The 114250-nt window shown below is 70.2% G+C and carries 102 protein-coding genes and 4 pseudogenes (2 of these 106 running past the window's edge); 68 read left to right on the forward strand and 38 right to left on the reverse strand.

The window, feature by feature from the left end:
* A protein-coding gene (locus tag ACIBW9_RS06180; protein ID WP_398951661.1) for an MFS transporter crosses the window boundary here: on the reverse strand, positions 1-856 show its 5' portion. The gene continues 416 nt to the left of window position 1, outside the view; 856 of the gene's 1272 nt are visible here — the first part of the coding sequence; the start codon lies at positions 854-856; the stop codon falls past the left edge of the window.
* A 227-nt stretch (positions 857-1083) separates the two neighbouring features.
* Between ACIBW9_RS06180 and aroQ the strand changes: the two genes are divergently transcribed.
* A complete protein-coding gene (gene aroQ / locus ACIBW9_RS06185) occupies positions 1084-1557 on the forward strand; it encodes a type II 3-dehydroquinate dehydratase (protein ID WP_115908816.1) in 474 nt (157 codons plus the stop codon).
* Positions 1558-1582: 25 nt separating this feature from the next.
* Here aroQ and ACIBW9_RS06190 read toward each other — a convergent pair whose 3' ends face one another.
* From ACIBW9_RS06190 to ACIBW9_RS06210, 5 genes are all read right to left on the reverse strand, one after another.
* Positions 1583-2335, reverse strand: a complete 753-nt coding sequence (locus ACIBW9_RS06190) for an amino acid ABC transporter ATP-binding protein (protein WP_344403903.1) — start codon at positions 2333-2335, stop codon at positions 1583-1585.
* A complete protein-coding gene (locus tag ACIBW9_RS06195; RefSeq protein WP_398951663.1) occupies positions 2332-3234 on the reverse strand; it encodes an amino acid ABC transporter permease in 903 nt (300 codons plus the stop codon). Before ACIBW9_RS06195 ends, ACIBW9_RS06190 begins: the two co-directional genes overlap by 4 nt.
* Positions 3231-4115: an ABC transporter substrate-binding protein gene (locus ACIBW9_RS06200; protein WP_398952129.1), complete on the reverse strand. Its 885-nt coding sequence runs from the start codon at positions 4113-4115 to the stop codon at positions 3231-3233. Before ACIBW9_RS06200 ends, ACIBW9_RS06195 begins: the two co-directional genes overlap by 4 nt.
* A gap of 501 nt (positions 4116-4616) precedes the next feature.
* Positions 4617-5273 (reverse strand): MBL fold metallo-hydrolase, encoded by a 657-nt coding sequence (locus ACIBW9_RS06205; protein WP_099928016.1) that lies wholly within the window; start codon positions 5271-5273, stop codon positions 4617-4619.
* 55 nt (positions 5274-5328) lie between these two features.
* Entirely contained in the window at positions 5329-6015 is a 687-nt protein-coding gene (locus ACIBW9_RS06210; protein WP_398951666.1) for a maleylpyruvate isomerase family mycothiol-dependent enzyme, read from the reverse strand.
* Between the two features lie 229 nt (positions 6016-6244).
* On the opposite strand from ACIBW9_RS06210, the gene uvrA reads away from it, so the two are divergent.
* Positions 6245-9274, forward strand: coding sequence for an excinuclease ABC subunit UvrA (uvrA, locus tag ACIBW9_RS06215; protein ID WP_398951668.1), 3030 nt, complete (start codon positions 6245-6247; stop codon positions 9272-9274).
* A gap of 91 nt (positions 9275-9365) precedes the next feature.
* On the opposite strand, the gene ACIBW9_RS06220 is transcribed toward uvrA, so the two are convergent.
* From ACIBW9_RS06220 to ACIBW9_RS06230, 3 genes are all read right to left on the reverse strand, one after another.
* Positions 9366-10286 (reverse strand): carbohydrate kinase, encoded by a 921-nt coding sequence (locus ACIBW9_RS06220; RefSeq protein ID WP_398951670.1) that lies wholly within the window; start codon positions 10284-10286, stop codon positions 9366-9368.
* Positions 10283-11377: a LacI family DNA-binding transcriptional regulator gene (locus ACIBW9_RS06225; protein ID WP_398951672.1), complete on the reverse strand. Its 1095-nt coding sequence runs from the start codon at positions 11375-11377 to the stop codon at positions 10283-10285. Before ACIBW9_RS06225 ends, ACIBW9_RS06220 begins: the two co-directional genes overlap by 4 nt.
* Before the next feature lie 158 nt (positions 11378-11535).
* Positions 11536-12492: a hypothetical protein gene (locus ACIBW9_RS06230; RefSeq protein WP_398951674.1), complete on the reverse strand. Its 957-nt coding sequence runs from the start codon at positions 12490-12492 to the stop codon at positions 11536-11538.
* Between the two features lie 328 nt (positions 12493-12820).
* Here ACIBW9_RS06230 and uvrC point away from each other — a divergent pair, with 328 nt between their 5' ends.
* The 12 genes and pseudogenes from uvrC to pgi all read left to right on the forward strand — a co-directional run bounded on the left by uvrC (position 12821) and on the right by pgi (position 27306).
* Entirely contained in the window at positions 12821-14851 is a 2031-nt protein-coding gene (gene uvrC / locus ACIBW9_RS06235) for an excinuclease ABC subunit UvrC (protein ID WP_398951676.1), read from the forward strand.
* The gene (rapZ, locus tag ACIBW9_RS06240; RefSeq protein ID WP_398951678.1) at positions 14848-15804 is read left to right on the forward strand and encodes an RNase adapter RapZ; all 957 of its coding nucleotides are present in this window, start codon (positions 14848-14850) and stop codon (positions 15802-15804) included. The genes uvrC and rapZ overlap by 4 nt, the downstream gene beginning before the upstream one ends.
* Positions 15801-16868 carry a uridine diphosphate-N-acetylglucosamine-binding protein YvcK gene (gene yvcK / locus ACIBW9_RS06245; protein ID WP_115908826.1) on the forward strand — a complete coding sequence of 356 codons (1068 nt, stop codon included), beginning with the start codon at positions 15801-15803 and terminating at the stop codon, positions 16866-16868. The genes rapZ and yvcK overlap by 4 nt, the downstream gene beginning before the upstream one ends.
* The gene (gene whiA, locus ACIBW9_RS06250) at positions 16859-17848 is read left to right on the forward strand and encodes a DNA-binding protein WhiA (RefSeq protein WP_030933313.1); all 990 of its coding nucleotides are present in this window, start codon (positions 16859-16861) and stop codon (positions 17846-17848) included. Before yvcK ends, whiA begins: the two co-directional genes overlap by 10 nt.
* A gap of 150 nt (positions 17849-17998) precedes the next feature.
* Positions 17999-20953, forward strand: coding sequence for a M14 family zinc carboxypeptidase (locus ACIBW9_RS06255; RefSeq protein ID WP_398951682.1), 2955 nt, complete (start codon positions 17999-18001; stop codon positions 20951-20953).
* 228 nt (positions 20954-21181) lie between these two features.
* Positions 21182-22192, forward strand: a complete 1011-nt coding sequence (gap, locus tag ACIBW9_RS06260) for a type I glyceraldehyde-3-phosphate dehydrogenase (RefSeq protein ID WP_057618359.1) — start codon at positions 21182-21184, stop codon at positions 22190-22192.
* 132 nt (positions 22193-22324) lie between these two features.
* Positions 22325-23536, forward strand: a complete 1212-nt coding sequence (locus ACIBW9_RS06265; protein WP_398951685.1) for a phosphoglycerate kinase — start codon at positions 22325-22327, stop codon at positions 23534-23536.
* A 41-nt stretch (positions 23537-23577) separates the two neighbouring features.
* Positions 23578-24333, forward strand: a complete 756-nt coding sequence (tpiA, locus tag ACIBW9_RS06270; RefSeq protein WP_398952131.1) for a triose-phosphate isomerase — start codon at positions 23578-23580, stop codon at positions 24331-24333.
* 108 nt (positions 24334-24441) lie between these two features.
* Positions 24442-24678, forward strand: coding sequence for a preprotein translocase subunit SecG (gene secG / locus ACIBW9_RS06275; protein ID WP_110627372.1), 237 nt, complete (start codon positions 24442-24444; stop codon positions 24676-24678).
* 211 nt (positions 24679-24889) lie between these two features.
* Positions 24890-25225 carry an RNA polymerase-binding protein RbpA gene (locus tag ACIBW9_RS06280; protein WP_003976875.1) on the forward strand — a complete coding sequence of 112 codons (336 nt, stop codon included), beginning with the start codon at positions 24890-24892 and terminating at the stop codon, positions 25223-25225.
* A gap of 132 nt (positions 25226-25357) precedes the next feature.
* Positions 25358-25486: pseudogene (locus ACIBW9_RS06285) on the forward strand (MFS transporter); the annotation flags it as partial.
* Positions 25487-25650: 164 nt separating this feature from the next.
* Entirely contained in the window at positions 25651-27306 is a 1656-nt protein-coding gene (gene pgi, locus ACIBW9_RS06290; RefSeq protein ID WP_398951688.1) for a glucose-6-phosphate isomerase, read from the forward strand.
* 105 nt (positions 27307-27411) lie between these two features.
* Here pgi and ACIBW9_RS06295 read toward each other — a convergent pair whose 3' ends face one another.
* The 3 genes from ACIBW9_RS06295 to ACIBW9_RS06305 are packed head-to-tail and all read right to left on the reverse strand — an operon-like array spanning position 27412 to position 31397.
* Complete coding sequence (locus ACIBW9_RS06295; protein WP_398951690.1) at positions 27412-30093, reverse strand: FtsX-like permease family protein; 2682 nt, start codon at positions 30091-30093, stop codon at positions 27412-27414.
* 39 nt (positions 30094-30132) lie between these two features.
* Positions 30133-30885 (reverse strand): ABC transporter ATP-binding protein, encoded by a 753-nt coding sequence (locus tag ACIBW9_RS06300; protein ID WP_398951692.1) that lies wholly within the window; start codon positions 30883-30885, stop codon positions 30133-30135.
* Positions 30882-31397 (reverse strand): PadR family transcriptional regulator, encoded by a 516-nt coding sequence (locus ACIBW9_RS06305; RefSeq protein WP_030933343.1) that lies wholly within the window; start codon positions 31395-31397, stop codon positions 30882-30884. Before ACIBW9_RS06305 ends, ACIBW9_RS06300 begins: the two co-directional genes overlap by 4 nt.
* Positions 31398-31518: 121 nt before the next feature.
* On the opposite strand from ACIBW9_RS06305, the gene ACIBW9_RS06310 reads away from it, so the two are divergent.
* From ACIBW9_RS06310 to ACIBW9_RS06330, 5 genes are all read left to right on the forward strand, one after another.
* Complete coding sequence (locus ACIBW9_RS06310) at positions 31519-32790, forward strand: ABC transporter substrate-binding protein (protein WP_398951695.1); 1272 nt, start codon at positions 31519-31521, stop codon at positions 32788-32790.
* Between the two features lie 135 nt (positions 32791-32925).
* Complete coding sequence (locus tag ACIBW9_RS06315; RefSeq protein WP_398951697.1) at positions 32926-34551, forward strand: glycoside hydrolase family 13 protein; 1626 nt, start codon at positions 32926-32928, stop codon at positions 34549-34551.
* Between the two features lie 66 nt (positions 34552-34617).
* A complete protein-coding gene (locus ACIBW9_RS06320) occupies positions 34618-35946 on the forward strand; it encodes an ABC transporter substrate-binding protein (protein ID WP_398951699.1) in 1329 nt (442 codons plus the stop codon).
* A 6-nt stretch (positions 35947-35952) separates the two neighbouring features.
* Complete coding sequence (locus ACIBW9_RS06325; RefSeq protein ID WP_398951701.1) at positions 35953-37314, forward strand: carbohydrate ABC transporter permease; 1362 nt, start codon at positions 35953-35955, stop codon at positions 37312-37314.
* Positions 37311-38150 (forward strand): carbohydrate ABC transporter permease, encoded by an 840-nt coding sequence (locus ACIBW9_RS06330; protein ID WP_344403882.1) that lies wholly within the window; start codon positions 37311-37313, stop codon positions 38148-38150. Before ACIBW9_RS06325 ends, ACIBW9_RS06330 begins: the two co-directional genes overlap by 4 nt.
* A gap of 211 nt (positions 38151-38361) precedes the next feature.
* On the opposite strand, the gene pgl is transcribed toward ACIBW9_RS06330, so the two are convergent.
* From pgl to tkt, 5 genes are read right to left on the reverse strand one after another with little or no spacing between them, the layout of a single operon-like run.
* On the reverse strand, positions 38362-39144 hold the full coding sequence (gene pgl / locus ACIBW9_RS06335; protein WP_344403881.1) for a 6-phosphogluconolactonase: 783 nt from the start codon (positions 39142-39144) through the stop codon (positions 38362-38364).
* Complete coding sequence (opcA, locus tag ACIBW9_RS06340; protein WP_398951704.1) at positions 39141-40214, reverse strand: glucose-6-phosphate dehydrogenase assembly protein OpcA; 1074 nt, start codon at positions 40212-40214, stop codon at positions 39141-39143. The genes pgl and opcA overlap by 4 nt, the downstream gene beginning before the upstream one ends.
* Entirely contained in the window at positions 40211-41749 is a 1539-nt protein-coding gene (gene zwf / locus ACIBW9_RS06345) for a glucose-6-phosphate dehydrogenase (RefSeq protein ID WP_398951706.1), read from the reverse strand. Before zwf ends, opcA begins: the two co-directional genes overlap by 4 nt.
* 4 nt (positions 41750-41753) lie before the next feature.
* Positions 41754-42872, reverse strand: coding sequence for a transaldolase (gene tal, locus ACIBW9_RS06350; protein ID WP_398951708.1), 1119 nt, complete (start codon positions 42870-42872; stop codon positions 41754-41756).
* 33 nt (positions 42873-42905) lie between these two features.
* The gene (gene tkt / locus ACIBW9_RS06355) at positions 42906-45008 is read right to left on the reverse strand and encodes a transketolase (RefSeq protein ID WP_398951710.1); all 2103 of its coding nucleotides are present in this window, start codon (positions 45006-45008) and stop codon (positions 42906-42908) included.
* 356 nt (positions 45009-45364) lie between these two features.
* Here tkt and ACIBW9_RS06360 point away from each other — a divergent pair, with 356 nt between their 5' ends.
* The 3 genes from ACIBW9_RS06360 (at position 45365) to ACIBW9_RS06370 (ending at position 47909) form a co-directional block, all read left to right on the forward strand.
* Positions 45365-46318: a heme o synthase gene (locus ACIBW9_RS06360; protein WP_398951712.1), complete on the forward strand. Its 954-nt coding sequence runs from the start codon at positions 45365-45367 to the stop codon at positions 46316-46318.
* Between the two features lie 94 nt (positions 46319-46412).
* Positions 46413-46745, forward strand: coding sequence for a hypothetical protein (locus tag ACIBW9_RS06365; protein WP_398951714.1), 333 nt, complete (start codon positions 46413-46415; stop codon positions 46743-46745).
* 57 nt (positions 46746-46802) lie between these two features.
* The gene (locus ACIBW9_RS06370) at positions 46803-47909 is read left to right on the forward strand and encodes an amidohydrolase family protein (RefSeq protein WP_398951716.1); all 1107 of its coding nucleotides are present in this window, start codon (positions 46803-46805) and stop codon (positions 47907-47909) included.
* Positions 47910-48023: 114 nt separating this feature from the next.
* Here ACIBW9_RS06370 and ACIBW9_RS06375 read toward each other — a convergent pair whose 3' ends face one another.
* From ACIBW9_RS06375 to ACIBW9_RS06390, 4 genes are all read right to left on the reverse strand, one after another.
* The gene (locus tag ACIBW9_RS06375; RefSeq protein WP_398951718.1) at positions 48024-49034 is read right to left on the reverse strand and encodes a heme A synthase; all 1011 of its coding nucleotides are present in this window, start codon (positions 49032-49034) and stop codon (positions 48024-48026) included.
* Between the two features lie 69 nt (positions 49035-49103).
* Positions 49104-49877, reverse strand: coding sequence for an ABC transporter permease (locus ACIBW9_RS06380; RefSeq protein WP_398951720.1), 774 nt, complete (start codon positions 49875-49877; stop codon positions 49104-49106).
* Positions 49874-50797 (reverse strand): ABC transporter ATP-binding protein, encoded by a 924-nt coding sequence (locus tag ACIBW9_RS06385; protein ID WP_351469263.1) that lies wholly within the window; start codon positions 50795-50797, stop codon positions 49874-49876. The genes ACIBW9_RS06380 and ACIBW9_RS06385 overlap by 4 nt, the downstream gene beginning before the upstream one ends.
* A gap of 10 nt (positions 50798-50807) precedes the next feature.
* Positions 50808-51668, reverse strand: coding sequence for an aminoglycoside N(3)-acetyltransferase (locus ACIBW9_RS06390; RefSeq protein WP_398951723.1), 861 nt, complete (start codon positions 51666-51668; stop codon positions 50808-50810).
* A 172-nt stretch (positions 51669-51840) separates the two neighbouring features.
* Between ACIBW9_RS06390 and ACIBW9_RS06395 the strand changes: the two genes are divergently transcribed.
* From ACIBW9_RS06395 to ACIBW9_RS06430, 8 genes are read left to right on the forward strand one after another with little or no spacing between them, the layout of a single operon-like run.
* The gene (locus tag ACIBW9_RS06395) at positions 51841-52593 is read left to right on the forward strand and encodes a helix-turn-helix transcriptional regulator (RefSeq protein ID WP_398951726.1); all 753 of its coding nucleotides are present in this window, start codon (positions 51841-51843) and stop codon (positions 52591-52593) included.
* Positions 52590-54011, forward strand: a complete 1422-nt coding sequence (gene sufB / locus ACIBW9_RS06400) for a Fe-S cluster assembly protein SufB (RefSeq protein WP_344403868.1) — start codon at positions 52590-52592, stop codon at positions 54009-54011. The genes ACIBW9_RS06395 and sufB overlap by 4 nt, the downstream gene beginning before the upstream one ends.
* Positions 54012-54070: 59 nt before the next feature.
* The gene (gene sufD, locus ACIBW9_RS06405; protein ID WP_398951729.1) at positions 54071-55252 is read left to right on the forward strand and encodes a Fe-S cluster assembly protein SufD; all 1182 of its coding nucleotides are present in this window, start codon (positions 54071-54073) and stop codon (positions 55250-55252) included.
* Positions 55252-55572 (forward strand): non-heme iron oxygenase ferredoxin subunit, encoded by a 321-nt coding sequence (locus ACIBW9_RS06410; RefSeq protein WP_058926031.1) that lies wholly within the window; start codon positions 55252-55254, stop codon positions 55570-55572. The genes sufD and ACIBW9_RS06410 overlap by 1 nt, the downstream gene beginning before the upstream one ends.
* Before the next feature lie 8 nt (positions 55573-55580).
* Complete coding sequence (gene sufC / locus ACIBW9_RS06415; protein WP_115908853.1) at positions 55581-56345, forward strand: Fe-S cluster assembly ATPase SufC; 765 nt, start codon at positions 55581-55583, stop codon at positions 56343-56345.
* The gene (locus ACIBW9_RS06420) at positions 56342-57598 is read left to right on the forward strand and encodes a cysteine desulfurase (RefSeq protein WP_398951731.1); all 1257 of its coding nucleotides are present in this window, start codon (positions 56342-56344) and stop codon (positions 57596-57598) included. The genes sufC and ACIBW9_RS06420 overlap by 4 nt, the downstream gene beginning before the upstream one ends.
* 19 nt (positions 57599-57617) lie before the next feature.
* Positions 57618-58085, forward strand: coding sequence for a Fe-S cluster assembly sulfur transfer protein SufU (sufU, locus tag ACIBW9_RS06425; protein WP_398951733.1), 468 nt, complete (start codon positions 57618-57620; stop codon positions 58083-58085).
* Positions 58082-58414, forward strand: a complete 333-nt coding sequence (locus ACIBW9_RS06430) for a metal-sulfur cluster assembly factor (protein ID WP_132854537.1) — start codon at positions 58082-58084, stop codon at positions 58412-58414. The genes sufU and ACIBW9_RS06430 overlap by 4 nt, the downstream gene beginning before the upstream one ends.
* 61 nt (positions 58415-58475) lie before the next feature.
* On the opposite strand, the gene ACIBW9_RS06435 is transcribed toward ACIBW9_RS06430, so the two are convergent.
* Positions 58476-59306, reverse strand: coding sequence for an AbfB domain-containing protein (locus ACIBW9_RS06435; protein WP_398951735.1), 831 nt, complete (start codon positions 59304-59306; stop codon positions 58476-58478).
* 224 nt (positions 59307-59530) lie between these two features.
* Here ACIBW9_RS06435 and ACIBW9_RS06440 point away from each other — a divergent pair, with 224 nt between their 5' ends.
* Together ACIBW9_RS06440 and ACIBW9_RS06445 are read left to right on the forward strand one after the other, a co-directional pair.
* Positions 59531-59851, forward strand: a complete 321-nt coding sequence (locus tag ACIBW9_RS06440; RefSeq protein WP_398951738.1) for a DMT family transporter — start codon at positions 59531-59533, stop codon at positions 59849-59851.
* Positions 59851-60396 carry a TetR/AcrR family transcriptional regulator gene (locus tag ACIBW9_RS06445; RefSeq protein ID WP_398951740.1) on the forward strand — a complete coding sequence of 182 codons (546 nt, stop codon included), beginning with the start codon at positions 59851-59853 and terminating at the stop codon, positions 60394-60396. Before ACIBW9_RS06440 ends, ACIBW9_RS06445 begins: the two co-directional genes overlap by 1 nt.
* Positions 60397-60659: 263 nt before the next feature.
* Here ACIBW9_RS06445 and ACIBW9_RS06450 read toward each other — a convergent pair whose 3' ends face one another.
* The gene (locus tag ACIBW9_RS06450; RefSeq protein ID WP_398951743.1) at positions 60660-61547 is read right to left on the reverse strand and encodes a winged helix-turn-helix transcriptional regulator; all 888 of its coding nucleotides are present in this window, start codon (positions 61545-61547) and stop codon (positions 60660-60662) included.
* Between the two features lie 153 nt (positions 61548-61700).
* Here ACIBW9_RS06450 and ACIBW9_RS06455 point away from each other — a divergent pair, with 153 nt between their 5' ends.
* Complete coding sequence (locus ACIBW9_RS06455) at positions 61701-62921, forward strand: MFS transporter (protein WP_398952133.1); 1221 nt, start codon at positions 61701-61703, stop codon at positions 62919-62921.
* Positions 62922-63012: 91 nt separating this feature from the next.
* Here the strand turns inward: ACIBW9_RS06455 and ACIBW9_RS06460 are convergent, their stop codons facing one another.
* Positions 63013-63372: a hypothetical protein gene (locus ACIBW9_RS06460; RefSeq protein WP_398951745.1), complete on the reverse strand. Its 360-nt coding sequence runs from the start codon at positions 63370-63372 to the stop codon at positions 63013-63015.
* Between the two features lie 90 nt (positions 63373-63462).
* On the opposite strand from ACIBW9_RS06460, the gene dapD reads away from it, so the two are divergent.
* Positions 63463-64452, forward strand: coding sequence for a 2,3,4,5-tetrahydropyridine-2,6-dicarboxylate N-succinyltransferase (gene dapD / locus ACIBW9_RS06465; RefSeq protein WP_398951748.1), 990 nt, complete (start codon positions 63463-63465; stop codon positions 64450-64452).
* A gap of 51 nt (positions 64453-64503) precedes the next feature.
* On the opposite strand, the gene ACIBW9_RS06470 is transcribed toward dapD, so the two are convergent.
* Positions 64504-65007 (reverse strand): hypothetical protein, encoded by a 504-nt coding sequence (locus ACIBW9_RS06470; protein WP_398951750.1) that lies wholly within the window; start codon positions 65005-65007, stop codon positions 64504-64506.
* Between the two features lie 102 nt (positions 65008-65109).
* Positions 65110-66000 carry a 4-hydroxy-tetrahydrodipicolinate synthase gene (gene dapA / locus ACIBW9_RS06475; protein ID WP_398951752.1) on the reverse strand — a complete coding sequence of 297 codons (891 nt, stop codon included), beginning with the start codon at positions 65998-66000 and terminating at the stop codon, positions 65110-65112.
* A gap of 160 nt (positions 66001-66160) precedes the next feature.
* Between dapA and ACIBW9_RS06480 the strand changes: the two genes are divergently transcribed.
* From ACIBW9_RS06480 to ACIBW9_RS06505, 6 genes are all read left to right on the forward strand, one after another.
* Positions 66161-66295, forward strand: coding sequence for a hypothetical protein (locus tag ACIBW9_RS06480; RefSeq protein ID WP_398951754.1), 135 nt, complete (start codon positions 66161-66163; stop codon positions 66293-66295).
* Positions 66292-66984 carry a hypothetical protein gene (locus tag ACIBW9_RS06485; RefSeq protein ID WP_398951757.1) on the forward strand — a complete coding sequence of 231 codons (693 nt, stop codon included), beginning with the start codon at positions 66292-66294 and terminating at the stop codon, positions 66982-66984. The genes ACIBW9_RS06480 and ACIBW9_RS06485 overlap by 4 nt, the downstream gene beginning before the upstream one ends.
* Positions 66985-67056: 72 nt before the next feature.
* Positions 67057-67476, forward strand: coding sequence for a phage holin family protein (locus tag ACIBW9_RS06490; protein ID WP_351469205.1), 420 nt, complete (start codon positions 67057-67059; stop codon positions 67474-67476).
* Positions 67473-67997: a DUF3618 domain-containing protein gene (locus tag ACIBW9_RS06495; protein WP_398951759.1), complete on the forward strand. Its 525-nt coding sequence runs from the start codon at positions 67473-67475 to the stop codon at positions 67995-67997. Before ACIBW9_RS06490 ends, ACIBW9_RS06495 begins: the two co-directional genes overlap by 4 nt.
* An 89-nt stretch (positions 67998-68086) precedes the next feature.
* Positions 68087-68683 carry an ArsR/SmtB family transcription factor gene (locus ACIBW9_RS06500; RefSeq protein WP_389083105.1) on the forward strand — a complete coding sequence of 199 codons (597 nt, stop codon included), beginning with the start codon at positions 68087-68089 and terminating at the stop codon, positions 68681-68683.
* 14 nt (positions 68684-68697) lie between these two features.
* The gene (locus tag ACIBW9_RS06505) at positions 68698-69432 is read left to right on the forward strand and encodes an SRPBCC domain-containing protein (protein WP_398951761.1); all 735 of its coding nucleotides are present in this window, start codon (positions 68698-68700) and stop codon (positions 69430-69432) included.
* 15 nt (positions 69433-69447) lie between these two features.
* Here ACIBW9_RS06505 and ACIBW9_RS06510 read toward each other — a convergent pair whose 3' ends face one another.
* Positions 69448-71274 (reverse strand): endonuclease/exonuclease/phosphatase family protein, encoded by a 1827-nt coding sequence (locus ACIBW9_RS06510; RefSeq protein WP_398951763.1) that lies wholly within the window; start codon positions 71272-71274, stop codon positions 69448-69450.
* A 278-nt stretch (positions 71275-71552) separates the two neighbouring features.
* On the opposite strand from ACIBW9_RS06510, the gene ACIBW9_RS06515 reads away from it, so the two are divergent.
* The 5 genes from ACIBW9_RS06515 (at position 71553) to ACIBW9_RS06535 (ending at position 78533) form a co-directional block, all read left to right on the forward strand.
* Entirely contained in the window at positions 71553-72998 is a 1446-nt protein-coding gene (locus tag ACIBW9_RS06515) for a hypothetical protein (RefSeq protein ID WP_398951765.1), read from the forward strand.
* A gap of 294 nt (positions 72999-73292) precedes the next feature.
* Positions 73293-74738 carry an alkaline phosphatase PhoX gene (locus ACIBW9_RS06520; protein WP_398951767.1) on the forward strand — a complete coding sequence of 482 codons (1446 nt, stop codon included), beginning with the start codon at positions 73293-73295 and terminating at the stop codon, positions 74736-74738.
* 448 nt (positions 74739-75186) lie between these two features.
* A complete protein-coding gene (locus ACIBW9_RS06525; protein WP_398951769.1) occupies positions 75187-76767 on the forward strand; it encodes a TROVE domain-containing protein in 1581 nt (526 codons plus the stop codon).
* Positions 76768-76849: 82 nt separating this feature from the next.
* A complete protein-coding gene (locus ACIBW9_RS06530; protein WP_398951771.1) occupies positions 76850-77497 on the forward strand; it encodes a GntR family transcriptional regulator in 648 nt (215 codons plus the stop codon).
* A gap of 19 nt (positions 77498-77516) precedes the next feature.
* Positions 77517-78533, forward strand: coding sequence for a 1-aminocyclopropane-1-carboxylate deaminase (locus ACIBW9_RS06535; protein ID WP_398951774.1), 1017 nt, complete (start codon positions 77517-77519; stop codon positions 78531-78533).
* On the opposite strand, the gene ACIBW9_RS06540 is transcribed toward ACIBW9_RS06535, so the two are convergent.
* The gene (locus ACIBW9_RS06540) at positions 78530-79978 is read right to left on the reverse strand and encodes an MFS transporter (protein WP_398951776.1); all 1449 of its coding nucleotides are present in this window, start codon (positions 79976-79978) and stop codon (positions 78530-78532) included. The two genes, ACIBW9_RS06535 and ACIBW9_RS06540, sit on opposite strands and share 4 nt — an antisense overlap.
* A gap of 162 nt (positions 79979-80140) precedes the next feature.
* On the opposite strand from ACIBW9_RS06540, the gene ACIBW9_RS06545 reads away from it, so the two are divergent.
* Entirely contained in the window at positions 80141-80719 is a 579-nt protein-coding gene (locus ACIBW9_RS06545) for a TetR/AcrR family transcriptional regulator (protein ID WP_398951778.1), read from the forward strand.
* Positions 80720-80769: 50 nt separating this feature from the next.
* On the opposite strand, the gene ACIBW9_RS06550 is transcribed toward ACIBW9_RS06545, so the two are convergent.
* The 7 genes from ACIBW9_RS06550 to ACIBW9_RS06580 all read right to left on the reverse strand — a co-directional run bounded on the left by ACIBW9_RS06550 (position 80770) and on the right by ACIBW9_RS06580 (position 88397).
* The gene (locus ACIBW9_RS06550; protein WP_398952135.1) at positions 80770-81969 is read right to left on the reverse strand and encodes a TerD family protein; all 1200 of its coding nucleotides are present in this window, start codon (positions 81967-81969) and stop codon (positions 80770-80772) included.
* Positions 81970-82271: 302 nt separating this feature from the next.
* Complete coding sequence (locus tag ACIBW9_RS06555) at positions 82272-83261, reverse strand: zinc-dependent alcohol dehydrogenase family protein (protein ID WP_398951780.1); 990 nt, start codon at positions 83259-83261, stop codon at positions 82272-82274.
* Complete coding sequence (locus tag ACIBW9_RS06560) at positions 83258-84106, reverse strand: carbohydrate ABC transporter permease (protein WP_398951782.1); 849 nt, start codon at positions 84104-84106, stop codon at positions 83258-83260. The genes ACIBW9_RS06555 and ACIBW9_RS06560 overlap by 4 nt, the downstream gene beginning before the upstream one ends.
* A complete protein-coding gene (locus tag ACIBW9_RS06565; RefSeq protein WP_398951784.1) occupies positions 84103-85041 on the reverse strand; it encodes a carbohydrate ABC transporter permease in 939 nt (312 codons plus the stop codon). The genes ACIBW9_RS06560 and ACIBW9_RS06565 overlap by 4 nt, the downstream gene beginning before the upstream one ends.
* Positions 85038-86411 (reverse strand): ABC transporter substrate-binding protein, encoded by a 1374-nt coding sequence (locus ACIBW9_RS06570; protein WP_398951786.1) that lies wholly within the window; start codon positions 86409-86411, stop codon positions 85038-85040. The genes ACIBW9_RS06565 and ACIBW9_RS06570 overlap by 4 nt, the downstream gene beginning before the upstream one ends.
* 112 nt (positions 86412-86523) lie before the next feature.
* Positions 86524-87303: a DeoR/GlpR family DNA-binding transcription regulator gene (locus ACIBW9_RS06575; RefSeq protein ID WP_398951789.1), complete on the reverse strand. Its 780-nt coding sequence runs from the start codon at positions 87301-87303 to the stop codon at positions 86524-86526.
* A gap of 284 nt (positions 87304-87587) precedes the next feature.
* On the reverse strand, positions 87588-88397 hold the full coding sequence (locus tag ACIBW9_RS06580) for an NAD-dependent epimerase/dehydratase family protein (protein ID WP_398951791.1): 810 nt from the start codon (positions 88395-88397) through the stop codon (positions 87588-87590).
* A gap of 244 nt (positions 88398-88641) precedes the next feature.
* Here ACIBW9_RS06580 and ACIBW9_RS06585 point away from each other — a divergent pair, with 244 nt between their 5' ends.
* The 21 genes and pseudogenes from ACIBW9_RS06585 to ACIBW9_RS06685 all read left to right on the forward strand — a co-directional run bounded on the left by ACIBW9_RS06585 (position 88642) and on the right by ACIBW9_RS06685 (position 111791).
* Positions 88642-89583 (forward strand): 5-dehydro-4-deoxyglucarate dehydratase, encoded by a 942-nt coding sequence (locus ACIBW9_RS06585; RefSeq protein WP_398951793.1) that lies wholly within the window; start codon positions 88642-88644, stop codon positions 89581-89583.
* Positions 89584-89632: 49 nt separating this feature from the next.
* A complete protein-coding gene (locus ACIBW9_RS06590) occupies positions 89633-90796 on the forward strand; it encodes a hypothetical protein (protein ID WP_398951795.1) in 1164 nt (387 codons plus the stop codon).
* Between the two features lie 346 nt (positions 90797-91142).
* The gene (locus ACIBW9_RS06595; protein WP_398951797.1) at positions 91143-91736 is read left to right on the forward strand and encodes a TIGR03086 family metal-binding protein; all 594 of its coding nucleotides are present in this window, start codon (positions 91143-91145) and stop codon (positions 91734-91736) included.
* Positions 91737-91819: 83 nt separating this feature from the next.
* Positions 91820-92490, forward strand: a pseudogene (locus ACIBW9_RS06600) (MBL fold metallo-hydrolase); the annotation flags it as partial.
* A 186-nt stretch (positions 92491-92676) separates the two neighbouring features.
* Positions 92677-93357, forward strand: a complete 681-nt coding sequence (locus tag ACIBW9_RS06605; protein ID WP_398951799.1) for a GntR family transcriptional regulator — start codon at positions 92677-92679, stop codon at positions 93355-93357.
* The gene (locus ACIBW9_RS06610) at positions 93354-94265 is read left to right on the forward strand and encodes a dihydrodipicolinate synthase family protein (protein ID WP_398951801.1); all 912 of its coding nucleotides are present in this window, start codon (positions 93354-93356) and stop codon (positions 94263-94265) included. Before ACIBW9_RS06605 ends, ACIBW9_RS06610 begins: the two co-directional genes overlap by 4 nt.
* Positions 94262-95992 (forward strand): L-arabinonate dehydratase, encoded by a 1731-nt coding sequence (gene araD, locus ACIBW9_RS06615; protein ID WP_398951804.1) that lies wholly within the window; start codon positions 94262-94264, stop codon positions 95990-95992. The genes ACIBW9_RS06610 and araD overlap by 4 nt, the downstream gene beginning before the upstream one ends.
* 169 nt (positions 95993-96161) lie before the next feature.
* Positions 96162-97097 (forward strand): carbohydrate ABC transporter permease, encoded by a 936-nt coding sequence (locus ACIBW9_RS06620; protein ID WP_398951806.1) that lies wholly within the window; start codon positions 96162-96164, stop codon positions 97095-97097.
* Positions 97094-97978: a carbohydrate ABC transporter permease gene (locus tag ACIBW9_RS06625; RefSeq protein WP_398951808.1), complete on the forward strand. Its 885-nt coding sequence runs from the start codon at positions 97094-97096 to the stop codon at positions 97976-97978. Before ACIBW9_RS06620 ends, ACIBW9_RS06625 begins: the two co-directional genes overlap by 4 nt.
* A gap of 197 nt (positions 97979-98175) precedes the next feature.
* A pseudogene (locus ACIBW9_RS06630) lies at positions 98176-98544 on the forward strand (pectate lyase); the annotation flags it as partial.
* On the forward strand, positions 98541-99686 hold the full coding sequence (locus ACIBW9_RS06635) for a Gfo/Idh/MocA family protein (protein WP_398951810.1): 1146 nt from the start codon (positions 98541-98543) through the stop codon (positions 99684-99686). The pseudogene ACIBW9_RS06630 and the gene ACIBW9_RS06635, both read left to right, overlap by 4 nt.
* Entirely contained in the window at positions 99686-100531 is an 846-nt protein-coding gene (locus tag ACIBW9_RS06640) for a PmoA family protein (RefSeq protein WP_398951813.1), read from the forward strand. The genes ACIBW9_RS06635 and ACIBW9_RS06640 overlap by 1 nt, the downstream gene beginning before the upstream one ends.
* Before the next feature lie 638 nt (positions 100532-101169).
* Positions 101170-102702, forward strand: a complete 1533-nt coding sequence (locus tag ACIBW9_RS06645; RefSeq protein WP_398952137.1) for a family 43 glycosylhydrolase — start codon at positions 101170-101172, stop codon at positions 102700-102702.
* Positions 102703-103050: 348 nt separating this feature from the next.
* The gene (locus tag ACIBW9_RS06650; RefSeq protein WP_398951815.1) at positions 103051-103659 is read left to right on the forward strand and encodes a zinc ribbon domain-containing protein; all 609 of its coding nucleotides are present in this window, start codon (positions 103051-103053) and stop codon (positions 103657-103659) included.
* A gap of 155 nt (positions 103660-103814) precedes the next feature.
* A complete protein-coding gene (locus ACIBW9_RS06655; RefSeq protein WP_398951817.1) occupies positions 103815-105152 on the forward strand; it encodes an ABC transporter substrate-binding protein in 1338 nt (445 codons plus the stop codon).
* A 91-nt stretch (positions 105153-105243) separates the two neighbouring features.
* Entirely contained in the window at positions 105244-106050 is an 807-nt protein-coding gene (locus tag ACIBW9_RS06660; RefSeq protein WP_398951819.1) for a rhamnogalacturonan acetylesterase, read from the forward strand.
* Between the two features lie 17 nt (positions 106051-106067).
* On the forward strand, positions 106068-107381 hold the full coding sequence (locus tag ACIBW9_RS06665) for a polysaccharide lyase family 1 protein (RefSeq protein WP_398951821.1): 1314 nt from the start codon (positions 106068-106070) through the stop codon (positions 107379-107381).
* Between the two features lie 71 nt (positions 107382-107452).
* Positions 107453-108589: a pectinesterase family protein gene (locus ACIBW9_RS06670; RefSeq protein ID WP_398951823.1), complete on the forward strand. Its 1137-nt coding sequence runs from the start codon at positions 107453-107455 to the stop codon at positions 108587-108589.
* A gap of 1 nt (position 108590) precedes the next feature.
* A complete protein-coding gene (locus ACIBW9_RS06675) occupies positions 108591-109616 on the forward strand; it encodes a pectinesterase family protein (RefSeq protein ID WP_398951825.1) in 1026 nt (341 codons plus the stop codon).
* Positions 109617-109761: 145 nt separating this feature from the next.
* Positions 109762-110874, forward strand: a complete 1113-nt coding sequence (locus ACIBW9_RS06680; protein WP_398951827.1) for a chondroitinase-B domain-containing protein — start codon at positions 109762-109764, stop codon at positions 110872-110874.
* A 119-nt stretch (positions 110875-110993) separates the two neighbouring features.
* Positions 110994-111791, forward strand: a complete 798-nt coding sequence (locus tag ACIBW9_RS06685; protein ID WP_398951830.1) for an HAD family acid phosphatase — start codon at positions 110994-110996, stop codon at positions 111789-111791.
* 151 nt (positions 111792-111942) lie between these two features.
* Here ACIBW9_RS06685 and ACIBW9_RS06690 read toward each other — a convergent pair.
* The 3 genes and pseudogenes from ACIBW9_RS06690 to ACIBW9_RS06700 form a co-directional block, all read right to left on the reverse strand.
* Positions 111943-112092: pseudogene (locus ACIBW9_RS06690) on the reverse strand (polysaccharide lyase family protein); the annotation flags it as partial.
* Complete coding sequence (locus ACIBW9_RS06695) at positions 112077-112919, reverse strand: hypothetical protein (RefSeq protein WP_398951832.1); 843 nt, start codon at positions 112917-112919, stop codon at positions 112077-112079. The pseudogene ACIBW9_RS06690 and the gene ACIBW9_RS06695, both read right to left, overlap by 16 nt.
* Complete coding sequence (locus ACIBW9_RS06700; RefSeq protein ID WP_398951834.1) at positions 112916-113482, reverse strand: SigE family RNA polymerase sigma factor; 567 nt, start codon at positions 113480-113482, stop codon at positions 112916-112918. Before ACIBW9_RS06700 ends, ACIBW9_RS06695 begins: the two co-directional genes overlap by 4 nt.
* 231 nt (positions 113483-113713) lie before the next feature.
* Between ACIBW9_RS06700 and ACIBW9_RS06705 the strand changes: the two genes are divergently transcribed.
* Positions 113714-114250, forward strand: the 5' portion of a protein-coding gene (locus ACIBW9_RS06705) for an NCS2 family permease (protein WP_398951837.1). The gene runs 915 nt beyond the window's last position; only the first 537 of its 1452 coding nucleotides appear in the window; the start codon lies at positions 113714-113716; the stop codon falls past the right edge of the window.

Below are 114250 nucleotides of genomic sequence, written 5' to 3' on the forward strand. Positions count from 1 at the left end.
CGAGCAGCGCGGCCAGTGGGGTGAGCGCGCCCTGCACCACCACCGCGGCCATGATGCAGGTCAGCATGACGACACGGCTGACTCCGAGCCGCTCCGTGGCGTACGCGAGAGACCACGTGGTCACGGCGTAGAAGATCGCGTATCCGGCCGAGAGGGCCCCGGCGGTCAGCAGGACGAGCCGCCAGTGGTCGCGTACGACTTCCGCGAGCGGCACGCGCGCGTGGTCGTCGATCTCGAGGAAGCTGGGGCTCTCGGCCAGCGACGACCGCAGCCACAGACCCACCGCGGCCAGCACACCCGCCGCCCAGAACGGCACCCGCCACCCCCACTGGGCGAACTGCGCGTCGGACAGCGTTGCCGACAGCGCCAGCACCACGCCATTGGCGAGCAGGAAGCCCAGGGCGGGCCCGACCTGCGGGAAGCTCGACCACAGGGCACGCCGCTCGACGGGCGCGTGCTCGGCGGTGAGCAGCACGGCCCCGCCCCACTCCCCGCCGAGCCCCAGCCCCTGCAGAAAACGCAGCAGCAGGAGCAGCGCGGGGGCGGCCGCACCGATCGACTCGTACGTCGGCACGCAACCGACCGCCACCGTGGCGGCGCCGGTCAGCAGCAGCGAGCCGACCAGGACCGGCCGGCGTCCGCGCCGGTCCCCGAGGTGCCCGAACAGCACCGAGCCCAGCGGCCGCGCCACGAAGCCCACGCCGAAGGTGACGAAGGCGGCGAGCGTCCCCGCCACCGGTGAGAACGCCGGGAAGAACAGCGGCCCCAGGACCAGTGCCGCGGCGGTCCCGTAGACGAAGAAGTCGTAGAACTCGATGGCCGTCCCGGCGAGCGAGGCCGCCGCTAGCCGCAGCATGGAGGGTCTCATTACGGTGCGTACGTCGTGCATGCCGCGTCAACTACCCACCGTGACAGCGGGTTACGGGGGCGCACAGGCGTGATCGGGCCTCGCCGGAGCGTGGCGGTGATGCGCCGGGCGGACCGTCGGGAGTGCGGGCCGTCGAGCCGCGAAGGCACCGTGATAAACCGGGTGCGAACAGCGGTCCTCGAAGGATCGCCGCACACCACCGGACCGGAGGAACCGTGCCCCGCACCCTGGCCAACGCCCCGATCATGATCCTCAACGGGCCCAACCTGAATCTGCTCGGCCAGCGCCAGCCGGAGATCTACGGCAAGGACACCCTCGCCGACGTCGAGGCCCTGTGCGCCAAGGCCGCCGCCGCGCACGGTGGCACGGTGGACTTCCGGCAGTCCAACCACGAGGGCGAGCTGGTCGACTGGATCCACGAGGCCCGGCTGAACCACTGCGGGATCGTCATCAACCCCGGGGCCTACTCCCACACGTCGGTCGCGATTCTGGACGCACTCAACACCTGCGACGGACTGCCCGTGCTGGAGGTGCACATCTCCAACATCCACCGGCGCGAGTCGTTTAGGCACCACTCGTACGTCTCCCTGCGCGCCGACGGCGTCATCGCCGGGTGCGGAGTGCAGGGGTACGTGTTCGGAGTGGAGCGCGTCGCGGCGCTGGTGGGGGCCGCCCAGGCCGACGCGTAAGCCCCGATCACCAGGCGCGCGGCTCTTACAGCCGGCCCGCCTCCACGATCCGCCGCAGGAACCGCTGCGTGCGTTCCTGCTGCGGGTCGCCGAAGACCTGCTCAGCGGTTCCGCGCTCCAGGACCACTCCAGAGTCCAGAAAACACACCTGGTCGGCGACGTCCCGGGCGAAGCCCATCTCGTGCGTGGCCAGCACCATGGTCATGCCGTCGTCCTTCAGGTCCCGCACGACGGTGAGGACCTCACCGACGAGCTCGGGGTCGAGGGCGGCGGTGATCTCGTCGAGCAGCAGCAGCCGCGGCCGTACGGCGAGAGCGCGCACGATGGCCACACGCTGCTGCTGACCGCCGCTCAGCCGGTCCGGGTACTCACCCGCCTTGCCGCCGAGGCCGAGCCGCTCCAGCAGCTCCCGGGCGCGCTCCTCGGCCTCCGCACGGGAGGCGCCGTGCACCCGCCGCGGGGCGAGGGTGATGTTGTCCAGGACCGTCATGTGCGGGAACAGGTTGTAGGCCTGGAAGACCACGCCGATACGGCGGCGTACCGCGTCCTGGTCGGCGCGCGGATCGGTGATCTCCTCGCCGTCCAGCCAGATCGCCCCGTCGTCGATCTCCTCCAGGAGGTTCGCACACCGCAGCAGCGTCGACTTGCCCGAGCCGGAGGCGCCGATCAGCGCGGTCACCGTGTGCGGCGCGACCTCCAGGTCGACATCCCGCAGGACGACCGAGTCGCCGAAGGTCTTGCGCACGGACTCCATGCGCAGCACGGGCGCGTCGCTCATATCGATCCTCCCTGGGCCCGCCGGCGGTCCATCCGTGCCGTCACCCAGTCCGTGAAGCGGGTCATCGGGATGGTCAGCGCCACGAAGACCAGGCCCGCGACGATGTACGGCGTGTAGTTCAGGCTCCGCTGGGCGATGATGTCGGACGCCCGGACGGCGTCGATCGCCCCGCCGATCGACACCAGCCCGGTGTCCTTCTGGAGCGACACCAGGTCGTTCAGCAGAGGCGGCACCTGACGGCGTACCGCCTGGGGCAGCACCACGTGCCGCAGCGCCTGCCGGTTGGTCAGGCCCAGCGAGCGGGCCGCGGCGCGCTGCGACGGATGCACCGACTCGATGCCGGCGCGGAACACCTCGGCGACGTACGCCGAGTACGTCAGGGTCAGCGCCGTACCGCCCAGCCACACGGGATCGACGGTCACGCCCTGGAGGCGCAGTGCGGGCACACCGAAGACGACGATCATCAGGTTGATGATCAGCGGCAGACCGCGGAAGAAGTCCGTGTACGCGGCCGCGAGCGCCCGCAGGGGGAAGAACACCGGCCCCGGCAGAGTCCGTGCGACGGCGATCAGCATGCCCAGGACGAGCACCAGCACACCGCAGATCAGCAGCAGCCGGATGTTGAGCCAGAGCCCCTCGAGGACCTTGGGGAACGCCTCGCGCGCGTAGCCCTCGTCGAAGAAGGTCTCCTTGGTGCGCTCCCAGCCGGGAGCGCTGACCACGACCAGGTAGAGGACGACGGCGGTGACGAGGGTCGAGACGGCGGCGATGGCCGTCGCGCGACGGGCACGCGCGCGCTGGTAGCGCTCGCGGGCCAGCCGCCGCTCGGACGGGGTGTACCCGTCGGGCATGTCACCCTTGCCCGCGTCCTTGCCGGACTCCTCCTTCGTGACCGTCACTTGAGCACCGGAGCGTCGACGGCGTCGGACAGCCACTGCTTCTCCAGCTTCGCCAGCGTGCCGTCCTTGCGGAGGGCGTCCACGGCCGACGACACGCACGAGGTGAGGGCACTGCCCTTGTCGAGGACCAGCCCGAACTGCTCGGGCGTACCGCCCTGGTTCTCGAACTGCCCGACGATCTTGGCGTCGGTCACCTGGGCGGCGGTGACGTAGAAGGCGGTGGGCAGGTCGGTGACGATCGCGTCCACCTGGCCGTTCTTGAGCGCGGAGATGGCCTGGTCGTTCTTGGAGTACGCGGCCGCCTCCTGCGAGGGCTTCACCACGTCGCTGATGTAGTTCAGGCTGGTCGTGCCGACCTGGGCGCCCAGCTTGAGGCCCTTGAGATCCGCGATGCTGGTCGCCTTCGCGGCCTTGGAGCCCTTCAGCGCGATGACGGCCTGGCGCACGTCGTAGTAGCCGGAGGAGAAGTCCACGGCCTTCTTGCGCTCGGTGCTGATGGACACCTGGTTGATGTCGAAGTCGAAGGTCTTCTCGCCGGGCGCGAAGGCCTTGTTGAAGGGCACCTGCTGCCATACGACGGCGCTCTTGCCGTAGCCGAGCTGCTGCGCCACCGCGTAGGCGACGGCCGATTCGAAGCCCTTGCCGTTGGCGGGCTTGTCGTCCTTGAACCACGGCTCGTAGGCGGGCTCGTCCGTGGCGATGGTCAGCTTGCCGGACGTCTTGGTGGCCAGCTTGCCCTTGGCGCAGGTCTTCGAGGCCGAACCGGAGGGTGTGGCCGCCGCCTTGTCCTCCGGCTGCGGAGCGCAGCCGACAGCGGTGGCGAGCAGACCTATGGTTGCCGCGGCGACGGCGCGGCGCAGTGCGCGAGGGGCGATGTGCATGGCGGGAGATTGGCAGTCCAGCATCCCGTTTGTCGAGGTCACGACGGGAATTGTCCGCATAGTGGGAACGCGTGTTGCGGCCCTGTGAACTCTTCCGAGAGAACGCCGGGGCCGCCGGTCGAGGGCGGGGATCGAAAGACCGGCGGCCCATACCGCTCAGGAGCCGTCATCCTGTGCGGGGCTGCTTCCAGTTGACTGCGCAACAAGGTGCCCGGGGAGCGCGCGCAGCACTTCGGCTCGTGTGAATGCTTCACACGGGGCGCGTGCGTCAAGTCGGCGCGGGCGTACGGGGAGTTCATGCCGGAGCGAGGGGCGAGGACGCGGGGCGCGCGTTGCGTCTCCCGAGTGTGCGCCACCGGATGTGACGCATCTGCCGCCCCGCACGCTGTAGGGCATGACTCCCATGGGTCAGGCCCGTCCTCTCGAGGCGGCAAGCGGGCCGAGGCGTACAGGGGCGTCAGGCCGTAGCACCTGACCGCCCCTGTGTGCCGTTCGGCGTTCTCACCACCCGCGCGCGTGCCACTCCGGCAGCTGCGGCCGCTCCGCGCCCAGGGTCGTGTCGTTGCCGTGTCCGGGGTAGACCCAGGTCTCGTCCGGAAGCACGTCGAAGATCTTCGTCTCGACGTCGTGAATCAGACTGGCGAACGCCTTGGGATCCTTACGGGTGTTGCCGACGCCGCCGGGGAAGAGGCAGTCCCCGGTGAAGACGTGGGGATGCCCGTGCGGGTCGTCGTAGACGAGGGCGATCGAGCCCGGCGTGTGCCCGACCAGATGGCGGGCGGTGAGCTCCACGTGCCCCACCCGGATGGTGTCGCCGTCGTCGACGAGGACGTCGGTCGGCACCGGGATGCCGACGGCGTCCTCCCGGCCCGCGTACGTGCGGGCGCCCGTGGCCGTGACGACCTGGGCGAGCGCCTGCCAGTGGTCGCCGTGCTGATGGGTGGTGACGACGGAGGCGATGCCGTCGTCACCGATCATGCCGAGCAGTGTGTCCGCGTCGTTGGCCGCGTCGATCAGCAACTGCTCATCGGTGGCCCGGCAGCGCAGCAGATAGGCGTTGTTGTCCATCGGGCCGACCGCGATCTTGGTGATCATGAGGTCCTTCAGCTCGTGCACATCCGCCGGGCCGCCGACCGTCACCTGTCCGCTGTACGTCATGGCGGCAGCCTATAGCGGGGGAGTGCGGCAGGAGCCCCCGCTCTAGGCTGCACGGTCACAACGGGGGGAGCGTCGGCAGCGGGCCGCCGTGCACGGTGAGTCCGGCGCCGTCGCGGCGCCCGGCCAGCCAGCCGAGCAGCTCCGGAGCCGGGCCCGAGACGGTGACCTCCGGCTCGGCCGCCTCCCGACCGGTCCGCCACGCGCGCGTGCCGTCCGCCAGCCGGGTGGGGGGCACATCGGGGTGCCCGGAGAAGCGTGCGGCCAGGAAATCGATCTCCCGCTGTGAGAACTCGGCCGGCAGATCCTCCAGCTCGTACCCGATGCCCAGGTCCACGTGGTGCAGCTCCACCTCGGCCCACCGGCGGAACGGCACCCTGGACGCCGTGTCGGTGACCCCGTTGCGCAGCTCCACCGTGCGCGACCAGTCCGCCGGCACCGCCCCGGTCTCCTGGAAGCGGGCCGCGCTGTCGCGCAGGTCGGTGAGCTGGACGTCGAGGGGGCGCGGGGCGTCCCGCTCGATGTCGGCGTCGCGGGCCTCCGCGGACGGATACATGGGACGGCCCTCCAGGACGTTCACGAGCGCGTCCGCGTTGCGGGCGAGGTGGGCGAGGACGTGGCCCCGGGTCCAGCCGGGGAGCCGTGACGGCCCGGCCACCGTTGCGTTGTCCAGTTTGGCGGCTGCGGTGAGCAGCCGGTCCGTCGCGTCGCGTACAGACGCCAGGTCATGACCGTGATCAATCATGCTGCTGACCCTAGCCCCGTCACACCTTTGGGTGAAGGTGGTGAAGCCGTGCCGTAAATCGAATGCGCGTGCTATATGGTCGGGCGTGGCGTCGGGCATGCTGGAGAGCCGGGGATTGTTATGCAACCCGGGAATCCGACCGGCGTTGTCAGTGGCTCCCCCTAGTCTGAGAAAGCACGGGGGCCTCGCCCCTGTCACTCCTCTCAAGCCAAGAAAGGTGCGGACCGGCGTGGCCGACCGTCTCATCGTCCGTGGCGCGCGCGAGCACAACCTCAAGAATGTCTCGCTCGACCTGCCGCGCGACTCGCTCATCGTCTTCACGGGCCTGTCGGGGTCGGGCAAGTCCTCGCTGGCCTTCGACACCATCTTCGCCGAGGGGCAGCGGCGCTACGTGGAGTCGCTCTCCTCGTACGCCCGCCAGTTCCTGGGGCAGATGGACAAGCCGGACGTCGACTTCATCGAGGGGCTGTCCCCGGCCGTCTCCATCGACCAGAAGTCGACCTCGCGCAACCCGCGCTCGACGGTCGGCACCATCACCGAGGTTTACGACTACCTGCGTCTGCTCTTCGCGCGCATCGGCAAGCCGCACTGTCCCGAGTGCGGTCGCCCGATCTCGCGCCAGTCGCCGCAGGCCATCGTCGACAAGGTCCTGGAGCTGCCGGAGGGGAGCCGCTTCCAGGTGCTGTCGCCGCTGGTGCGCGAGCGCAAGGGAGAGTTCGTCGACCTCTTCGCCGATCTCCAGACCAAGGGCTATTCACGCGCGCGCGTGGACGGCGAGACCATCCAGCTCTCCAGCCCGCCCACGCTGAAGAAGCAGGAGAAGCACACCATCGAGGTGGTCGTCGACCGCCTCACGGTCAAGGACTCCGCCAAGCGCCGCCTCACCGACTCCGTCGAGACCGCCCTCGGACTGTCCGGCGGCATGGTCGTGCTCGACTTCGTCGACCTCCCCGAGGACGACCCCGAGCGTGAGCGCATGTACTCGGAGCACCTGTACTGCGCGTACGACGACCTGTCCTTCGAGGAGCTGGAGCCGCGCTCCTTCTCCTTCAACTCGCCCTTCGGTGCCTGCCCCGACTGCACCGGCATCGGTACGCGCATGGAGGTCGACCCCGAGCTGATCGTCCCGGACGAGGACAAGTCCCTCGACGAGGGCGCCATCCACCCCTGGTCGCACGGCCACACCAAGGACTACTTCGGCCGCCTGATCGGCGCCCTGGCGGACGCTCTGGGTTTCCGCACCGACATCCCCTTCGCGGGCCTGCCGCAGCGCGCCAAGAAGGCTCTGCTCCACGGCCACAAGACGCAGATCGAGGTCCGCTACCGCAACCGGTACGGACGCGAGCGCGTCTACACCACGCCCTTCGAAGGTGCCGTCCCCTTCGTCAAGCGCCGGCACAGCGAGGCCGAGAGCGATGCCAGCCGCGAGCGCTTCGAGGGCTATATGCGCGAGGTGCCCTGCCCCACCTGTGAGGGCACCCGCCTGAAGCCGATCGTCCTCGCGGTCACCATCATGGGGAAGTCGATCGCCGAGGTCTCCGGCATGTCCATCAGCGACTGCGCCGACTTCCTGGGCGAGCTGAAGCTCAACGCCCGCGACAAGAAGATCGCCGAGCGGGTGCTGAAGGAGGTCAACGAGCGGCTGCGGTTCCTGGTCGACGTCGGCCTGGACTACCTCTCGCTGAACCGCGCGGCCGGCACCCTCTCCGGCGGCGAGGCCCAGCGCATCCGCCTGGCCACCCAGATCGGCTCCGGACTCGTCGGCGTCCTGTACGTCCTGGACGAGCCGTCCATCGGCCTGCACCAGCGCGACAACCACCGGCTGATCGAGACCCTGGTCAGACTGCGCGACATGGGCAACACGCTCATCGTCGTCGAGCACGACGAGGACACCATCAAGGTCGCCGACTGGGTCGTCGACATCGGCCCCGGCGCGGGCGAGCACGGCGGCAAGGTCGTGCACAGCGGCTCCCTGAAGGAGCTGCTCACCAACGCCGAGTCCATGACGGGCCAGTACCTGGCCGGCAAGAAGTCGATCCCGCTGCCGGACATCCGCCGCCCGCAGGACCCCTCTCGCAGGCTCACGGTGCACGGCGCCCGCGAGAACAACCTCCAGGACATCGACGTCTCCTTCCCGCTGGGCGTGTTCACGGCCGTCACGGGCGTGTCCGGCTCCGGCAAGTCGACGCTGGTCAACGACATCCTGTACACGCACCTGGCCCGCGAGCTGAACGGGGCGCGGAGCGTTCCCGGGCGGCACACGCGCGTGGACGGCGACGACCTCGTCGACAAGGTCGTGCACGTCGACCAGTCGCCCATCGGCCGCACCCCGCGCTCCAACCCGGCGACGTACACGGGCGTCTTCGACCACATCCGCAAGCTGTTCGCCGAGACCACCGAGGCGAAGGTCCGCGGCTATCTGCCCGGCCGCTTCTCCTTCAACGTCAAGGGCGGCCGCTGCGAGAACTGCGCGGGCGACGGCACCATCAAGATCGAGATGAACTTCCTCCCGGACGTGTACGTCCCCTGCGAGGTCTGCCACGGCGCCCGCTACAACCGGGAGACCCTGGAGGTCCACTACAAGGGCAAGTCCATCGCCGAGGTCCTGAACATGCCCATCGAGGAAGCCATGAACTTCTTCGAGGCGGTCCCGGCGATCAACCGCCACCTCAAGACGCTGAACGACGTCGGTCTCGGCTACGTCCGGCTCGGCCAGTCCGCCACCACCCTGTCCGGCGGTGAGGCGCAGCGTGTGAAGCTCGCCAGCGAGCTGCAGAAGCGCTCCACCGGGCGCACGGTCTACGTCCTGGACGAGCCGACCACCGGTCTGCACTTCGAGGACATCAGCAAGCTGCTGACGGTACTCGCCGGCCTCGTCGACAAGGGCAACACGGTCATCGTCATCGAGCACAACCTCGACGTGATCAAGACCGCCGACTGGATCGTCGACATGGGCCCCGAGGGCGGCGCCGGCGGCGGACTCGTCGTCGCCGAGGGCACGCCCGAGGAGGTCGCCGGGATCCCGGCCAGCCACACCGGAAAGTTCCTGCGGGAGATCCTCGGCGCCGACCGCATCAGCGACGCCAGCTCGGTACCGGCCCCGCGCAAGACCGCGGCCAGGAAGACGGTCGCGGCCGGGACGACGGCGAAGAAGACGGCGACGGCCAGGACCGCCAACAACACCGCCACGAAGAAGGCGGCCGGCGCCACCACGAAGGCCGCGCCCGCGAAGAAGACGACACGGGCGCGCAAGGCCTGAACAGATCCGGAACAGTGCGGCGCCCCGCGGGAGAACCTCCCGCGGGGCGCCGCCCGTCGCCGGCCGGGCCGTCGTGACCCGCGCAGGAGAGTTACGAAGCCTCCGCCTCGTCCAGTTCGAACGCGTACGGCGGCTCGGCGCCCGCCCGGGAGCAGGTGATCGCGGCGGCCCGAGCCGCGAAGCGCAGCAGCCTGGTCCAGCCGTCGGCGCCGAGGCTCAGGAGCGCCTCGGCGGACAGGGCGTCCTGGGCGGCCAGACCGTGCAGGAGCGCCGCGTTCACCGTGTCGCCGGCGCCGATGGTGTCGACGACGTCGACCTTCTCGCCCGGGACGGGGTGCACGGCCCCGTCGCGAGTGAAGGCGCTGAGTCCGTCGCCGCCATGGGTGATCACGACGGCCGCGGGTCCGGCGGCCAGCCACTCCCGCGGGGAGCCGCCCAGCCACAGGGCGTCCTCCTCGGAGAGCTTGAGCAGTGACACCGAGGGCAGCCAGCTCCGAAAACGCGCCCGGTAGGCGTCCGCGTCGGGAATCAGGCCCGCCCGGATGTTGGGGTCGAGCGCGGTGAACACGCCCTGCGCGGCCGCGGTCCGCAGCAGGGTCTCGTAGGCCGTCGCCCCGGGCTCAAGGACGAGTGAGCAGGTGCCGAAGGACACGGCCCGCGTCTCGGCGGGAAGCGCCGCAGGCGCCTCGAACAGCCGGTCGGCGGTGCCCTCGACGTAGAAGGAGTAGGCGGCGGATCCGTCCGCGTCGATCGTGGCGAGCGCGAGGGTGGTCGGCTCCGCACCGCGCTGCACGGCCGAGACGTCCACGCCCGCTGCCCGGAGCCCGTCGAGCAGCGCCTCGCCGAAGGCGTCGCGTGAGGTGCGGGAGCAGAACGCCGTGGGGGAGCCGAGACGGCCGAGGGCCACGGCCGTGTTGTACGGGCCGCCGCCGAGTACCGGCTTCAGGCCCGCGAGAGCCCCTGTGCCCTGCGGTACCAGGTCGATCAGAGCCTCACCGGCGACGACGATCACGAGGCGGTTCCTCTCTCGCGCTTACCGAGCTTCTCGGGCTTCTCGGGCTGTTCGGGTGGTGCGGACCGCGCCGCCCCTTCCGGGCAGCCGCACGAGGTCCGGTGGACGAAGGTGCAGGGAAGCCGCAGGGTGCGGGCGGGGCGGTCCGGGGAGGCGAGGCGTTCCAGCAGTACCTGGACCGCCCGGGCGCCGATCTCCCGGCTGGGCTGGGCGACGGCGGTCAGCCGCGGCGAGAACAGGTCCGCCCAGGCGAAGTCGTCGAAGCAGCACAGGGCCATGTCCTCGGGTACGGACAGACCGCGCTCGCGCAGGGCGCGCAGCGCACCGATGGTCATCGCGTTGTTGGCGGTGACCAGTGCGGTCGGCGGGGCGGCAAGGGAGAGAAGGGCCGTGGTGGCGCGCTCGGCGTCGGCGGACTCGGAGTTGCCGTGCACCAGGAGGCGTTCGTCGTGCGGGAGTCCCGAGGCGGCCAGGCCGTGGCGGTATCCGGCGACGCGTTCGCGGGTGGTGCTGAGCCCGGGCCGGCCTGCGACCAGGGCGATCCGGCGGTGGCCGAGCTCGGCGAGGTGGGTGACCAGCCGGGCGGTCGGTTCGACGCTCTCGGCGCAGACCTGGTCGTAGGCGGGTGTGCCGTCGGCCGGGGTGGTGACGAGCCGGTCGAGGAAGACGGCCGGGACGCCGTGGCGGCCGAGGTAGGCGAGGAGGTCGCCCGGGTTCGCCGAAGGGGCGACGATCATGCCGTCGACCCGGCGCTCGTGCAGCAGCTGGACGACCTTGCGCTCGTGCTCCGGGTCGTCGTGCGGATCGGCGATGAGCAGGCCGTAGCCGTGTTCCAGGGCGCCGGCCTCCACGCCCTGGAGGATCTCCGTGAAGTACGGGTTGCTGATCGCCGACACCGCCAGTCCGATGGAGCGGGTGCGGGCGGTCACCAGGGAGCGGGCGAGGGTGTTCGGGGTGTAGCCGAGCCGGTCGACGGCGTCCAGGACGGCCTGGCGGGTGTGGGGGAGGACGGGCCGGGTGCCGTTCAGGACGTGCGAGACGGTCGCCACGGAGACCCCGGCGCTGCGAGCGACATCGGCCATGGTCGCCATCGCGTCCCCCTTCCTGGAGCCCATCGGCTTTCGAGGCACGGCGTGCCTTTCGGCCGGGACGGTATCCCATCCGCGGCCTCGCGTAAACGCTTGCGCAAACGTTTACGTCCCGTGACGGCGGAGAAGTACGCCGATCTGGCCGGCCCGTCCGGCAGGGCTCACTCCCAGTCCCACCCGATGCCCACGACCCCCGTCCGCACCCGGGGCTCGACGAGGTGGACCGAGTGGTGGCGGCCGCTGAGGGGCAGTTCCTGGCGGCCGCTGCGCGGGGCGGCGGGCGAGTGCTGGGCGAAGCGGTGGCAGCGGGAGGGCAGGGCCCGCTCGTCGAAGTGCACCTGGAGCGCGTACTGCCCACCGGCCGGCCCGAAGCCGCGGATGTACTCGCGGGACACGCCGGCGGTGCCGTCCTCGATGCCGTAGCGGAAGAGGAAGGTGTCCCCGGCCCGCAGGCGGGTGTCGAAGAGGAACTCCGCCACGAGTACGCCGGTGTCGTGGTGCACGCGCACGCGTCCCGTGCGGCAGTTCTCCAGTGCGTGCACCCGCATGCGTTCCGGCGCGCAGCCAGGGTCGCCGTGGTGGACGGCCACGAAGCGGTCGACGCCGTCCTTGTGGGCGCGCACTATGTGGTGGGACTCGCGCCCCGCCAGTTCGCGGTGGGCACCGATGCGCACCCGCTCGTGGTGCCCCAGGGTGTGCAGACCGCCGTCCAGCGGCGAGCCCAGCTCGGCCAGCAGCCGCTCCAGCACGCCCGACGCCTCCACCAGGGAGCGGTAGGAGCGGCCCGCGGGCCGTCCCGCGCACGAGGGTTCGTCGGTCTCCGCCAGCAGCCGGATCAGGGACTCCTCCGGCAGCTGGAGGATCTCCTCCAGCGCCCGTACGGCCCGCAGCGACTCGGGGCGCTGCGGGCGTCGGGCACCCTGCTGCCAGTAACTCAGGCTCGTCACACCGACCTTGACCCCGTAGCGCGACAGATGGTGCTGCACGCGCTGCAGCGGCAGTCCGCGGGCGGCGATCGCGGCACGCAGCGCGACGTGGAAGGGGCCGCCCCGCAGGGCCGAGTCCAGTTCCGCGGTCTCTACGGCGGCGACGTCCGCGTGCTGTGTGGCGTGCGGCATGCAGGGGCCTTTCTGTGAATGCTCGCTACGGCTGGTCGGGCCGGGTCTGTGCGTGGTCCGGGGCCACCCCGTCGGCGCCGGGGAGTCTTCACATCCGTACGCCGTCGTTCCCGGTCCCGAGTTCCCCCGCATTGAAGCGTGTTGACCTAGTCCCGACAACACCTGAGACCCAACAGCGGTGCACTCCTGGCCGAGACGCGGTCGGTGGCTCGAGCCGGTGTGCCGGCCTGGGTCACCGTGGGTGACGTTCCCGAGTCCGGGTGGCCCGCGCGGCGGCGTCGTCCACAGGCCCGCCGCACTGTCAGCCCCCGCCAGTAGGGTGTGAGACATGGCCGATCCCTCCAGCTACCGCCCCAAGCCGGGACAGATCCCGGACTCGCCAGGGGTGTACAGGTTCCGTGACGAGCACCGCCGGGTGATCTACGTCGGAAAGGCGAAGAGCCTGCGCCAACGCCTGGCGAACTACTTCCAGGACCTGGCCGGACTCCACCCCCGCACCCGCAGCATGGTCACCACGGCCGCCTCCGTGGAGTGGACCGTGGTGTCCACGGAGGTCGAGGCCCTGCAGCTGGAGTACTCCTGGATCAAGGAGTTCGACCCCCGGTTCAACGTCAAGTACCGCGACGACAAGAGCTACCCGTACCTCGCGGTGACGATGAACGAGGAGTTCCCGCGCGTCCAGGTGATGCGCGGCCACAAGCGCAAGGGCGTGCGCTACTTCGGGCCGTACGGGCACGCCTGGGCGATCCGCGACACCGTGGATCTCCTGCTGCGCGTCTTCCCGGTGCGCACCTGCTCGGCGGGTGTCTTCAAGAACGCCGCCCGCACCGGCCGCCCCTGTCTGCTCGGCTACATCGGCAAGTGCTCCGCCCCCTGCGTCGAGCGCGTCTCCGCCGAGGAACACCGCGAACTGGCCGAGGAGTTCTGCGACTTCATGGCCGGCCGCACGGGGACGTACCTGCGCCGCCTCGAGAGGCAGATGACCCAGGCGGCCGAGGAGATGGAGTACGAGCGGGCGGCCCGCCTGCGCGACGACATCGAGGCCCTGAAGAAGGCCATGGAGAAGAACGCGGTCGTGCTCGCCGACGCGACCGACGCCGACCTGATCGCGGTCGCCGAGGACGAGCTGGAGGCGGCCGTCCAGATCTTCCACGTCCGTGGCGGACGGGTGCGCGGCCAGCGCGGCTGGGTCACCGACAAGGTCGAGGAGATCACCACCGGTGCTCTCGTCGAACACGCCCTGCAGCAGCTGTACGGCGAGGAGAAGGGCGACTCCGTCCCCAAGGAGGTGCTCGTCCCGGCCCTGCCCGACCCGGTCGAGCCCGTCCAGGAGTGGCTCACCGAGCGCCGCGGCTCCGCGGTCTCGCTGCGCATCCCGCAGCGAGGCGACAAGAAGGCCCTGATGGAGACGGTGGAGCGCAACGCCCAGCAGGCGCTCGTGCTGCACAAGACCAAGCGCGCTTCCGACCTGACCACGCGCTCGCGTGCCCTGGAGGAGATCGCCGAGGCCCTCGACCTGGACAGCGCCCCTCTCCGCATCGAGTGCTACGACATCTCGCACCTCCAGGGCGACGACGTGGTGGCCTCCATGGTCGTCTTCGAGGACGGGCTGCAGCGCAAGAGCGAGTACCGCCGCTTTCAGATCAAGGGCTTCGAAGGCCAGGACGACGTCCGCTCCATGCACGAGGTGATCAACCGCCGCTTCCGGCGCTACCTCGCGGAGAAGGAGAAGACGGGGGAGTGGGCCGACGGCGAGAACACGCTCACCGAGGAGGACGGCCGCCCCAGGAAGTTCGCCTACCCGCCCCAGCTCGTCGTCGTCGACGGCGGACAGCCCCAGGTCGCGGCGGCCAAGAAGGCCCTCGACGAGCTCGGCATCGACGACGTCGCCGTGTGCGGCCTCGCCAAGCGCCTGGAGGAGGTGTGGCTGCCCGACGAGGACGACCCGGTCGTCCTGCCCCGCACCAGCGAGGGCCTGTATCTGCTGCAGCGCGTCCGCGACGAGGCCCACCGCTTCGCGATCACCTACCAGCGCACCAAGCGGGCCAAGCGCTTCAGGTCAAGCCCCCTGGACGACGTACCGGGACTCGGGGACACACGCAAGCAGGCACTGCTGAAACACTTCGGTTCGTTGAAGAAACTAAGATCCGCCACCATCGACCAGATCTGCGAGGTCCCCGGCATAGGCCGCAAGACGGCCGAGACGATCGCCGTCGCCCTCGCCCAGGCGGCCCCGGCCGCGCCCGCCGTGAACACGGCGACTGGAGAGATCATGGAGGAGGAACCCGGAACCATGGGTTCCAGCGGGCAGCCCGTAGCCATGGGCGCCCCGGACGAACGACGGGGGCAGGAGACATGAATGTGAACGAGCACGACGGGCAAGAAAGCCAGGCCGGAGACGGAGCACAGGTGAGTACGGGCAGCGACACGCCCGGGGCGGTCCCCGAGGCGGCCATCCCGGAGCTGGTGATCATCTCGGGCATGTCGGGAGCGGGCAGGTCGACCGCCGCGAAGTGTCTGGAGGACCTCGGCTGGTTCGTCGTCGACAACCTGCCGCCCGCGCTGATCCCCACCATGGTGGAGCTCGGCGCCCGCTCGCAGGGCAACGTCGCCAGGATCGCGGTCGTCGTCGACGTCCGCGGCCGCCGCTTCTTCGACAACCTCCGCGAGTCCCTCGCCGACCTGGAGGCCAAGCACGTCACTCGGCGGATCGTGTTCCTCGAGTCCTCCGACGACGCCCTGGTGCGCCGCTTCGAGTCGGTGCGCCGCCCGCACCCCCTGCAGGGCGACGGCCGCATCGTCGACGGCATCGCCGCCGAGCGCGAGCTGCTGCGCGAGCTGCGCGGCGACGCCGACCTGGTGATCGACACCTCCAGCCTGAACGTGCACGAGCTGCGCGCCAAGATGGACGCCCAGTTCGCCGGCGAGGAGGAGCCCGAGCTGCGGGCCACCGTCATGTCCTTCGGCTTCAAGTACGGTCTCCCGGTCGACGCCGACCTGGTCGCGGACATGCGCTTCCTGCCCAACCCGCACTGGGTCCCGGAGCTGCGCCCCTTCACCGGCCTGAACGACGAGGTCGCCGCGTACGTCTTCAACCAGCCCGGCGCCAAGGAGTTCCTCGACCGCTACGCCGAGCTGCTCCGTCTCATCGCGGCCGGCTACCGCCGCGAGGGCAAGCGGTACGTGACCATCGCCATCGGTTGCACGGGCGGCAAGCACCGCTCGGTGGCCATGTCGGAGAAGCTCGCCGCACGACTTGCGGCCGAGGGCGTGGAGACGGTGGTCGTGCACCGGGACATGGGACGCGAATGACGGAGCGTTCTTTGCGGCTGAGCAGGCTGCGCCGGGTCGTGCCCGAGTCCCGCGCGGGCCGGCCCGTCGAAGCCCGCGGCGCCCGGCCGCGCCGCCGCGGCGCCCAGCCCAAGGTGGTCGCCCTCGGCGGCGGCATGGGCCTGTCCGCCTCGCTCGCCGCGCTGCGCCGGATCACCGGCGACCTCACCGCCGTCGTCACGGTGGCCGACGACGGCGGCTCCAGCGGGCGCCTGCGCGACGAACTGGGCGTGCTGCCGCCCGGCGACCTGCGCAAGGCGCTGGCCGCGCTGTGCGGCGACGACGACTGGGGACAGACCTGGGCCCGCGTCATCCAGCACCGCTTCCAGTCCAAGGGCGACCTGCACGAACACGCGGTCGGCAACCTCCTGATCGTCGCCCTGTGGGAACAGCTGGGCGACCATGTCCAGGCCCTCGACCTGGTCGGCAAGCTGCTCGGCGCGCACGGGCGCGTGCTGCCCATGTCCGCCGTACCCCTGGAGCTGCAGGCCCTGGTCAAGGGGCACGACCCGGAGCGGCCCGAGGACGTCGACACCGTGCGGGGACAGGCGACCGTGGCGCTCACGCCGGGCGAGGTGCAGTCCGTGCACCTGGTGCCGCACGACCCGCCCGCCGTCCCCGAAGCCGTCGAGGCGGTCCTGGACGCCGACTGGGTCGTCCTCGGCCCCGGCTCCTGGTTCTCCTCGGTCATCCCGCACCTGCTCGTTCCCGAACTCCTGGACGCCCTCACCGAGACGAAGGCACGCCGGGTACTCTCGCTGAACCTCGCCCCGCAGCCCGGAGAAACCGAAGGCTTCTCCCCGCAGCGTCATTTGGAGGTTTTGGGACGACACGCCCCTAAACTCGCCCTGGACGTGGTGCTGGCCGACGAGGCCGCCGTGCCCGACCGCGACGTGCTCACCGAAGCCGCCAAGCGGTTCGGTGCCGCGGTCGAGCTGGCGCCGGTGGCCCGGAGGGACGGAACTCCGCGGCACGACCCGGAGCTGCTGGCCGCCGCGTACGACCGTATTTTTCGGATGCATGGAAGGATCGGCCCATGGCGATGACGGCAGCGGTGAAGGACGAGATCTCCCGGCTCCCCGTCACCCGGACCTGCTGCAGGAAGGCGGAGGTCTCCGCCATTCTGCGGTTCGCCGGCGGCCTCCACCTGGTCAGCGGGCGCATCGTGATCGAAGCGGAGCTGGACACCGCGATGGCGGCGCGGCGCCTGAAGCGGGACATCCTGGAGATCTTCGGTCACAGCTCCGAACTGATCGTGATGGCGCCGGGCGGACTGCGCCGCGGTTCGCGCTATGTCGTACGGGTCGTCGCCGGCGGTGACCAGCTGGCCCGGCAGACCGGCCTGGTCGACGGCCGGGGCCGCCCGATCCGCGGTCTGCCCCCGCAGGTGGTCTCGGGGGCCACCTGCGATGCGGAGGCCGCCTGGCGTGGCGCCTTCCTGGCGCACGGCTCGCTGACCGAGCCCGGCCGCTCCTCCTCCCTGGAGGTGACCTGCCCCGGCCCGGAGGCCGCGCTCGCCCTGGTCGGCGCCGCCCGTCGGCTGTCGATCGCCGCGAAGGCGCGCGAGGTGCGCGGGGTGGACCGCGTGGTCGTCCGTGACGGCGACGCGATCGGCGCCCTGCTCACCCGCCTCGGCGCGCACGAGTCGGTGCTGGCCTGGGAGGAGCGCCGGATGCGCCGCGAGGTGCGGGCCACGGCGAACCGTCTCGCCAACTTCGACGACGCCAACCTGCGCCGCTCCGCCCGCGCGGCCGTCGCCGCCGGCGCCCGCGTGCAGCGCGCCCTGGAGATCCTCGGCGACGAGGTGCCCGAGCACCTCGCGGCCGCCGGTCGGCTGCGCATGGAGCACAAGCAGGCCTCGCTGGAGGAGCTGGGCGCGCTCGCCGACCCGCCGCTGACCAAGGACGCCGTCGCCGGCCGTATCCGCCGACTCCTTGCGATGGCCGACAAGCGCGCCTCCGACCTCGGCATTCCGGGCACGGAGTCCAGCATCACCGAGGAGATGGCCGACAACCTGGTCGGCTGAGTCCCGCAGTCCAACACACCGGTGCCGACGCCCACTTGGGCCGTCGGCACCGGTTCTCTCTGTCTTTGAGGCGCCCTTGACTCGGCTGTGAAGTGGCATGAGCCTGGCAAGCACTTTCGTCACCGTGACGGAGGACTGCTAGGGGGGTTCATGAGACACAGAGCGAGATCGATCCTCGCTGTCGGCGCGCTCCTGCTCGGCGGAGCGAGCCTCGCACCCATCGCCCAGGCGCAGAACGGAAGTTCGCAGGGATCCGACCCCACCGAGGTCAAGGTCTACCGCGCCGACGTCACCGCCAAGCAGGTACCCCTGCTGCTGGCAGCCGGACAGGACGGCCAGGAACTCGGCGAGCAGGTCCCGGAGAAGGGCACCGCCTCGGTCGAGCTGTACCTCACCGGCCAACAGGCCCACAAGCTCGAGAAGCAGGGCGTCGCCCTGACCGAGCACACGCTTTCGGCCAGAGCCGAGAAGCGCGTGGAGGCCGCCGGCCAAGGCGTGTTCCGCCCGTACAGCGGAAGCGGCGGCCTCAAGGAGGAGATCGTCCGGACCGGGCAGGAGAACCCCGGCCTCACCAAGGTCGTCTCCATCGGCAAGACCGTCAACGGCCAGGACATCCTCGCCCTCAAACTGACCAAGGGCGCGAAGAAGTCCAAGGACGGCTCGAAGCCCTCCGTCCTCTACCTGTCCAACCAGCACGCGCGCGAGTGGATCACGCCGGAGATGACCCGCCGGCTGATGCACTATTACCTGGACCACTACAAGACGGACCCGCGCATCAAGAAGATCGTGGACTCCACCGAGCTGTGGTTCGTGATCTCTGCCAACCCCGACGGCTACGACTACACGTTCAAGGACTCCGAGACCCGCCTGTGGCGCAAGAACCTGCGGGACGTCAACGGCGACGGCGTCATATCCACCGGTGACGGCGTCGACCTCAACCGCAACTTCGCCTACAAGTGGGGCTACGACGACGAGGGTTCGTCCCCCAACCCCACCAGCGAGACCTATCGCGGCGCGAGCCCCGCCTCAGAGCCCGAGACCAGGGCGCTGGACGCCTTCGAGAAGCGCATCGGCTTCTCCTACGGCATCAACTACCACTCCGCCGCCGAACTCCTGCTCTACGGCGTCGGCTGGCAGGTGGCCACCCCCACCCCCGACGACGTGGTCTACAGAGCCCTCGCCGGCTCGCCGGACCACTCCGCGATACCCGGCTACCGCCCGCAGGTCTCCTCCGAGCTGTACACCACCAACGGCGAGGCGGACGGACACGCGGCGAACGTCAACGGCATGTCGATGTTCACCCCGGAGATGTCGACGTGCCAGACCGCGTCGAACATCGACCCCAACGACCAGTGGAAGGCGGCCGACTGCCAGTCCGTCTTCAACTTCCCGGACGACGAGAAGCTGATCCAGCAGGAGTTCGAGAAGAACATCCCGTTCGCGCTGTCGGTCGCCGAGACCGCCCCGCACCCCGACACACCGTCCTCCTCGCTCGGCCTGACCGCGGCCGACTTCACCCCGGCCACGTTCACCACCTCGTACTCGCGCGGCGCCGATCAGGAGGTCTCCGTCGTCGTACGCAAGGCCGTGCGCGACAAGGAGCTCAACTACCGCGTCAACGGCGGCCGTACGCAGGACGAGGGGCTCAAGGCCTGGAAGGGCGGCGAGACCTACGGCGGGGACGACAACCTGCACTTCGACGAGTACCGGGCCAAGGTCAGGGACGGCGCCCCGGGCGACAAGGTCGAGGTGTGGTTCACCGGAAAGTCCAGGAGCGGCAAGAAGGTCTCCAGCGAGCACTTCACCTACACCGTCGCCCAGCGGCCCAAGGCCGACACCCTCGTCGTCGCCGAGGAGGGCGCGGCCGCCACGCAGGCGCAGACGTACGTGGACGCGCTGAAGGCGAACGGCCGCAAGGCGATCGTCTGGGACGTGGCCACCCAGGGCGCACCCGACGCGCTCGGTGTGCTGAAGCACTTCAGGACCGTCGTCCACTACACCGGTGCGAGCGTCCCCGGCAACGCCACCCAGCTCCAGCTGCGCGCCTACCTCAACGAGGGCGGCAAGCTGATCGAGGCGGGCGAGCAGGCCGGCGGCAGCGTCGACCTCGGCGGGGGCACCCTGTCGAACGACTTCAGCCAGTACTACCTGGGTGCCTACTCCCGTACGTCGACCCCCGGCGCCACCGGCTTCACCGGCTCCGGCGAGCTCGACGGCTTCAGCGGGGCGCTCGGTGCCGCCGCCGGCAACCCGCTCGACAAGGCGGGCACCTACGGCGTCACCTCCGACTCGCTGCCCGCCGACAAGTACCCGCAGTTCGCCAGCGCGGGCGCGGGCCAGTTCGCCGGGACCGTCAACCCGTACGGTCCGTACGCCGGGTCCTTCATGGCGGCCGCCGTGCACACCGACGACGCATACAAGCGCCTCACCCGCACCATCGACCTCACCGGTGTCACCGCGGCCCAGCAGCCCACCCTGCGCAGCCAGTTGCTCTGGGACACCGAGCCCGGCTACGACCACGTCATCGTCGAGGCCCACACCACCGGCGCCGACGACTGGACCACCCTCCCGGAGAAGGGCGGCGCGACCCGCCAGACCGTGCCGAGCGAGTGCGGGGCGGGCTTCCTGGTGAACGAGCACCCGTGGCTCAAGCACTACCTGACCGTCGCCGACAACGACTGCACCGCGACCGGCACGAGCGGTTCCTGGAACAGCCTCACCGGTGCCTCCAACGGCTGGCAGCAGGTCAACTTCGACCTGAGCGCGTACGCCGGCGAGTCCGTCGAGGTCTCCATCAGCTACGTCACCGACCCGGGCACCGGCGGCCACGGCGTCCTCGCCGACGACGCCTCGCTCGTCATCGCCGGCACGCCGACCCAGACCGAGGGCTTCGAGACGTCGCTCGGCGCCTGGAGCGTGTCCGGACCGCCCGCGGGCAGTCCGGCCGTCCTCAAGGACTGGACGCGCACCGGAGCCCTGTTCAGGACGTACGGAGCGATCACCACCGACCGGACCGTGCTGCTGGGCTTCGGCCTGGAGCACGTCAGCGCGACCGCCGACCGCAACAGCCTCGTCAAGAAGGCGCTCGCGGCCCTGGAAGGGTGAACAGCCCGGTCAACGATGACTAGCTCTCCGTAGTCAAAAGGAGTGATCAGATCTTTCGTCCCGGGCGGTCCGTACCCCTACTGGCGGGTACGGACCGCCTGCCCATGTATGGGGCGTCTCGATGTCACTCCGGGGCCCTCAGGGAGGTAGGGTCGGGGGTGGTCGGGGACATCCCAAACAGAGCTCGCCGGCACCGCATGGCCGGCGTACCAACGAGGAGATCGGTTCGTGACGATCCGCGTAGGCATCAACGGCTTCGGTCGTATCGGTCGCAACTACTTCCGCGCACTGCTGGAGCAGGGTGCAGACATCGAGATCGTGGCTGTCAACGACCTGGGTGACACCGCGACCACCGCCCACCTGCTCAAGTACGACACCATCCTGGGCCGCCTCAAGGCCGAGGTGTCGCACACCGCCGACACGATCACCGTCGACGGGCACACCATCAAGGTCCTTTCCGAGCGCAACCCCGCCGACATCCCGTGGGGTGAGCTCGGCGTCGACATCGTGGTCGAGTCGACGGGCATCTTCACGAAGAAGGCCGACGCCGAGAAGCACATCGCCGGCGGCGCCAAGAAGGTCCTCATCTCGGCTCCGGCCAAGGACGAGGACATCACCATCGTGATGGGTGTCAACCAGGACAAGTACGACGCGGCCAACCATCACGTCATCTCCAACGCCTCCTGCACCACCAACTGTGTGGCGCCGATGGCGAAGGTCCTCGACGAGAACTTCGGCATCGTCAAGGGCCTGATGACGACGGTCCACGCGTACACCAACGACCAGCGCATCCTGGACTTCCCGCACTCGGACCTGCGCCGCGCCCGCGCCGCCGCCGAGAACATCATCCCGACCACCACCGGTGCCGCCAAGGCCACCGCCCTGGTCCTGCCGCAGCTCAAGGGCAAGCTGGACGGCATCGCCATGCGCGTCCCGGTCCCCACCGGCTCGGCCACCGACCTGGTCGTGACGCTGCAGCGCGAGGTCACCAAGGACGAGGTCAACGCCGCGTTCAAGAAGGCCTCCGAGGACGGCGACCTCAAGGGCTACCTGTCGTACACCGAGGACCCGATTGTCTCCTCGGACATCGTCAGCGACCCGGCCTCCTGCACCTTCGACTCCTCCCTGACCATGGTCCAGGAGGGCAACTCGGTGAAGATCCTCGGCTGGTACGACAACGAGTGGGGCTACTCCAACCGCCTCGTCGACCTCACGGTCTTCGTCGGCAACCAGCTCTGATCTGATCCACAGAGCAGGCACCTCGATGTGAACGCAGGGCTCGGGCAGCGCAGGGACGCGCCGCCCGGGCCCTGACTCACGTACGGATCAGCTCTCGTACGATCAGAGCAGCCCTCACCAGGAGTCCTCAACATGAAGACGATCGACGAACTTCTCGCCGACGGCGTGGACGGCAAGCGGGTCTTCGTCCGCGCCGACCTCAACGTGCCGCTCGCCGACGGCCTCATCACCGACGACGGCCGCATCCGCGCCGTCCTGCCCACCGTCAAGGCCCTCGCGGACGCGGGCGCCAAGGTGGTCGTGGCCTCACACCTCGGCCGCCCCAAGGGCGCGCCGGACCCGGCCTTCTCCCTGCTTCCGGCCGCCGAGCGGCTCGGCGAACTGCTGGGCGCCCCCGTGGCCTTCGCCCAGGACACCGTCGGCCCCGCCGCGCACGCGGCCGTCGACGGCCTCGAGCCGGGCCAGGTCGCGGTCATCGAGAACCTGCGCTTCAACGCGGGCGAGACCTCCAAGGACGACGCCGAGCGCGGCGAGTTCGCGGATCAGCTGGCCGCCCTCGCGGACGTGTACGTCGGCGACGGCTTCGGCGCGGTGCACCGCAAGCACGCCTCGGTCTTCGACCTCCCGGCGCGTCTGCCGCACGCCGCCGGCTACCTCATCGCGAACGAGGTCGCCGTACTGAAGAAGCTCACCGAAGACGTGCAGCGGCCGTACGTCGTCGCCCTCGGCGGCGCCAAGGTCTCCGACAAGCTCGCCGTCATCGACCAGCTGCTCGGCAAGGCCGACCGTCTGCTCATCGGCGGCGGCATGGCGTACACCTTCCTCAAGGCCAAGGGCTACGAGATCGGCAAGTCGCTGCTGCAGGAGGACCAGATCCCGGCGGTCCTCGAGTACATCGAGCGCGCCGAGAAGACCGGCGTCGAGCTGGTGCTGCCCGTCGACACCCTGGTCTCCACGGACTTCCCGGACCTGAAGACCAAGGCGCCGGCCAACCCCACCACCGTCGCCGCGGACGCCATCCCGGCCGACCAGGAGGGCCTGGACATCGGTCCTCAGACCCGCAAGCTGTACGCCTCGAAGATCGCCGACGCCGCCACCGTCTTCTGGAACGGCCCGATGGGCGTCTTCGAGCACCCCGATTTCGCCGAGGGCACCAAGGCGGTCGCCCAGGCCCTCCTCGACTCCCCGGCCTTCACGGTCGTCGGCGGCGGTGACTCCGCCGCGGCCGTGCGCCTCCTGGGCTTCGACGAGAACGCATTCGGCCACATCTCGACCGGCGGCGGCGCCTCCCTCGAATACCTCGAGGGCAAGACGCTCCCCGGCCTCGCCGCACTGGAGGACTGACCTCAATGGCTCCATCTATTTCTTCTGGGCGCACGCCGCTGATGGCGGGCAACTGGAAGATGAACCTCAACCACCTCGAGGCCATCGCCCACGTCCAGAAGCTCGCCTTCGCCCTCGCGGACAAGGACTACGAGGCCGTGGAGGTCGCCGTCCTGCCGCCCTTCACCGACCTGCGCTCCGTGCAGACCCTGGTCGACGGCGACAAGCTCAAGATCAAGTACGGTGCCCAGGACCTGTCGGCCCACGACTCCGGCGCCTACACCGGCGAGATCTCCGGCTCGATGCTGGCCAAGCTGAAGTGCACGTACGTGGCGATCGGCCACTCCGAGCGCCGCCAGTACCACAACGAGACCGACGAGCTGGTCAACGCCAAGGTCAAGGCCGCCTACAAGCACGGCCTGACCCCGATCCTGTGCGTCGGCGAGGAGCTGGAGGTCCGCGAGGCGGGCAACCACGTCTCCCACACGCTCACCCAGGTCGAGGGCGGTCTGAAGGACATCGTGGCCGAGCAGGCCGAGTCCCTCGTGATCGCCTACGAGCCCGTCTGGGCCATCGGCACCGGCAAGGTCTGCGGCGCCGAGGACGCCCAGGAGGTCTGCGCCGCCATCCGCGCCAAGATCGCCGAGCTGTACACGCACGACGTCGCCGGCATGATCCGCATCCAGTACGGTGGCTCGGTCAAGTCCGGCAACGTCGCCGAGATCATGGCCCAGCCCGACATCGACGGCGCCCTGGTCGGCGGCGCCTCGCTGGACGCGGACGAGTTCGTCAAGATCGTGCGCTTCCGCGACCAGTGACACGAGCTGGGAGTATGCGCTAGCGGCGATACGTCGTACCCTTGCGGGGGCACAGCCTGGCTGCTGTGCCCCCGTCGTCCATCCGAATCCGAGGAAGTTGGTCCAGCCGTGGTTTTGGGGTTCTCGATCGCCCTGATCGTCTTCAGCCTGCTGCTGATGCTGCTGGTGCTGATGCACAAGGGGAAGGGCGGCGGCCTCTCCGACATGTTCGGTGGCGGCATGCAGTCGTCCGTCGGCGGCTCCTCGGTCGCCGAGCGCAACCTCGACCGGATCACCGTGGTGATCGGTCTGCTCTGGTTCGCGTGCATTGTCGTACTCGGCATCCTCATGAAGTCGAACAGCTGAGCAGCGACGCACACAGCACGTACATTCCGCACGTAAGGCCCCATGTTCGGTACGCGCAGCTGAGCGCGGCCTATCATGGGGCTTGCGTCTAGGTGTGGGGGGTGTAACTCCAATCACTGGACGCGCGTTGGGCCTTACGTAGACTGAGGCGCTCGCAACGAAGCGAAACGCCGACTCGCTTCGCGGCACCATCACGCAGGGAGTTACGACCGTGGCAAGTGGCAACGCGATCCGAGGAAGCCGGGTCGGGGCGGGGCCGATGGGCGAGGCCGAGCGCGGCGAGTCCGCGCCGCGTCTGCGCATCTCCTTCTGGTGCTCGAACGGGCACGAGACGCAGCCCAGTTTCGCCAGCGACGCGCAGGTTCCCGAGACCTGGGACTGCCCGCGCTGCGGCTTCCCCGCCGGACAGGACCGGGACAACCCGCCGGACCCGCCGCGCACCGAGCCCTACAAGACGCACCTCGCGTACGTCAGGGAGCGGCGCAGTGACGCGGACGGCGAGGCGATCCTCGCCGAGGCGCTCGCCAAACTGCGGGGCGAGATCTAGGAGTTGAGAGCCGGCCGGGCACCGAGGGGTGCCTGGCCGGAGCTTTTTCGTACCCGGCCCCCGGCCGCCTGAGGGCCGATTGTCAGTGGCGCCCTCTACGGTTTGTGCATCGACAGACCGTGAGGGGGAGTTGTGGCGACGGTCGAGGAGGCGGGCAGTCCTGCGCCCGCGTGGCGTGGGGGGTTCGGGTGGCTGTGGACGGCCGCGGTGGTGTCCCGGTTCGGAGACGCGCTGCGGGGTGCGGCGCTGCCCCTGCTCGCCGCCGCCTTCTTCGTCCTTTCGGTCCTCGCCCTGATACCTGCCCGCGAGCCGGACGTACCTGTGGTTGCGCCGCACGGCGACGCCACGACGGCTCATGCCACGCGCTGATCAACTAGGTTGGGACCGGCAGCGGGGCAAGGCAGGAAAGAAGGCTGAAGTCCGAAATGAACGCAGACGTCCGTAACAGGCTCAACCAGACGCCCGAGTGGACCGCGCTGGCCAAGCACCATGAGGAGCTCGGCGAAGTGCGGCTGCGGGACCTGTTCGCCGCCGATCCGGGACGCGGCGCCGGGTACACGCTCCAGGTCGGCGACCTGTACATCGACTACTCCAAGCACCTCGTCACCGACGAGACCCTGCGGCTGCTGCGGGAGCTGGCCGCCGCCACCGACGTCTTCGGCCTGCGGGACGCCATGTTCCGCGGCGAGAAGATCAACACGACCGAGAACCGCGCCGTGCTGCACACCGCGCTGCGCGCCCCGCGTGACGCGGTGATCGAGGTCGACGGGGAGAACGTCGTCCCGGGTGTGCACGCGGTGCTCGACAAGATGGCCGACTTCGCCGAGCGGGTCCGCTCCGGCGCCTGGACGGGCCACACCGGCAAGCGCATCAAGAACGTCGTCAACATCGGTATCGGCGGCTCCGACCTGGGCCCGGCGATGGCGTACGAGGTGCTGCGCAGCTTCACCGACCGCGACCTCACGGTCCGCTTCGTGTCGAACGTCGACGGCGCCGACCTGCACGAGGCCACCCGTGACCTGGACGCGGCGGAGACGCTGTTCGTCATCGCCTCCAAGACCTTCACCACCATCGAGACGATCACGAACGCGACCTCGGCGCGGGAGTGGCTGCTCGGCGAGCTGAAGGCGGGCCAGGAGGCCGTCGCCCGGCACTTCGTGGCGCTGTCGACGAACGCCCAGAAGGTGTCGGAGTTCGGCATCGACACGGCGAACATGTTCGAGTTCTGGGACTGGGTCGGCGGCCGGTACTCGTACGACTCGGCGATCGGGCTGGCGCTGATGATCGCCATCGGGCCGGATCGTTTCCGGGAGATGCTCGACGGGTTCCGGCTGGTGGACGACCACTTCAGGTCGGCGCCTGCGGAGTCCAACGTGCCGTTGCTGCTGGGTCTGTTGGGTATCTGGTACGGCAACTTCCATGACGCCCAGTCGCATGCGGTGCTGCCGTACAGCCACTACCTCTCCAAGTTCACCGCCTATCTGCAGCAGCTGGACATGGAGTCCAACGGCAAGTACGTGGGCCGGGACGGGCGGGAGGTGGACTGGCAGACGGGGCCGGTGGTGTGGGGCACGCCGGGCACCAACGGGCAGCATGCGTACTACCAGCTCATCCATCAGGGCACGAAGCTGATCCCGGCGGACTTCATCGGGTTCGCCGAGCCGGTGGCCGAGCTGAGCGAGGGGCTCAAGGCGCAGCACGACCTGCTGATGGCGAACTTCTTCGCGCAGACGCAGGCCCTCGCCTTCGGCAAGACACCGGACGAGGTGCGGGCCGAGGGGGTGCCGGAGGAGCTGGTGGCGCACAAGACGTTCAAGGGCAATCACCCGACGACGACGATCCTCGCGCGCGAGCTGACGCCGTCCGTGCTGGGCCAGTTGGTCGCGCTGTACGAGCACAAGGTGTTCGTGCAGGGTGCGCTGTGGAACATCGACTCCTTCGACCAGTGGGGCGTCGAGCTCGGCAAGGTGCTGGCCAAGCGGGTCGAGCCCGCACTCACCGAGGGGGCCGAGGTGGCGGGCCTGGACGAGTCCAGCAAGGCGCTGGTCGCCAAGTACCGGGAGCTGCGGGGCCGGGCGTAACACCGCCGCGATGGCCGGGGGAAGCGAGCGGTGCGTGACCGTCCGCTTCCCCTCGCCGCACAACTGGCAGGATTTCTACGGCAGTTGACGCGCTCGGCCTGCCCGTCAGGCCACCGCGCTGAGGGTGTCCGCGAGCCGTCGTCTTGCCGCGCGGGCCGCCGGGAGGGCGGCGAGCGCGGCCGCGCCGAGCACCGCGGCGGCGCCGAGGAGCAGGAGCAGGACCGGCGACGGGCTCTGGGCGATCCCGGCGCCGATGCCGCTGGAGCTGCCCTGGGAGTTGATCAGCCAGTGCGCGAGCGGGGTGCCCAGGGCCGTACCGGCGAGGACGGCGGCCAGGGCGGTGCAGCCGGTGGCCGTGACGGTGATCGCGGTGATCTGGCGCGGGGACAGACCGATGGCCTTGAGGGCGAGCAGATCGCGTTCGCCCTCGCGGACGGTGCCGCCGATCGCGGTGAGCAGTTCGACGAGACCGATGAGGGCCAGGACGGCGATCAGGCCGACGACGACCGAGCGCAGGGGCGAGAGGCCGTCGGCCGGGTTGGTCACGGTGTGCACGTCGAGCCGGCCGTGCCCGGCGGCGGCGAGCCGGCCGGCGACCGTGTGCGGGTCGGCTCCGGGGCGCAGGCGGAGCTGGTAGAGGGTGGGGGTGAGGCGTGGGTCGTTCTCGTGGAGGGTGTCGAGGGAGGTGGAGATGACCCGGCCGGCGTTCTCCGGTTCGATGCTGCGGCCCACGATGTGCAGGATCTGCGGCTGGTCGCCGACCGTCATCCGCACCCAGTCACCGACGCGGACGTCCAGCAGGTCGAGGAGACCCTGCCCGGCCACCGCCTCGTCGCTGCCGCGTGCGGGGCGGCCCTCGGCCAGGGTGTACGGGTAGGGGTTCTGGCCGGTGCCGAGGCCGCGCAGGGCGATCGTGGCCGTCTGACCCGGCACCAGGGCGGCGACCTCGACCCCCGGGTAGACGTCGGCGACCTGCGGGTCGCGCTGCAGCAGGGCGCGGGCGTCCCGGTCGCCCAGACCCGCGTCGGCGTGGACGGTGAGTGCGGCCGGCAGCCCGATCTGCTCGGGCCTGCTGTGGAAACGGTCGATGGTCGTCCAGGCACTCATCGCCACGACGATCAGCAGCAGGGGCAGGGCCAGCCTGGCCACGGTGGCCAGCGACCGCAGGCGACGAACCGAGGCAGTGTGCCAGCCCAGCACCAACGCGGGCGGCACACCGACGCCCAGCGCCCACCGGGCCACACCGGAGAGGTGCCCGCCGGAGGGGGCGGCGGGGGCCAGACCCGTGCTGTAGTGGGCGGAGTCGCGGGGGTGCCCGGCCGCCGGAACCGCGGGCCGAGTGCTGGACGTCTCCTTCGCCCGGCCCGGTGGTGGGTGTTCTGCCGGCGCGCTGGGCCGTGCCGTCAGCCACTCCAGCAGCTCCTTGGCTGCCGCAGCCAGAGGCCGGGGGGTGGGCGTCCCTCGGGCCGGCTCCGGCAGCCCGCTGCCTCTCGCAGCCGCAGCCCGGGGGGTGGAGGGCCGTGGGGCCGGGGGTTGGGGTGCCGGGGCTGTGGAGCGTCCGTCGGGCGAGGGCCCGGGCGTCCGAGGAGCTCGGTCCGGCAGCTGGGGGGCGGTTTCCAGGCCGAGTGCTCGGCGAGCCAGACCCAGCCCTCCACCCCCCGCGCCCGCGGGACGGGCCACCGGGACCGGTGGTACGCGGCCCGCTCGCCAGGCTGCGAGGGCTGTTGTGGCTCCGATGAAGAGGACGGCGCCCGCCGGGATGGCGACGAGGATCGGGGTGTGGTCGGGCAGGCCCTGCCAGACGCCGAGGGCGTCTCCGAGGCGGCCGGGGAAGTGGCTGCCCAGGGCCTCGGTGAGCGTTGCCGCGGCTGCGGCGCCGAGGACGGCGTAGGCGATGTGCTGGAAGAGGAAGACGCGGACGACCTGGGCCGGGGTGAAGCCGATCGCTTTCAGGACCGAGATGTCGCGCAGGTGGCCGCGGATGCGGGTGGCGATCGCGCCGTGGACGGCGAGGCCCGCGGCGACCAGTGCGCCGAGGCCGAACAGGCCCAGGACCTGCCCGAGGAGCCGGTTGTCGCCCTGTGCCTCGGCGCGGGCCTGCTGCCAGGTGGAGACCTCGCCGATGGCGCCCGCGCCGAGGACGGTGACGGCGCGCTGGACGGCGTAGTCCGTGTCCTCGGGGTCGGTCAGGCGCAGTCCGATGACCTGGCCGGTGGGGTGGGTCACGGCGGAGGGGAGGGCCCAGACCAGGCCCGGCTGTTCGTTGGCGCGGTAGCGGGGCTCCGCGCTGTCGGCCACGCCCACGACGGTCACCGTCCGCCCCGTCCCCGGCAGGGTCAGTGTGTCGCCCGGTTCGGCGAGCAGGGCGCGGGCGAGGCGGCTCTCCAGGACCACGCCGTCGGGGGCGTCGGCCTTCAGCCAGTGGCCGGCGGTCAGCAGCGGGCGGCCGACACCGGGGCGCTCGGGCGGCGTCGCGCGCAGTTCGACCGAGGCGCGCGTGCCGCGTGAGGCGAGGGTGGCGACGGCGGTGGGGTAGGGGCCGGCGACGGACTCCACGCCGTCGAGTGCGGCCAGCTTCCCCACCTGGGCGGACCTGTCCGTGTGGATCCAGACGTGCGCGCCGCGCTCCTGGGTGAAGATCCGCTGCCAGGGGTTGGTGGCGTACCCGAACAGGGCCGTGGCCAGCAGCAGCGACACCACGATCCCGGCCGTGGCGAGCACCAGGAACAGTGCCTCGCCGCGGTGCGTGCGCAGATCGGAGTGCGCCCAGCGCAGTGTTGCTCGCATACGGCTCAGGCCTTCCGGGGATCGTCGTACACCCGCATGTCAGTCCCTGAGCTCCAGCACTCCGGATATACCGCCCCGGCGGGACGCCCCGGTGCCGTCCAGCTCCGCGTCGTCGGCGATCCGGCCGTCGAAGAAGCTGATCACACGGTCCGCGGCGCTCGCCAGCCGGGCGTCATGGGTGACCAGCACGATCGTCTGGCCGCGTTGGTGGAAGCGGGACAGCAACCGCATCACCTCACGGGTGCCCTTGCTGTCCAGGCTGCCCGCGGGTTCGTCGGCCAGCAGGAGCGGCGGGTGGTTGACCAGGGCGCGGGCCAGTGCGACCCGCTGCTGTTCGCCGCCGGACAGCTCGCCCGGCATGCTCCGCTCCTTGCCGCCCAGCCCCAGTTCGCCCAGCAGCTGCTCCCGCTCGGCCCGCGCCTGCTTCGGCGTGCGACCCGCGAGCAGTGCGGGCAGCTCCACGTTGTCGGCGACCGACAGATTGGAGACGAGGTTGAAGAACTGGAAGACGATGCCGATCCGCTTTCTGCGCTCCACCGCCCAGCGCGCCTCGCTCCAGGCGTCCGTGCGCTCACCGTCCAGCCGGATGCTGCCGCCGTCCGGGCGCTGCAGCCCGCCCAGCAGATGCAGCAGTGTCGACTTGCCGGCGCCGGACGGACCGGTGACGGCCACGAACTCGCCCTGCCGGACGCACAGGTCGACCCCGCGCACGGCATGCGCCGGTGCGCCCTCGCCGTAGTGCGTCTTGACCAGGCCTTCTGCGTGCAGCACAGGAGCGGGACTGTCGCTCACTCCAGCTCCTCCAGCTCTTCCTGGCACCGTTCCAGCCAGTCGAGGTCGGCCTGCAGGTGCAGCATCGCGCCCTCGATCAGCAGATGGGCGATGCGGTTGTCGCGGTCTTCGGCGGCGGCCAGTTTCGACAGGTCGCGCATGGTGTTGAGGTACTGGCGCCGCTGCTTGTTGATCAGGGCGATCTGCTCGGCGAGACCCGTCTGCGGGGCGAGCGCCAGCTTCATGAAGAACTCGTCCCGCACCCGCGGCTCGTCCTCGGGCTCCTCGAACCAGGCGCGCAGCGCCTCCCGCCCGGTGTCCGTGAGGTGGTAGACCTTTTTGTTGGGCCGGCTCGACTGCTCGACGTCCTCGCCCTCGATCAGACCTTGCTTCTCGAGGCGGCCGAGGGTTACGTAGATCTGGCCGACGTTCGGCTGAGGGTACGCGGAGCCCAGCAGTTGCTCAAGGTCCTGCTTGAGCTCGTAGCCGTGGGCCGGACCGCGTGCCAGGAGTGCCAGGAGGGGCAGGCGCACTCGTGCTGTCCTCCTGTCCTCGGAATGTGCTCCAGGCCCTAGTATCGCGCATACCTAACAGGTATACATGGCCTCTGACTCCGGGCGAAGACGCCCGGCGCCGGTGTACAGGGAGGAACCTATGCGGTGGATCCATGCCGCGGGTAGGGGCCTCCTTGTTCTGGTCGTGGTCATGACCGGATACGCGGCCTCGGGTGCGCACGCCGAGGACGGCGCGGCGGACGGCCGCGGGCCGTTGACGCTCGCCACCGCCGGAGATCTCACCAACTACCTCGACCCCCTCCTCCAGGGCTGGAACCGCACCCACCCCGGCGAGAAGGTCACCCTCGTCGAGCTTCCGGACTCCGCCGACGAGACCCATGCGCAGATGGTCACCGACCTGCGCGGCGGGGACCGCAGCCGGTTCGACGTCCTCAACATCGATGTCAGCTGGACCTCGGAGTTCGCGGCGGCAGGCTGGATACGGCCGTTGCCCCCCGACCGCTTCCCGATGAAGGGCTTCCTGAAGCCGGTCGTCGACACGGCGACCTACGACAACCATCTGTACGCCGTCCCGTACGTCACCAACGCCGGACTGCTCCTCTACCGCAAGGACATCCTCGCCAAGGAGGGCGTCCCACCGCCGCGCACCTGGGCCGAGCTGGAGTACGACGCGAAGACCATCGCGCCGAAGTACGGACTCGACGGATACGCGGGGCAGTTCCTGCCCTACGAGGGGCTCACCGTCAACGCCGCCGAGGCCGTCTACTCCGCGGGCGGCAGCATCCTCGGCGACGAGGGCGCACGCGTCACCGTCGACTCGGCCGCCGCCCGCGAGGGCATCGGCTTCCTCGCCCGGGGCGTGCGCGAGGGCTGGATCCCGAAGAAGGCGCTCACCTACAAGGAAGAAGAGTCCAAACAGGCCTTCCAGGACGGCCGTCTGCTCTTCCTGCGCAACTGGCCCTACGCCTACGTCGGCGCCGCGGCCAAGGGCTCCCCGGTCGCCGGCAAGATCGGAGCGGTACCACTGCCCGGCCCTGACGGGCCCGGCAGGAGCGTCCTCGGCGGCTCCAATCTGGCCGTCAACACGCACACGCAGCACCCCGACTCCGCCGCGCGCCTGCTCGCGTATCTCACCAGCGAGCCCGTCCAGCGCCAGGTCCTCACCCGCGGCGCGCTGCCGCCCGTACGGGCCGCGCTGTACGAGGACCCCGAGCTGATACGGCGGTTCCCGTATCTGCCGACCCTGCGCACGAGCGTCCTGCACGCCGCGCCGCGCCCCAAGAGCCCGCGCTACGACCAGGTCAGCCTGGTGGTGCAGGCGGTCGTGCACGACGCGATGACCGGGCACGAGACACCCGCGGCGGCGGTGCAGAGGCTGGCGCGGGAGCTGGCGGCCGTCTCCAGCCGCTAGTTACTTGTTAGGTAACGCGGAAGTCTCATCTGGGCTCAGGATGCCCCCTTAGGTCCGCTTTTGGCACACCAACTCACCAGTAGCTTCTGTTTCTTTCATTGACACCCGCACGACACGCCTACCTAACATGCATGCATGTTGAGTAAGTACCGCTGGTGGCGTGACGCGGTGATCTACCAGGTGTATGTCCGCAGCTTCCTGGACAGCACCGGAGACGGCATCGGCGATCTGGCCGGGGTCCGCGCCGGACTGCCGTACCTGAAGAAGCTGGGCGTCGACGGAATCTGGCTGAGCCCCTTCTACCCGTCCCCGCAGCACGACCACGGCTACGACGTGGCCGACTACTGCGACGTCGACCCGCTCTTCGGCGACCTCGCCGAGTTCGACCTGCTGATGGCGGCCGCCCGGAAGCTCGGCGTCAAGGTGCTGCTGGACGTCGTGCCCAACCACTGCTCCAGCGAGCACCCGTGGTTCCAGGAGGCCCTCACCTCGGAGCCCGGCAGTGCGGCCCGCGCCCGCTTCCACTTCGCCGACGGCCGCGGTGCCGACGGCTCGCAGCCGCCCAACAACTGGCACTCCATGTTCGGCGGCCCCGCCTGGACCCGGGTGACCGAGCCCGACGGCCGCCCCGGCCAGTGGTACCTGCACATGTTCGCGCCCGAGCAGCCCGACTGGAACTGGCGCAACCCCGAGACCGGCGCCGAGTTCGACCGGATCCTGCGGTTCTGGCTCGACCGGGGCATCGACGGCTTCCGCATCGACGTCGCCGCCGGCCTCTACAAGCACCCCGAACTGCCCGACTCCGACGACCCCGAGGCCGACGCCCGCACCCGCGACTCCGTCAACCCGCTCGCCTGGAACCAGCCCGAGGTGCACGACGTGTGGCGGCACTGGCGGGCGGTGTGCGAGGAGTACACGGCGCGCGACGGCCGCGAGCGGCTGCTGGTCGGCGAGGTGTCGGTGCCGAGCGCACGCGAACACGCGCAGTACGTCCGCTCCGACGAGCTCCACCAGGCCTTCTTCTTCGACCTGCTCAGCGCCCCCTGGAACGCCGACGCCTTCCGCAAGGTCATCAGCGAGGCCATGCAGGACATCGCCGGCACGGGCTCCACGGTCACCTGGGTGCTCAACAACCACGACCAGGTCCGCACCGTGACCCGCTACGGCGAACCCGCCCCGGAGGGCAGCGGCCTGGGCACCGCCCGCGCCCGGGCCGCCGCCCTGCTGATGCTGGCGCTGCCCGGAGCCGCGTACATCTACCAGGGCGAGGAGCTGGGCCTGCCCGAGGTCGTCGACCTGCCCGACGACGTGCTCACCGACCCGATCTTCCGCCGTACCGGAAGCCGCGCCCGCATCCGCGACGGCTGCCGGGTCCCGCTGCCGTGGTCCGGACAGGCCTCACCCTTCGGCTTCACCTCCGGCGCCGAAAGCGCGCGGCCGTGGCTGCCGCAGCCCTCCTACTTCGCCGAGTACGCCACCGACCGCGCCCTCGCCGACACCCGCTCCTTCTGGCACCTGTACCGCGACGGCCTCCAACTGCGCGCCGCCCTGCCCCAACTGGGCGAGGGGACGCTCGACTGGCTGGAGACCCCGCCGGGCGTCCTCGCCTTCACCCGCGGCGACGGCCTCGTCTGCGCCGTCAACTTCGGTACGGCGCCCCTGCCCGCGCCGGTCTCCGGCACCCCGCTGCTCTCCAGCGGCCCCTGCACGGCCGGGGTGCTGCCCGGTTCCACGGCGGCCTGGTGGATCAACGACCTCTGACCACCGCCGACCGCCCCTCTCCCCTGATTGTTCGTCAGTTTCCCACCCCTTGAAGGGACATCAACGATGATGCGACGACGCACGACCCTGCTCGCGAGCTGCACCGCCCTCGCCCTCTCCCTCGGCGCTACCGCCTGCGGAGGCGGCGGACCGGTCTCCGCGGGCGGCGGCGACAAGGCGCTCAGCGGGCAGACGGTCACCGTGGCCGGCGTCTGGACCGGCAGCGAGCAGAAGAACTTCCAGAAGGTGCTCGACGCCTTCAGCGCGAAGACCGGCGCCAAGACCCAGTTCATCTCCACCGGTGACAACGTCTCCACCGTCGTCGGCAGCAAGATCGAAGGCGGCAACGCGCCCGACGTGGTGATGGTCCCGCAGGTCGGCGTATTGCAGCAGTTCGCCAAGAAGGGCTGGCTCAAGCCGCTGTCCGCCACCACCGAGAAGGCCGTGGACACGGGCTACGCCCCCGTCTGGAAGAAGTACGGCAGCGTCGACGGCCGCCTCTACGGCCTCTACTTCAAGGCCGCCCACAAGTCGACGGTCTGGTACAGCCCCGAGGCCCTCACCCAGGCGGGCGTCAAGCCGCCGAAGACGTACGACGAGATGCTGAAGGCCGGACACACCGTCTCCGACTCGGGCCTCGCCGCCTTCTCGGTCGCCGGGCAGGACGGCTGGACCCTCACCGACTGGTTCGAGAACATCTACCTGTCTCAGGCGGGCCCCGAGAAGTACGACGCCCTGGCCGCCCACAAGCTGAAGTGGACCGACGCCTCGGTGGTCAAGGCGCTCGGCACCCTCGGCAAGCTGTTCAAGGACAAGCAGCTGATAGCGGGCGGCCAGAAGGAGGCCCTCAACACCGACTTCCCGGGCTCGGTGGAGAAGGTGTTCGGGCCCAAGCCCGAGGCCGGCATGGTCTACGAGGGCGACTTCGTCGCCGGGGTCGCCCACGACCAGTTCGGCAAGACCATCGGCACGGACGCGAACTTCTTCCCCTTCCCCGCGGTCGACGGCGGCAAGGCCCCGGTGGTCAGCGGCGGCGACGCGGCCGTCGTCCTCAAGGACGGCAAGAACGCCACGGCCGGCATGAAGCTCCTGGAGTACCTGGCCACCCCGGAGGCCGCCGCCGTATGGGCGAAGGCCGGCGGCTTCCTGTCCCCGAACAAGAAGCTGTCCCTCGACTCCTACGGCGACGACGTCACCCGCGCCACCGCCAAGTCCCTCGTGTCGGCCGGGGATTCGGTCCGCTTCGACATGTCCGACCAGGCTCCGGCGGCGTTCGGCGGCACCAAGGGCGCGGGCGAGTGGAAGCTGCTCCAGGACTTCCTGAGCGACCCGTCGAACCCGAAGGGCACCGCGGCACAGCTGGAGGCCGCGGCGGCCAAGGCCTACAAGGGCTGACGCGCCATGACCGCGACTCTGGTGAAAGAGACAAGTCCGCCCCCGGTCGCGGGCGTCGAGCGGGCCCGGCGCTCCCGCCGCCGGGCCCGGCTCATCGCCCTGCTCTTCGTCTTCCCGGCGCTGGCCCTGCTCGGTGCGCTCGTCGTGTACCCCGTGCTGTTCTCGATCGGCCGCAGCTTCTTCGACGCGTCGGGGACGCGCTTCGTGGGCGACGAGAACTACACCGAGATGTTCCGCGACCCGGCGACCCTCAAAGCCGTACGGAACACGGCCATCTGGGTCGTGGTGGCGCCCGCGCTGCTGACCGGGCTCGGCCTGATCCTCGCCGTACTGGTGGAGAAGGTCCGCTGGGCGACGGCCTTCAAGCTCCTGCTGTTCATGCCGATGGCGGTGTCCTTCCTCGCGGCGGGCATCATCTTCCGGCTCGCCTACGACGAGGACCCGAACAAGGGCGTGCTGAACGCCGCCGTGGTCTCGGTGCACGACGCCTTCAAGGGCACGTCGGAGTATCCGACCGCACGGGCCCGCGTGGGCCAGGGGCTGAAGGCGGGACCGGACGGCTCGTACCGGACGAGCGGGAGCGTGTCGCCGGGGCAGTCGGTGGCGCTCGGGCTCGTCGGCGTCGCCCCGAAGGACCTGCCGGGCGGTGCCGAGCCCGCGTACGGCGCCGCGCACCGCAAGGCCGCGTCCGGCGAGCTGCGCGGGGTCGTCTACCTGGACTTCACCCCCGGCGGGGGCGGGAAGCAGGGCCGGGTCGACCCGCGGGAGAGCGGGCTGCCGGAGATGAAGGTCGAGGCGGTGGCCGACGACGGGACGACGGCCGGGAGTACGACGACGGCCGCTGACGGCTCCTTCCACTTCTCGGGGCTGAAGTCCGGCTCGTACGCAGTGAAGTTGCCCGCGTCGAACTTCGCGCAGCCGTACCAGGGCGTCTCCTGGCTCGGGCCGATGCTCGTCACACCGGCGATCATCGGGGCGTATCTGTGGATCTGGACCGGGTTCGCGATGGTCCTGATCGGCGCCGGGCTTGCGACGCTGCCGCGCGATGCGCTGGAGGCGGCCCGGATGGACGGCGCCAACGAGTGGCAGATCTTCCGGCGGATCACGGTGCCGCTGCTGGCGCCGGTGCTCACGGTCGTCTTCGTGACCCTCGTGATCAATGTGATGAAGGTCTTCGACCTCGTCTACATCATCGCGCCCGGGCCGGTGCAGGAGGACGCGACCGTGCTCGCCACCCAGATGTGGCTGGTGTCCTTCGGCGGCGGCAACAACCAGGGGCTCGGCAGTGCGCTGGGCGTGCTGCTCCTGCTTCTCGTGGTCCCCGCCATGGTCTTCAACGTCCGTCGTTTCCGGAGGAGTCAGCGATGAACGCGGTCAGGCGTGGCCTGGGCAATGGGCTTGTGCAGGCTTTCCTGGTGGTGATCGGCCTGGTGTGGCTGACGCCGCTCGCGGGGTTGTTCCTGTCGTCGCTGCGGTCCTCGCAGGACTCGGCGAGCAGCGGCTGGTGGACGGTGTTCAGCAGCCCGGGGCAGCTGTCCTTCGACAACTACTCGGCGCTGCTGAAGAACTCCGGGATGACGCAGGCCTTCTGGAACACGGTGCTGATCTCCGTGCCGGCGACCGTGCTGGTCGTGGTGCTGGCGGCGCTCGCCGGATACGCCTTCGCCTGGCTGGACTTCCCCGGCCGGGAGGCCGTCTTCCTGGTCGTGGTGGCCCTGTTGGTGGTGCCGGTGCAGATCGGCTTGCTGCCGGTGGCCAAACTCTTCGGTCAGCTGGGGCTGTTCGGGACGATCCCGGGGGTCGTGCTGTTCCACGTGGCGTACGGGCTGCCGTTCGCGGTGTTCCTGCTGCGGAACTACTTCGCCGAGATGCCGAAGGAGATGCTGGAGGCTGCTCGTATGGACGGTGGGAGCGAGTGGCGGATCTTCACGCGGCTGGTGCTGCCGGTGGGGCGGCCGGCGATCGCCTCGCTGGCGATCTTCCAGTTTCTGTGGGTGTGGAACGACATGCTGGTGGCGCTGTTGTTCGCGGACAGTTCCTCGCAGCCCTTGACTGTGCAGCTTCAGTCGCAGATACGGCAGTTCGGGAGCAACATCGATGTGCTGGCGCCGGGGGCGTTTGTGTCGCTGGTGGTGCCGGTGGTGGTGTTCTTCGCGTTCCAGAAGCACTTTGTGCAGGGGGTTATGGCGGGTTCGGTGAAGTGAGCTTCCTTCGCCCCCGCCGCCCCTTCCCGTCCCGTACCGGGGGGCGGCCCCCGGACCCCCGCTCCTCAAACGCCGGAGGGGCTGGATTCGGCCCAGCCACCTCAGCCCGTCCGGCGTTTGAGGACGAGGCCGTTCAGGCCGAAAGCGGGGGTCTGGGGGCGGCAGCCCCCAGGGGGCGGGCATGGGTAGGGGCGGTGGGGGCGGAAATCCCTCAGGGCGAAGCCGGGGGATACAGCGAGCGGGGCAGCTGGGAGGCCGCCGCCGCGTCCAGGAGCCACAGGGTGCGGGATCGGCCGCGGGCGCCCGCGGCCGGGGCCTGCACCTCGCCCGCCCCCGACAGAGCGATCGCCGCCGCCTGCGCCTTGTCCTCTCCGGCCGCCAGCAACCAGACCTCCCGCGCCGCGCGGATGGCGGGGAGAGTCAGCGTCACCCGGGTGGGCGGCGGCTTGGGCGCGCCGTGCACGCCCACCACCGTCCGCTCCGTCTCCCGCACCGCGGGCAACTCCGGGAACAGCGAGGCCACATGCGTGTCCGGACCCACGCCCAGCATCAGGACGTCGAACGTCGGCACGGCACCGTGGTTCTCGGGCCCGGCAGCCCGGGCCAGCTCCTGCGCATAGCCCTCCGCCGCCGCCTCGACGTCGGCCCCGTACGGCCCGTCCGACGCCGGCATGGCATGCACCCGCTTCGGATCCAGCGGGACGGAGTCCAGCAGAGCCTCACGGGCCTGCGTGACATTCCGGTCCGGGTCGCCCTCCGGCAGGAAGCGCTCGTCCCCCCACCACAGGTCGAGCCGGCCCCAGTCGATCGCGTCCCGGGCCGGAGCGGCAGCCAGGGCGGCCAGCAGGCCGTTGCCGTTGCGGCCGCCCGTGAGGACCACGGACGCGTAGCCCCGGGAGGCCTGCGCGTCCACGATCTTCGTGATGAGGCGGGCCGCGGCCGCCTGCGCCATCAGTTCCTTGTCGTGGTGCACGACCAGCTGCGGAGTGCTCACTTCGCCGCCGCCTTCTTCGGCTCGTCCTTCACCGGCGCCTGTGCCGCCGCGTCCTTCGCGGGAGCTTTCGCAGCCTCTTCGACAGGGGTTGCGACGGGGGCTTCGGCCGCGATCGCTTCTCCTTTGGCCGGCGGTTCCGGTACGGAAGGGTTCAGCCGGTCCACCCCGAACCGCAGTGCCGAGGCATACGTGTCGTCGGGATCGAGCCGCCGCAGCTCCTCCGCGATCAGCTCGGCCGTCTCACGCCGCTTCAGCGCGACCGCACGGTCCGGCTGGCCCTCGATGGACAGGGTTGCCAGGGAGCCGTCCGCACGGTCCAGGACTATCTGGCCGGTGTCGGTCGCCATGCGGACCGCCGTCAGGCCCGGCCCGTTCGACAGGGACCGCTTCACCGGCACGTCCAGCCGGTCCGCCAGCCACATCGCCAGCAGCTCGCAGCTCGGGTTGAACTCCTCGCCCTCCACCTCGACGGCCTCCACCTCGCAGGTGACCTGGTCGAGCGCGGCGGCCAGCATCGAACGCCAGGGCGTGATGCGGGTCCAGGACAGGTCGGTGTCGCCGGGGGTGTACGTGTCGGCGCGCGCCGTCAGCTCCCGTACCGGCTGCTCCGCGGCGTACGTGTCCGTCACCCGGCGCTGGGCCAGCGCGCCCAGCGGGTCGTTCGCCGGGTCGAGGGGCGCGTTCACCGGCCACCAGACCACCACCGGGGCGTCCGGCAGCAGCAGGGGCAGGACGACGGACTGGGCGTGGTCCGCGACCTCGCCGTAGAGGCGCAGCACGACCGTCTCACCCGTCCCCGCGTCCGCGCCCACCCGAACCTCGGCGTCCAGCCGGGACTGCGTACGGTCGCGGGGCGAGCGCGAGACGCGCTTGATGACCACGAGGGTGCGCGAGGGGTGCTCGTGCGAGGCGTCGTTCGCGGCCTTCAGGGCGTCGTACGCGTTCTCCTCGTCCGTCACGATGACCAGCGTGAGCACCATGCCGACGGCCGGTGTGCCGATGGCACGGCGGCCCTGCACCAGCGCCTTGTTGATCTTGCTGGCCGTGGTGTCCGTGAGGTCTATCTTCATGGCCGGCGCCAGCTCCGTCCGTCTCGCTCGAGCATTTCGTCCGCCTCGACGGGCCCCCAGGTGCCGGACGGATACTGGGCGGGCCTGCCGTTCTTGTCCCAGTACTCCTCGATCGGGTCGAGGATCTTCCAGGACAGCTCGACCTCCTCGGTGCGCGGGAAGAGGTTCGAGTCGCCGAGCAGGACGTCCAGGATCAGACGCTCGTACGCCTCCGGGGAGGACTCGGTGAAGGACTCGCCGTAGGCGAAGTCCATCGACACGTCCCGGATCTCCATCGAGGTGCCCGGCACCTTGGAGCCGAAGCGGACCGTCACGCCCTCGTCCGGCTGGACGCGGATGACGATCGCGTTCTTGCCGAGCTCCTCCGTCGCCGTGTGGTCGAAGGGGGAGTGCGGGGCCCGCTGGAAGACCACCGCGATCTCGGTGACGCGGCGGCCCAGGCGCTTGCCGGTGCGCAGGTAGAACGGCACGCCCGCCCAACGGCGGTTGTCCACCTCGAGCTTGATGGCGGCGTACGTGTCCGTCTTCGACTTGGCGTCGATGCCCTCCTCCTGGAGGTACCCGACCGCCTTCTCGCCGCCCTGCCAGCCCGCCGCGTACTGACCGCGCACGGTGTCCCGGCCCAGGTCCTTCGGCAGCCGTACGGCCCCGAGCACCTTGGTCTTCTCGGCGGCCAGCGCGTCCGCGTCGAATGAGGCGGGCTCTTCCATGGCCGTCAGAGCCATCAGCTGCAGGAGGTGGTTCTGGATGACGTCACGGGCGGCGCCGATGCCGTCGTAGTAGCCGGCCCGGCCGCCGATGCCGATGTCCTCGGCCATGGTGATCTGCACATGGTCCACGAAGGACCGGTTCCAGATCGGCTCGAACATCGTGTTGGCGAAACGCAGCGCCAGGATGTTCTGGACGGTCTCCTTGCCCAGGTAGTGGTCGATGCGGAAGACCTGGTCCGGGGCGAAGACCTCGTGGACGACCTTGTTGAGCTCCTCGGCCGACTTCAGGTCATGACCGAAGGGCTTCTCGATGACCGCGCGGCGCCAGGAGCCGCCGGTCTGGTCGGCCAGACCGTGCTTCTTCAGCTGCTGGATGACCACGGGGAAGGAGCGCGGCGGCACCGACAGGTAGAAGGCGAAGTTGCCGCCCGTGCCCTGTGCCTTGTCGAGCTCCTCGATGGTGCCGCGCAGCCGCTCGAACGCGTCGTCGTCGTCGAAGGTGCCCTGGACGAAGCGCATCCCCTGGATGAGCTGCTGCCAGACCTCCTCGCGGAACGGCGTACGGGCGTGCTCCTTGACGGCGTCGTGCACCTCGGCCGCGAAGTCCTCGTGCTGCCACTCGCGGCGCGCGAAGCCGACGAGGGAGAAGCCCGGCGGCAGCAGACCCCTGTTGGCGAGGTCGTACACGGCGGGCATGAGCTTCTTCCGTGACAGATCGCCCGTGACGCCGAAGATGACCAGGCCCGACGGCCCCGCGATACGCGGGAGCCGTCGGTCGGCGGGGTCACGAAGCGGGTTCGCTCCGGAACCGGAAAGAGGAGCCAAGGGTTCAGCCCTCCGAGGGGGCGAGGCGCTCCAGCTCCGCCTCGGTCGACTTGAGCAGGTCGTTCCAGGACGCCTCGAACTTCTCGACGCCCTCGTCCTCGAGGAGCTGCACCACGTCGTCGTACGAGATCCCGAGCTTCTCGACGGCGTCGATGTCGGCGCGGGCCTGCTCGTACGTACCGGCGACGGTGTTGCCGGTGATCGAGCCGCTCTCCTCGGTGGCGTGCAGGGTGGCCTCCGGCATGGTGTTCACCGTGTTCGGCGCCACCAGGTCGTCGACGTACAGGGTCGGCTTGTACGCCGGGTCCTTCACACCGGTGGAGGCCCACAGCGGACGCTGCTTGCGGGCGCCCGCGCTCTCCAGCTTGCTCCAGCGGTCGGAGGAGAAGACCTCCTCGTACGCCTGGTAGGCGAGCCGCGCGTTGGCGACGGCGGCCTTGCCGCGCAGCGCCTTGGCCTCCTCGGTGCCCAGCCCGTCGAGCCGCTTGTCGATCTCGGTGTCCACACGGGACACGAAGAAGGACGCCACGGAACGGATCAGCGAGAGGTCCAGGCCGCGCTCCTTGGCCTTCTCCAGGCCGGAGAGGTAGGCGTCCATGACCTCGCGGTAGCGCTCGAGGGAGAAGATCAGCGTCACGTTGACGCTGATGCCGAGGCCGATGACCTCGGTGATCGCCGGCAGACCCGCCTTGGTGGCCGGGATCTTGATGAGCGTGTTGGGGCGGTCGACCAGCCAGGCCAGCTGCTTGGCCTCGGCGACCGTCGCCTTGGTGTTGTGCGCCAGACGCGGGTCGACCTCGATCGACACGCGGCCGTCCTGGCCGTCGGTGGCGTCGAAGACCGGGCGCAGGATGTCGGCGGCGTCCCGGACGTCCGCCGTGGTGATCATGCGGACGGCCTCTTCGACGGTGACCTTGCGGGCGGCGAGGTCGGTGAGCTGCTGCTCGTAACCCTCGCCCGAGGAGATCGCCTTCTGGAAGATGGTCGGGTTGGTGGTGACGCCCACGACGTGCTGCTGGTCGATCAGCTCGGCGAGGTTGCCGGACGTGATCCGCTTGCGCGACAGGTCGTCCAGCCAGATCGCGACGCCTTCTTCGGAGAGGCGCTTGAGTGCGTCTGTCATGGAATTACATCTCCTACGTGTCGTATATGAGCGTCAGCGCTGGGCGGCGGCGAGGGATTCCCGGGCCTTGTCGGCCACGTTCTCCGCAGTGAACCCGAACTCGCGGAAGAGGACCTTGCCGTCGGCGGACGCACCGAAGTGCTCCAGGGAAACGATGCGGCCCGCGTCCCCGACGTACTTGTGCCAGGTGAGACCGATGCCCGCCTCGACCGCGACCCGCGCCTTCACCTGCGGCGGCAGGACGCTGTCCCGGTACCCCTGGTCCTGCTCCTCGAACCACTCCAAGGAGGGCATGGACACGACCCGTGTCGGCACCCCGTCCGCCTGCAGCTGCTCGCGTGCCTCGACGGCGACATGCACCTCGGAACCGGTGGCGATGAGGATGACCTGCGCCGCGGCGCTCTGCCCTCCGGGCCCTTCGGCCTCGAACAGGACGTAACCGCCCTTCGCCGCGTCCTCGTTGGGCTCGTACGTCGGCACACCCTGACGGGTCAGTGCCAGGCCGTGCGGGGCGCCCTTGCCGAACTCCTTGGTGTACCGCTTGAGGATCTCGCGCCAGGCGATCGCGGTCTCGTTGGCGTCGGCCGGGCGGACCACGTTCAGGCCCGGGATGGCACGCAGGGACGCGAGGTGCTCGATGGGCTGGTGCGTCGGGCCGTCCTCACCGAGACCGATGGAGTCGTGCGTCCACACGTACGTCACCGGAAGGTGCATCAGCGCCGACAGCCGCACGGCGTTGCGCATGTAGTCGGAGAAGACCAGGAACGTACCGCCGTAGATACGGGTGTGGCCGTGCAGCGCGATGCCGTTCATCTCCGCGGCCATGGAGTGCTCGCGGATGCCGTAGTGGATCGTGCGGCCGTAGGGGTCCGCCTCCGGCAGCGGGTTGTCCGCCGGCAGGAACGAACTGTTCTTGTCGATGGTCGTGTTGTTCGACCCGGCGAGGTCGGCGGAGCCGCCCCACAGTTCGGGGATGACCGCACCCAGCGCCTGCAGCACCTTGCCGGAGGCGGCACGGGTGGCGACACCCTTGCCCGGCTCGAAGACGGGGAGCTTGTCCTCCCAGCCGGCCGGCAGCTCACCGGCGTTGATGCGGTCGAACTCGGCGGCGCGCTCGGGGTTGTTCTGCCGCCACAGCTGGAAGGACTTCTCCCACTCGGCCTTCGCCTCGCGGCCCCGCTCCAGCGCCTGGCGGGTGTGCTTGATGACGTCGTCGGAGACCTCGAAGGACTGCTCCGGGTCGAAGCCGAGGACACGCTTGGTGGCGGCCACCTCGTCGTCGCCGAGCGCCGAGCCGTGCGCGGCCTCGGTGTTCTGCGCGTTCGGGGCGGGCCAGGCGATGATCGAGCGCATCGCGATGAAGGACGGCTTGTCCGTCACCTGCTTCGCGGCCTCGATCGCGTTGTAGACGGCGTGCGGGTCGAGGTCGCCGTCGGGCTTCGGGGCGATGCGCTGGACGTGCCAGCCGTAGGCCTCGTAGCGCTTGACGGTGTCCTCGGAGACGGCCGTCTCGGTGTCGCCCTCGATCGAGATGTGGTTGTCGTCCCACAGCAGGATCAGATTGCCGAGCTTCTGGTGCCCGGCCAGCGAGGACGCCTCGGCGGAGATGCCCTCCTGGAGGCAGCCGTCACCGGCGATCGCGAAGATGTAGTGGTCGAAGGGGGACTCGCCCTGCGGGGCGTCCGGGTCGAACAGGCCGCGCTCGTAGCGGGCGGCCATCGCCATGCCCACGGCGTTGGCGACACCCTGGCCGAGCGGGCCGGTCGTCGTCTCGACGCCCTTGGTGTGGCCGTACTCCGGGTGGCCGGGGGTCTTCGAGCCCCAGGTGCGGAAGGCCTTGAGGTCGTCCAGCTCCAGGCCGAAGCCGGCCAGGTAGAGCTGCGTGTAGAGGGTCAGGGACGAGTGACCGGCGGACAGCACGAAGCGGTCGCGGGCAACCCAGTCCGGGTCGGCCGGGTCGTGCCGCATCACCTTCTGGAAGAGGGTGTAGGCGGCGGGCGCCAGGCTCATCGCCGTACCCGGATGGCCGTTGCCGACCTTCTGTACGGCGTCGGCGGCCAGGACGCGGGCGGTGTCCACGGCCCGCTGGTCCAACTCGGTCCACTCGAGGTCTGTGGTGGTCGGCTTGGTGCTCACCCTGAGTCAGGGCTCCTCTCCACATGTCACGCATGTCGAATGCCGGCGCACTGGACGCCCACCGGCCGCTGTCGAGCCTACCCCTGTAAGTACGTGCAATTTTTCGAGTCATTCCAGACTGCCGGGACTACAGGGGATCCGCCTCCCGACTGGGCAGATCGCATTCGGCAACTGAATACGGAGCGGCTCATCCGAGTGCTCAATCGAGCTCTCGATCGAGCTTGTGTACGGCCCCTCCCAACACGACCCCACCCCCGCGAAGGTCGGGGTATGGGCAACGTCTACAGTGGCGTGGTACGCGCGAGCCTTTACCGGGACTTCACACGGGTGAGGCTTGCTGGGATGTCTCTGTAGGGGTGTGCGTGACGGCCGTCGAATCCCGTCCAGCCGGGGTGCTGGGGGAGAGCAGGAGCTCGAGTCACCGGCCGTTCGGGGCCCGTGTCAAGGCGTTCGTGGCGCTCACCAAGCCGCGGATCATCGAGCTGCTGCTCATCACCACCGTTCCGGTGATGTTCCTCGCCCAGCAGGGCGTGCCGGACCTGACGCTGGTGCTGCTCACCTGCGTCGGCGGCTACCTCTCCGCGGGCGGCGCCAACGCGCTGAACATGTACATCGACCGCGACATCGACGCCCTCATGGACCGCACCTCGCAGCGCCCGCTGGTCACCGGCATGGTCAGCCCGCGCGAGTGCCTCGCCTTCGGCATCACCCTCGCGGTCGTGTCGACGCTGCTGTTCGGCTTCACCGTCAACTGGCTGAGCGCCTGGCTCTCCCTCGGCGCGCTCCTCTTCTACGTCGTCGTCTACACGATGATCCTCAAGCGCCGTACCTCGCAGAACATCGTGTGGGGCGGCATCGCCGGCTGCCTCCCGGTGCTCATCGGCTGGTCGTCCGTCACCGACTCCATGTCGTGGGCGCCGATCATCCTCTTCCTCGTCATGTTCTTCTGGACGCCGCCGCACTACTGGCCGCTGTCCATGAAGGTCAAAGAGGACTACGCGCGGGTGGGCGTGCCGATGCTGCCGGTCGTCGCCTCCAACAAGGTGGTCGCCAAGCAGATCGTCATCTACAGCTGGGTGATGGTCGCCGTCTCGCTCCTCCTCACCCCCCTCGGCTACACGGGCTGGTTCTACACGCTCGTGGCGCTGCTGGCCGGCGGCTTCTGGCTGTGGGAGGCGCACGGCCTGCAGAACCGGGCCAAGGCCGAGGTGACGGGCGCGAAGCTGAAGGAGATGCGCCTGTTCCACTGGTCCATCACCTACGTGTCGATCCTCTTCGTCGCCGTCGCGGTGGACCCCTTCCTGCGTTAGTCCTTCTTCATACGTCGCTTCGGGCGGGGTGCGTGGTCAAGGCCACGCACCCCGCCCGTCGCCGTTTGATCTACCCGTCGGTAGCATCCTGGCCATGGCAGAGACTCAGCAGGTTGACGCGAAGGCCGAGCGCAAGGTGGCGCGGCTCGCCAAGCAGATCAGCGCCTTCTCCAAGGCGCACGGCGGGGCCGAGGGCCAGGTGGCCTACATCGGCGAGCGCGGCGCGCGCATCGTCCTCGTCGGCGAGGACGGCGGCTGGGGCGACCTGGTGGCGCCCTCGTACGAGCTGGCCGAGAAGGCGGTGGAGAAGGCCGGCATCACCGTCCACGAGGACTTCGACGGCGAGTTCGCGGCCAAGGTGAAGACGGGCCGTTACGAGTGGACCCGCATGGCGGGGATCCAGGTGGGCGGTCCCAGCAACACCTAGTGCCGGGTTCACCCGTTAGGCCCTGCGACAGCAGGTGCCATCACACGGGGAGTCCGGATGATCGAAACGCCGTCCCTCGTGGACCAGTACTGCCACGGCGTACTGAGGACGGAGCTGGGCCTCGGCACCTTCGAGGCCCAGCTGTCCCGCACCGAGGGCCCGCCCGCGCCCGGCACCACCCTCTTCGACACACAGACGGGCTTCGCCGTACGACGCTGGTGCCCTCCGCTGCTCGGCCTGGAACCGCACTGTCCGCCCGCCCGCTATCTCGCCCGCCGTCGTGAACTGGGCGTACTGGAAACGGGTCGCAGGCTGCTGCGCGGCAGCGGCATCACGACGTATCTGGTCGACACCGGCCTGCCCGGCGATCTGACCGGGCCCTCCGAGCTGGCGTCCGCCGGGGCCGCCGAGGCCCGCGAGATCGTCCGCCTGGAGTTACTGGCCGAACAGGTCGCCGACACCTCCGGCACCGTGGAGTCCTTCCTCGCCAACCTCGCCGAGTCGGTGCACGCCGCGGCCGCGAACGCCGTGGCCTTCACATCGGTCGCGGGCCTACGGCACGGTCTGGCACTCGCGCCCGAGCCGCCGGGGCCGGGTGAGGTGCGGGGCGCCGCCGGCCGGTGGCTGGCCGGACGCAGGGTCGGCGGCGAGCTGACCGACGCCGTACTCCTTCGCCATCTGCTGTGGATCGCGGTCGCCTCGGGCCTTCCGCTCCAGCTCCACGCGGGCCTCGGCGAGCCGGGCCAGCGCATCGACCGCACCGATCCGGTGCTGCTCACGGACTTCGTCCGCGCGACGGCAGGCCTGGGCACCGACCTGGTCCTGCTGCACGGCTACCCCTACCATCGCCACGCCGCCCACCTGGCGGGCGTCTTCCCGCACGTCTACGCCGACTCGGGCGCCGCCCTGGCCCGCACCGGGGCGCGCGCCGCGACCGTCCTCGCCGAGATCCTGGAACTGGCCCCCTTCGGCAAGATCCTCTTCTCCAGCGGCGCCCATGGCCTGCCCGAACTGCACGTCGTGGGAGCACGACTGTTCCGGGAGGCCCTGGGGCGGGTCCTGGGCGGCTGGGTCACCGAGGGGGCGTGGTCGCTTGCGGACGCGCAGCGGGTGGCGGGGATGGTGGCGGCGGGGAATGCGCGCAGGGTGTACGGCCTGGGGTAGCGCCCCGAAGGGGCGCGTGCCCGTGACATCTGCGGCTCCGCCGCGGGGCGCGACAAGCCACGACGGTGCCGCAGACGATCGACGGCAGGTCCCCGTACTTCTCCGGCGGAGCACCTATGCGCGCGTGCCCACCGTCACCTCGGCCGAGAGGCCGGGCAGGTCGGCAACCGCCTCCGCCCGCTCGCGCAGCGCCAGCAGCACCCGCAGCGCCCAGATCCAGATCAGGCAGGAGCCGAACATATGCAGCCCGACGAGCACCTCGGGCAGGTGCGTGAAGTACTGGACGTAGCCGATGACGCCCTGTGCGAGCAGCACCAGGAACAGCTCGCGGGTACGGGCCAGGGGGTCCTTGGGGGCGTCGACCGCCTTCAGGACGAACCACAGGGCGAAGGTCAGCGTCACCACGATCCATGCGAGCACCGCGTGCAGCTTGGCGACCGTCTCCCAGTCGATCGGGATCCGCTCGACCTCCTTGGAGTCACCCGCGTGCGGGCCCGCGCCGGTGACCACCGTGCCCACCGCGATCAGCAGCACGGTGGCGAGGACCAGGAACCACACCATCTGCTGCACCGGCTTGCCGACCAGCGGGCGCGGTGCCCCGTCGCCCTCGCGGGTGCGCTGCCACATGACCACGGCGACCGCGATCAGCGCGGAGGCGAGCAGGAAGTGAGCCGCGACCGTGTACGGGTTGAGGCCGACCAGGACCACGATGCCGCCGAGCACCGCATTGCTCATGACCAGCCAGAACTGTGCCCAGCCGAGTCGGGTCAGGCTGCGCCGGTACGGCTTCTCGGAGCGCGCGGCGACGATCGCCCAGCCGATGGCGGCGCACAGCACATACGTCAGCATGCGGTTGCCGAACTCGATGGCGCTGTGGAAGTTCATCTCGCCCGTCGGCGCGAGCGAGTTCGCGGTGCACTTGGGCCAGGTCGGGCAGCCGAGCCCGGAGCCGGTCAGCCGCACCGCACCGCCGGTGACCACGATCACCACCGACATGACAAGCGCGGAAAGAGCCGACCGCTGGACCGTCCGGGGCTCGGGGGTCCAGCGTCCGGCGATGAAGGAGAGCGGATTGCGCAGGGCCGCCAGGGCGTCGGCGCGGGTCACGTTTGGCACGCGTTCCATCGTAGGGGGCTGCTTGTGCACGCTTTCACGAGGGTCGGTCAGGCACCCGTCACCCGGAACGGCTTCCGGCTATTCCCAGCGGAAGAACTTCCCGGCCACCGCCAGCCCGACGACCGCCCACACGCCCAGAATCCCCAGGTCACCCCAGGGCGTTCCGGCTCCGTGCTGCAGCACGTCCCGCAACCCGTCCGACAGCGCCGAGATGGGCAGCAGCCCCAGCACGTCCTGCGCCCCCTGCGGGAACTTGTCCATCGGCACGATCACGCCGCCGCCCACGAGCAGCAGCAGGAAGACCAGGTTGGCGGCGGCCAGGGTCGCCTCCGCCTTCAGCGTGCCCGCCATGAGGAGCCCGAGGCCGGAGAAGGCTGCCGTGCCGAGGATGAGCAGGAGCAGGACGGCCGCCGGGTTTCCGTGGGGGGACCAGCCCAGCGCGAACGCGATCACCGCCAGGAGGATCACCTGAAGGATCTCGGTGACCAGCACCGACGCCGTCTTCGCGGTCATCAGCCCCCAGCGGGGGAGCGGCGAGGAGGCCAGGCGCTTCAGGACGCCGTAGCGGCGCTCGAAGCCCGTGGCGATCGCCTGGCCGGTGAACGCCGTCGACATCACGGCGAGCGCCAGGATGCCGGGCGCGAGGAAGTCGACGGACTTGCCCTTGCCCGTGTCCACGATGTCCACCGAGCTGAACAGGACCAGCAGGAGGGTCGGGATCACGACCGTCAGCAGGAGCTGCTCGCCGTTGCGCAGCAGCATCTTCGTCTCGAGGGCGGCCTGCGCCGCGATCATGCGGGGGAGGGGGGCCGCGCCGGGCTTCGGCGCGTACGTACCGGTGGCCGTGGTCATGAGCGCAGCTCCTTGCCGGTGAGCTCCAGAAAGACGTCCTCGAGGGTGTGTCGTTCGACCGAGATCTTGTCCGGCATGACCCCGTGCTGCGCGCACCAGGACGCCACCGTCGCCAGCAGCTGCGGGTCGACCTTGCCGACGACCCGGTAGGAGCCCGGGGTCAGCTCGGCCGCCGAGCAGTCGGCCGGGAGGGCCTTGAGCAGGGAGCCCACGTCCAGGCCCGGGCGGCCGGTGAAGCGGAGGGTGTTCTCGGCGCCGCCGCGGCACAGCTCCTCCGGAGAGCCCTGGGCGATGACCCGGCCGGCGTCGATGATCGCGACGTCGTCGGCGAGCTGTTCGGCCTCGTCCATGTAGTGCGTGGTGAGGATCACCGAGACGCCGTCGGCGCGCAGGTCGCGGACCAGGTCCCAGGTGGCGTGGCGGGCCTGCGGGTCGAGGCCGGCGGTCGGCTCGTCCAGGAACACCAGTTCCGGGCGGCCGACGACGGCCATCGCGAGCGCGAGGCGCTGCTGCTGGCCGCCGGAGAGGCGGCGATATGTCGTACGGCCGCAGGATTCGAGGCCGAGCCGTTCTATCAGGGCGTCCACGTCCAGCGGGTCGGCGTGCAGTTTCGCCACGTGCCGCAGCATCTCGTCCGCCCGCGCGCCCGAGTAGACGCCGCCGGACTGCAGCATCACGCCGATGCGCGGATGCAGCTCACGCGCCTGCCGTACCGGGTCGAGCCCCAGGACGCGCACGGTGCCCGAGTCCGGTCTGCGGTATCCCTCGCAGGTCTCGACGGTCGTGGTCTTGCCCGCGCCGTTCGGGCCGAGTACGGCGGTCACGCCCGCCTGGGCCACCAGGTCGAGGCCGTCCACAGCGGTTTTGGTGCCGTACCGCTTCACCAGGGCCTGAACCTGGACCACGGGCTCACTTCGCATGGGCCAGAGTCTAGGTACGGGTTCCACGGCCCGGACGGGCGGGTGCAGGATCTCCACTCCCAGGGGGCGCGGGGATCTCGTCCTCACGGGACCGGTGCAAGGCCAGCCACCGCTCCGCATACGCCACCGCGTCCGCCACGGGGAACAGCCTCACCTCGGCGGCGCCCGCCTTCCCGCGTACGACGGCACGGTCCCGCTCGAAGTCGTACCCCAGCTCGTCGAACCGCTCGGAGGTGATCGACACCTCCGTCACCGTCTCCCAGCCGCCCCCGGGCGCGGGGCGGCCCACGGCGACGAGCGGCGACGGTATCCGGTATTCGGCGAGGTGGAAGCTGGTGCAGGAGCCGTACCCGGCGCCGAGCAGCAGCACCCGGGCGCCCAGACGCTCCAGCCGCGCCAGCGGGCTGCGCTCGCCGAGCCGGCAGTCGGTCGCGTGGTCGTCGAGGATCTCCGCCGCGCGCGGGCCGAGTGCCGCGAAGGACGTCTGCGGGTGCGCGCTGCGCAGGGCGCCCGGCCAGGTGCGCACGGTCTCCGGGATCACCCCGACCCCGCGCGAGGGCGTGACCAGCGGGTCGTAGGCGGGCATGGTGGCCCGGATCCGCTCCCACCACTCCTCGGGCACCGGCGGGTTCGCCCACAGCGCCGGGTCCGAGAGGTCGCCGGTCTGGGTCGGGACGACGATCGTGCCCTCACGGCCGACAGCATCGAGAAGACCTTGCACGACCGCGACGGGGCCTCCACACACCCAGCCGAGGCTGCTGAGAGAGGAGTGCACCAGGAGGATCTCGCCGGTCTCGACGCCCAGCAGGCGCAGCTGTGTGGCGATGGTGTCGCGGGTGACAAGAGGGCCGGTCGGAGGGGGTGTCGGCATGGTTGGGGAGTGTTCCCGAAGGGGCTGCACGGCGCCACCGAATTGCCCCTGGGCTGATCGATCAAAGATCGTTTCCGCAGGTCAGGTTAGGTGTGCCTAAGTGACGCAGGGCACCGTCCAGCAGCCGGGACGTGGCTTGCCTGGTCCTGAGGAATTACGCAACAATGGCGTTGTGAAAAACGTCGGCGAGGCTCTGGAGACCCCCACGGGGTCGCACCAGGAAGAGCACGCGACCGGTGAGCGCTCCACGCGCAACCGCGTCGCGCGGTCGATCCTGGACCACGGGCCGTCGACCGTCACCGAGCTGGCCGGGCGCCTCGGGCTCACCCCCGCGGCCGTACGACGGCATCTGGACGCGCTGGTCGCGGACGACGTCGTGGAGCCGAGGGAGCAGCGGGTGTACGGCGCGCGTACGCGTGGCCGTCCCGCCAAGGTGTTCGCGCTGACCGACTGCGGCCGTGACGCCTTCGACCAGTCCTACGACAAGCTCGCCGCGGACGCCCTGCGCTGGATCCAGGAGCGCTTCGGCGGGGACGAGGCGGTCGTGGCCTTCGCACGCGCGAGGATCGCGGAGCAGGCCGCCGCCTACCGTGCGGCGATCGAGGCCGCCGCCCCCGAGCAGCGCACCGAAGCCCTGGCCAAGGCCCTGAGCGCGGACGGGTACGCTGCTACGGCGCGCAGCGCCCCCCTCCCGCAAAAAGGTGAGCAGCTCTGCCAGCACCACTGCCCGGTGGCCCATGTCGCGGAGAAGTTTCCGCAGCTGTGCGAGGCGGAGACCGAGATCTTCTCCCAGCTGCTCGGCACGCACGTCCAGCGGCTGGCGACCATCGCGCACGGCGACGGCGTCTGCACGACGTTCATCCCCAAGATTTCCAAGACCACTGACAACGCAACTGCAAGCACGGCCGGGAGGAACCCCGCATGACTCTCCCCACGGAGACTGCCCACCCTGAGCTCGAGGGCCTGGGCAAGTACGAATACGGCTGGGCCGACTCCGACGAGGCCGGTGCCTCTGCCAAGCGCGGTCTCAGCGAGGACGTCGTCCGGGACATCTCCGCCAAGAAGAACGAGCCGGAGTGGATGACCAAGCTCCGTCTCAAGGGCCTGCGCCTGTTCGAGAAGAAGCCCATGCCGAACTGGGGCTCCGACCTCTCCGGCATCGACTTCGACAACATCAAGTACTTCGTGCGCTCCACGGAGAAGCAGGCGGAGTCCTGGGAGGACCTGCCCGAGGACATCAAGAACACGTACGACAAGCTCGGCATCCCCGAGGCGGAGAAGCAGCGCCTCGTCGCCGGTGTCGCGGCCCAGTACGAGTCCGAGGTCGTCTACCACCAGATCCGTGAGGACCTGGAGGAGCAGGGCGTCATCTTCCTGGACACCGACACCGCCCTGAAGGAGCACCCCGAGCTCTTCAAGGAGTACTTCGGCACGGTCATCCCGGTCGGCGACAACAAGTTCGCGTCGCTGAACACCGCGGTGTGGTCCGGCGGCTCCTTCATCTACGTGCCGAAGGGCGTGCACGTGGAGATCCCGCTCCAGGCCTACTTCCGCATCAACACGGAGAACATGGGCCAGTTCGAGCGGACGCTGATCATCGTCGACGAGGACGCCTACGTCCACTACGTCGAGGGCTGTACGGCCCCGATCTACAAGTCGGACTCCCTGCACTCCGCGGTCGTCGAGATCATCGTGAAGAAGGGCGCCCGCTGCCGCTACACGACCATCCAGAACTGGTCGAACAACGTCTACAACCTGGTCACCAAGCGCGCTGTGGCGTACGAGGGCGCGACCATGGAGTGGATCGACGGCAACATCGGCTCCAAGGTGACGATGAAGTACCCGGCCGTCTACCTGATGGGCGAGCACGCCAAGGGCGAGACCCTGTCCATCGCCTTCGCGGGCGAGGGGCAGCACCAGGACGCCGGCTCCAAGATGGTCCACATGGCGCCGAACACCTCCTCCAACATCGTCTCGAAGTCCGTGGCGCGCGGTGGTGGCCGTACCTCCTACCGCGGTCTGGTCGAGATCGGTGAGGGCGCCGCAGGATCCAAGTCGAACGTGCTGTGCGACGCGCTGCTCGTCGACACCATCTCCCGCTCCGACACGTACCCCTACGTGGACGTCCGCGAGGACGACGTGTCCATGGGCCACGAGGCCACCGTCTCCAAGGTCTCCGAGGACCAGCTCTTCTACCTGATGAGCCGCGGTCTCTCCGAGTTCGAGGCGATGGCGATGATCGTGCGCGGCTTCGTCGAGCCCATCGCGAAGGAGCTGCCCATGGAGTACGCCCTCGAGCTCAACCGGCTGATCGAGCTGCAGATGGAAGGCGCGGTCGGCTGACGACCGCCCTGGACAGCAGCCAGCAATTTCTGACGTAGGAAGAGAGCAGACCGACAGCCATGGCTGAGGCTCAGAACATCCCGGTGGGGTCCACCACCGCCGGCCAGATCGCGGTGGCCGCCGAGTCGACCGTCGCCACGCGCATGAGCGCGCCCCCCTCCTTCGACGTGGCGGACTTCCCCGTCCCGCACGGCCGCGAGGAGGAGTGGCGGTTCACCCCGCTGGAGCGCCTGCGCGGGCTGCACGACGGCACCGCCGTCGCGACCGGCGAGGGCGTGAAGGTCGCCGTCGAGGCCCCCGAGGGCGTCACCGTCGAGCTCGTGGACCGTGACGACCCGCGCCTCGGCAAGGCCGGCACCCCGGTGGACCGCATCGCCGCCCAGGCGTACTCGGCGTTCGAGAAGGCCGGCGTGGTCACCGTCCCCAAGGAGACGGTGCTCACCGAGCCGATCCGCATCGCCGTGCACGGCGAGGGCGGGGTCGCCTACGGCCACCAGGTCGTCGAGCTGAAGGCCTTCGCCGAGGCCGTCGTCGTCATCGACCACACCGGTGACGCGGTGCTCGCCGCCAACGTCGACTACATCCTGGGCGACGGCGCCAAGCTGACCGTCGTCTCCGTCCAGGACTGGGACGACAAGGCCGTGCACGTGGCCCAGCACAACGCGCTCATCGGCCGGGACGCCTCCTTCAAGTCGGTCGTGGTCACCTTCGGCGGCGACGTCGTACGACTGCACCCGCGCGTCTCCTACGCCGGCACCGGCGGCGAGGCCGAGCTGTTCGGGCTGTACTTCACGGACGCCGGCCAGCACCAGGAGCACCGCCTGCTGGTCGACCACAACGTCCCGCACTGCAAGTCCAACGTCGTCTACAAGGGCGCGCTGCAGGGCGAGGGTGCCCACGCGGTGTGGATCGGCGACGTGCTCATCGAGGCCAAGGCCGAGGGCACGGACACGTACGAGATGAACCGGAACCTCGTCCTCACGGACGGCGCCCGGGTCGACTCCGTGCCGAACCTCGAGATCGAGACCGGCGAGATCGTCGGCGCCGGCCACGCCTCCGCCACCGGCCGCTTCGACGACGAGCAGCTCTTCTACCTGATGGCCCGCGGCATCCCGGCCGACGAGGCCCGTCGCCTGGTGGTCCGCGGCTTCTTCGCCGAGCTCGTCCAGCAGATCGGCGTCGACGACATCGAGGCGCGACTGCTGGAGAAGATCGACGAGGAGCTGGAGGCGTCGGTCTGATGTCAGCGTTCGTACGCGCCTGCGGGCTGAGCGAGCTGGAGGAGGACACCCCGAAGCGGGTGGAACTCGACGGCACGCCGGTCTCGGTCGTCAAGACCGAGGGCGAGGTGTTCGCGATCCACGACATCTGCTCGCACGCGAACGTCTCGCTCTCCGAGGGCGAGGTGGAGGACTGCCAGATCGAGTGCTGGCTGCACGGCTCCAGCTTCGACCTCCGTACCGGCAAGCCGTCCGGCCTGCCCGCGACGCGCCCCGTCCCCGTATACCCCGTAAAGATCGAAGGGGACGACGTGCTCGTCTCCCTCAACCAGGAGTCCTGAGGCAATCCATGGCAACGCTTGAAATCCGAGACCTGCGCGTCACCGTCGAGGCCGACAACGCCACGAAGGAGATCCTCAAGGGCGTCGACCTGACCGTGAAGCAGGGCGAGACGCACGCCATCATGGGCCCCAACGGCTCCGGCAAGTCGACCCTCGCCTACTCCCTCGCGGGCCACCCCAAGTACACGATCACCGGCGGCACCGTCACCCTCGACGGCGAGGACGTCCTGGAGATGTCCGTCGACGAGCGCGCGCGTGCGGGCCTGTTCCTGGCGATGCAGTACCCGGTCGAGGTCCCGGGTGTCTCCGTCTCGAACTTCCTGCGCACCTCCGCCACCGCGATCCGCGGCGAGGCCCCCAAGCTGCGCACCTGGGTGAAGGAGGTCAAGGAGGCCATGGAACGCCTCAACATGGACCCCTCCTTCGCCGAGCGCAACGTCAACGAGGGCTTCTCCGGCGGTGAGAAGAAGCGCCACGAGATCCTCCAGCTCGAACTGCTCAAGCCGAAGATCGCGATCCTCGACGAGACCGACTCCGGCCTCGACGTCGACGCCCTCCGGGTCGTCTCCGAGGGCGTCAACCGCGTCCGTGAGACCGGCGAGGTCGGCACCCTGCTGATCACGCACTACACGCGCATCCTGCGCTACATCAAGCCCGACCACGTCCATGTGTTCGCCGGCGGCAAGATCGTCGAGTCCGGCGGTGCCGAGCTCGCCGACAAGCTGGAGAACGAGGGCTACGAGGCATACACGAAGGGTGGCGCATCCGAGTGACCCAGCTGCCGGGCCTCCTCGACACTGAGGCGATCCGCAAGGACTTCCCCATCCTGGACCGCCAGGTCCACGACGGGCAGAAGCTCGTGTACCTGGACAACGCGGCGACCTCGCAGAAGCCGCGCCAGGTGCTGGACGCCCTGAACGAGTACTACGAGCGCTACAACGCCAACGTCCACCGCGGTGTGCATGTGCTCGCCGAGGAGGCCACGGCGCTGTACGAGGGCGCGCGGGACAAGGTCGCTTCGTTCATCAACGCGCCCAGCCGCGACGAGGTGATCTTCACCAAGAACGCCTCCGAGTCGCTCAACCTCGTGGCGAACATGCTGGGCTGGGCCGACGAGCCCTACCGCGTGGACCACGAGACCGAGATCGTCATCACGGAGATGGAGCACCACTCCAACATCGTGCCGTGGCAGCTGCTCTCGCAGCGCACGGGCGCGAAGCTGAAGTGGTTCGGCCTGACCGACGACGGCCGCCTCGACCTCTCCAACATCGACGAGATCATCACCGAGAAGACGAAAATCGTCTCCTTTGTGCTGGTGTCGAACATCCTCGGCACGGTCAACCCGGTCGAGGCGATAGTCCGCCGCGCCCAGGAGGTCGGGGCGCTGGTCTGCATCGACGCCTCGCAGGCCGCCCCGCACATGCCGCTGGACGTGCAGTCGCTGCAGGCCGACTTCGTGGCCTTCACGGGCCACAAGATGTGCGGCCCGACCGGTATCGGTGTGCTCTGGGGCCGGCAGGAGCTCCTGGAGGACCTGCCGCCGTTCCTCGGCGGCGGCGAGATGATCGAGACCGTGTCGATGCACTCGTCGACGTACGCTCCCGCCCCGCACAAGTTCGAGGCGGGCACCCCGCCGATCGCGCAGGCGGTGGGTCTCGGAGCGGCGATCGACTATCTGCAGTCGATCGGCATGGACAAGATCCTGGCCCATGAGCACGCGCTCACCGAGTACGCGGTGAAGAAGCTGGGCGAGGTCCCGGACCTGCGGATCATCGGCCCCACCACGGCCGAGGACCGCGGCGCGGCGATCTCCTTCACGCTCGGTGACATCCACCCGCACGACGTGGGCCAGGTCCTCGACGAGCAGGGCATCGCGGTCCGTGTCGGCCACCACTGCGCACGGCCCGTGTGCCTCCGCTACGGAATTCCTGCGACCACGCGAGCGTCGTTCTATCTGTACTCCACGCCGGCCGAGATCGACGCACTGGTCGAGGGGCTGGAGCACGTACGGAACTTCTTCGGCTGAGGGGTTGGCGAGCGATCGCATGAAGCTGGACTCGATGTACCAGGAAGTCATCCTGGACCACTACAAGAACCCGCACGGGCGTGGTCTTCGGGATGGCGACGCCGAGGTGCACCACGTGAACCCGACGTGCGGCGACGAGATCACCCTGCGCGTGAAGTACGACGGCACGAAGATCGAGGACGTCTCCTACGAGGGCCAGGGCTGCTCGATCAGCCAGGCCTCGGCCTCCGTCCTGAACGATCTGCTGGTCGGCAAGGACCTGACGGACGCCCAGAAGATCCAGGAGACCTTCCTGGAGCTGATGCAGTCCAAGGGCCGGATCACACCGGACGACGCGATGGAGGAGGTCCTGGAGGACGCGGTCGCGTTCGCCGGTGTCTCCAAGTACCCGGCCCGGGTCAAGTGCGCCCTCCTCAGCTGGATGGCGTGGAAGGACGCGACGGCCCAGGCCCTGGGCGGAGCCGACGCCGAAAGGAAGACGGCATGAGTGACACCGTGGAGATCAAGCCCGCCTCGGAGGAGGAGCTCCGCGAGGCCCTGATGGACGTCGTCGACCCCGAGCTGGGCATCGACGTCGTCAACCTCGGCCTGATCTACGGCATCCACGTCGACGACGCGAACATCGCGACCGTCGACATGACCCTGACCTCGGCGGCCTGCCCGCTGACGGACGTCATCGAGGACCAGGCCAAGTCCGCCACGGACGGCCTCGTCAGCGAACTGCGCATCAACTGGGTGTGGATGCCGCCGTGGGGCCCCGACAAGATCACGGACGACGGACGCGAGCAGCTGCGGGCGCTCGGGTTCAACGTCTGAGCTCCACCCGCTGCTTGACGGACAACGGCGACGCCCTGAGGGCGTCGCCGTTGTCGTGTCCTCAGGCCAGCCCGGCCACGAACCGGAACGCCGAATCCGCCCGGTAGAGGTCGCCGTACTGGTAGGAATCCAGCTTCAGCTGGAAGTTCTGGTGCCGCAGGAACCGGCCCGGATAGTTCAACGACTCCAGCATCACCGCTCCCGAGTACGCCGACGCCCGCGCGCAGAAGGTGGCGTCCTGCTTGAAGAGGGAGGAGCCGTCGCTCGGTTCGTCGCGGAGCAGGAAGCTGCGGTGGCGCAGGTACTTGCCGTCGTGCGTGACGAAGGAGTAACAGGAGCTCTCCGCCAGGCCCTTGACCACCTTGAAGGTGGAGTCCTGGCGGGACTCCGAGCCGGCCGGCGGGTCGAGCTTCACGTAGTCGCCGCTCACATGCCAGTAGCGGTCGGGGTAGTTCACCGACTGCACGGACCGGTAGGTGGCCGACGGATGCGAGTGGCTCGGCGAACTCGCATGGGACGTGGGCGATGTGGACGGCTTGCTGCCGCCGGCCGCCGAGTCGTGCGGACCCGGCGAGGGGGACGTGCTGGTCTGCGCGGACGAATGGCCGCTCTTTCCGGCGGGCGTCGTGACCCCGTTCGTGGACGGGGAGGCGAAGGAGATCAGGCCTGGGGGCGTCTCGGCGACGGCCGAGGACGGGATTCCGGACGCCCGTGACGGGCGTCCGGAATCCCTGTCCATCACGGCTATCGCCGTGGCGCACGCGACGATCGTCGACAGGGCCAGCGCGCCGGCCAGCCAGAGTCTTCGGGTTCCCGGGGCTCGGGAGGTGTCGGGGACCCAGCCGTTCTCCCAGGGCTGGTTCCGGGGTGGCTCGGGGGTGGTTTCAGGCATGCGCTGTTCCTCCAGCGGCGCCCGAGGCGGCGGCCGGGGATGAGATGAGGATGAGGTGAGTGAGCGGTGAAACCTTAGTGGAGTGAAGAGATTGCGGGGAGTCGTTTAAGCGAGCGATTTCCATGAAGGTTGAACCTCCTCATACGGAATGCGCTGCTACGCATGTGTCGGCGTCGGCCTGCCGTTGTGTACGGACGTACGCATCATTGTGTACGCTCGTACATATGGCACTCCTGATGCTCCTCGCGGCCATCGCCGCCGAGGTGGGCGGTACCACCGCCATGAAGTTCAGCCACGGCTTCAGCCGGCTGTGGCCCTCCGTGCTGACGCTCGCCGGATACGGCCTCTCCTTCTGGCTGCTCGCCCAGACGCTGAAGAGCATGTCGGTCGGCACGGCCTACGCGATCTGGGCCGGCCTCGGCACCGCGGCCATCGTGGCCATCGGCATCCTCTTCCTCGGCGAGGGGATGACCGTCCCGAAGGCCGTGGGGATCGGACTGATCATCGTGGGGGTCGTGGTGCTCAACCTGGGAGGCGCGCACTGATGGCCCGCCGCTACGACCCCGACCGGCGGCAGCGGATCGTCGACGCGGCGATCCGGGTGGTGGGCGAGAAAGGCCTGAGCGGGCTGAGCCACCGCTCGGTCGCCGCCGAGGCCGACGTGCCGCTCGGCTCGACGACGTACCACTTCAAGACCCTCGACGAGCTGATGGTCGCCGCCCTGCGGCAGGCGAGCGAGGGCTTCGCCAAGGTGGTCGCCTCGCGCGGCGGCCTGGCGGATCCGCGGCCCGACCTGGCCGCCGAACTCGCGGGCTGTCTGGGCGAGTGGCTCGCGGGCGACCGTACCGGGGTCGAGCTGGAGTACGAGCTCTATCTAGCCGCCCTGCGCCGTCCCGCCCTGCGCCCGGTGGCCGCCGAATGGGCCGAGGACGTCGCCCGGCAGATCGCCCGGCACACCGACCCGGTGACGGCCCGGGCGCTGGTCGCGCTGATGGACGGCATCTGTCTGCAGGTGCTGCTCACGGGGGTGCCCTACGACGAGGAGTACGCGCGCGAGGTGCTGGCGCGGATGATCCCCCGGCCCCGCTGACAAGCGGGCGCCGCTGGTGCTCGTCTGCCGGCGCTTGCCTTCCTGGGGACCGTGAACCCTCCGGCGCCCCAGGAGCCGGCCTCGCTCCACCGTGCCTCGCGCTCCTGCCGGGCGGGGAACTCGCCGGCCATCCGGTCGAGACCACCGCCGGGCGCCCGGGCGGGTCGTTGTTCCAGGCGATCACTCAGGCGTCTGGTCGAGGGCGACAAGGTCCTGGGCGGCGATCCGTTCCGCCTCACGAGGGGGGGCGTGGGCCGCCCGCCTCATCCCTCCGAGGCGAGACGCCCGACCGTGGCCAGTGCGGCCGCCACGCTCCCCGCGATGTCCGTCACCGGATACTGCACCTCCCGTACGACCCGCTCCCGGTCCACGACCAGCGTGAGCCGCTTCAGCCGGCTGGCCCCCGCCGCGCGGAACGTCGGCAGCCGCAGCGCGGCGATGAGGGACAGGCCGGCGTCCGACAGCAGCGGGAAGCGCAGCTCCTCCTTCTCCGCGAACGCCCGCTGCTCGTCCGGGCGTTGGGTGGAGACGCCGTGCACGGCGGCGCCCGCGGCGGTGAACTCGGCCAGCCGGTCGCGGTAGGTGCAGGACTCCAGGGTGCAGCCCGGCGTGCCGGGGATGTCCGTCCAGCCCGGAGGGTACGAGTCGGCGCGGGCGTAGGCGCCGGGGAAGCAGTACAGGACGGTGTACGGGCTGTCGGCGGCGACCGGGTCCAGCAGCCCGCCCGTGTGGCCCGGGAGCCGGAGTTCGGGGATCCGCTCGCCGACCAGTTCGTGCACCCGCTGGGCCTCGGCGGACGCCTCCGCCGTGGTGGCCGTCGTGCTCCCGTCGCCCAGGACCCAGGTGTCGCCCCAGTCCTGGAGGGCGATCAGTACGGGGAGCAGGGCGCGGCCGCGCGGGGTGAGGCGGTACTCGTGGCGGACGGGGCGCTCCTGGTACGGCACCCGGGACAGCACGTCCGCCTCGACGAGAAGGCGCAACCGCTCTGTCAACACCTTTCTGGACACGCCGAGTTCGGCCTGCAGCGCGTCGAAGCGGTGCACCCCGCGTGCCGCGTCCCGGACGATCAGCAGCGTCCACCAGTCGCCGACCACGTCCAGGGCCTGGGCGATGGCGCAGGTGGCGTCCTCCAGGCTCGTCCTGCGGGCCATGGCTCCCGTCCCTTCGTGCACAGGTCGTGGTTGACCTGAGGTTGCCATGCCTCCATAGTAAGTTCCTAAAAGGAACTCACTGGGGGACGAGTGCGAGGTCTGCGAGAAGTGCCGCGGACGGTCTGGCTGCTGGCCTGCGGGACGTTCGTGAACATGGTCGTGAGCGTGAGCTTCGCCTATACGTTCCTGTATCTGACCGGGCCGCGGGGGCTCGGCACGGGCCAGGCGGGCCTGCTCAGCGGCGTCGCGGGGGTCGGGCTGGTCGCGGGGAATTTCACCGGTGGCTGGTACGGAGACCGTTTCGGTCACCGGCGGGTGCTGCTCGCCGGCGCCGCGGTGTCCGGGCTGGTCCTGGCCGCCGTGCCGCTGCTGCCGACCTCGCTGCTGTTCGCCGCGCTGCCGCTGTCGCAGTACGCGTCCGGGGTGCAGCGCGCCGCCAACTCCGCGCTGGTCGCGGTCATCGTGCCCGAGGGGGCACGGCGGCAGGCGTTCGCCGTGGTGCGGGCCGCGGCCAACGGGGGGTTCACCTTGGGCCCGGTTCTCGGGGCGCTGGTCGCCACGCGCTTCTCGTACGACTGGCTGTACGTCGCCGAGGGGCTCGGGAGCCTGGGGCTGGCGTGCTGGACGGCGCGGGTGGTGCCGGCGCGGGGGGCTGCCGGGCGGGGGCGGGCGGGGCGCGTCGAGCGGGGTGGGGTGTGGGCGGCGCTTCGGGCGCGGCCCGCGGTGCTGGTGCTGTTGCCGGCGATTTTGGTGATCGACGTCGTCTATCGGCAGCAGTACTCCACGTTTCCTGTCTTTCTCGCCGACCACGGGATGGACGCGCGGGTGTACGGGGTGCTGCTCGCGATCAACGGGGGTGTGCTGCTGTGTCTGGAGCTGCCGGTGGCGGTGGTGCTGCGGCGGCGGTCGCCGTTGCGGATCGTGGGGTGCGGGCTGTTGTTGGTCGGTGGGGGGTACGGGGTGCTGTTGGTGGGGGCCGGGGTGGGGGCGGCGGTGGTGATGATGGGGCTGTTGACGGCGGGGGAGGTGTTGTACAAGACGACCGCTACGGCTTATGTCGCTGATCAGGCTCCGGGGCATGTGCTCGGGCGGTTTCAGTCGTTGTATGCCGGGGTGTCGATCAGTGGGGTGGTGTTGGCTGCGCCGTTGGGCGGGGCGCTGTACGCGGCTGCGCCGGGGGTGTTGTGGCCGGTGTGTGCGGGGTTGGGGGTGCTGGCCGGGGGTGTGGTGCTGTTGGCCGGGGGCCGAGCTGGCGCCCCTGTGTCCGGCGCCGCACAGGTTCCTCGCCCCCGCCGCCCCTACCCGTCCCGTCCCAGGGGCGCCGCCCCTTCGGCCCCGCTGGGGGCTGCGCCCCCAGACCCCCCTTCGGCCTGAACGGCCTCGTCCTCAAACTCCCCCACTCTCGGCTTCGCTCGAGCGGGGGGACCCCCACGACGGGCTGAATGGGGCGCGCCCCGACAGCTCGTCAGACGAGGGTGTCTGAGGGCGCCGGTTCGGTGGCGTTCTCCCGGTGCCGGGCCCGCTGGGTGATCAGGCCGGCGACCACGGCGACGGCGGTGACCAGGAGGGTCAGCAGGAGCGAGCGCCGGCTCCCGGAGTCGGCTGCCATGCCGGCGATGATGGCCAGGAGTGCCGCCAGGACGAGCAGGCTCAGCCAGGGGTAGGCCCACATCCGGACGGTGAGGGCTTCGGGCCGTTCCCGCATCAGCCGGGCCCGCCCGCGCAGGTGGGTGACCGTGATGCAGAGGTAGACCACGACGGCGGCTTCGCCTGCACGCTCGGCGACCGGGCCGAGGGCAGTCCGGGTTCGCGAAGATCCGACCATGGCGCTGGTGCTGGGAGGGGGCCGCCCGTTACCTGAGACGGGGGCCCCATCGGTTGGCCTGCGCAGGCCCCGGCCGGTTAGGTTGCCCTCATGACCGACACGACTGCTCCTCGTACCACCGGCGCCGTGGGCGCCGGGCTCGCCACGATCGCCGCTGACGGCACTGTTCTCGACACCTGGTTCCCCGCGCCCGCGCTGAGCGAGGAGGCCGGTCCGGCCGGAACCGAGCGGCTGTCCGCCGAGAAGGCCCTGGAGCTGCTCGGGGACGGTGCGGCGAAGGCGATCGGGACCGACGCCCGGCGTGGTGTCGAGGTCGTCGCGGTGCGCACGGTCATCTCCTCGCTCGACGAGAAGCCGATCGACACGCACGACGCCTACCTGCGGCTGCACCTGCTCTCGCACCGCCTGGTCCAGCCGCACGGCCAGAGCCTCGACGGCATCTTCGGCCTGCTGCCCAACGTGGCCTGGACCTCGCTCGGCCCGGTCGCCGTCGACGAGATCGAGAAGGTGCGGCTCAACGCCCGCGCCGAGGGCCTGCACCTCCAGGTGACCTCCGTCGACAAGTTCCCGCGGATGACGGACTACGTCGCCCCCAAGGGCGTCCGTATCGCCGACGCCGACCGGGTGCGGCTCGGTGCGCACCTCGCGGCCGGCACCACCGTCATGCACGAGGGCTTCGTCAACTTCAACGCCGGCACGCTCGGCACGTCGATGGTCGAGGGCCGTATCTCCGCGGGTGTCGTGATCGGCGACGGCTCCGACATCGGCGGCGGCGCCTCCACCATGGGCACGCTCTCCGGTGGCGGCAACGTCCGCATCACCATCGGCGAGCGCTGCCTGATCGGCGCCGAGGCGGGCGTCGGCATCGCGCTCGGCGACGAGTGCGTCGTCGAGGCCGGGCTGTACGTCACCGCGGGCACCCGCGTCACCATGCCCGACGGGCAGATCGTCAAGGCCCGTGAACTCTCCGGTGCCTCCAACATCCTCTTCCGCCGCAACTCGGTCACCGGCACGGTCGAGGCCCGCCCGAACAACGCGGTCTGGGGCGGTCTGAACGAGATCCTGCACAGCCACAACTGAGCGGTACGACAGCCCGGGCGCCCTTCCGCCGGCGGGCGGGAGGGCGCTTCGTCATGCCCGCGGCGCCGCCGCGAACTCCGCGAGCGCCGCGAAGTCGTCCTCCCGCAGACCGAGCCGCGGGTTGACGTGGTGCAGGAGCGCGCGGCCCGGATGGTGGGCGCGCACGTACTCCTCGTCCGCCTGGCTCTGCTCGTCGTCCACCCATGCGAACGGGCGGCCCCCGGCATACGCCACGATCGCCTCCGTCTTCCAGTGCACCCCGTCGGCCCGGAGCGCGAACAGGCCCGCACCGAAGTCGACGTACGGCAGCTCGGGCAGACCGATGACCGGGGCGATCCAGCGGTTGGCGGCGTCCATCCAGGTCGTGGCCCAGCAGAGGTCGTAGTCGAGGGAGAGCAGTGCCGGGCCGTGGGACGGGTTCAGCCAGACCCGCAGGGCCCGGCCGGGATGCAGGGCCACCCGGATCGTCGTATAGCCCTCCGGGCGGCGTTCGGGCGGTGCGGCCCACGGGTTGAGCGGGCCGTCGACGTCGAGGAACAGCAGGGGGCGGCTCACAGCGACAACGTACGGCACGAGGGCTGTGCTGCTGCCGGCAAGGCATCGGCGGCAGCCCGACCTGCACCACCGGCTGCACGATCACAACCTGGCCCGGATCGGTCACCCGGCCGTGAGCTCCTCGTAGGCCGCCAGCAGCCCGTCGACCGTCTCGCGGCCGGCGGGCCGCAGCGGGGCGCGGACGGTGCCCGCCGGCAGGCCGAGCTCGTTGAGGAGCGCCTTCGCGGTGACGGTGCCGGGCAGACCGGCCGACATCATCAACTCGATGAGCGGCATGGCGCGTTGCTGGAGGCGGGCGGACACGGGGGTGTCGCCCGCCTCGAACGCGTCGAGCACGGCGCGGAGTTCGGACGGTACGACGTTCGCGACGGTGCTGATGTACCCGGCGCCGCCCACCGCGTACAGGGCGAGGTTGTGCTCGTCGCAACCCGCGTAGTACGCCAACTCCGTGCGGGAGAGCACCTTCTGGGCGGCGAGGAAGTCGTAGGAGCAGTCCTTGACCGCCACGATCCGGGGGTGCTCGGCGAGCCGGAGCATGGTGTCCGACTCGATACGGGTGCCGGTGCGGCCCGGGATGTCGTACAGCACGACCGGCAGCCCGCAGGCGTCCGCGACCGTCCGGAAGTGCTCCTCCAGCGCGTCCTGCGGGGGCCTGCTGTAGTACGGACTGACCACCAGCACGCCGTCCGCGCCCGCCTTTTCGGCCTCCCGGGCGAGTTCCACGGTGTGCAGGGTGTCGAAGGTGCCGACGCCCGCCACGACCGAGGCCCGGCCGCCCACCGCCTCCCGCACCGCCTCGACCAGTGCCGCCTTCTCGGCGTCCGTGGTGGTCGGTGACTCGCCCGTCGTGCCGGAGAGCACCAGACCGTCGCACCCCCGCGAGACCAGGTGGTCGGCGAGCCGCTGCGCCCCGTCGAGATCGAGGGCGCCCCCCTCGGTGAAGGGGGTGATCATCGCGCAGAGTGCCCGGCCGAAGGGGGCGGTAGTCGTCATGCCCTCAGTCTCGGCAGAGGGACGGTGAAGCTCCACTTAATTCTTCTACGAGATATTGATAAGCGTTGCTGTGGTGCGGCCGGCCAGGCCCTATGTCCATTTCGCCCGCCATGGGTCAGCATGGTCGTGACGGTCATCGGCATCGGCCCATGGAGGCGTCATGAAGCTCGGCAAGGCACTGGCCACCGGAGTCGCGGAGGAACAGCCGCAGACCCATGAGCAAGAGCTCGAACTGCCCGAGGAGACCCAGGACGTCAAGGCGTCCGCGCGCGAAGAGGTCCCGGCGGCCCGATGAGACTGCGGCTTCCGGAGGAACGCCCGACGGAGCCGCCGACCGGATACAAGATCGCCCACCCGGTGCTGTCCCAGGACGGCACCCGGGCCGGGTTCACCGGTGTGTCGCTGGGCGGCGCGCTGCCGTACGGAGTCCTGGCCGACGCGTCCTGTGTCTACGGACTGCGCCATCGGGCACCGCACCGCCGCTGCGACTGCGGCTTTCACTGCGTGCACGACCGCACGGCGGCCGAGGCGCTGCTGTGCACGGCCGAGCACCGGGCGGCCGTCCTGCTGGAGGTCCTGGTCCTCGGCCGCTACCTCCGCTTCGAGCGCGGCTTCCGCTACGCCCGCCAGCGGGTGCGGACCGCCACGGTCGGCCCCTGCGCGTGCGGCACGGTCGCCACCGCCCTGGCCGACGCGGGCTGGGGCCGGCCCGGCTGGCGCGCGCTGGCCCCCTCCTGCGCGGGCTGCGTCCGCGGCCGTACGTCCGTCTCGCTCGCCTCCTTCGCACGGCTGGCGGGGGAGGGGCTGCGGGTGGTGGCGGGCAGCGGCGCCGCGCTGCCGGCGGCGGACCTCGCGGTGCCCGAGGGGCTCGGGGTGCCCGAACTCGTCGCCGAAGCAGCCCTGTTGCAGGCCCGCCTCGACTGGTTCCAGACCCAGCTGGGCCGGCTCGGCGAGCGCGGGCCGGGCGGTGACCGGCAGGGATAGCGGAGGTCGGCAGGGGTACCCGGAGTGTTCCGAACGGAGGAAGCCGAGAGGCACGCGAGAGGAGGCGACCCCGTGACCGGGACCATGCACCCCCAGCCGGTGCGCGACGGGCACCGCTCGGTGGGCGAGCTCGTCGGACAGGCCACCGAACAGCTATCCCGGCTCGTACGACAGGAAGTGGCCCTCGCCAAGGAGGAATTGTCCGCCAAGGGCCGGCGTGCCGGGCGCGGCGGCGGGCTGCTCGGCGCCGCGGGCGCGTTCGCCTACGCCGGCCTGCTCGCCCTGGCCGGCACGGGCGTCGCCGCCCTCTCGCTGGTGCTGTCGGTCTGGGCTGCGGCGCTCATCGTGACCGCCGTGCTCTTCGTGATCGCGGCCGTGCTGGCCGTGACCGGCCGCGCCCAGCTGCGCCGCGCCGCACCGCCGACGCCCGAGGAGACCCTCGTCAGCGTCCGGGCCGATGTCGAAGAGATCAGGGAAAGGGCGCACCGATGACGGACAGGACAGGGCCTTCCGGCGCCAAGGGACCCGATGAGCTGAGGCGGCAGATCGAGCAGACGCGCAGCCAACTCGGCGAAACAGTGGAGGAGCTGGCGGAGAAGATGGATGTGAAGGGACGCGCGCGGGCCCGGGCGGCCGACCTGAAGGACAAGGCGAGCGCCATGACCGTGCAACTGCGCAGCACGGCCGCGCAGGCCGGCCATGCGGTCCAGGACCGGGCCGCGCAGACCGGCCACAAGGTGCACGACACTGCGACGAAGACCGGCCACCTGGTGCAGGACAGGGCGACGAAGGCCGGGCACCAGGTGCACGACCGAGCCCTGACGGCGGGCCACGCCGCCCAGGACAGGGCCAGCCGGACGGGACACACCCTGCAGCACAGGGCGGAACACGACGCTCCCTGGCCCGCCCGCCCCGTCGTCAGGGCGGCGGTACGGCACCCTCGGCCCGCGCTGGTCATCACAGCGGCTCTGGCCCTTGTCGTGGTGGTGGGCTGGAGGTACCCCAAGCGGTAGCAGAACGCTCCTGCCTCTGACCCTGACACCGTCTCACCGAAAACCTCAGTCTTCTAGACAAAAAAAGTTTTCGGTGGGACGGTGGACGCATGCTGGACGTCACCGTCATCGAGGACCCCGAGGCCGCCGCCGTCTCCCTGGACCCCGTCAGGGCCAGGCTGCTCGCCGAGCTCGCGGCCGGACCCGCGTCGGCGGCGATGCTGGCCGGCCGGGTCGGCCTGCCGCGGCAGAAGGTGAACTACCACCTCAAGGCGCTGGAGCGGCACGGCCTGGTCGAGCTGGCCGGGGAGCGCCGCAAGGGCAATGTCACCGAGCGGCTGATGCAGGCCACCGCGGCCTCGTACGTCATCTCGCCGCTCGCGCTCGCCGCCGTGCAGCCGGACCCGGACCGTTTCCGGGACCAGCTGTCCGCGCGGTGGCTGCTGGCGCTCGGCGCCCGGCTCGTCAGGGACGTCGGCTCGCTCATCACCGGTGCCGCGAAGGCCCGCAAACGGCTGGCCACGTATGCCCTCGACGGCGAGGTGCGCTTCGCCTCGGCCGCCGAACGGGCTGCGTTCGTCCAGGAGTTGACGGCCGGCGTCACCGCGCTGATCCGCAAGTACGACGCCCCCGACGCCGAGGGCGGGCGCGACCACCGGATCGTCGTGGCCGTCCATCCCACCCTCAAGGCAACCGAGCAGGACTAGGCAGGAGCCCCACCATGTCCAAGGAATTCGAGATCGCCCGCGAGTTCGAGGTCGACGCCACTCCCGAGGAGGTGTGGGAGGCGATCACCACCGGGACCGGCGGGTACCTGTGGCCGATGGAGCCGCCCGAGCCCCGGGTCGGCGGCAAGGGACCCTTCGGGTCCGAGGTCACCGCCTGGGACCCGCCGCACCGCTACACCAACCGCGTCGCGGACGTCGAGGGCATCTCCGAGCAGACCCTCAACCAGCTCGACTACACGATCGAGCCCCGCGACGAGGGGCGCCGGGCCTGGGTGCGGTACGTGCACAGCGGGATCTTCGTCGACGACTGGGACAACCAGTACGACGGCGCCGCGAAGCACACCGACTTCTATCTGCACACCCTGCGCGAGTACCTGGTCCACTTCGCGCCCCGGCCTGCCGCCTTCGCCACCTTCGACGGGCCCGAGGCATCCAAGGCCGCCGACGCCCTCGCCGTCGTCGGGGGGGCGCTCGGTGTGGGCGAGGACGTGGCTGCCGGCACCCGGCTGACGGTCCGCGGGCCCGACGAGTTCGACGCCGTGGTCGACTTCCGCAACCCGTACTTCATCGGGCTGCGCACCGACCGGGGCCTCACCCGCTTCTTCGGGCGCAACCACTGGGGACACCCGGTCGGCATCTCCCTGCACGACTTCACGCCGGACGCCGACATCAAGGAGTGCGAGGCCGCCTGGCAGGACTGGCTGAACGGTGTGTTCAGCCAGTCCTGAGCAGGGCCCGCCCCGTCACGGGCGGAAGCGCAGCACCTGCGGGTCGTGGTCGCTGATCTGGTCGTTGAACTCCGAGTTGACGTGCACGCTGTCGTACTCGAAGTCGCAGGACTTACGGATCGACGGGCTGATCAGGATCTGGTCGAGTACCTGCTGGTTGCCCTGGTAGTCGTAGGTGTAACGCTCCCTCTTCGGCAGCGACTTGATCGCCGACCAGAGCTCGCCGTCACCCTCCAGGATCTTGGCGGTGTCGGAGAACTCGAAGTCGTTCATGTCGCCGAGCGCGATCACGTCCGCGTTCTTCTGGACGTCCAGGATGCTCTTGACGAACGCGTTGACCAGCGTCGCCTGCGCGTGCCGCTGGGTCTCCGAACTGCGCGTCGGGGGCTGGTACTGCGAGGTCAGCCCCTGGTCGCCGCCCTTGGAGTTCAGGTGGTTGGCGATCACGAAGACCGTGCGGCCATGGAAGACGAACTCACCGGCCAGTGGCTTGCGGCTGGACTTCCAGGCGTCGTTCGCCGGGTCGACACGGCCGGGGGAGACCGTCAGCTGCGCCTTGCCGTGCACCTTGGTGACGCCCACCGCGGTGGTGGAGTCGCCGCCCGCACGGTCCACGAAGGACACCCGTTCCGGGTTGAACAGGAACACCTGGCGGATGTTGCCGCCGGGCTCGCCGCCGTCCTGGTCGTTGACCGGGTTGATCGAGCGCCAGTCGTACTTCGGGCCGCCGGCCGCGACGATCGCGTCGATCAGCTTGTTCACCGTCACGTCGGCGGCGACCGTGCCGTCGTCCGTCGCACCGTTGTTGTCCTGGATCTCCTCCAGGGACACGATGTCGGGGGACTGCAGGTTGTTCACGATCGCGGCGGCGTGCGCGTCGAAGGTCTTGTCGGACGGGTCGAGGTTCTCGACGTTGTACGTCGCGACCGCCAGCTCGCCGCGCGACTGCTTCTGCGTCGTCTCCCGCTGCAGACCGCCGCTCTTCAGCGTGCCCAGCTGACCTGCGACCAGGGTGTAGCCGCCGAACTGGTTGAAGTCCAGCGGACCTGCCGTGGCGCCGGTCAGCGTGTCGCCGACGTTCGCCTTCGGGAAGTCGGCCGTCGCGCCCAGCGACTGGATCTGCAGCCGACCGGTGTTCTGCGACTCGTAGGAGCCGTAGAGCGTGCCGCCGCTCGGGGTCCGGTGCTCGTGCGGCTTCACCGTGACCCACAGCTCGGAGTACGGGTCGGTGGCCGTGACCACGCGGACGTCGGCGACCTGGACGTTCATGCCCTCCAGGGACTCGTAGTAGTCCAGGGCGTACGTCGACGGCTGCAGCGTCAGACCGTTGATCGAGCCGTTCGCGGCGGTGTCGCCCGCCGGGGTGTAGAGCGCGGGCACCGACTTCGCGTCGATCACCGTCGGGGCCGGCACGGCGTTGCCCGTGGAGACGGTGGTGATCGTCGGCTTGGTGATCTCGGTGACCGACTGGTTGCCGGACGAGGCGCCGCCGGGGACGTACTCGGAGACCGTGCCGGTGACCGTGACGGAGTCACCGACGGCGGCCTTCGGGGTGGAGCTGGTGAAGACGAATATGCCCTCACTGGTGGCCGGGTTGTCGTCCGGGTTCGGATCCTGGATCCAGAAGCCTCTGGAGGAGCCGTAGGTGCGCACGCCGGTGACAATTCCGGCCACGTCGGTGACCTTCTGGCCGGCGTACGGAGAAATGCGCGTAGTGCCCTGGATGTCATGGATGCGCACGGAGTCGGCGTGCGCCGGAGAGGTCAGGGCTACGGCGGACGCCGCGGAACAGACGGCGGCGACGGTGAGCGCGGCGAGACGCGCGGAAGACTTGCTCGGCAACGGGATCCCTCCGGGGACGTGCGTGGGCGCCGGGACGAGGGTGGTGCTCGGGACGGTCCTAGGCCGCGACCGGTGGGGCGGTGGCGACGCGCGTAGAAAATACAGTGAACATGTGTCCGCTTCGTTTCTACGCGCGTCAATCTCCTGCGTGCGCACGCCAGTTGTCAAGGTTTCGGCCATGTACGGACGGGGTCCGGGAGATGAACCGGGCGGCATGGGTGGAAATCCGTCTAGGCTGAGCGGTTGAGTGGTACGACACGCCCGAGGAGAACCAGCCGATGTCAGACAGCTCCCCCCTGCCGCCGGTGCGGCTGCACCCCGAAGCGGAGCTGGCGCGGGACGCGTTGGCCACACCCCTGCTCTCCCGGGCCGCCCGGCTCGCCCGCTGGGCCGGGCCGGACACCCGGATCGACGCCGGGGGCGGGCTCGTCGAGGAACAGCTGCCGGCCGCCGCCGAGCTGCTCGGGCTGAGCGGGGACGACGCCGCGGCCCTGGCGAGCGAGGCCTGGCGGGTCGCCGTGGACACCGGGCTCGTCGAGATCGCGGACTCCGAGGAGGAGGCCGAGGGCACCGTCGCCGCCGGGCAGGACCTGGCACTGCTCACCCAGGGCTCGCCGCACGAGGTGCTGGGCGTCTGGCAGGAGGCCCTGGAGACGGTGCTCGCCGACGCCAGCGTCCCCGACCTGGACGACCTGGAAGGCGCCCTCGACGAGAGCGGCGAGATCGACTTCTCCCGACTGGAGTGGGACCCGGAGGCGGAGGCCGAGTTCCTCGACGGCGTCCTCGGCAACCTTTACCTGCTCACCGTCAGCGAGGACGGCCCCGGCGACGGACCCGTCCCGCTGCCGGCCCTCGCCGCCTCGATGATCGTGCCCAGCGACATGGGGGAGCCCACCAACGACGTCCTGGAGCAGGTCTCCGACGCGATGATGCGGCTCGACGACCAGTTCCGGCTGCTGGAGCCGGTGGGACTCGTCGAGTACCAGCCGGTCGACGAGGCGCTGATGGCGGAGCCCGACGACGCTGCCGCGGAACCCGCCGCCCGGGCCGACGACACCGACGTCTCGCGCTACGGCATGGTGCGGCTGACCCCGCTCGGCCTGTACGGGCTGCGGGCGCGACTGCTGGAGGCCGGGCTCACCGCGCCCGCGGTCGGCGACCTCGTGGACAAGGGCGCCGACGCGCTGCTGGACGGAACGGCCACCTTCCCCCAGGCCGCCGCACAGGCCGAGACCGAACAGTGGCTGGCCCGCCGCGAACCCCTCGCCGCCGCACGGGAGTTGCTGGCCGCGGCCCGCGGCGCGGACGCGGGCGCGCCCCTGCGCCGGCTGCGCTGCCAGCAGGCGCTGTCCCTGGTCGGCGCCGAGACCGAACCCGCACTGCGCGAGGTCCTCGACGACCCGGAGCTGGGCGGCCTCGCCCGGGTCTGGCTGACCGAGCACGGCGCCTCGGACGTGCCGGCCCCCTCCGAGACGATGATCTTCTGGCTCACCATCGACACCATCGCCGCCCAACTGGCCGCCGAGGGCAACTCCAAGGAACTACGGGCGCTGGTATCGGGCCTGGCCGCCCAGCACGGCGGCTTCTTCGCCGCGGCCTGGCGGGTCGACCACCCCGCCACGGCGGACGTGCTGGAGGCCATGGGGCGGCTGCACCCGGACAAGCGGATCGCCAAGGAAGCACGGAAGGCGGCGTTCAAGGCGCGGTCGCAGCACGGGGGTTGAGCCAGCCCCTCCACGGACCGTGTCGCTGGGCGGCTCCGCCGCGGGACGCGATCGGCCGGTGACCGGTCCGAGGAGAGGAAAAAGGGTCGTTCTGCCGTCCCTGTGGGTATTCATCCGACCCATTACCCGGGCACAAGGTCTTTTTGAGTTCCGTGGTCCGCACTGGACGGATTCATGGAAGAGGGCCCGTAGGTGTCGTCCCGCGTTCAACTCCCGTTCAGGCACGGGCGAAACGGTGGCGCCGACCCGAGGTCCGCCACCCTCCACGGCACGCCCACCGTCACAGGAGACACCATGTCGCTCACCCGCAGGGACTTCGCCAGAAAATCCGCGATCACCGGTGCCGGTGTCGCGCTGGCGGGCAGCGTCGGCGCCCTGGCCACCGCCCCGAACGCCCTGGCGTCCTCGGACACCGAGGAAGCGGGCGAGGAGTCGGCCGGCACACACAGGGGTGTCGGCTACGGACCGCTGATCCCCGACCCGGACGGCATCCTCGCCCTCCCCGCCGGCTTCAAGTACCGGATCATCACCTACAGCGGCAGGACCAAGCTGGAGTCCGGTGAGTTCACCCCCTCCAACCACGACGGCACCTCCACCTTCGCCGGCCCCCGCGGCGCCACCCTCCTCGTCAACAACCACGAGCTGAAGGGCCCGCGCGCCAACTGGCCGCACCCCGTCCCGCTCACCGAGGGCCTCGTCTACGACCCCGCCGCATCCGGCGGCTGCACGGTCGTCGAGGTGCGCCGCGACCATGTCGCCGAGTGGGTCGGCATCGCCGGCACCTCCACCAACTGCGCGGGCGGCAACACCCCTTGGGGCACCTGGCTCACCTGCGAGGAGACCGAGGACAAGGCCGGCCAGAACGGCATGACCAAGGACCACGGCTACGTCTTCGAGGTCGACCCCTCCGACCGCCGCGCGGGCCGCGACCCCAAGCCCATCAAGGCGCTGGGCCGCTACGCCCACGAAGCGGTCGTCGTCGACCCGAAGCGCGGCCACCTCTACCTCACCGAGGACGCGGCGACCCCCAACGGCCTCCTCTACCGCTGGACCCCGCCCAAGGGCTTCTGCCACGGCCGCGGCAAGCTCCGCACCCTCGCCGACGACGCCGGTGTCCTCCAGGCCTTCAAGTGCTTCGACTCCGGCGGCAAGTTCGTCGACGACCTCTCCCGCGCCACGAAGATCGGCACGGTGTACGGCGTCGACTGGGTGGACGTCCCCGACCGCGACGCCCGGACGACCTCCGTCCGCAAGCAGTTCACCGCCGGCCAGGTCACCCGCGCCCGCAAGCTGGAGGGCATGTGGTGGGGCGACGGCGGCGTCTACGTCGTCTCCTCCTACGCCCGTGACGAGAGCCCCGTGCAGCACGACGGCGCCGTCTGGTTCTACGACCCCAAGCGCCGCACCCTCACCCTGAAGGTCCTGCTCGGCGTCAACCCCGACCCGTCCGCCGAGGGCAACTTCGACGGCCCCGACAACATCACCGTCTCCCCGTACGGCGGCCTCGTCATCGCCGAGGACGGCGAGGGTCTGCAGCACCTGTTCGGCGCGACCGACAGCGGCCGCACGTATCCGATCGCCCGCAACGAACTCAACATCGGCACCGAAGACAAGCCCGAATACAGCGAGTTCACGGGTGTCACCTTCTCGCCCGACGGCAGCACGCTGTTCGCCAACATCCAGGAGCCCGGGATCATGCTGGCGATCACCGGGCCCTGGAAGCGCCAGAAGCGCGGCTGATTAATTCGCTCGCTCCTCCCGCGGCACGCCTCTTACAGTGATGAACGTCCAGGTGCGAAGGCAGGACCTACTTCCACTGATAATGGGGCGGCCGCGGGTTCGAGTCCCGCCACCGGTACAACGCGCCGGTGTAGCTCAGGGGTTAGAGCACCTACGTCGGTTCCGCCGACCTTGAACTCTGGACACCACAACTTCATTGCACCTCCCGGTGCGAACCATTTGATCTCGGGGAGGCGCAGCTCAAGGTGGGTGCCCGGTGCGCAGGCAGCGGATACTTCAGGGAACTGGTGGGGGAAAACCCTCGTGCGGGTTCGAATCCCGTCATCGACTCAGGTCGGTGTGGCGGAACGGAAGACGCGCCAGTTGATAAGCACCGCAGTCGACTTCGACCTCGGACACCTTCCTTTTGCTGCGCCTCCCTCCGAAAACGAATTCGGGGGAATTCACCATGGCACGATTCAACACCAAGGCGGCGCGGGCGCAGCCCACTTCGCGCGTCACCTCGACGGGCCGCGTGCTCCGTTCGTACGAGGGCGGCCGCGGCCGTGAGCGGGATGCGCGCTCCGAGCTTTTTCTGCTCGCGATCGCCAACTTCGTGTCGCAGCAGACCTTCTACGAGTCCGGCGCCGACCGTGACGACCGCTTCGCGCGCCTCGTCCGGCGCCTCGCCGTGGAGGACCCGACCTGGACCGCCGGTCTGCTCGGCTGGCTGCGAGGCGAGGGCAACATCCGTACGGCCGCGCTCGTCGGCGCCGCCGAGTACGTGAAGGCGCGCCTCGACGCGGGCGCCACCGACGGCCCCTCGAACCGCCAGGTCATCGCCTCCGTGCTGCAGCGCCCCGACGAGCCCGGCGAACTGCTCGCGTACTGGACCGCGACGTACGGCCGCAGCGTCCCCAAGCCCGTCAAGCGCGGAATCGCCGACGCCGTGCGCCGCCTCTACAGCGGCAAGTCGCTGCTCAAGTACGACACCGCCTCCAAGGGCTACCGCTTCGGCGACATCCTCAACCTGGTGCACGCCGCACCCGACCCGGACAAGCCGTGGCAGGGCGACCTGTTCCAGTACGCCCTCGACCGCCGGCACAACCCGGACACCGCGGTGCCGCCCGCCTCGAACCGTGTGCTGACCGCGCATCGCGAGCTGATGGCGCTGCCGCTGGCCAAGCGGCGCGCGGTGGTGACCTCGCGCGGCGGGGCTGAGCGTCTGGCGGAGGCCGGGATGACCTGGGAGGCGCTGGCCGGATGGCTGCAGGGCCCGATGGACAAGGCGGCCTGGGAGGCCGTGATCCCGTCCATGGGGGTCATGGCGCTCGTGAGGAACCTGCGGAACTTCGACCAGGCCGGCGTCTCCGACAAGGTCGCGGCCCAGGTGGCCGCGCGCATCAGCGACCCGGCGGAGGTCGCGCGCTCGCGGCAGTTCCCCTTCCGGTACCTCGCCGCGTACCAGCACGCGCCCTCGCTGCGCTGGTCGTACCCGCTGGAGCAGGCGCTCGGCCACTCGCTGGTCAATGTGCCCGCGCTGCCGGGCCGGACGCTGGTGCTCGTCGACCGTTCCGGCTCGATGTGGGCGCCGCTGTCGGACCGCTCGGAGCTCAACCGGGCCGACGCGGCGGCGATCTTCGGCACGGCGCTCGCGCTGCGGGCGCAGGACGCCGACCTCGTCGAGTTCGGCACCACCAGCCGGCGGCTGTCGTTCGACGAGGGCGAGTCGGTGCTGAAGATCCTCGGCCGCTTCGGCGACCTGGGCGGCACCGACACCACCTCGGCCATCCGCGCGCACTACCGCGGGCAGGACCGGGTGCTGATCGTCACCGACGAGCAGTACACCTACAGCCGCCACGGCGACCCGACCGAGCAGGTCCCGGCGCATGTGCCGGTGTACACCTGGAACCTCGCCGGCTACCGGGCGGGCCACGGCCCGTCGGGGAAGGGCAACAGGCACACCTTCGGGGGCCTGTCGGACGCGGCTTTCCGGATGGTGCCTCTGCTCGAGTCCGCTCGGGACGCCGACTGGCCCTGGGCGGCCTGAGCCGCAGGTCGTGGCCCGCACTCCTACGGGGTGCGGGCCACAGCCTTGTCCGCGCCAGGACTGACATCTAACATTTCAGTTCGTGGAGGCCATACGACCCGTCGAGCGCACCCTCCTCAGGGACCGCGCCTACGCATCCATCCGCGACGCCATCGTGGCCGGGGAGCTCGAACCCGGTGCCGTGGTGCGGGACGCCGAGCTCGCCGAGCGGCTCGGGCTGTCCCGGGCGCCGGTACGGCAGGCCTTCTCCCGGCTGGTGGACGAAGGGCTGCTGGAGAGCAAGCCGCAGAGCTACACGCGGGTCACCCCGGTCGTCACGGCCGAGGTGCGGGACGCCGCCGCCGTGGTCGGCGCCATGCACGAGCTGGCCACGCGGGTCGCCGTGCCCCGGCTGTTCGCCGCGGACGTCCAGGCGATGCGCGCGGTCAACGAGCGGTTCGCCGCGGCCGTCGGCTCGGGGGACGTCGACGGTGCCCTGCGCGCCGACGACGAACTTCACGACGTGCTGGTCCGCGTCGCCGGCAACCAGGCGGCCGCCGCCACCATCGCCCGCTACACCCCCCTCATCCGCCGACTGGAGCGCCGTCGCTTCGGCGAGAGCACCTGCCGTTCGGCCGGCCTGCACGAGCAGCTGATCGACGCCTGCGCGGAGGGCAGTGTGGACGAGGCGGCCCGCGTCACCGCGGAGATCTGGCGCACCCTCGCCGACGACCTCGCCGACGGCGACTGATCCCGACCCGGGAGGACCCATGTCCCTTTCCTCGTACGAGCGTTACCCGCTCCTCTTCGGCCCTTCGCCGGTGCACCCCCTGGAGCGCCTGACCGCCCACCTCGGCGGCGCCTCCCTGTGGGCCAAGCGCGAGGACTGCAACTCCGGTGTCGCCTACGGCGGCAACAAGACCCGCAAGCTGGAGTACCTGGTCGCCGACGCGCTCGCCAAGGGCTGCGACACGCTCGTGTCCATCGGTGGCGTCCAGTCCAACCACACCCGCCAGGTCGCCGCCTGCGCCGCCCGCGCCGGGCTCAAGTGCGTGCTGATCCAGGAGAGCTGGGTGGAATGGCCGGACTCCGTGTACGACAAGGTCGGCAACATCCTGATCAGCCGGCTCGCGGGGGCGGACGTACGGCTGGTGCGGGCCGGGTTCGGTATCGGGTTCAAGGAGAGCTGGGAGCAGGCACTCAGGGAGGTAGAGGAGTCGGGCGGCAAGCCGTACGCCATTCCGGCCGGGGCCTCCGACCACCCGCTCGGCGGCCTCGGCTTCGCCGGTTGGGCGTACGAAGTCGCCGAGCAGGAACGGGAGTTGGGGGTCTTCTTCGACACGGTGGTGGTGTGTTCCGTCACCGGGTCGACCCAGGCCGGCATGGTCGCCGGCTTCGCCGCGCTGGAGGAGGGGGGTGGACGGCCCCGACGCGTGCTCGGCATCGACGCCTCGGCCAAGCCCGCCGCCACCCGGGAGCAGATCGCCCGTATCGCCCGGAACACCGGACAACTCATCGGCGTCAAACGGGAGTTGACCGTGACGGACGTCGAGCTGGACGAGCGCTACCACGCGGGGATCTACGGCATCCCCGACGAGACCACCCTGGCCGCGATGCGCCTCGCGGCCCGCACCGAGGGGATGGTCACCGACCCCGTGTACGAGGGGAAGTCGATGGCCGGGATGGTGGACCTGGTCGAGCGCGGGGAGATCGGCCGGGAGTCGACGGTGCTGTATGCCCATCTGGGCGGGCAGCCTGCTCTCAATGCGTACAGCGCGCTGTTCTAGGCAGCTTCAGGCCGGGTGGCTCCCCGCTTCTGTCCGCTGATCACGAACGCAGACACCAGCAGGGCGGCGAGCGCGATCAGCGCGCCGACGCCGAACGCGCGCGCCGACCCCTCGGTGAGGATCTCGGCCGGGGTGCCCGAGGCATGCCGGGTCGCCGTGCCGAACACTGTCACCAGGACGGACAGTCCGAGGGTGCCGCCCAGCCACTGCAGGGTCTGCAGGAGCCCGGAGGCGGCGCCCGCCTCGCGAGGTTCGATACGGGCGAGGATCGTCGCGTTGAGCGGCATGAAGCTCAGGCCGACACCGACGCCCATCAGCAGCAGCGGGCCGAGCAGACCGGACGGGTAGCCTTCGCCGGGTTCGAGCCGCCACAGCCAGGCGGCCGCGGCCACGAGCAGGCCCATGCCGGTGAGCAGGACCGGCTTGACGCCGAACCGGGCCAGCAGCCGCGGCACGAAGCGGACGGTGGTGAACATCGCCAGGGTCATCGGCAGGAAGGCGAATCCTGCGCGCAACGGGCTGTATTCCAGGACCTGTTGACTGATCAGGGTGAGGAAGTAGAACGCGCCGAACATGCCGGCCGGCAGCAACAGCACGCCTGCGTAGCCGCCCGCACGGTTGCGGTCCGAGAAGAGCCGCAGCGGCATGATCGGCTGGACGGCGCGGGACTCGACGATCGTGAAGGCGGCGAGCAGGGCGGCGGCCGTACTGAAGCCGAGCAGCGCCTGGGTGTCGCTCCAGCCCGCCTCGGAGACCCGGATGAAGGCGTACACGAGTGAGGTCATGCCCGCGGTGCCGGTCAGTGCGCCGGCCGCGTCGAACCGGCCTTCGTGGCGCGGGGTTTCGCTGACGAAGCGGGGCAGGGCGAGGGCCACTCCGAGCCCTGTCGGGACGTTGATCAGCAGAGCCCACCGCCAGGACGCCCAGGAGGTGAGCATGCCGCCCAGGACCAGGCCGATGGAGGCGCCGATGCCCGCCATGGAGGAGTAGATGCCGAGGGCGTGGTGCCGGCGCGGGCCCTCCGGGAAGTTGGTGGTGATCAGGGCGAGGGTGCTGGGGGCGGTGAGCGCGGCGCCCGCGCCCTGCAGCGCGCGGGCCGCGAGCAGCCAGGCGCTGTCAGTGGCGAGCCCGCCGAGCAGGGAGGAGCCGGCGAAGAGCAGGACGCCGGTGGCGAGCGTGCGGCGGCGGCCTACGATGTCCCCGACGCGGCCGCCGAGCAGCAGCAGGCCGCCGAAGGCGAGCGTGTAGGCATTGAGGACCCAGGACAGGCCGGTGCGGCTGTAGTCGAGGTCCTGCTGGATGTCGGGCAGGGCGACGTTGACGACGGTGGAGTCGACGCCGACCATCAGGTAGGCGGTGACGATGACGAAGAGGACGGTGCGGAGCCTGGCGGGGTGCTGTGGTGAGGCGAGCGGGGCTTCGGTGGTGCTGGACGGGCCGGCCATGGAGTTCTCCCGTTCGATGTCCCCCGGGTGGGATGTGCGCGGGCAGCACTGAGCAACGGAATGTGGGCAGGAAAGGGTGGCCCGCAGAGATAACCGGGGACTGTCTCCGTTTAACTCTCGCTAAAATACGGAGAGAGTCCCCGGTTCGCAAGGAGTATCTGAATGGCGCAGGTCAAGCCCATGCGAGCGGACGCGCGTCGCAACTACGAACGGCTGCTGAAGGTCGCGGCGGAAGCCTTCGCCGAGCATGGGGAGAACGCGTCGCTCGACGACATCGCCAAGCGGGCGGGGGTCGGGTCGGGCACGCTGTACCGGCATTTCCCGACGCGTCAGGCGCTGCTCGAGGCGGTGTACGTCGATGCCATCGAGGCGATCGCGGCACGCGCCGACGACTTCGCGCGGGAACTGCCGCCGGGCGAGGCGCTGGTGGAGTGGCTGAACGAACTCAGCGCCGGGATGATCCAGGTCAGGGGGCTCAAGTCCCTGCTCGGCTCGGCCGTCACGGACGGCAGCAATGCCGTGGTCACGGCCTGCGGAAACTCGGTGAAGGGGGCGGCGGAACGGCTGGTCGGGGCGGCGAAGCGGGAGGGGGCGCTGCGTGAGGACGTCGAGCCGATCGAGATCCTGCGGCTGGCGCACGGTGTGGCCACGGCGTCCGAGCTGGCGAACGGCGAGGGCACACACATCCGCCGCTACCTGTCGCTGCTGACGGACGGTCTGCGTCCCGCACCCGGGGCGTGAACGCCGGGCGCCCCCTGGCCGGGGGCGCCCATGGTCGTCGTACGGGCGAACTACAGCGCTTGCGCGGCCGGCTTCACCATGTTCCGTACCGTGCGGGCCTTCACGAACTCGCCGATTGCTGTCATCTCCCACTCGCCGGAGAACTGGCGGATCAGCTTGGCCATCATCACGCCCGTCTGGGGTTCGGCGTTGGTGAGGTCGAAGCGGACCAGTTCCTCGTCGGTGGTCGCGTCCAGCAGGCGGCAGTAGGCCTTGGCGACCTCGGTGAACTTCTGGCCGGAGAAGGAGTTGACCGTGAAGACCAGGCCGGTGGCCTCCTGCGGGATGCGACCGAGGTCGACCACGATGACCTCGTCGTCGCCTCCGCCCTCACCCGTGAGGTTGTCGCCGGAATGCTTGATCGCGCCGTTCAGGATGGACAGCTTGCCGAAGTAGCAGCTGTCGATGTGGTTGCGCTGCGGGCCGTACGCGATGACCGACGCGTCCAGGTCGATGTCCTTGCCGCCGTAGGCGGGCTCCCAGCCGAGGCCCATCTTGACCTGGGAGAGCAGCGGGCGGCCGCCCTTGACCAGGGACACCGTCTGGTTCTTCTGGAGGCTGACCCGGCCCTTGTCGAGGTTGATCTTTCCGGTGCCCGGGGCGGCCGTGGCCGGGGGAGGCGGCGCGGTGGTGGACAGGGGAGGGGCCGGCGGGGTCACCGGGGGCTGCATCGTGGGCGTCGGCGGGGCGACCGGCTGGGGCGGGGCGGCCGCGGCCGGTTCCTCCACCGTGACGCCGAAGTCGGTGGCGATGCCCGCCAGGCCGTTGGCGTAGCCCTGGCCGACCGCGCGGGCCTTCCACTGGCCGCCCCGCAGATAGATCTCCACGACCACCAGTGCCGTCTCGGTGCCGAGCTGCGGCGGTGTGAACGTGGCCAGGACGGTGTTGTCGTCCGCGTTGCGGATCGTGGCCGTCGGTTCGATGCCCTGGAAGGTCTGGCCCTGGGCGTCCGGGCTCGCGGTGACCACGATCTTCTCGATGCCCGGCGGGACGGCGGCGGTGTCCACGGTGATCGCGTCGGGAGCCGTGCCCCCGCCCGACCGGTAGGTCACGCCCGGGCCGACCGGCTGGTTGTAGAAGATGAAGTCGTCGTCGGAGCGCACCTTGCCGTCGCCCGTGAGCAGCAGGCCCGATACGTCGAGCCGCACCGGGGCGGCGACGTCCACCGTCACGCGGGCGGTGGAGAGAGGGATGTTCGAGCCGGGGGTCATAGCTGTCATGCCGGGTGAACGAGCGGGGGCGCTTTACCGTTCCCTTACCCTCCGCCCAATTGGCCGACCTTTTCTTTCGCCCCCGCCGCCCCTACCCATTCCCGTCCCCTGGGGGCTGCCGCCCCGAGACCCCCGCTTCGGCCTGAACGGCCTCGTCCTCAAACGCCGGACGGGCTGAAAAGATCAAACCCTGGCCGGCGAGAATCAGCCCCTCCCGCCACAATCCAGCCCCTCCGGCGTTTGAGGAGCGGGGGTCCGGGGGCTGGCCCCCGGGACGGGAAGGGGCGGCGGGGGCGAGAAACCTACGGCACCACCACGATCTTGCGGCCCACCCCCGACGCGAACTGCTCCAGCGCCTCCGGATACCGCTCCAGGGGAATCCGGTCGCTGATGAAGACCTCCGGATCCAGCACCCCGTTCGCGAACAACTCCGCCGCCCGCTCGAAGCTGTGCAGGACCGCCATGGAGCCCGTGATGGTGATCTCCTCGTTGTAGATGCGGTACGGATCGATCGTCACCCGCGTCGCATAGTCCGCGACCCCGAACTGCAGAAACGTCCCCGCCTTCGCCACCCGCCCCAGCCCGTCCTGGATCGCCGCCGCGTTCCCGGTGGCGTCGACCACGACGTCCCAGCCCTGCGGCCGTTCCAGCTCGTCCGCGTTCGCAGCCGACGCCGACACCCCCAGCCGTACCGCCGTCTCCAGCCGCGCCGGGTTGAGGTCGACGACGTCCACGCTCGCCGCCCCCGTGCGCTTGGCGAGCTCCAGCATCATCAGGCCCATCGTCCCCGAGCCGTAGATCAGGACGTGCGCGCCCAGGCGTGACTGCAGCACGTCGTAGCCGCGGACGGCGCAGGAAAGAGGCTCCACCAGGGCCGCGTCCTCGGTGCGTACGTGCTCGGGCAGTTTCACGCAGTTCGCCACCGGCGCCACCGCGAACTGCGCCGCGCCCCCGGCCGTCGTGACGCCGATCGCGGCCCACCGTTCGCAGAGGTTGTTGTGGCCCGTACGGCAGTACCGGCACTCGTAGCAGTAGAGCGACGGGTCGACCGCCACCCGGTCGCCGACCGCGACCTCGGTGACCTGGGTGCCCACCCCGACGACCCGGCCCGCGAACTCGTGCCCGGGCACGATCGGCAGCTTGGGTGCGAATTCACCCTGGAGGATGTGCAGGTCCGTGCCGCACAGGCCGCAGGCGGCGACCTCGACGACGACCTCGCGCGGGCCGGGTGTCGGGTCGGGGACCTCGGTGACGACGGCGCGGCCCACGGACTCGATGACGGCGGCCTTCATTTGACGGCTCCCAGTGACAGGCCCTGGACCAGCTTGTCCTGGGCGGCGAACCCCGCGGCGAGCACCGGCAGGGAGATGACGAGCGACGCGGCGCACACCTTCGCCAGGAACAGGCCCTGGCTGGTGATGAAGCCGGTCAGGAAGACGGGGGCCGTCTCGGCCACCACGCCGGTCAGCACTCGGGCGAAGAGAAGTTCGTTCCAGCTGAAGATGAAGCAGATCAGGGCCGTCGCGGCGATGCCGGGCAGGGCGATGGGGGCCACCACGCGGGCGAGGATCGTCGGCAGCCGGGCGCCGTCGATCTGCGCCGCCTCGATCACCGCCACCGGCACCTCGGCGAGGAAGGACTGCATCATCCACACCGCGATCGGCAGGTTCATGGAGGTGTAGAGGATGACCAGCAGCCAGATGTTGTCCAGCATCTCGGTGTTCTTGGCGAACAGGTAGATCGGGAGCAGGCCCGCCACGACCGGCAGCATCTTCGTGGACAGGAAGAAGAACAGGACGTTCGTCCACTTCTTCACCGGGCGGATGGAGAGGGCGTACGCGGCCGGGAGGGCCAGCAGCAGGACCAGGACCGTCGAACCCACCGACGCCACCGCGGAGTTGACCAGCGCGGGCCAGGGGCTCGCGCCGCCGCCCGTGCCGAAGAACTCGCGGTAGCCGTCCAGGGTGAGGGCGGCGCCGAAGGACGGCGGGTTGGTCGCCGCGTCCGACTCCGAGTGGAAGGACGTCAGCGCCATCCAGGCGATGGGCAGGAAGAAGACGAGGCCGAGCAGCCAGGCCGCCAGACCCAGGCCGACTCCCTTGCGGCGGGGGCTCGTTCGTACGGCGACCGTGCTCATGCGCGGGACACCTCCTCGCGGAACAGGGACGACACGACGCGCAGGGCGAAGGTCGCGATGATGATCGAGCCGATGACCACCAGGACGCCCGCGGCCGAGGCGAGGCCGTTCTCGTGGGCCTGGTAGAAGCTCTGGTAGACGGTGTACGGCAGATTCGCCGTGCCCAGGCCGCCGGATGTGATCGTGAAGACCGCGTCGAAGTTCTGGACGATGTAGATCGAGCCGAGCAGGGCGCCCAGTTCCAGATATCGGCGCAGGTGCGGGAGCGTCAGATGGCGGAAGATCTGCCAGTCGCTCGCGCCGTCCACGCGTGCGGCTTCGAGCTGCTGGCTGTCGCGGCTCTGCAGGCCGGCCAGCAGGATCAGCATCATGAACGGCGTCCACTGCCAGATCAGGGAGGCCTCGACCGCGAGCAGCGGCGTGTTGGATATCCAGTCCGGCTGCGGGCCGCCCACATAGTGCAACAGGCCGTTGAGCAGGCCGTATTCGGGGTTGTAGAGGACGTGCTTCCACAGCAGGGCCGCGGCCACCGGGACCACCAGGAAGGGGGCGATCAGCAGGGTGCGGACCACTCCCCGGCCCCGGAACCTCCGGTCCAGGAGCAGGGCGAGGACCAGGCCCAGGACCAGGCTGACCAGGACCACCGTCACCGTCAGCAGGACCGTCGTCCACACCGAGTGGCGCAGGTCGGCGTCGGAGAGGACCTGCTGGTAGTTGTCGAAGCCGGTGAAGCGGCGGGCCTTGGGATACAGGGCGTTCCAGTCGAAGAACGAGATCACCAGGGTGGCCACGAACGGCAGCTGCGTCACCACGATCATGAAGACCAGGGCGGGTAGCAGCGGGGCCCGGGTGGACCAGGCCTTCAGCCGGGCGGAGGGCCGGCGGGTGGTGCGTACGGGAGTTGCGGCCAGGGGAGCCGTTGTCGTGGCGGTCATCGTCCCTCGTACTCCTTCGAGATCTTCTCGGCGAGCTGCTGGGACTTGCGCAGCGCCGAGTCGACGGACTGGCGTCCGGCGATCGCCGCGCTGATCTCCTGGGAGACCTTGGTGCCGAGATCGGTGAACTCGGGGATGCCGACGAACTGGATGCCGGGCGCGGGGCGCGGCTGCACCCCCGGGTCGTTGGGCCTGGCGCCCTCGATGGCCTCCCTGGTCATCTCCTGGAAGGCGCCGGCCTCCTTGCGGTAGTCCGCGTTGGTGTACGTCGACGCGCGCTTGCCCGCGGGGACGTTGGACCAGCCGCTGGTGTCGCCGACCAGCTGCTCGTACTGCTTGCTGGAGGCCCAGGACACGAACTTCCAGGCCTTGTCGGGGTTGCGGGAGGCCTTCTGGATGCCCCAGGCCCAGGTGTAGAGCCAGCCGGAGGACTCGGTCTTCTCGACGGGGGCGGGGGCGTAGCCCAGCTTGCCCTTGACGGGGGAGCCCTTGGCCTCCAGGGATCCGGCGGCGGACGTGGCGTCGTACCACATGGCGACCTTGCCCTGGGTCATGTTGTTGAGGCATTCCGCGAAGCCGGACTGGGCAGCCCCCGACTCACCGTGCCCCCGCACGAGGTCGACGTAGAACTTCGTCGCCTTCTCGAAGGCGGGGGAGTCGAGTTGGGCCTTCCAGTTCTTGTCGAACCAGGTTCCGCCGAAGGTGTTCACCACGGTGGTGAGCGGGGCCATGAGTTCGCCCCAGCCGGGCAGGCCGCGCAGACAGATGCCGCGCATCCCGGACCTCGCCCCGTCGACCTCGGCGGCCAGCTTGGCCACCTGGTCCCAGGTGGGGTGGGCCGGCATCGTCAGGCCCTTCTCGGCGAAGATGTCCTTGCGGTACATCAGGAAGGACGACTCGCCGTAGAAGGGCTGGCCGTAGAGCTTCCCGTCGTCGGCGGTCAGCGACTGGCGCATCGGCTTGAGGACGTCCTGCTCGTCGTAGCCGGGGTCCTTGGCGACATACGAGTTCATCTCGTGCAGCCAGCTGTTCTTGGCGTAGATCGGGATCTCGTAGTTGCTGAGCGTCGCCACGTCGTACTGGCCCGCCTGGTTGGCGAAGTCCTGGCTGATCTTGTCGCGGACGTCGTTCTCCGGCAGCACGGTGAAGTTCACCTTGATGCCGGTCTCCTTGGTGAAGTGCGCCTTGGTGAGCTTCTGCAGCTCCACCATCTGCGGGTTGTTGACCATCAGGACGTTGATGGAGTCGCCGCCGGAACCGGACCCGCCCGCCCCGACCCAACAGCCGGAGAGCAGCGGGGCGAGCAGCGTCCCTGCGGCGGCCAGGGCGAGCGTGGCTCGCGGTGGCCGTCGTCGGCTCGGGGTGCGCATGGATCGCTCCTGAACATCTGGGGAGATAAGGGGCGGTTGCGGGCATGGAAGTGCCCTGAGGGAAGGTGAGTGGCAATTTCAGACGCGCAAGGTGCGGGCGCGGACGGGCTCTTCAGACGCGGATGACCTGCGGGCCCAGCAGTGAGTAGCGGTGGGCCTCGGACGAGGGGAGCAGGGTGCTCGTGACGATCGTCTCCAGTGTGCCGATCTCCGCGAACCGGCAGAAGCTGACCGCCCCGAACTTGGTGTGCACACCCGCGAACACCGTGCGGCGCGCGGCCCGGACGGCCTGCGCCTTGACCTCGCTGACCGCGGGATCGGGAGTGGTCAGGCCGTGCTCGCGGGAGATGCCGTTGGCGCCGATGAAGGCCAGGTCGAGGACGAAACCGGCCAGCATCTTCGTCGTCCAGTGGTCGACGGTGGCCAGGGTCCCGGGGCGGACCCGGCCGCCGAGCAGCAGCACCGAGACGGCGTCGGCCTCGGCGAGTGCGCCCGCGACCGGCAGGGACGCGGTGACCACGGTCAGCGGCCGGTCCCTGGGCAGTGCCTCCGCGATGAGCTGGGGGGTGAAGCCCTCGTCGACGAAGACCGTCTCGGCGTCCCCGAGCAGCTCGGCCGCGGCGGCCGCGATCCGGCGCTTCTCGGGCACATGGCTGGTGGCGCGGAACTCGAGCGTCGTCTCGAAGCCCGCGCTCTCCACGGGGTAGGCGCCGCCGTGGGTGCGGCGGATGAGGCCGTGGTCCTCCAGGGCGCGCAGATCCCGCCGTACGGTCTCCTTTGCCACGCCCAGGGCGGCGGCGAGTGCGGTGACGTCCACCGAGCCGGTGGCGCGCGCGGCTCGCACGATCTCCCGCTGGCGCTCTTCTGCCGTCTTCGCGGAGTTCGCCGTCATCGCCGTCACCTGCTTCCGTGCCGTGGTGCCCGTTCGGGCCCGGTGGGGCCCTCGCAGGAAGTTGTACCCCCGGCGTGCGGCACTGACCAGGCCTGTTGCAGGACCGATGCTGCCCGTGTGTGCCCGTTTGTCGAGCGGAGTGCCCGCCTCGGACCTGCGGGGCTGTGGGCCGGGGCGTGAGATCGGGCAGCTGCGATGCCCGAATACGAGGGCGGGCGGGCCCGTTCGGTGCCCGCCCGCCCTCGCGAACGATCGTTTCCCACCTTTTCCCGGCGTCGGTGACCTCAGTACGGCCAGATCGGGGGGTCGCTCACGAAGTGGCCGCCCAGGTAGGCGTGGGCGATGTTGTCGGGGTCCAGTTCGCCCTGCTCGGCGATCAGCCTTTCCGCGTACGGCTCGGAGTCGTCCTGCGGCTCGTAGCCGAGGGAGCGTGCCGTGGAGAGGTCCCACCACAGGCGGGTGTTGGCCGATGAGCCGTAGACGACGGTGTGGCCGACGTTCTCGGCGGTCAGGGCCGCGTGGAAGAGGCGGGCGCCGTCGGCCGGGCTCAGCCAGATGGACAGCATGCGGACGCTGGTGGGCTCGGGGAAGCAGGAGCCGATGCGCACCGAGACCGTCTCCAGGCCGTGCTTGTCCCAGTAGAGCTGCGCGAGGTCCTCGCCGAAGGACTTGGACAGGCCGTAGAAGGTGTCCGGGCGGCGCGGGGTGTCGACGGGAATCAGCGGGTCGGACCCCTGGGGGCGCGGGGTGAAACCGACCGCGTGGTTGGAGGAGGCGAAGACGATACGGCCGACGCCCTCCTCGCGCGCCGCTTCGTACAGGTTGTACGTGCCCTCGATGTTCGCCGCGAGGATCTTCTCGAAGGGGGCTTCCAGGGAGATGCCGGCCAGGTGGATGATCGCGTCCACGCCCCGCACGGCCTCGCGCAGCGCCTTCTTGTCGGCGAGATCCGCGGTGACGGCGTCCGGGTCGCCCTCGATGGGGCGTACATCAAGGAGGCGCAGCTCGTAGCCGAAGGCCGGCAGCAGGTTCCGCATCAGGGTGCCGAGCCCGCCGGCGGCGCCGGTGAGCAGAACGGTGCGGGGGGCTGGCATCCTCGCTTCTCCTTCGGTCGGCGGGGCGCATGCATGCACGATATTCACATCCGTGGACACGCTAGGGAGCCGCGCCGTACCGCGTCAAGTGCTCTGCGAAATGGGGAAATCCGCTGATGTGATGCCGGTGGGCGCGCTTGACCGGTCGTAAAGGGGCAGCTTAGCGTGGTGGAGTTCAGAAATGTGGACGTAAATCATGACCGTGGAATCGGTATCAGTATCAGCATCGGAACCGGGAGTGCCCGTGACGTCAGTCCCTCTCGCCGCTCGGCTCAGCATCCCCCGCGGGCCGCTGTTCTTCCCGGTCACCGCCTACGGCCCCGACGGCTCGGTCGACCTCGACGTGTACCGCGCCCATGTGCGCCGCGGCGTCGAGGGCGGGGCCGCTGCGGTCTTCGCGTGCTGTGGTACCGGCGAGTTCCATGCGCTCACGCCCGAGGAGTTCGAGGCGTGTGTGCGGGTGGCGGTGGAGGCGGCGGACGGGCGGGTGCCGGTGGTGGCCGGAGCGGGGTACGGCACCGCGCTCGCCGTCCGGTACGCGCGCGTGGCGGCGTCCGCCGGGGCGGACGGGCTGCTCGCCATGCCGCCGTACCTCGTACTCGCCGGCCAGGAGGGGCTGCTGCGGCACTACCGCGAGGTGGCCGCAGCGACCGCACTGCCCGTGATCGTCTACCAGCGTGACAACGCCGTGTTCACCCCGGAGTCCGTGGTCGAACTGGCCCGCACGGACGGGATCATCGGCTTCAAGGACGGCCTCGGCGACCTGGACCTCATGCAGCGCATCGTCAGCGCCGTCCGCGGCGAGGCCCCCGGCGACTTCCTCTACTTCAACGGCCTGCCGACCGCCGAGCAGACCCAGCTCGCCTACCGCGCGATCGGCGTCCCGCTCTACTCCTCCGCCGTCTTCTGCTTCGCCCCGGAGATCGCGCTCGCCTTCCACCGGGCGCTGGAGTGCGGTGACATCGCCACCGCGCACCGGCTCCTCGACGGCTTCTACCGGCCGTTCGTCGAACTGCGCGCACAGGGGCGCGGTTACGCCGTCGCCCTGGTCAAGGCAGGCGTACGGCTGCGCGGACTCGACGTCGGGGAGGTCCGGCCGCCGCTGCACGAGCCTGCCGAGGACCATGTCAAGCAGCTCGCCGAGCTGATCGAGCGCGGGTATGCGCTGTTGGAAGAGAACAAGTGAAGGCGGGGGACACGCGTGAAGGCGGAGGACAAGTGAAGGCGGGGAGCAAGTGAAGGCGTCGACTTTCGTCTACCCCTGGGACGTCAACGGGGACCCGGCGGCCGCGGGCCGCATCGCCGAGCTCGGTGTGCAGCAGGTGACGCTGGCCTCCGCGTACCACTCCACGCGTGCGCTGACGCCCCGCCACCCGCGCCACCGCATCGTCACCGCCGAGTACGCGGCCGTGCTGTATCCCACCGACGGCCGCTGGGAAGGGCGTGCGCTGCGCCCCTGTCCGGCGGGGGACTGGGCGCCCGGAGACGCCTATGGCGAGGCGGCCGCGGCTCTCGCGGACGCCGGCCTGGAGGTGCACACCTGGGTCGTCCTCGCCCACAACTCCCGCCTGGGCGCCGAGCACCCGGACACCTCCGTCGTCAACGCCTACGGCGACCGCTACCCCTGGGCTCCCTGCATCGCGCAGCCCGCCACGCGCGCGTACCTCGTCGACCTGGCCGCGGAGGCGGCCGTACGACCGGGAGCGCGCGGCACGGAGCTGGAGTCGCTCGGCTGGTACGGCCTCCAGCATCTGCACGCACACGACAAGACCGGCGGTGTGGCCCTCGGCGAGGCAGGGATGTACCTGATGGCGCTCTGCTTCTGCCCGGCCTGCCGGACCGGCTACGGCGAACAGGGCCTGGACGCCGAAGAGTTGGCGGCCTCCGTACGCGAGGCGCTGGAGCCGCTGTGGCGGGGTGCGCCCGATGACGGCGGGTGGACCGGGGTCGAGAAGGTGCTCGGCGAGGCGAAGGCGGCCGCCACGCGCGCGTGGCGCGACGAAACCGCCCGCACCCTCCAGGAGACCGCGGTCCGGGCGGTGCGCGCGGCGGCCCCCGACGACTTCCAGGTCCTGCTGCACGCCGACCCCGTGACGTACCACGTCGGCGCCAATCCCGGCGTGGACCCCGCCCACATCCTGTCCGTCGCGGACGGCGTGGTCGTACCGTGCGCGGACGGCACGGACCTGCTGACACCCTTTGCCGAGCAGAGCCGGGAAGGCGCCGTCATCGCCGCCAACTTCCCCGTGGTCTCCGGAATGGGCGGCACCCCGGCCACGCTGACCACGGACGCGACGACGGCCCGCGACCGAGGCGCCACCGAACTGCGGCTGTACCACGCCGGACTGGCGTCGGACGGCGACCTGGAGACGGTACGGTCGGCACTCGCCGCCCTTTGAGGGGGACCGGTCGGTGGGTGGGAGGCGGCAGCCCGGCCTCGCCGGCCGCGGATGCACAGCTGCCCGAGCCGGCTCGGGGAATCGACGGTGAAGAGGGTGAGCAGGAGGGCGGCGGGGAGCAGGTTCGCGCCGATCAGCAGGGCTTTGCGGCGGAGCCGGTCAGCTCCGCGGCCCCGCCGGACCCGCGCGATCGTCCATGTGGATGGCGTCATGCCTGGCCGTGGTGGGTCCAAGGCCCCCGGCCGGGTATGAGGCAGGTGCCTTGCAAATGCCCTGACCGGGCTGCGATGAGTTTCGGGGGCGCGGTCGGTCCACATCCATGAGACACGACTGTGAGGAGCAGTGCATGAGTGACACGACCCTCGACCTCGGACCCCAGACCCGGGTCATCGCGCGGCTCGCGGAGGGCGTGAGCGACGAGCAACTGGCGGATCCGACGCCCTGCCCGGACTGCGCGGTGCGCAACATGCTGGGCCATCTGCTCGGACTGTCCGTCGCCTTCCGCGACGCGGCCCGCAAGGACCTCGGCGTCACGACCGACACCAACCCCGGCGCCGCTGCCCCGGACCTCGCCCCCGACTGGCGCGAGGCCCTGCCCAAGGTTCTCGACGAACTGGCCGAGGCCTGGCGCGACCCGGCCGCCTGGACCGGCATGACCAGGGCCGGCGGCATCGACCTGCCCGGTGAGATCGCCGCTGCCGTCGCCGTCGACGAACTGGTCATCCACGGCTGGGACCTGGCCCGCGCCACCGGCCAGGACTACACCCCCGACCCGGCCGCACTCCAGGCCTCCCACGACTTCCTGCTGGCCGCGGCCAACGACCCGAGCCGGGGCGGCGGCATCTTCGGGCCCGTGGTGCCGGTGCCGCAGGATGCTCCGCTGCTCGACCGTGCGGTGGGGCTCAGCGGGCGGGACCCCGGGTGGGCGCCCACGCCGTGACGGGCGGTGCGGGAGCGAGCCGGCCGCGGGTGCGCCTGCCGTGAATCAGGGGCGCGGCGTACGAGGGACCGGACGCTCCCCGCATGCCCTTCACGCTCACCGTCCTCGGCACCGCCTCCCCACACCCGCAGCCCGGCCACCCCTGCTCCGGGTATCTGCTGCGTGGCGGGGGCGCCGAGGTACGGGTGGACGCCGAACCCGGAACCTTCGCGGAGTTGCAGCTGCACACGGACCCGGCGCGCCTGAGCGCCATCTGGATCTCGCACCTGCACGCGGACCTCCCCCAGTCTCGAACTGCGCTCGACCGGGCGGTGCTCCCATCGCCGATCTGCTGTCCGCGGTCTACGGACTCGCGTACGGCGGACTCATCCCGCCCGCCCCCATCCCGGTCCACGCACCCGGCGACTGCGCCCAGCGCCTCGCCGGGTTCTTCGGACGCCCCGACGCGGGGTTCCTCAGCGGCATCCCCGACTTCCGTACCATGTACGACGGCCACACCGCCTGGTACGGGGACCTGCTCCTCACCTCCCGCGCCGTCGTCCACGACATCGAGGCGTACGGACTGCGGGCCGAGTGCGAGGGGCGCGTGCTCGCCTACTCCGGGGACAGCGGACCGTGTGCGGCGCTCGGCCAACTCGCCGTCGGCGCCGACCTTTTCCTGTGCGAGCCCGACATCGACGCCCATCGCGAAGGCGAACGGGTGCACCTGACCCCCGAGGACGCCGGCCACATGGCCCGCGAGCCGACTGCTCGTCACCCAGGGCGAGACCACCACCGTCTGAACGGTCGGCCCCGCAAGCCCAACTTCCTTTGTCAGAAGCATTGACGAAACATGCGCCCCCTCCTACCTTCAACGCGTCGTACTTCGTACGTCATATATGAGACGCGATACGCGAGATCAGATACCCGAGATCTGATACGTGACTTCCGAGAGGCGCGCATGACCTCTGTGCCCACGCCGATCCCGTCCCGCACGCAGTACGTGCTGGACGCGATCAAACACCGCATCCTCACCGGGCAGTTGACGCCCGGCCAGGCCCTGGTCGAGACCGAGCTCGCCGCACAGTTCGGGGTGTCCAAGACGCCCGTGCGCGAGGCGCTCAAGACCCTGGCCGGCACCGGTCTCGTCGTGATGAACCAGTACAAGGGCGTCACGGTGCGCATGGTGGACGCGGACATGGCGCGCGAGGTCTACGACGTGCGGCTGCTGCTTGAGCCCGAGGCACTCCGGCGGGCGGTGCGGCGAGGGGCCTCCCTCGATGCCGCACGCACCGCGCTGACCAGGGCCGACGACGCCACCGACACCGCCGAACGGTCCCTCGCCAACCGGGAGTTCCACCGCGCCCTGTATCTGCCCTGCGGCAACCCGCTGCTCGGCCGCATGCTCGACGAGGTCCGCGACCAGGCGGCCCTCGTCTCCGCGGTGGCCTGGGCGGCCTCACCCTCCTGGGAGCGGGAGGCCGGCGAGCACCGGGAGATCCTGCGGCTCGCCCTGGCGGGCGACGCGGACGGCGCGGCCCGCGCCCTGCACGCCCATATCGCGTCCTTCGTCGAGCGAGCGTTCCCCCAGGCAACCGGCCAGGTCACGGACCAGGCAGCGAACCAGGAAGGCACCGCATGAGCAGCGTGACGTTCGAGACCCAACGGGCGGCCCTGGCCGACGTGGTGGCGATCCCGGTGACCCCGTTCACCGAGATCGGCACCGTCGACCAGGCCGCCCACCGGGCCCTGCTGCGTCGGCTGCTAGAGGGCGGGATCCGCATCCTCACCCCCAACGGAAACACCGGCGAGTTCTACACGCTCTCCCCCGAAGAGCGCCGTCTCGTCACCGAGTTGACCGTCGAGGAGACCGGCGACCGCGCCGCGATCCTCGTCGGCGTCGGCCACGACGTGCCCACCGCCGTCGCCTCCGCCCGGCACGCCGGTGAGAACGGCGCCCAGATGGTGATGGTCCATCAGCCCGTCCATCCGTACGTCTCCCAGGGCGGCTGGGTCGACTACCACCGCGCCATCGCCGAGGCCGTCCCCGAGCTGGGCGTCGTCCCCTACATCCGCAACGCCCAGCTGGCCGGCGCCCGCCTCGCCGAACTCGCCGACGCCTGCCCGAACGTCATCGGCGTCAAGTACGCCGTCCCCGACGCCGCCAAGTTCGCCGCCTTCGCACGGGACGCGGGGCTCGACCGCTTCGTGTGGATCGCCGGTCTCGCCGAGCCCTACGCGCCCTCGTACTTCTCCGCGGGCGCCACCGGCTTCACCTCCGGACTCGTGAACGTCGCCCCGTCCGTCTCGCTGAACATGATCGAAGCGCTTCGATCCGGTGACTACCCGGGCGCCATGAAGGTCTGGGAGCAGATCCGCCGCTTCGAGGAACTCCGGGCCGCGAACGGCTCCGCAAACAACGTCACCGTCGTCAAGGAGGCCCTCGCCTCCCTCGGCCTGTGCCGCCGCGACGTCCGCCCCCCGAGCAGCACCCTTTCCGAGGACGAGCGCGCCGAGGTCGCCGCCATAGCCGCCGGATGGTCCATATGACCGACAGAATGCGTCCCGACGAACTCAGAAGCCACCAGTGGTACGGCACCGAGGGCCAGCTGCGCACCTGGTCGCACAACGCCCGGATGCGCCAGCTCGGTTACGAGGCGGAGGAGTACCGGGGCCGCCCGGTGGTCGCCGTCCTCAACACCTGGTCCGACATCAACCCCTGCCACGTCCATCTGCGCGAGCGCGCCGAGGCGGTCAAGCGGGGCGTGTGGCAGGCGGGGGGCTTCCCGCTGGAGTTCCCGGTCGCCACCCTCTCGGAGACGTACCAGAAGCCGACCCCGATGCTCTACCGCAACCTGCTCGCGATGGAGACGGAGGAACTGCTGCGGTCGTACCCGGTGGACGCGGCCGTGCTGCTCGGCGGCTGCGACAAGTCGACCCCGGCGCTGCTCATGGGCGCCGCCTCGGCCGACGTACCGTCGATCTTCTTGCCCGCCGGACCGATGCTGCCGGGGCACTGGCGCGGTGAGACCCTCGGCTCGGGCACCGACATGTGGAAGTACTGGGACGAGCACCGCGCGGGCAACCTGACGGACTGCGAACTGCGGGAGCTGCAAGGCGGGTTGGCGCGGTCGCCCGGTCACTGCATGACCATGGGGACCGCGTCCACGATGACCGCCGCCGCCGAGGCCCTCGGCATGACGCTGCCGGGCGCCTCCTCGATCCCGGCCGTCGACTCCGGACACGAGCGGATGGCCGCCGCCTCCGGGCGCCGGGCCGTGGAGCTCGCCTGGACCGGACTCAAGCCGTCCGGGATCCTCACCCGCGAGGCCTTCGAGGACGCCGTCACCACGGTGCTCGGACTCGGCGGCTCCACCAACGCGGTCATCCATCTGATCGCCATGGCGGGCCGCTCCCAAGTGCCGCTCGCCCTCGACGACTTCGACCGCATCGCGCGGAGCGTGCCGGTGCTGGCCGACGTCCGTCCCGGCGGACGGACGTACCTCATGGAGGACTTCTACTTCGCCGGCGGCCTGCCCGCCTTCCTCTCGCGGATCACCGACCTGCTGCACCTGGACCGCCCGACGATCAACGGCACCCTGGGCGAGCAGATCGAGGGCGCCGTCGTCCACAACGACGACGTCATCCGCACCCGTGAGAACCCGGTCGCCGCCGAAGGCGGAGTCGCCGTCCTGCGCGGAAACCTCTGCCCGGACGGCGCCGTCATCAAGCACATCGCCGCCGAACAGCACCTGCTCAAGCACACCGGTCCCGCGGTCGTCTTCGACGACTACAAGACCATGCAACGCACCATCAACGACCCGGAGTTGAACATCACCGCCGACAGCGTGCTGGTGCTGCGCAACGCCGGCCCCAAGGGCGGCCCCGGCATGCCCGAGTACGGCATGCTGCCGATCCCCGACCACCTCCTCAAGCAGGGCGTACGCGACATGGTCCGTATCTCCGACGCCCGGATGAGCGGCACGAGTTACGGCGCGTGCGCGCTGCACGTGGCGCCCGAGTCGTACATCGGCGGCCCGCTCGCCCTCGTCCGCTCCGGCGACCTCATCACCCTCGACGTCGAGGCCCGCTCCCTCCATCTCCATGTGGGCGAGGAGGAGCTGGAACGCCGCAGGGCCGAGTGGACGCCGCCGCCCACCCGCTACGAGCGCGGCTACGGCGCGCTGTACAACGAACAGATCACCCAGGCGGACACCGGGTGTGACTTCGAGTTCTTGGCACGGCAGGGCAGGGCCCCAGCCCCGTACGCCAGCTGAAAGCGCCCCGTCACGGGCGCGGGGCTGCATCAATGTGCGGCTCCGCCGCGTGGGCGCGACAAGCCGCAACGAGCCCGCACCCGCCGTCCAGCCGCACCCGGCACAACCATGCGCACCGAGAAAGCGCTTGCCCCGCAAGAGCGAGCCGCACCGAGAACGGAGACCTGTCATGGCCCAAGCCGCAGCCGTGGCGAACCCGCCCGCGCCACCCCGGCGGCGCCGGGCCTCCGCCACGCCGCGCAGGCTGCCGTATCTGCTGATCGCCCCGGCGGCCCTGCTCATGCTGGGCTTCATCGCCTACCCGGTGATCAGCGTCTTCTACTACAGCCTGCAGAACTTCAACCCCACCAAGCCGTGGCGGAACGGCTACGCGGGCTTCGACAACTTCGTCCAGATCTTCACCAAGGACACCCAGTTCTGGGACACGCTGACCTTCAGCGCCAAGTGGGTCGTCGTCGAGGTCGGCCTGCAACTGCTGTTCGGTCTCGCACTCGCCCTCATCGTCAACCAGACCTTCGTGGGGCGGGCGGTGGGCCGGGCGCTCGTCTTCTCCCCGTGGGCCGTGTCCGGTGTGCTGACCTCGGCGATCTGGGTGCTGCTCTACAACTCCCAGACGGGCATCACCCGTTATCTCGCGGACATGGGCATCGGCTCGTACGGCACCAGCTGGCTCTCGGACACCTCGACCGTCTTCCCCGCGGCGATAGTCGCCGACCTGTGGCGCGGTGTCCCCTTCTTCGCGATCCTCATCCTCGCCGACCTGCAGTCCGTCTCGAAGGACCTCTACGAGGCCGCCGAGGTCGACGGGGCCGGCCGTGTCAAGCAGTTCTGGCACATCACACTGCCGCATCTGAAGGACGCGATCGTGCTGTCGACGCTGCTGCGCGCGGTGTGGGAGTTCAACAACGTCGACCTGCTCTACACCCTCACCGGCGGCGGACCGGCCGGCGAGACCACCACCCTCCCGCTCTACATCGCCAACACCAGCGTGGACGCCCACAACTTCGGCTACGCATCGGCCCTGACCACGGTGGCGTTCGTGATTCTGCTCTTCTTCTCGATCGTCTATCTGCGCCTGAGCAAGTTCGGAGGTGAGGAGAAGTGATCACCGAGATCGCACCCGCGCCGGAGCGCGTGGCCGCCGAGCCCGCCCGGCCGAGGAAGAAGCGCCGCACCTGGGACGAGGTCCCCCGCTGGCAGATCTACGTCCCCCTGTCGATCTACCTCCTCTTCACCCTCATCCCCTTCTACTGGATCCTCCTCTTCGCTCTGCGCCCGGCCGGTTCGACCTCACTGGTGCCCTGGCCGATGACGTTCGACCACTTCGGAAAGGTCTGGAACGAGCGGGCGTTCGGCACCTACTTCCAGAACAGTGTGCTCGTCGGCATCGCCACCCTGCTGATGACGACCCTGGTCGCGCTGGCCGGCGGCTATGCCCTCGCCCGCTTCAACTTCAAGATCAAGAAGGCCTTCATGCTGGCCCTGCTCTGCACGCAGTTCGTGCCGGGCGCGCTGCTCCTGGTGCCGCTCTTCGAGATCTTCGCCAACCTGCGGATGATCAACTCACTGGTGAGCGTCATCATCGCCGAGACCGTCTTCCAACTGCCGCTGTCGATGATCCTGATCAGCGGCTTCATCAGGAACGTGCCGTACTCGCTCGAAGAGGCGGCCTGGGTCGACGGCTGCAACCGGTTCACCGCCTTCCGCATCGTCGTACTGCCGCTGCTGCGGCCCGGGCTGATCGCCGTCGGCTCCTTCGCCTTCGTGCATGCCTGGAACCACTTCCTGTTCGCCCTGATGTTCCTGAGCGACCAGAGCAAGCAGACCATTCCCGTCGGCCTCAACACCCTCATGAGCGCGGACAGCGTCGACCTCGGCGCGCTCGCCGCGGGTGGCATCGTCGCGGCCGTACCCGTCGTGATCGTGTTCGCCTTCATCCAGAAGTGGCTGATCACCGGCTTCAGCGCGGGGGCGGTGAAGGGATGAGGCGTCAACTCGTTGCACCGCCCATTGCTCGTCAGGGTGGGTTTGCCGGCTGTGTCGGCGGTAGTGGAACCGTCCCCGCCAACGGGGGATCGTCCGACAACCTGGTTGCCGGCCTCAAGAAGTACCTGGCTGAAACCGGCCCGCGTACTCGGGACTCGGCCGAGTCCCACGGCGAACCGGAGGAGGCCCGTTCGGCGAGCGACAAGGGCCACCCGGACGCCGAGGAACCCAGCTACCTCGCGCGCAACCACCTGCGCCACGACGGCCTGCTGGACATCACAGGGGGCTCCGACCTGGTCACCGTCTCCTGGAGCCGGTTCGCCGACCACGACAAGGCAATGCTGATCGGCAACAGCGACTCGGCGACGGGCGACCGCGGCAAGCTGCGGGTGACCGACGGCTACCCGGTGGACCTTCTGGCCGTCTACAACGCCTACGACTCGGGCAGCGAACGCGACCTCACGGGCGACGTCGGCTGGACGCCTACCCTGCACACAAAGATCGACAGCGCCGAGAGGGCCGACCGAGAGGTGGCGTACGGCGCGGGCGCAGGGAGGATCCCATGAGCACCGTAGACATCGTCCTGGCGGGCGCGCGCGGCCACGGCCGCTGGCACCTGGACAACATCCGCCGGCTCCAGGACAAGGGGATCGTACGGCTGGCAGGCATCTGCGAGCTGACCGCGCTGACCGCGCACGAGATCCCGGAGGGCCTCGGCACGCCCGAGCAGTCCGCCGACCTCGGCGCGCTCCTCGACTCCACCGGCGCCCGGCTCGCCGTGATCTGCACCCCGATCCCCACCCACACCGACCTGGCCCTGACGGCCGCCCGCAGGGGCGTGCATCTGCTCCTGGAGAAGCCGCCGGCGCCGTCGTACGCCGAGTTCCAGCGGATGGCCGACGGGGTCGCCGAGGCGGGCGTGGTCTGCCAGATCGGCTTCCAGTCGCTGGGCTCGCACGCCGTACCCGCGATCCTCCAGATGGTCGCCGAGGGCGCCGTCGGCGAGCTCGTCGGGGTCGGCGGAGCCGGTGCCTGGGTGCGTCCCGAGGCCTACTACCGGCGGGCGCCCTGGGCGGGCAAACGGCGCCTGAACGGCGTCGACGTCATCGACGGCGTGCTCACCAACCCCCTCGCGCACGCCGTCGCCACCGCCCTCGCCGTCAACGGCACCACACGCGCCGAGGACGTCACCGGCATCGAGCTGGAGCTGCTGCGCGCCAACGACATCGAGTCCGACGACACCTCCTGCGTCCGCGTCACCACCGCACCGGGCCACAAGGTCACCGTCGCCGCGACCCTGTGCGCCGAGCGGGACGACGAGCCCTACGTCGTCGTGCACGGCACCCGCGGCCGGATCACCTATTGGTACAAGCAGGACCGCGTCCTGCTCCAGCGCGCCGACCACGGCCCCGAGGAGTACGAGTACGGCCGCACCGACCTGCTGGAGAACCTGGTCGACCACCTCACCGACGGCGCCGACCTCCTCGTCACCCCGGACACGACCGGCGCCTTCATGAGGGTCGTCGAAGCGATTCGGCAGGCCCCCGACCCGGCCCCGCTGCCGACCGGGGCCTGGCACCTGGTCCCCGACGAGGGCCGCAGGGTCGTTCCCGGCATCGACGGACTCGTCGCGGCCGCCGCCGACACCCTCTCCCTCTACTCCGAGCTCGGCGCCACCTGGGCCCCACCGAAAGAGGTGAGCACCTGATGACGACCATCGACTCGCCCGTCCTGCGCGTCGCCGGCCGCCCGGTCGGCCGCTACGTCACCCGGCCCGAACTTCCGGCCAGGCTCTCCCCGCGTCCCTATCTGCACCCGGTCACCACCCTGGCCGGCACGGCGGTCACCGAGCTGAGCCCCGCCGACCACACCCACCACCTCGGCGTCGGTGTCGCCGTTCCCGACGTCGAGGGGTACAACTTCTGGGGCGGGCGGACCTACGTACGCGACCAGGGCCCGACCGAACTGGACAACCACGGCGCCCAGCGCCACACCTCCTTCCAGCTGCGCGACCCCGACGGCTTCGTGGAGGAGCTGCGCTGGGTGGCGTCCGGCGGCGAGCTGCTGCGCGAGCGCCGCACGGTCGCCGCCACCGAACTCACCGACACCGCCTGGGCGTTGGACTTCACGTTCTCGCTCACGAACGTCACCGACAGGCCTCTGTCGATCGGCAGCCCGGCCACCAACGGACGCTCCGGAGCGGCCTACGGCGGCTTCTTCTGGCGCGCCCGCAAGGAGCACGACACCCCGCACGTCTTCACCGCCGACCGCGAGGGCGAAGCGGAGGTGCACACCACCCGCGCAGCCTGGCTGGCCCTCGCCAGCACCACCTGGACCCTGGTCTTCGCCGGCGCCACGGACACCACCCGCCGCGACCCGTGGTTCGTACGCACCGCCGAATACCCCGGCGTGGGCTCGTCCCTGGCCCACACCGAACGCCTCCCGGTCCCATCCGGCGAGACCGTCGTACGGCGCATCATCACCGTCGTCGCCGACGGCCGCCTGAGCCGCAACGAGGCGGCGGCCCTGGTCCGCAAGGCGGTGAGCCAGTGACACACGACGCCCACCGGAACCAGGCGGCCCGCCCGAACCAGGCGGCCCGCCCGAACCAGGCGGCCCGCCCGAACCAGGCGGCCCGCCCGAACCAGGCGGCCCGCCCGAACCAGGCGGCAGGCCCGAACCAGGCGGCAGGCCCGAACCAGGCGGCCCGTCCGAACCAGGCGGCAGGCCCGAACCAGGCGGCCCGTCCGAATCAGGCGGCAGGCCCGAACCAGGCGGTCCGTCCGAACCAGGCGGCCCGTCCGGATGTGGCGGTTGGCCTGGATTCGGCCGTTCGCTCGGAGGTGGCGGTCCGTCCGGATGTGGCGGTTGGCCTGGATTCGGCCGTTCGCCCGGAGGTGGCGGTCCGTCCGGATGTGACGGTTGGCCTGGATTCGGCCGTTCGTCCAGACGCGGTGGTCCGTCCGGACGCGGCGGTTGGCCCGGACGAGGCGGTCGGCCCAGACTCGGCCGTTCGCTCGGATGCGGCGGTCCGCTCGGATGCGGCGGTCGGCCCGAACCAGGCGGTCCGCTCGGACGTGGCGGTCGGCCCGGATGTGGCCGTCCGCTCGGACGCGGCGGTCCGCTCGGACGCGGCGATCCACCCGACCCCGACCATCCACCCGACCCCGACCATCCACCCGACCCCGACCATCCACCCGACCCCGACCGTCTACACCAACCCGATCCTCGACGCCGACTGGTCCGACCCGGACGTCCTCCGCGTCGGCGACGACTTCTACCTCACCGCCTCCAGCTTCGGCCGCGCTCCCGGCCTGCCCCTCCTGCACTCCCGTGACCTGGTCAACTGGACGCTGGTCGGCCACGGCCTGCAACGCCTCGAACCCGCCGCCGAGTTCCGCACCCCGCGTCACGACTGCGGCGTCTGGGCGCCCTCGCTGCGCCACCACGACGACCGCTTCTGGATCTTCTGGGGCGACCCCGACCAGGGCATCTTCCAGATCAACGCCCCCCGGATACGCGGCCCGTGGACCCGCCCGCACCTGGTGAAGGCGGGCAAGGGTCTCATCGACCCCTGTCCCCTGTGGGACGAGGAGACCGGCGAGGCCTACCTGGTGCACGCCTGGGCCAAGTCCCGCTCCGGCGTCAAGAACCGCCTCACCGGCCACCGTATGCACCCCCACGGCACGGAACTCCTCGACGAGGGCAAGCTGATCGTCGACGGCGACCGCATCCCCGGCTGGTTCACCCTCGAAGGCCCCAAGCTCTACCGGCACGACGGCTGGTTCTGGATCCTCGCCCCCGCCGGGGGAGTGGAGACCGGCTGGCAGGGCGCCTTCCGCTCGCGCGGCTTCTTCGGCCCGTACGAGGAGAAGATCGTCCTGGAGCAGAAGGACACCGACGTCAACGGGCCGCACCAGGGCGGCTGGGTGCGCACCCCGGCCGGCGAGGACTGGTTCCTGCACTTCCAGCAGAAGGGCGCCTACGGCAGGGTCGTGCACCTTCAGCCGATGAGCTGGGGCACGGACGGCTGGCCGGTGCTCGGGGACGGCGGCGCCCCCGTCGCCGTACACAAGAAGCCCGACCTGCCGCCGCAGCCGCCCGCCGCGCCCGCCACCGACGACGACTTCCCCGGCGGACGCTTCGGCCGCCAGTGGTCCTGGACCGCCAATCCGCAGGACGGCTGGGCCACCCAGCACTCCGGCGACGGTCTCCGGTTGACCTGCGTCCGCTCGGCCGACGCACACGACCTGCGCAAACTCCCGCACGTCCTTACGCAGCGGCTGCCCGCTACGCCGTCGGCGGTCGAGGTGGAGCTGAGGCTGCACAGCGAGGAGCCGGGAGCGCGGGCGGGGCTCGCGGTCCTCGGGGACGCGTTCAGCTGGATCGGGCTCCAGCGGAGCGCCGACGGGACAATCCATCTCGTGCACCGGTTCGCCGAAGGGGTCGCCGAGCACGAACGGGACGCCGACCATCCGCGGCTCGCCCCGGACGGGCGGGTGCGCCTGCGCATCGAGATCGGCGCCGGGGCGCGCTGCCGCTTCTCGTACGACATCGGCGACGGCCCGCGCCCGTCCGGTCCCGTCTTCGCCGCCACCCCCTGGCGCTGGGTCGGCGCCCTGCTCGGCCTGTTCGCGCTCGCCCCCGTCGGCTCGGGTCACGCCGGGGCGGCAACCTTCACGCACTTCAGGATCGACTCCCTGTCACCCGTCGCATCCGAGTAACCCACCGCACCCGAGTAACCCACCGCACCCGTAAGCCTGTTGGGAGCCGCAATGACGCACCACTTCCACAGCAAGCGCTTGCCATCGCTGGCGGCCTCAAGGGCGTCGACGATTGGACGGCGTACGCCTGCCGGCGAGGATGTCCTGGCGTTTACGCCGGGGAGGAATCGCCTCCCGTGGTCGCGACGGGGAGTGCCGCCGCATCTGCTGTCTACCGGGCGCGGAGCGGCCGCACAGTCACTCGGCGGAGCCAATGCATGCGAACCACTGCCTCATTGTTCGCCGGTTGTGGTGATCGCCGGGCGAACGGCGGTCGTGTGTGCGGTCATCGAACTACGGTCCGGGGCTATGAAGCTGGTGGTGCAGGTGAAGCTGCTGCCGACGCCTGGGCAGGCATCGATCCTTGAGGCGACCTTACGTGTCTGCAACCGGGCCGCTACCCACGCCTCCGCCATCGCCTTCACCAAGGACCTCAAGGACCGCAACGGTCTGCACAAGGCGGTGTACGCAGACCTGAAGGCGACCTTCGGGCTGTCCGCGCAGCCGGTGGTGCGAGCGGTGAAGAAGGTCGTCGACGCCTACGCGACGCTGAGGGCCGATCTGCAGGCCGGTCGCGGCATCGCCGTCGAGCAACTCGGCGGCATCCGCGAGCGGGTACGGCTTCGCCGCGACCAGCGGGGCACGCTCTCCTCCTGGCCCTTCCGTCAACTCGGACAGCACCTTGCCTACAAGGCCAAGCAAGCCGGGGTGCCGTTCCCAGAGGTGGACGCGGCCTACACCTCGCAGCGCTGTCCGCGCTGCGGGCACACCGAGCGGGCCAACCGACCCGACCGGGATCACTTCTGCTGTCGTCGGTGCGGGCTCGCTGGTCCCGCCGACGTCGTCGCCGGGGTCAACGTGCGCGACCGTGCACGCTCGGCGTGGGTGTTCGCCACCGCACCCGCACTCTCCCCCTGAACCAAGAGGGGCTGGGTGGATGCGACCCGTGACCGTCCTGTCGTAGGGGGGCAGTCGGGAGCGCGACGAGGTGTGAACGACCGAGTACGCAAGCTCGGCCGTTCACGGCCGAGAAGGTGACATCTCCGCTGGATCCAGAAGAAGAGAGCCGACCTATGAAGAGCAGCATCCGCAGAAGCAGGCGCGCGGCCGTCGCCGTCGCCCTGGGCTCCGTGCTCGCGCTGACCGCCACCGCCTGCGGCGACGACGGCAGCGGCAGCGCGGGGGACAAGGGCAACGAGGGCTCCGGCAAGGGCGAGATCACCTTCTGGGACAACAACGGCGGTGTCCGGACCGACATCTGGAAGCAGATCATCGCCGACTTCGAGAAGAAGAACCCGGACATCAAGGTCAACTATGTCGGCATCCCCGCCGCGAGCGCCCAGTCCAAGTACGACACCGCCATCCAGGGCGGCGGCCTGCCGGATGTCGGCGGCGTGGGCACCGCGATGCTCGCCGAGGTCGCCGTCCAGGGCGCGCTGGAGCCGCTGGACGGCCGCCTGGCGAAGAGCTCCCTGAACGGCAAGCTGAGCCAGAACCTGCTGGAAAGCAGCAAGGCCGCGGGCGGCGGCGACAAGCTGTACCAGATCCCGACCTCGTCCAACAACGGCACGCTGTGGTACCGGACGGACCTGTTCAAAAAGGCCGGCCTGGACGCGCCGACCACCTGGTCGAAGTTCTACGAGGCCGCCGACAAGCTCACCGACAAGAGCAAGAACCAGTTCGGATTCACCATTCGCGGCGGCGAGGGCTCGATCGCCCCGGCCCTGGACGCGTCGTACAGCCAGAGCGGTATCACCTCGTTCTGGAACGGCGACAAGACGACGGTCAACGACCCGAAGAACATCGCTGCGCTGGAGAAGTACGTCGCCCTGTACAAGAAGGACACTCCGTCCGCCGACGTCAACAATGACTTCACCAAGATGGTCGCCCAGTGGGACAGCGGCACGATCGGCATGCTGAGCCACAACCTGGGGTCCTATCAGGACCATCTGAAGGCGCTGGGCGCGGACAAGTTCCGCGGGCTGCCCAACCCGACCCAGGACAACGGCACCCGGGTGCAGATCTCCAACCCGGTGGACGGGCTGAGCGTCTTCAAGTCCAGCAAGAACAAATCGGCTGCCTGGAAGTTCGTCGAGTTCGCCGTCTCGCACGAGGAGAACTCGAAGTTCAACCAGTCCGCGGGGCAGATTCCGGCGAACACGGAAGCCGCGCAGGACGCGTGGATCCAGAAGGCCGAGCCCACGAAACTGGCCGCTGCCGCGCTGAACGGGGCTGACACCAAGATCGTGCAGTTGCCGTACTACCTGCCGGACTGGAACACGATTTCCAAGGCCGACAACGAGCCGAATTTCCAGAAGGTGCTGCTCGGGAAGATGACGGCCAAGGCGTTTCTGGACACGCTTGCCGATCAGCTCAACAAGGCGCAGACGGATTGGAAGAAGAACCACTGAGCTCGGGTGGTTCGGTTCGTGGGGACTGCCGGTCGGCTGCGGCTGGTCGCGCAGTTCCCCGCGCCCCTCAAAGCCAGAAAGGTGCACGGTCATGTCACTCACCCGTAGACAGGTCACCGCGGCTGCCGTCGCAGCCGTTCCCCTCGCCTTTGCGGTCGCCGGTACCGCTCAGGCCGACCACAGGCAACGAACTCTCCACATCGCCGGTGATTCCACCGCCGCCCAGAAATACGCCGACGCCGCACCCGAAACCGGGTGGGGTATGGCGCTCCCCTTCTTTCTGCACAAAAACCTTCCCGTCGCCAATCATGCGGTGAACGGGCGCAGTTCGAAGAGCTTCATCGACGAGGGCCGGCTCGATGCCATCCTCGGGCTGATCCAGCCGGGGGATTTCCTGCTCGTCCAGTTCGCGCACAACGACGAGAAGAGCGACGACCCCACCCGCTACACCGAGCCCTGGACGACGTACCAGGACTACTTGCGGCAGTACATCGAGGGCGCACGGTCGCACGGTGCCCGGCCCGTGCTCGCGACCCCCGTCGAGCGGCGCAGGTTCGACGCGGACGGGAACGCCGTGCCGACCCATGGGGAGTATCCGGCGGCGATGCGCGCGCTCGCCGCGCGGGAGCGGGTGGCGTTGCTCGACATCGAGGCGCTGTCGCTCGCGCTGTGGCAGCGGCTCGGGGTGGAGGAGACGAAGGTCTACTTCAACTGGACCGCCACCGAGCAGGACAACACGCACTTCAATCCGCCGGGCGCGATCGCCGTGGCGCGGCTCGTGGCGCGGGAGTTGCTGCGCACGCGGGTGCTCGCGCCGCGAGACGTCATCCGGCTGGACGACGAGATTCCGACGTCCTGGATCACCTGGCCCGAGGCGAGCAGCGCCTCGGTCGCGTAACCAAGGAGAGCCGCACAGTGCGTACACAGAAATGTCATGGACGCGTCATAGCGTCGATCGTGGGGTGCACCGCCCTGGTGCTCGGCGTCACGGGAACCGCCTCCGCGCACGTCCGGTCCCGGGACCTCGGCCGGCAGACGCTCGGCGCGAACGACGGCTGGGGCTCCTACGGCACCGGCACCACCGGCGGCGCGTCCGCCGATGCCGCGCATGTCTACACCGTCACCGACTGGGCCGGGTTCAAGCGGGCGCTCGTGGAGGGCGGCAGCGCGCCGAAGATCATCAGAGTCAAGGGGACGATCGACGCCGACGGCCCGAGCTGCGCCTCCTTCGAGGCGCCGGGGTACGACTTCGCCACCTATCTGAAGACCTACGACCCCGCGGTCTGGGGCCACGACAAGAACCTGGACGGCGAGCCCGACGACAGCCCCGAGGGCCTGCGCCGTGCCTCCCAGGCCAACCAGGACGCCTACATCAAGGCGTACGTACCCACCAACACCACGATCATCGGCGTGGGCAAGGACGCCGGCTTCAAGGGCGCGAGCCTGCAGATCAAGGCCGTCGACAACGTCATCGTGCGGAACCTGAGCCTCGAGAGCCCCCTCGACTGCTTCCCGCAGTGGGACCCGACCGACACCGCCGACGGCAACTGGAACTCCGAGTACGACAGCGTGGACATCTACGGCGGCACGCACGTGTGGATGGACCACAACACGTTCACCGACGGCGACCACCCGGACAGCACACTGCCGTACTACTACGGGCGGATCTTCGAGCAGCACGACGGCGAGATGGACATCGTCAAGGGCTCGGACCACATCACCGCCTCCTGGAACGTCTTCGAGAACCACGACAAGACGATCCTGGTCGGCAACAGCGACAGCGCCGCCACGGCCGCCGTCGACCGCGGCCACCTCAAGGTCACCTTCCACCACAACCTGTTCTCCAACCTGGTGGAGCGCGCCCCGCGCGTCCGCTTCGGGCAGGTCGACTCGTACAACAACCACTTCGTGGCCGAGGACGGCTACTCCTACAGCTACGGCATCGGCATGGAGTCCCAGCTCGTCGCCGAGCACAACGCGTTCACGCTGCCGGACGGGGCCGGTGCCGGGCAGATCCTGAAGAAGTGGAAGGACTCGCCGCTCACCGCCGACGACAACTACGTCAACGGTGAGCCGGTCGATCTGATCGCCGTCCACAACGCCGAAGTGCCCACCGAGATCCTCCGCTCGGGCGCCGGCTGGACGCCGACCCTGCGTACGAAGGTCGATCCGGTCCAGGCGGTCCCCGGGATCGTCGACCACTGCGCCGGCGCAGGCCACCTGCGCTGACGCCCCCGGTCGGGGCGCCCGGCGCGCCCCGGCCGCTTCTCCCCTGAGCCGCACCGCGAAGGAGCACCCGCATGCCCTCGCCCTCCGTTCATCCTCGACTCCCCTTGTCCAGACGGGGTTTCCTCGCCGCGAGCGCCGGGGCCGCCGTCGCGCTCGGGCTCGCCTCGACGCCCGCGCGGGCCGACTCGGGCGCGCGCCCGTTCGGCCGGTACGGTTCCCCGGCCCGCCGCCTCACCCCCGGCACCCTCTACGTCGACCCGCAGGGCCGCGGTGACTTCGCGACGGTCCGGGCCGCCGTGGCCGCCGCGACCGGCACCGGCCGGACGCTGGTGCTCGCCCCCGGCGTCTACCGGGAGACGGTCGTCGTCGACGTCACCCGCACGGAGGCGACCTGGATCGGCGCCTCCGAGGACCCCCGTGATGTCGTGATCGTGTACGACAACGCGGCCGGCACCCCGAAGCCGGGCGGCGGTACCTACGGCACCACGGGTTCCGCCACCACGACCGTGCAGGCGGACGGCTTCACGGCCCGCTGGATCACCCTCGCCAACGACTGGCTGCGCGCCGACCACCCCGACATCACGGGCACGCAGGCGGTGGCCATCAAGGTGCAGGGCGACCGCGGTTGCTTCACCCACTGCCGCTTCCTCGGCCACCAGGACACCCTGTACGCCGACTCGATGGCGCTCGGCACCTTCGCCCGGCAGTACTTCGCGCACTGCTACGTCGAGGGCGACGTCGACTTCGTCTTCGGGCGGGCGACCGCGGTGTACGAGGACTGTCACTTCCGGACGCTGAACCGCACCGACCTGCCCGCAGCCCCCTACGGCTTCGTCTTCGCGCCCTCCACGGCGGTCGCCAACCCGCGCGGTCACCTGGTGACGCGGAGCCGCGTGAGCAGCGAAGCCCCTGACGGTTCCTACAAGTTGGGCCGGCCCTGGGTGCCCGGCTCCGACACCACCGCCCGCCCCATGCTCACCGTCCGGGACACCCACCTCGGACGCGGGATCGACGCGGTCGCGCCCTACACCAACATGTCGGACACCTATCCCTGGCAGAACCAGCGGTTCGCCGAGTACCGCAACACCGGACCGGGCGCCGCGATCACCGTCCCCGAGAACCGGCCCCAACTGACCGACGCCCAGGCCCAGTCGGCGACCCGCGAGGCCTACCTCGGCGACTGGAAGCCGTGGAAGGAGGCGTGCTGACATGCGCCGACGCACTGTGCTGGCGGGTATCACCACAGGCCTGGCCGCCGCCGGAACCGGTCCCGCCTTCGCGAGCGCCCGCCGTCCCGTCCTGCACGTCCGCCCCGGCGACGCCGTCCAGGCGGCCGTGGACGCGGTGGACGGCCCCGGCGCGACGATCGTGGTGCATCCGGGGACGTACCGGGAGATCGTCAACGTGCCCGCCGACAAAGGTGAGTTGACGATCCGCGGCGCCACCGGCGACCCGCGCGACACCGTCATCGTCTTCGACCACGCGAACGGCACGAAGAAGTCCGACGGCACGACCTACGGGACGCCGGGCTCCGCCACCTTCACCTCCGGCGCCCCCGGACTGACCGTCCGCGATCTGACCCTCGCCAACGACTGGCTGCGCGCCGACCACCCGGACATCACCGGCACCCAGGCCGTGGCCGCGTATGTGACCGGTGACCGGTCGAGCTTCGAGAACGTCCGCTTCCTGGCCCACCAGGACACCCTCTTCGTCGACACGACCGCGCTCGACGCCTTCGACCGGCAGTACTTCCACCGCTGCTACATCGAGGGCGACGTCGACTTCGTCTTCGGGCGGGCGACCGCCGTGTTCGAGGAGTGCCACTTCCACACGCTGCCGCGGGACGTGACCTTCACCCCGAAGGGCATGGTCTTCGCCCCCTCCACCGCCCGCGCCAACCCGCACGGGATCCTGGCCGTCCGTTCCCGCATCACCTCCGGCGCCGAGGACGGCGCGTACAAGCTGGCGCGGCCCTGGGTCCCGTCGTACGAGACGACCGCCCGGCCGTCCCTCGTCGTCCGGGACACCTGGATCGGGCCCGGCATCGACCCGGTCACGCCCTACGTCAACATGCGGGACGCCTACCCCTGGCAGGCCATGCGGTTCAGGGAGTACCGCAACACGGGCCCGGGGGCCGTGGTCACGGTTCCGGAGAACCGTCCTCAACTCACCGGGGAGGAGGCGCGGTTGCACACGCCTGAGGTGTATCTCGGCGACTGGCGCCCCTGTGCGTAGGCGCTCCGCCCGACGCTGTGCGTCAACGGCGGGCTCGGCCCGCTCCTCCCCGCTAACGGCGTCCGCACGGCTCACGAGAAACAGCCGGCTCGCCACCGTCCTGTGAACCCCCACACGTACCCGTACGAGAAAGGAACCGCTCTCCATGTCTCGTCGTACCGCACTCGCCACCCTGGCCGCCCTTGCTCTGGGCGCCGGTCTGGCCGTCCTCCCCACCCAGGCCCAGGCCGCCACCGTGGTCGTCAGCAACTCGACCGATCTGTCCAACGCCATCAAGAACGCCACCGCCGGCACCGTCATCCAGGTCCGGGGCGGCACCTACTACCCCACGGCCACCCTGCAGTCCACGGCCAACGGCACCTCGTCCTCGCCGATCACCCTCACCGCGTACGGCGCGGAGACCGTCAAGATCGACGGGTCCTCGCTCCCGTCCGGCTCCTGGATCTTCAAGCTGACCGCGGACTACTGGAACGTCTCCAACATCACCTTCCAGAACTCCCCGGACAGCGCCGTCGTCTGCCAGTCGTGCACCGGCACCAACTGGAACAACATCAAGACCATCAACGGCGGTGACTCCGGCTTCACGCTCACCGGCGACGGCACGGTCAACAACACCGTGAAGAACCTGGACAGTTACGGCAACTACGACGCCGCCGAGCACGGCCAGAACGCCGACGGCGTCGCCATCAAGTTCGGCTCCGGCAGCGGCAACCTGGTCACCGGAGCGCGCCTCTACAACAACTCGGACGACGGCATCGACCTGTGGTCCTTCTCCTCGCCGGTCACCATCGAGCACTCCTGGTCCTTCGGCAACGGCGTCAACCGCTGGGGCGACTCCGCCTTCGAGGGCAACGGCAACGGCTTCAAGCTGGGCGGGGGCGGCGTGACCGTCGCCCACGTCGTCAACAACTCGGCCGCCTGGGGCAACGCCGGCAACGGCTTCACCGAGAACTCCAACACCGGCGCGCTCACCGTCAACCGCACCACCGCCTACGCCAACGGCAAGTGGGGCTACTACTTCGCCACCAGCTCCGCCAAGCTCGGCAAGAACCTCGCGGTGGGCAACGGCAGCGGCTCGGTCACCAAGGGCTCCGCGGTCACCTCGTCCGGCAACAACTGGGACTCCGGGATCTCGACCCCGGCCTTCAAGTCGACGGACGCCTCCACGACGTACAACGCCCGCGGCTCCAGCGGCACCTTGCCCGCGACGACGTTCCTGACGACGGGGAGCACCACGATCGGGGCCACGATGAACTGAGCGACACCGATCCGGAACCGTCGCGTCCAGGGTGCTTGACCCGTTTTTTGCCTGCGGAAGAAGTATCGATCAGGCAACGGGTCTCGCGCCCGGCAGGGTGACGCGCGTAGAAACCTGTCATGCATAAGTCACTGCGTATCGCGGCGATCGCCGCAGCGTGTGCCCTCGCCGGCGGCGCCCTCTACGGCGCCGGCGCGGCCACGGCCGGCCAGTCCACGGCCAACTCCACCCACGAGCCGTACAACATCGGCCTCCTGGTGAAGGACATCGACACCTACTACGGCACCACGGCCGACGCGGCCGGCGTGTACCAGGCATCCCCGACCAGCCCGTACGCCCAGGATCTGGCACACATCGACGCCGCCGCCAGGAAGTACATCGACCAGGCCGCCCGCAAGGCGCACCACCGGGGCGAGAAGGCCGCGGTCATGTTCGACATCGACGACACGCTGCTGCTCAGCCTCGACTACGAGAAGCGCTACAACTACACGTACAACCCGACCACCTGGGCCGACTACGTGAACAAGGCCGACCGCCCGGGCGTGTTCGGCAGCGCCGAGCTGGTCCGGTACGCCCAGTCCAAGGGTGTCGAGGTCTTCTACAACTCGGGGCTGAGCGAGGCGCAGCGCAGCGCCGCCGTCGCGAACCTGAAGAAGATCGGCGCCGATGTGAACCTCGACGCCGACCACATGTTCCTCAAGGACAAGGCGAACCCGCCGGCCTATCTGAGCGCCTGCGCCACGCCGGGCACCTGGACCTGCACGACCGTGCAGTACAAGTCCGGCACCCGCAAGCACATCGAGGACGACCTCGGCTACGAGATCGTCGCCAACTTCGGCGACCAGTACTCGGACCTGGACGGCGGCTACGCCGACCGCACCTACAAGCTGCCGAACCCGACGTACTTCGTGAGCTGAGCCGCGCAGGACGACAGAAACGCCCCGCCGGTCGTCACCGGCGGGGCGTTCTCTTCGCCGACGAGGGGGGCTCTGTCGGCGGCTGCTGACCGAGGGGGGCTCGGGTCAGCAGGTCCCAGGCAGCCGAACGACGGGCCGGCGCTGAGGCCGTGTCCGTCTTCGACGCACTGTTAGGGACGTCGAAAGTGAAGGTGTGGTTGTTTCCACGGTACGAGCCCGTGGTGAGGGAATGAGTCGAGGGCTGTGTGGGGGCTGTGGGAATGGCCGGAACCCAGTGGTTCACGGTCACCCGCGGCCGCCCGCGTCACTGGGGTGGGCCGGGAAGTCGCCGCCGACCGCACGCTGCGTGCCGCCCGCCGTGGCGGTGATCACGTAGGTGTCGTCCTTGGTGTCCCGGTCGCCGCGCTGATGGTTGTACTGCCCTGCGAACACCCACTCGCCCGTGGGGACCGTACGGCCCGCCTTCAGCGTCCAGGTGTAGACGACGAAGCCGTTCTGCTCGCCGACCGTGAGGTCGAAGTCCTGCTCCGGCAGCGAGAGCCAGGCCCCGGTCGAGCTGACCCCGCCGGTCTGGGCGACCTTCAACTGCACTGTCAGGGCGGTCAGTTGCCGGCTCGTCCTGAGCGTGATGTTGCTCTGCGCCCAGAAGTCGTTGCTGTGCGGGTCCATCGAGCCTTCCGACCACAGCGGACCGTCGCTCTCGCCGGCGGCGGGCGTCAGCATGGAGGCGGAGGGTTTGCCGGCAGGGATGTTGCCCGTCTTGTGGGACGGCCGGGGGGTGCTCGGCGTCCGCTCCACCGGCGGGACGGGCGCCCTGCTCGTCGCATCGGGGGACGGCGTGGGCGCCGGGGGGACCGAGACGGTCTGCCGCTGCGGGGGAGTGTCGTCCTTCACCGCGGACGCCACCGCGTAACCGCCGACCGCGAGCATGCCCGCGACCGCGGCCGTCGCACTCGCCACCCGGGCCCAGCCCCACACCTGCGGGCGGGTCGCCCGGTGGTCGGGGCGGCTGCGCTCGCTCATGCCCCGCTCGATCCGCGCCAGGATCCTGGCCCGGTCCGGCTGGTGGGCCTCGGCCGTCTCGTGCAGCCGGGCGCGCAGCTCGTCGTGCACGTCCTGCTGCCTCATCGGCCCGTCCCTCCACTCTCGCCGCCGCGCGCCATCGCCGCGTGCACCTTCTGCGGTACGCCCTGGGAGCCGAGGATCTTCTGCAGCTCGGCCATCCCCTTGGACGTCTGGGACTTAACCGTACCCACGGAAACACCCAGAGCGAGAGCGGTGTCCTTTTCCGACAGGTCGAACGCGTGCCGGAGCACCACACACGCCCGTTTCCTGAACGGCAGCCTGCGCAGCGCACCCTGGACGTCGACAACGCCTGCTATGTCGGGATTCTCGGTCTTCTCCTCGCGCTGCGACCAGAACAGCGAGATCCGCCGGCGCTCGCGCACGGCGCTGCGGATCCGGGTGCGGGCCAGGTGGGCGACCACCCCGCGGGCGTAGGCGGCCGGGTGGTCCGCGGCGCGCACCCGGTCCCAGCGGTGCCACAGGGCGAGCAGGGCGTCCGCCGCCAGATCGTCGGCGGCGTCCGCCTCGCCGGTCAACAGATGGGCGAGACGCGACAGTTCGGCGTAGTGCCGTTCGAAGAAGGCGTGGAACTCCACGGAGGCTGCGTCGTCGACGACAGTGCCCACGCTCGAACCTCTCTGTGTGCGTCATGTAGATGACATGTGATCATCCGGGGTGGGCCCCGATGAGATCCGGAAGCGTAGCAGTGATCAACCGCATGGTTCGTACGGGGCTTCGAACGCAGTCTGACGGGTCGGCCCTGATTCCCTAACAGGGGAGAACCTGAAACGCGTTCAACGCGGGAACGATCCCCCCAGCATCCGCACGCGATCGAACACGCAACAGGAGTCATCCGCATGTCCGACACCAAGAAGGCGGCAGACCGCCCAAGTGCCGCGCCACCAGCGGCGAACGGCGTCGACCGGTTCTTCAGGATCTCCGAGCGGGGATCCACCTTCGGCCGGGAGATACGCGGCGGCTTCGCCACGTTCTTCACGATGGCCTACATCCTTGTCCTGAACCCCATCATCCTCGGCAGTGCGAAGGACAAGTTCGGCCACAGCCTCGACACCGGCCAACTCGTCACCGCCACCGCCCTGGTGGCCTGTGTGATGACGGTCATCATGGGTGTCGGCGGCAACCTGCCGCTCGCCATCGCCGCGGGCCTCGGCCTCAACGCCGTCGTCGCCTTCCAGCTCGCCCCGCTGATGAGCTGGTCCGACGCGATGGGACTCGTCGTCCTCGAAGGCATCCTGATCTGCGTCCTGGTCGTCACCGGACTACGGAAGGCGATCATGGACGCCATTCCGCAACAGCTCAAGCAGGCGATCGGCGTCGGCATCGGTCTGTTCATCGCCTTCATCGGCTTCGTGGACGCCGGGTTCGTCAGCCGT

This window comes from Streptomyces sp. NPDC049541 (assembly GCF_044465725.1).
In the GTDB taxonomy this organism is placed as follows: Bacteria; Actinomycetota; Actinomycetes; order Streptomycetales; family Streptomycetaceae; genus Streptomyces.

Coding starts and splice junctions, on each gene's coding strand:
- ACIBW9_RS06210 (WP_398951666.1), bottom strand. CDS start 6,015: ATGATTGATCACGGTCATGACCTGGCGTCTGTACGCGACGCGACGGAC.
- yvcK (WP_115908826.1), top strand. CDS start 15,801: ATGACGGAGCGTTCTTTGCGGCTGAGCAGGCTGCGCCGGGTCGTGCCC.
- ACIBW9_RS06605 (WP_398951799.1), top strand. CDS start 92,677: ATGACCTCTGTGCCCACGCCGATCCCGTCCCGCACGCAGTACGTGCTG.
- ACIBW9_RS06205 (WP_099928016.1), bottom strand. CDS start 5,273: ATGACGTACAGCGGACAGGTGACGGTCGGCGGCCCGGCGGATGTGCAC.
- ACIBW9_RS06365 (WP_398951714.1), top strand. CDS start 46,413: ATGGCAGAGACTCAGCAGGTTGACGCGAAGGCCGAGCGCAAGGTGGCG.
- ACIBW9_RS06595 (WP_398951797.1), top strand. CDS start 91,143: ATGAGTGACACGACCCTCGACCTCGGACCCCAGACCCGGGTCATCGCG.
- ACIBW9_RS06640 (WP_398951813.1), top strand. CDS start 99,686: ATGACGACCATCGACTCGCCCGTCCTGCGCGTCGCCGGCCGCCCGGTC.
- ACIBW9_RS06375 (WP_398951718.1), bottom strand. CDS start 49,034: ATGGAACGCGTGCCAAACGTGACCCGCGCCGACGCCCTGGCGGCCCTG.
- ACIBW9_RS06435 (WP_398951735.1), bottom strand. CDS start 59,306: ATGCCTGAAACCACCCCCGAGCCACCCCGGAACCAGCCCTGGGAGAAC.
- ACIBW9_RS06565 (WP_398951784.1), bottom strand. CDS start 85,041: ATGACCGCCACGACAACGGCTCCCCTGGCCGCAACTCCCGTACGCACC.
- opcA (WP_398951704.1), bottom strand. CDS start 40,214: ATGAAGATAGACCTCACGGACACCACGGCCAGCAAGATCAACAAGGCG.
- ACIBW9_RS06295 (WP_398951690.1), bottom strand. CDS start 30,093: ATGCGAGCAACACTGCGCTGGGCGCACTCCGATCTGCGCACGCACCGC.
- tal (WP_398951708.1), bottom strand. CDS start 42,872: ATGACAGACGCACTCAAGCGCCTCTCCGAAGAAGGCGTCGCGATCTGG.
- ACIBW9_RS06635 (WP_398951810.1), top strand. CDS start 98,541: ATGAGCACCGTAGACATCGTCCTGGCGGGCGCGCGCGGCCACGGCCGC.
- pgi (WP_398951688.1), top strand. CDS start 25,651: ATGAACGCAGACGTCCGTAACAGGCTCAACCAGACGCCCGAGTGGACC.
- dapD (WP_398951748.1), top strand. CDS start 63,463: ATGACCGACACGACTGCTCCTCGTACCACCGGCGCCGTGGGCGCCGGG.
- ACIBW9_RS06200 (WP_398952129.1), bottom strand. CDS start 4,115: ATGCACATCGCCCCTCGCGCACTGCGCCGCGCCGTCGCCGCGGCAACC.
- ACIBW9_RS06575 (WP_398951789.1), bottom strand. CDS start 87,303: ATGACGGCGAACTCCGCGAAGACGGCAGAAGAGCGCCAGCGGGAGATC.
- ACIBW9_RS06555 (WP_398951780.1), bottom strand. CDS start 83,261: ATGAAGGCCGCCGTCATCGAGTCCGTGGGCCGCGCCGTCGTCACCGAG.
- rapZ (WP_398951678.1), top strand. CDS start 14,848: ATGAATGTGAACGAGCACGACGGGCAAGAAAGCCAGGCCGGAGACGGA.
- ACIBW9_RS06385 (WP_351469263.1), bottom strand. CDS start 50,797: ATGCGAAGTGAGCCCGTGGTCCAGGTTCAGGCCCTGGTGAAGCGGTAC.
- ACIBW9_RS06325 (WP_398951701.1), top strand. CDS start 35,953: ATGACCGCGACTCTGGTGAAAGAGACAAGTCCGCCCCCGGTCGCGGGC.
- ACIBW9_RS06610 (WP_398951801.1), top strand. CDS start 93,354: ATGAGCAGCGTGACGTTCGAGACCCAACGGGCGGCCCTGGCCGACGTG.
- ACIBW9_RS06455 (WP_398952133.1), top strand. CDS start 61,701: ATGGTCGTGAGCGTGAGCTTCGCCTATACGTTCCTGTATCTGACCGGG.
- ACIBW9_RS06670 (WP_398951823.1), top strand. CDS start 107,453: ATGCCCTCGCCCTCCGTTCATCCTCGACTCCCCTTGTCCAGACGGGGT.
- sufD (WP_398951729.1), top strand. CDS start 54,071: ATGGCTGAGGCTCAGAACATCCCGGTGGGGTCCACCACCGCCGGCCAG.
- ACIBW9_RS06540 (WP_398951776.1), bottom strand. CDS start 79,978: ATGGCCGGCCCGTCCAGCACCACCGAAGCCCCGCTCGCCTCACCACAG.
- ACIBW9_RS06680 (WP_398951827.1), top strand. CDS start 109,762: ATGTCTCGTCGTACCGCACTCGCCACCCTGGCCGCCCTTGCTCTGGGC.
- ACIBW9_RS06430 (WP_132854537.1), top strand. CDS start 58,082: ATGAGTGACACCGTGGAGATCAAGCCCGCCTCGGAGGAGGAGCTCCGC.
- ACIBW9_RS06330 (WP_344403882.1), top strand. CDS start 37,311: ATGAACGCGGTCAGGCGTGGCCTGGGCAATGGGCTTGTGCAGGCTTTC.
- ACIBW9_RS06380 (WP_398951720.1), bottom strand. CDS start 49,877: ATGACCACGGCCACCGGTACGTACGCGCCGAAGCCCGGCGCGGCCCCC.
- ACIBW9_RS06685 (WP_398951830.1), top strand. CDS start 110,994: ATGCATAAGTCACTGCGTATCGCGGCGATCGCCGCAGCGTGTGCCCTC.
- ACIBW9_RS06265 (WP_398951685.1), top strand. CDS start 22,325: ATGAAGACGATCGACGAACTTCTCGCCGACGGCGTGGACGGCAAGCGG.
- ACIBW9_RS06485 (WP_398951757.1), top strand. CDS start 66,292: ATGAGACTGCGGCTTCCGGAGGAACGCCCGACGGAGCCGCCGACCGGA.
- ACIBW9_RS06320 (WP_398951699.1), top strand. CDS start 34,618: ATGATGCGACGACGCACGACCCTGCTCGCGAGCTGCACCGCCCTCGCC.
- sufU (WP_398951733.1), top strand. CDS start 57,618: ATGAAGCTGGACTCGATGTACCAGGAAGTCATCCTGGACCACTACAAG.
- whiA (WP_030933313.1), top strand. CDS start 16,859: ATGGCGATGACGGCAGCGGTGAAGGACGAGATCTCCCGGCTCCCCGTC.
- ACIBW9_RS06450 (WP_398951743.1), bottom strand. CDS start 61,547: ATGGCCCGCAGGACGAGCCTGGAGGACGCCACCTGCGCCATCGCCCAG.
- ACIBW9_RS06440 (WP_398951738.1), top strand. CDS start 59,531: ATGGCACTCCTGATGCTCCTCGCGGCCATCGCCGCCGAGGTGGGCGGT.
- sufC (WP_115908853.1), top strand. CDS start 55,581: ATGGCAACGCTTGAAATCCGAGACCTGCGCGTCACCGTCGAGGCCGAC.
- ACIBW9_RS06550 (WP_398952135.1), bottom strand. CDS start 81,969: ATGACCCCCGGCTCGAACATCCCTCTCTCCACCGCCCGCGTGACGGTG.
- ACIBW9_RS06505 (WP_398951761.1), top strand. CDS start 68,698: ATGTCCAAGGAATTCGAGATCGCCCGCGAGTTCGAGGTCGACGCCACT.
- ACIBW9_RS06515 (WP_398951765.1), top strand. CDS start 71,553: ATGTCAGACAGCTCCCCCCTGCCGCCGGTGCGGCTGCACCCCGAAGCG.
- uvrC (WP_398951676.1), top strand. CDS start 12,821: ATGGCCGATCCCTCCAGCTACCGCCCCAAGCCGGGACAGATCCCGGAC.
- ACIBW9_RS06315 (WP_398951697.1), top strand. CDS start 32,926: ATGTTGAGTAAGTACCGCTGGTGGCGTGACGCGGTGATCTACCAGGTG.
- ACIBW9_RS06500 (WP_389083105.1), top strand. CDS start 68,087: ATGCTGGACGTCACCGTCATCGAGGACCCCGAGGCCGCCGCCGTCTCC.
- ACIBW9_RS06370 (WP_398951716.1), top strand. CDS start 46,803: ATGATCGAAACGCCGTCCCTCGTGGACCAGTACTGCCACGGCGTACTG.
- ACIBW9_RS06480 (WP_398951754.1), top strand. CDS start 66,161: ATGAAGCTCGGCAAGGCACTGGCCACCGGAGTCGCGGAGGAACAGCCG.
- ACIBW9_RS06520 (WP_398951767.1), top strand. CDS start 73,293: ATGTCGCTCACCCGCAGGGACTTCGCCAGAAAATCCGCGATCACCGGT.
- ACIBW9_RS06230 (WP_398951674.1), bottom strand. CDS start 12,492: ATGCCGCACGCCACACAGCACGCGGACGTCGCCGCCGTAGAGACCGCG.
- ACIBW9_RS06445 (WP_398951740.1), top strand. CDS start 59,851: ATGGCCCGCCGCTACGACCCCGACCGGCGGCAGCGGATCGTCGACGCG.
- sufB (WP_344403868.1), top strand. CDS start 52,590: ATGACTCTCCCCACGGAGACTGCCCACCCTGAGCTCGAGGGCCTGGGC.
- ACIBW9_RS06310 (WP_398951695.1), top strand. CDS start 31,519: ATGCGGTGGATCCATGCCGCGGGTAGGGGCCTCCTTGTTCTGGTCGTG.
- ACIBW9_RS06255 (WP_398951682.1), top strand. CDS start 17,999: ATGAGACACAGAGCGAGATCGATCCTCGCTGTCGGCGCGCTCCTGCTC.
- ACIBW9_RS06190 (WP_344403903.1), bottom strand. CDS start 2,335: ATGAGCGACGCGCCCGTGCTGCGCATGGAGTCCGTGCGCAAGACCTTC.
- ACIBW9_RS06495 (WP_398951759.1), top strand. CDS start 67,473: ATGACGGACAGGACAGGGCCTTCCGGCGCCAAGGGACCCGATGAGCTG.
- ACIBW9_RS06525 (WP_398951769.1), top strand. CDS start 75,187: ATGGCACGATTCAACACCAAGGCGGCGCGGGCGCAGCCCACTTCGCGC.
- ACIBW9_RS06535 (WP_398951774.1), top strand. CDS start 77,517: ATGTCCCTTTCCTCGTACGAGCGTTACCCGCTCCTCTTCGGCCCTTCG.
- ACIBW9_RS06620 (WP_398951806.1), top strand. CDS start 96,162: ATGGCCCAAGCCGCAGCCGTGGCGAACCCGCCCGCGCCACCCCGGCGG.
- ACIBW9_RS06655 (WP_398951817.1), top strand. CDS start 103,815: ATGAAGAGCAGCATCCGCAGAAGCAGGCGCGCGGCCGTCGCCGTCGCC.
- ACIBW9_RS06570 (WP_398951786.1), bottom strand. CDS start 86,411: ATGCGCACCCCGAGCCGACGACGGCCACCGCGAGCCACGCTCGCCCTG.
- ACIBW9_RS06675 (WP_398951825.1), top strand. CDS start 108,591: ATGCGCCGACGCACTGTGCTGGCGGGTATCACCACAGGCCTGGCCGCC.
- ACIBW9_RS06580 (WP_398951791.1), bottom strand. CDS start 88,397: ATGCCAGCCCCCCGCACCGTTCTGCTCACCGGCGCCGCCGGCGGGCTC.
- ACIBW9_RS06225 (WP_398951672.1), bottom strand. CDS start 11,377: ATGGCGACCATGGCCGATGTCGCTCGCAGCGCCGGGGTCTCCGTGGCG.
- dapA (WP_398951752.1), bottom strand. CDS start 66,000: ATGACGACTACCGCCCCCTTCGGCCGGGCACTCTGCGCGATGATCACC.
- ACIBW9_RS06545 (WP_398951778.1), top strand. CDS start 80,141: ATGGCGCAGGTCAAGCCCATGCGAGCGGACGCGCGTCGCAACTACGAA.
- araD (WP_398951804.1), top strand. CDS start 94,262: ATGACCGACAGAATGCGTCCCGACGAACTCAGAAGCCACCAGTGGTAC.
- tpiA (WP_398952131.1), top strand. CDS start 23,578: ATGGCGGGCAACTGGAAGATGAACCTCAACCACCTCGAGGCCATCGCC.
- ACIBW9_RS06695 (WP_398951832.1), bottom strand. CDS start 112,919: ATGAGGCAGCAGGACGTGCACGACGAGCTGCGCGCCCGGCTGCACGAG.
- ACIBW9_RS06660 (WP_398951819.1), top strand. CDS start 105,244: ATGTCACTCACCCGTAGACAGGTCACCGCGGCTGCCGTCGCAGCCGTT.
- ACIBW9_RS06460 (WP_398951745.1), bottom strand. CDS start 63,372: ATGGTCGGATCTTCGCGAACCCGGACTGCCCTCGGCCCGGTCGCCGAG.
- ACIBW9_RS06410 (WP_058926031.1), top strand. CDS start 55,252: ATGTCAGCGTTCGTACGCGCCTGCGGGCTGAGCGAGCTGGAGGAGGAC.
- ACIBW9_RS06390 (WP_398951723.1), bottom strand. CDS start 51,668: ATGCCGACACCCCCTCCGACCGGCCCTCTTGTCACCCGCGACACCATC.
- ACIBW9_RS06560 (WP_398951782.1), bottom strand. CDS start 84,106: ATGAGCACGGTCGCCGTACGAACGAGCCCCCGCCGCAAGGGAGTCGGC.
- ACIBW9_RS06650 (WP_398951815.1), top strand. CDS start 103,051: ATGAAGCTGGTGGTGCAGGTGAAGCTGCTGCCGACGCCTGGGCAGGCA.